This window comes from Bacillus sp. NMCC4 (assembly GCF_002998555.1).
Classification (GTDB): Bacteria; Bacillota; Bacilli; order Bacillales; family Bacillaceae; genus Bacillus.
In genome coordinates, this window is sequence record NZ_PVRA01000004.1 from 1 (window position 1) to 115,343 (window position 115,343).

At 42.1% G+C, this 115,343-nt stretch carries 108 protein-coding genes and 1 other annotated feature (1 of these 109 running past the window's edge); of the genes, 73 read left to right on the forward strand and 35 right to left on the reverse strand.

Going from position 1 to position 115,343, the window contains the following annotated elements; genetic code table 11:
- Positions 1-152: 152 nt before the first annotated feature.
- The gene (locus C6Y02_RS09755; protein WP_106031149.1) at positions 153-2,453 is read right to left on the reverse strand and encodes a helix-turn-helix domain-containing protein; all 2,301 of its coding nucleotides are present in this window, start codon (positions 2,451-2,453) and stop codon (positions 153-155) included.
- A 231-nt stretch (positions 2,454-2,684) separates the two neighbouring features.
- Here C6Y02_RS09755 and C6Y02_RS09760 point away from each other — a divergent pair, with 231 nt between their 5' ends.
- The 7 genes from C6Y02_RS09760 (at position 2,685) to C6Y02_RS09790 (ending at position 7,969) form a co-directional block, all read left to right on the forward strand.
- Complete coding sequence (locus C6Y02_RS09760) at positions 2,685-3,650, forward strand: ABC transporter permease (RefSeq protein WP_106031150.1); 966 nt, start codon at positions 2,685-2,687, stop codon at positions 3,648-3,650.
- Positions 3,651-3,668: 18 nt separating this feature from the next.
- The gene (locus C6Y02_RS09765; RefSeq protein WP_106031151.1) at positions 3,669-4,781 is read left to right on the forward strand and encodes a glycoside hydrolase family 88/105 protein; all 1,113 of its coding nucleotides are present in this window, start codon (positions 3,669-3,671) and stop codon (positions 4,779-4,781) included.
- A complete protein-coding gene (locus tag C6Y02_RS09770) occupies positions 4,778-5,302 on the forward strand; it encodes a lipoprotein YteS (RefSeq protein WP_106031152.1) in 525 nt (174 codons plus the stop codon). Before C6Y02_RS09765 ends, C6Y02_RS09770 begins: the two co-directional genes overlap by 4 nt.
- A gap of 17 nt (positions 5,303-5,319) precedes the next feature.
- A complete protein-coding gene (locus tag C6Y02_RS09775; protein WP_106031153.1) occupies positions 5,320-6,609 on the forward strand; it encodes a Gfo/Idh/MocA family protein in 1,290 nt (429 codons plus the stop codon).
- 24 nt (positions 6,610-6,633) lie between these two features.
- Positions 6,634-7,317 (forward strand): YesL family protein, encoded by a 684-nt coding sequence (locus C6Y02_RS09780; RefSeq protein WP_106031154.1) that lies wholly within the window; start codon positions 6,634-6,636, stop codon positions 7,315-7,317.
- A 54-nt stretch (positions 7,318-7,371) separates the two neighbouring features.
- Positions 7,372-7,683 carry a rhodanese-like domain-containing protein gene (locus C6Y02_RS09785; protein ID WP_066030532.1) on the forward strand — a complete coding sequence of 104 codons (312 nt, stop codon included), beginning with the start codon at positions 7,372-7,374 and terminating at the stop codon, positions 7,681-7,683.
- Between the two features lie 103 nt (positions 7,684-7,786).
- Positions 7,787-7,969 carry a sporulation protein Cse60 gene (locus C6Y02_RS09790; protein ID WP_034665546.1) on the forward strand — a complete coding sequence of 61 codons (183 nt, stop codon included), beginning with the start codon at positions 7,787-7,789 and terminating at the stop codon, positions 7,967-7,969.
- Positions 7,970-8,013: 44 nt separating this feature from the next.
- Here the strand turns inward: C6Y02_RS09790 and C6Y02_RS09795 are convergent, their stop codons facing one another.
- The 4 genes from C6Y02_RS09795 to C6Y02_RS09810 form a co-directional block, all read right to left on the reverse strand.
- Positions 8,014-8,538 (reverse strand): CbrC family protein, encoded by a 525-nt coding sequence (locus tag C6Y02_RS09795; RefSeq protein ID WP_106031155.1) that lies wholly within the window; start codon positions 8,536-8,538, stop codon positions 8,014-8,016.
- Between the two features lie 126 nt (positions 8,539-8,664).
- A complete protein-coding gene (gene opuD / locus C6Y02_RS09800; protein ID WP_106031156.1) occupies positions 8,665-10,197 on the reverse strand; it encodes a glycine betaine transporter OpuD in 1,533 nt (510 codons plus the stop codon).
- Positions 10,198-10,337: 140 nt separating this feature from the next.
- Positions 10,338-10,535 carry a hypothetical protein gene (locus C6Y02_RS09805; RefSeq protein WP_106031157.1) on the reverse strand — a complete coding sequence of 66 codons (198 nt, stop codon included), beginning with the start codon at positions 10,533-10,535 and terminating at the stop codon, positions 10,338-10,340.
- Positions 10,532-11,803 carry a BaiN/RdsA family NAD(P)/FAD-dependent oxidoreductase gene (locus C6Y02_RS09810; protein WP_106031158.1) on the reverse strand — a complete coding sequence of 424 codons (1,272 nt, stop codon included), beginning with the start codon at positions 11,801-11,803 and terminating at the stop codon, positions 10,532-10,534. The genes C6Y02_RS09805 and C6Y02_RS09810 overlap by 4 nt, the downstream gene beginning before the upstream one ends.
- A gap of 175 nt (positions 11,804-11,978) precedes the next feature.
- Between C6Y02_RS09810 and C6Y02_RS09815 the strand changes: the two genes are divergently transcribed.
- Together C6Y02_RS09815 and C6Y02_RS09820 are read left to right on the forward strand one after the other, a co-directional pair.
- Positions 11,979-13,601 carry a putative polysaccharide biosynthesis protein gene (locus C6Y02_RS09815; protein ID WP_034665449.1) on the forward strand — a complete coding sequence of 541 codons (1,623 nt, stop codon included), beginning with the start codon at positions 11,979-11,981 and terminating at the stop codon, positions 13,599-13,601.
- A 16-nt stretch (positions 13,602-13,617) separates the two neighbouring features.
- Positions 13,618-14,334, forward strand: coding sequence for a pseudouridine synthase (locus C6Y02_RS09820; RefSeq protein WP_034665452.1), 717 nt, complete (start codon positions 13,618-13,620; stop codon positions 14,332-14,334).
- A 69-nt stretch (positions 14,335-14,403) separates the two neighbouring features.
- Here C6Y02_RS09820 and C6Y02_RS09825 read toward each other — a convergent pair whose 3' ends face one another.
- Both C6Y02_RS09825 and C6Y02_RS09830 read right to left on the reverse strand, forming a co-directional pair.
- Positions 14,404-14,625, reverse strand: coding sequence for a DeoR family transcriptional regulator (locus C6Y02_RS09825; protein ID WP_008356419.1), 222 nt, complete (start codon positions 14,623-14,625; stop codon positions 14,404-14,406).
- A gap of 371 nt (positions 14,626-14,996) precedes the next feature.
- Positions 14,997-16,295 (reverse strand): NCS2 family permease, encoded by a 1,299-nt coding sequence (locus C6Y02_RS09830; RefSeq protein WP_106031159.1) that lies wholly within the window; start codon positions 16,293-16,295, stop codon positions 14,997-14,999.
- 94 nt (positions 16,296-16,389) lie between these two features.
- On the opposite strand from C6Y02_RS09830, the gene pepV reads away from it, so the two are divergent.
- Positions 16,390-17,790 carry a dipeptidase PepV gene (gene pepV, locus C6Y02_RS09835; RefSeq protein ID WP_106031160.1) on the forward strand — a complete coding sequence of 467 codons (1,401 nt, stop codon included), beginning with the start codon at positions 16,390-16,392 and terminating at the stop codon, positions 17,788-17,790.
- A gap of 23 nt (positions 17,791-17,813) precedes the next feature.
- The gene (locus C6Y02_RS09840) at positions 17,814-18,440 is read left to right on the forward strand and encodes a Type 1 glutamine amidotransferase-like domain-containing protein (RefSeq protein ID WP_060597036.1); all 627 of its coding nucleotides are present in this window, start codon (positions 17,814-17,816) and stop codon (positions 18,438-18,440) included.
- 48 nt (positions 18,441-18,488) lie between these two features.
- On the opposite strand, the gene cysK is transcribed toward C6Y02_RS09840, so the two are convergent.
- Positions 18,489-19,418, reverse strand: coding sequence for a cysteine synthase A (cysK, locus tag C6Y02_RS09845; protein WP_060597035.1), 930 nt, complete (start codon positions 19,416-19,418; stop codon positions 18,489-18,491).
- Positions 19,419-19,512: 94 nt separating this feature from the next.
- Between cysK and thpR the strand changes: the two genes are divergently transcribed.
- From thpR to C6Y02_RS09865, 4 genes are all read left to right on the forward strand, one after another.
- The gene (thpR, locus tag C6Y02_RS09850) at positions 19,513-20,064 is read left to right on the forward strand and encodes an RNA 2',3'-cyclic phosphodiesterase (protein WP_106031162.1); all 552 of its coding nucleotides are present in this window, start codon (positions 19,513-19,515) and stop codon (positions 20,062-20,064) included.
- 25 nt (positions 20,065-20,089) lie between these two features.
- On the forward strand, positions 20,090-21,025 hold the full coding sequence (locus C6Y02_RS09855; RefSeq protein WP_034665469.1) for a hypothetical protein: 936 nt from the start codon (positions 20,090-20,092) through the stop codon (positions 21,023-21,025).
- A 48-nt stretch (positions 21,026-21,073) separates the two neighbouring features.
- Positions 21,074-22,003 carry a YegS/Rv2252/BmrU family lipid kinase gene (locus tag C6Y02_RS09860; protein WP_034665473.1) on the forward strand — a complete coding sequence of 310 codons (930 nt, stop codon included), beginning with the start codon at positions 21,074-21,076 and terminating at the stop codon, positions 22,001-22,003.
- Between the two features lie 283 nt (positions 22,004-22,286).
- On the forward strand, positions 22,287-23,087 hold the full coding sequence (locus tag C6Y02_RS09865; protein WP_181185486.1) for a phosphotransferase family protein: 801 nt from the start codon (positions 22,287-22,289) through the stop codon (positions 23,085-23,087).
- Here C6Y02_RS09865 and C6Y02_RS09870 read toward each other — a convergent pair.
- Positions 23,084-23,359, reverse strand: a complete 276-nt coding sequence (locus C6Y02_RS09870) for a YtzH-like family protein (protein WP_060597030.1) — start codon at positions 23,357-23,359, stop codon at positions 23,084-23,086. The genes C6Y02_RS09865 and C6Y02_RS09870 overlap by 4 nt on opposite strands.
- 188 nt (positions 23,360-23,547) lie before the next feature.
- Between C6Y02_RS09870 and trmB the strand changes: the two genes are divergently transcribed.
- The 3 genes from trmB (at position 23,548) to C6Y02_RS09885 (ending at position 26,924) form a co-directional block, all read left to right on the forward strand.
- On the forward strand, positions 23,548-24,189 hold the full coding sequence (gene trmB / locus C6Y02_RS09875; RefSeq protein ID WP_060597029.1) for a tRNA (guanosine(46)-N7)-methyltransferase TrmB: 642 nt from the start codon (positions 23,548-23,550) through the stop codon (positions 24,187-24,189).
- Positions 24,190-24,304: 115 nt separating this feature from the next.
- The gene (locus C6Y02_RS09880) at positions 24,305-25,153 is read left to right on the forward strand and encodes a YtnP family quorum-quenching lactonase (RefSeq protein ID WP_106031163.1); all 849 of its coding nucleotides are present in this window, start codon (positions 24,305-24,307) and stop codon (positions 25,151-25,153) included.
- Between the two features lie 73 nt (positions 25,154-25,226).
- Complete coding sequence (locus tag C6Y02_RS09885; protein WP_106031164.1) at positions 25,227-26,924, forward strand: NAD-dependent malic enzyme; 1,698 nt, start codon at positions 25,227-25,229, stop codon at positions 26,922-26,924.
- A gap of 43 nt (positions 26,925-26,967) precedes the next feature.
- Here C6Y02_RS09885 and C6Y02_RS09890 read toward each other — a convergent pair whose 3' ends face one another.
- Positions 26,968-27,282: a PepSY domain-containing protein gene (locus C6Y02_RS09890; RefSeq protein WP_106031165.1), complete on the reverse strand. Its 315-nt coding sequence runs from the start codon at positions 27,280-27,282 to the stop codon at positions 26,968-26,970.
- Between the two features lie 199 nt (positions 27,283-27,481).
- On the opposite strand from C6Y02_RS09890, the gene C6Y02_RS09895 reads away from it, so the two are divergent.
- Positions 27,482-28,555 (forward strand): M42 family metallopeptidase, encoded by a 1,074-nt coding sequence (locus C6Y02_RS09895; RefSeq protein WP_106031166.1) that lies wholly within the window; start codon positions 27,482-27,484, stop codon positions 28,553-28,555.
- A gap of 129 nt (positions 28,556-28,684) precedes the next feature.
- Here the strand turns inward: C6Y02_RS09895 and C6Y02_RS09900 are convergent, their stop codons facing one another.
- Positions 28,685-29,131, reverse strand: a complete 447-nt coding sequence (locus C6Y02_RS09900; protein WP_060597027.1) for a YtoQ family protein — start codon at positions 29,129-29,131, stop codon at positions 28,685-28,687.
- Between the two features lie 200 nt (positions 29,132-29,331).
- On the opposite strand from C6Y02_RS09900, the gene C6Y02_RS09905 reads away from it, so the two are divergent.
- The 11 genes from C6Y02_RS09905 to ccpA all read left to right on the forward strand — a co-directional run bounded on the left by C6Y02_RS09905 (position 29,332) and on the right by ccpA (position 40,916).
- Positions 29,332-30,360, forward strand: a complete 1,029-nt coding sequence (locus C6Y02_RS09905) for a PTS sugar transporter subunit IIC (protein WP_060597026.1) — start codon at positions 29,332-29,334, stop codon at positions 30,358-30,360.
- Positions 30,347-30,667 carry a thioredoxin family protein gene (locus tag C6Y02_RS09910; RefSeq protein WP_034665496.1) on the forward strand — a complete coding sequence of 107 codons (321 nt, stop codon included), beginning with the start codon at positions 30,347-30,349 and terminating at the stop codon, positions 30,665-30,667. Before C6Y02_RS09905 ends, C6Y02_RS09910 begins: the two co-directional genes overlap by 14 nt.
- A gap of 19 nt (positions 30,668-30,686) precedes the next feature.
- Positions 30,687-31,499, forward strand: coding sequence for a DUF1444 domain-containing protein (locus C6Y02_RS09915; RefSeq protein WP_106031167.1), 813 nt, complete (start codon positions 30,687-30,689; stop codon positions 31,497-31,499).
- A 16-nt stretch (positions 31,500-31,515) separates the two neighbouring features.
- Entirely contained in the window at positions 31,516-32,121 is a 606-nt protein-coding gene (gene ytpR, locus C6Y02_RS09920; RefSeq protein ID WP_060597024.1) for a YtpR family tRNA-binding protein, read from the forward strand.
- 196 nt (positions 32,122-32,317) lie between these two features.
- On the forward strand, positions 32,318-35,068 hold the full coding sequence (locus tag C6Y02_RS09925) for a DNA translocase FtsK (protein ID WP_106031168.1): 2,751 nt from the start codon (positions 32,318-32,320) through the stop codon (positions 35,066-35,068).
- Between the two features lie 303 nt (positions 35,069-35,371).
- Positions 35,372-36,670, forward strand: a complete 1,299-nt coding sequence (murC, locus tag C6Y02_RS09930; RefSeq protein ID WP_034665503.1) for a UDP-N-acetylmuramate--L-alanine ligase — start codon at positions 35,372-35,374, stop codon at positions 36,668-36,670.
- Between the two features lie 225 nt (positions 36,671-36,895).
- Positions 36,896-37,315, forward strand: coding sequence for a DUF948 domain-containing protein (locus C6Y02_RS09935; protein ID WP_003217556.1), 420 nt, complete (start codon positions 36,896-36,898; stop codon positions 37,313-37,315).
- 26 nt (positions 37,316-37,341) lie between these two features.
- Complete coding sequence (locus tag C6Y02_RS09940; RefSeq protein WP_034665507.1) at positions 37,342-37,812, forward strand: YtxH domain-containing protein; 471 nt, start codon at positions 37,342-37,344, stop codon at positions 37,810-37,812.
- Between the two features lie 33 nt (positions 37,813-37,845).
- A complete protein-coding gene (gene ytxJ / locus C6Y02_RS09945; RefSeq protein WP_034665511.1) occupies positions 37,846-38,169 on the forward strand; it encodes a bacillithiol system redox-active protein YtxJ in 324 nt (107 codons plus the stop codon).
- 217 nt (positions 38,170-38,386) lie between these two features.
- On the forward strand, positions 38,387-39,463 hold the full coding sequence (locus C6Y02_RS09950) for a bifunctional 3-deoxy-7-phosphoheptulonate synthase/chorismate mutase (protein WP_003217626.1): 1,077 nt from the start codon (positions 38,387-38,389) through the stop codon (positions 39,461-39,463).
- A gap of 451 nt (positions 39,464-39,914) precedes the next feature.
- Entirely contained in the window at positions 39,915-40,916 is a 1,002-nt protein-coding gene (gene ccpA / locus C6Y02_RS09955; protein ID WP_034665514.1) for a catabolite control protein A, read from the forward strand.
- A 38-nt stretch (positions 40,917-40,954) separates the two neighbouring features.
- Here the strand turns inward: ccpA and C6Y02_RS09960 are convergent, their stop codons facing one another.
- From C6Y02_RS09960 to C6Y02_RS09970, 3 genes are read right to left on the reverse strand one after another with little or no spacing between them, the layout of a single operon-like run.
- Positions 40,955-42,115: an acetoin utilization protein AcuC gene (locus C6Y02_RS09960; RefSeq protein WP_106031169.1), complete on the reverse strand. Its 1,161-nt coding sequence runs from the start codon at positions 42,113-42,115 to the stop codon at positions 40,955-40,957.
- Positions 42,112-42,753 (reverse strand): CBS and ACT domain-containing protein, encoded by a 642-nt coding sequence (locus tag C6Y02_RS09965; protein WP_034665520.1) that lies wholly within the window; start codon positions 42,751-42,753, stop codon positions 42,112-42,114. The genes C6Y02_RS09960 and C6Y02_RS09965 overlap by 4 nt, the downstream gene beginning before the upstream one ends.
- Positions 42,754-42,792: 39 nt before the next feature.
- Entirely contained in the window at positions 42,793-43,425 is a 633-nt protein-coding gene (locus C6Y02_RS09970; RefSeq protein ID WP_066030542.1) for a GNAT family N-acetyltransferase, read from the reverse strand.
- 155 nt (positions 43,426-43,580) lie between these two features.
- Between C6Y02_RS09970 and acsA the strand changes: the two genes are divergently transcribed.
- The 5 genes from acsA (at position 43,581) to C6Y02_RS10000 (ending at position 50,566) form a co-directional block, all read left to right on the forward strand.
- Positions 43,581-45,305, forward strand: coding sequence for an acetate--CoA ligase (acsA, locus tag C6Y02_RS09975; RefSeq protein ID WP_034665526.1), 1,725 nt, complete (start codon positions 43,581-43,583; stop codon positions 45,303-45,305).
- A gap of 59 nt (positions 45,306-45,364) precedes the next feature.
- Positions 45,365-45,603, forward strand: a binding site (T-box leader).
- A 52-nt stretch (positions 45,604-45,655) separates the two neighbouring features.
- Positions 45,656-46,924, forward strand: coding sequence for a tyrosine--tRNA ligase (gene tyrS, locus C6Y02_RS09980; protein WP_106031294.1), 1,269 nt, complete (start codon positions 45,656-45,658; stop codon positions 46,922-46,924).
- A 310-nt stretch (positions 46,925-47,234) separates the two neighbouring features.
- Complete coding sequence (estA, locus tag C6Y02_RS09985; protein WP_370876317.1) at positions 47,235-47,822, forward strand: lipase EstA; 588 nt, start codon at positions 47,235-47,237, stop codon at positions 47,820-47,822.
- A 380-nt stretch (positions 47,823-48,202) separates the two neighbouring features.
- Positions 48,203-48,766, forward strand: coding sequence for a cysteine hydrolase family protein (locus C6Y02_RS09995; RefSeq protein ID WP_106031171.1), 564 nt, complete (start codon positions 48,203-48,205; stop codon positions 48,764-48,766).
- Between the two features lie 300 nt (positions 48,767-49,066).
- Complete coding sequence (locus C6Y02_RS10000) at positions 49,067-50,566, forward strand: BclA C-terminal domain-containing protein (RefSeq protein ID WP_106031172.1); 1,500 nt, start codon at positions 49,067-49,069, stop codon at positions 50,564-50,566.
- 235 nt (positions 50,567-50,801) lie between these two features.
- Here the strand turns inward: C6Y02_RS10000 and rpsD are convergent, their stop codons facing one another.
- Positions 50,802-51,404, reverse strand: coding sequence for a 30S ribosomal protein S4 (gene rpsD, locus C6Y02_RS10005; RefSeq protein WP_034661940.1), 603 nt, complete (start codon positions 51,402-51,404; stop codon positions 50,802-50,804).
- 300 nt (positions 51,405-51,704) lie between these two features.
- Positions 51,705-52,202 (reverse strand): GAF domain-containing protein, encoded by a 498-nt coding sequence (locus C6Y02_RS10010; RefSeq protein ID WP_095285580.1) that lies wholly within the window; start codon positions 52,200-52,202, stop codon positions 51,705-51,707.
- A gap of 126 nt (positions 52,203-52,328) precedes the next feature.
- On the opposite strand from C6Y02_RS10010, the gene refZ reads away from it, so the two are divergent.
- On the forward strand, positions 52,329-52,994 hold the full coding sequence (refZ, locus tag C6Y02_RS10015; protein ID WP_060597014.1) for a forespore capture DNA-binding protein RefZ: 666 nt from the start codon (positions 52,329-52,331) through the stop codon (positions 52,992-52,994).
- On the opposite strand, the gene hisJ is transcribed toward refZ, so the two are convergent.
- Positions 52,964-53,779, reverse strand: a complete 816-nt coding sequence (gene hisJ / locus C6Y02_RS10020; RefSeq protein WP_060597013.1) for a histidinol-phosphatase HisJ — start codon at positions 53,777-53,779, stop codon at positions 52,964-52,966. The two genes, refZ and hisJ, sit on opposite strands and share 31 nt — an antisense overlap.
- Before the next feature lie 340 nt (positions 53,780-54,119).
- Here hisJ and ezrA point away from each other — a divergent pair, with 340 nt between their 5' ends.
- The gene (ezrA, locus tag C6Y02_RS10025) at positions 54,120-55,823 is read left to right on the forward strand and encodes a septation ring formation regulator EzrA (RefSeq protein WP_106031173.1); all 1,704 of its coding nucleotides are present in this window, start codon (positions 54,120-54,122) and stop codon (positions 55,821-55,823) included.
- A 40-nt stretch (positions 55,824-55,863) separates the two neighbouring features.
- Here ezrA and brnQ (C6Y02_RS10030) read toward each other — a convergent pair whose 3' ends face one another.
- Both brnQ (C6Y02_RS10030) and brnQ (C6Y02_RS10035) read right to left on the reverse strand, forming a co-directional pair.
- The gene (gene brnQ / locus C6Y02_RS10030; RefSeq protein ID WP_060597011.1) at positions 55,864-57,207 is read right to left on the reverse strand and encodes a branched-chain amino acid transport system II carrier protein; all 1,344 of its coding nucleotides are present in this window, start codon (positions 57,205-57,207) and stop codon (positions 55,864-55,866) included.
- A gap of 210 nt (positions 57,208-57,417) precedes the next feature.
- Positions 57,418-58,761 carry a branched-chain amino acid transport system II carrier protein gene (brnQ, locus tag C6Y02_RS10035; protein ID WP_060597010.1) on the reverse strand — a complete coding sequence of 448 codons (1,344 nt, stop codon included), beginning with the start codon at positions 58,759-58,761 and terminating at the stop codon, positions 57,418-57,420.
- Positions 58,762-58,961: 200 nt separating this feature from the next.
- On the opposite strand from brnQ (C6Y02_RS10035), the gene C6Y02_RS10040 reads away from it, so the two are divergent.
- The 5 genes from C6Y02_RS10040 to C6Y02_RS10060 all read left to right on the forward strand — a co-directional run bounded on the left by C6Y02_RS10040 (position 58,962) and on the right by C6Y02_RS10060 (position 64,168).
- Complete coding sequence (locus C6Y02_RS10040; protein ID WP_060597009.1) at positions 58,962-60,104, forward strand: cysteine desulfurase family protein; 1,143 nt, start codon at positions 58,962-58,964, stop codon at positions 60,102-60,104.
- A gap of 4 nt (positions 60,105-60,108) precedes the next feature.
- Positions 60,109-61,314, forward strand: a complete 1,206-nt coding sequence (thiI, locus tag C6Y02_RS10045; RefSeq protein ID WP_106031174.1) for a tRNA uracil 4-sulfurtransferase ThiI — start codon at positions 60,109-60,111, stop codon at positions 61,312-61,314.
- Positions 61,315-61,403: 89 nt separating this feature from the next.
- Positions 61,404-61,616 (forward strand): alpha/beta-type small acid-soluble spore protein, encoded by a 213-nt coding sequence (locus C6Y02_RS10050; protein ID WP_024424829.1) that lies wholly within the window; start codon positions 61,404-61,406, stop codon positions 61,614-61,616.
- Positions 61,617-61,841: 225 nt separating this feature from the next.
- Positions 61,842-63,422, forward strand: a complete 1,581-nt coding sequence (mbcS, locus tag C6Y02_RS10055; RefSeq protein ID WP_060597007.1) for an acyl-CoA synthetase MbcS — start codon at positions 61,842-61,844, stop codon at positions 63,420-63,422.
- 131 nt (positions 63,423-63,553) lie between these two features.
- Positions 63,554-64,168, forward strand: a complete 615-nt coding sequence (locus C6Y02_RS10060; RefSeq protein WP_106031175.1) for a LysE/ArgO family amino acid transporter — start codon at positions 63,554-63,556, stop codon at positions 64,166-64,168.
- A gap of 115 nt (positions 64,169-64,283) precedes the next feature.
- Here the strand turns inward: C6Y02_RS10060 and C6Y02_RS10065 are convergent, their stop codons facing one another.
- Positions 64,284-64,715, reverse strand: a complete 432-nt coding sequence (locus tag C6Y02_RS10065; protein WP_106031176.1) for a MarR family winged helix-turn-helix transcriptional regulator — start codon at positions 64,713-64,715, stop codon at positions 64,284-64,286.
- Positions 64,716-64,832: 117 nt separating this feature from the next.
- Here C6Y02_RS10065 and C6Y02_RS10070 point away from each other — a divergent pair, with 117 nt between their 5' ends.
- Together C6Y02_RS10070 and C6Y02_RS10075 are read left to right on the forward strand one after the other, a co-directional pair.
- Positions 64,833-65,420, forward strand: a complete 588-nt coding sequence (locus C6Y02_RS10070; protein ID WP_106031177.1) for an NAD(P)H-dependent oxidoreductase — start codon at positions 64,833-64,835, stop codon at positions 65,418-65,420.
- Between the two features lie 104 nt (positions 65,421-65,524).
- Positions 65,525-66,877, forward strand: coding sequence for an amidohydrolase family protein (locus tag C6Y02_RS10075; protein WP_106031178.1), 1,353 nt, complete (start codon positions 65,525-65,527; stop codon positions 66,875-66,877).
- A gap of 40 nt (positions 66,878-66,917) precedes the next feature.
- Here the strand turns inward: C6Y02_RS10075 and C6Y02_RS10080 are convergent, their stop codons facing one another.
- The 10 genes from C6Y02_RS10080 to C6Y02_RS10125 all read right to left on the reverse strand — a co-directional run bounded on the left by C6Y02_RS10080 (position 66,918) and on the right by C6Y02_RS10125 (position 78,070).
- Positions 66,918-68,855, reverse strand: coding sequence for an ABC transporter permease (locus C6Y02_RS10080; protein ID WP_106031179.1), 1,938 nt, complete (start codon positions 68,853-68,855; stop codon positions 66,918-66,920).
- A complete protein-coding gene (locus C6Y02_RS10085) occupies positions 68,845-69,606 on the reverse strand; it encodes an ABC transporter ATP-binding protein (RefSeq protein WP_003216695.1) in 762 nt (253 codons plus the stop codon). The genes C6Y02_RS10080 and C6Y02_RS10085 overlap by 11 nt, the downstream gene beginning before the upstream one ends.
- 106 nt (positions 69,607-69,712) lie before the next feature.
- Complete coding sequence (locus C6Y02_RS10090; RefSeq protein ID WP_106031180.1) at positions 69,713-70,717, reverse strand: sensor histidine kinase; 1,005 nt, start codon at positions 70,715-70,717, stop codon at positions 69,713-69,715.
- A complete protein-coding gene (locus C6Y02_RS10095) occupies positions 70,717-71,406 on the reverse strand; it encodes a response regulator transcription factor (protein WP_106031295.1) in 690 nt (229 codons plus the stop codon). The genes C6Y02_RS10090 and C6Y02_RS10095 overlap by 1 nt, the downstream gene beginning before the upstream one ends.
- A 110-nt stretch (positions 71,407-71,516) precedes the next feature.
- Entirely contained in the window at positions 71,517-72,437 is a 921-nt protein-coding gene (locus C6Y02_RS10100) for an iron-hydroxamate ABC transporter substrate-binding protein (RefSeq protein WP_106031181.1), read from the reverse strand.
- A gap of 197 nt (positions 72,438-72,634) precedes the next feature.
- Entirely contained in the window at positions 72,635-73,234 is a 600-nt protein-coding gene (locus C6Y02_RS10105) for a response regulator transcription factor (RefSeq protein WP_034661892.1), read from the reverse strand.
- Complete coding sequence (locus C6Y02_RS10110; RefSeq protein ID WP_106031182.1) at positions 73,231-74,367, reverse strand: sensor histidine kinase; 1,137 nt, start codon at positions 74,365-74,367, stop codon at positions 73,231-73,233. The genes C6Y02_RS10105 and C6Y02_RS10110 overlap by 4 nt, the downstream gene beginning before the upstream one ends.
- Before the next feature lie 118 nt (positions 74,368-74,485).
- Positions 74,486-75,535 (reverse strand): Delta(5) desaturase DesA, encoded by a 1,050-nt coding sequence (desA, locus tag C6Y02_RS10115; RefSeq protein WP_095285570.1) that lies wholly within the window; start codon positions 75,533-75,535, stop codon positions 74,486-74,488.
- 189 nt (positions 75,536-75,724) lie between these two features.
- On the reverse strand, positions 75,725-77,167 hold the full coding sequence (locus tag C6Y02_RS10120; RefSeq protein ID WP_106031183.1) for a DEAD/DEAH box helicase: 1,443 nt from the start codon (positions 77,165-77,167) through the stop codon (positions 75,725-75,727).
- Positions 77,168-77,266: 99 nt separating this feature from the next.
- On the reverse strand, positions 77,267-78,070 hold the full coding sequence (locus tag C6Y02_RS10125; protein ID WP_106031296.1) for an NAD kinase: 804 nt from the start codon (positions 78,068-78,070) through the stop codon (positions 77,267-77,269).
- 445 nt (positions 78,071-78,515) lie between these two features.
- Here C6Y02_RS10125 and sppA point away from each other — a divergent pair, with 445 nt between their 5' ends.
- The 13 genes from sppA to C6Y02_RS10190 all read left to right on the forward strand — a co-directional run bounded on the left by sppA (position 78,516) and on the right by C6Y02_RS10190 (position 90,946).
- Complete coding sequence (gene sppA / locus C6Y02_RS10130; protein ID WP_060596993.1) at positions 78,516-79,517, forward strand: signal peptide peptidase SppA; 1,002 nt, start codon at positions 78,516-78,518, stop codon at positions 79,515-79,517.
- Between the two features lie 14 nt (positions 79,518-79,531).
- Positions 79,532-80,053 (forward strand): RDD family protein, encoded by a 522-nt coding sequence (locus tag C6Y02_RS10135; protein WP_106031184.1) that lies wholly within the window; start codon positions 79,532-79,534, stop codon positions 80,051-80,053.
- 98 nt (positions 80,054-80,151) lie between these two features.
- A complete protein-coding gene (locus C6Y02_RS10140) occupies positions 80,152-80,859 on the forward strand; it encodes a DUF2953 domain-containing protein (RefSeq protein WP_060597089.1) in 708 nt (235 codons plus the stop codon).
- Between the two features lie 14 nt (positions 80,860-80,873).
- On the forward strand, positions 80,874-81,326 hold the full coding sequence (gene ytfJ / locus C6Y02_RS10145) for a GerW family sporulation protein (RefSeq protein WP_003216488.1): 453 nt from the start codon (positions 80,874-80,876) through the stop codon (positions 81,324-81,326).
- Positions 81,327-81,437: 111 nt separating this feature from the next.
- Complete coding sequence (gene tpx, locus C6Y02_RS10150; RefSeq protein WP_034321005.1) at positions 81,438-81,938, forward strand: thiol peroxidase; 501 nt, start codon at positions 81,438-81,440, stop codon at positions 81,936-81,938.
- An 88-nt stretch (positions 81,939-82,026) separates the two neighbouring features.
- Positions 82,027-83,001 carry a class I SAM-dependent methyltransferase gene (locus C6Y02_RS10155; RefSeq protein ID WP_034661875.1) on the forward strand — a complete coding sequence of 325 codons (975 nt, stop codon included), beginning with the start codon at positions 82,027-82,029 and terminating at the stop codon, positions 82,999-83,001.
- A gap of 229 nt (positions 83,002-83,230) precedes the next feature.
- Positions 83,231-84,415 carry an acetate kinase gene (locus tag C6Y02_RS10160; protein WP_034661872.1) on the forward strand — a complete coding sequence of 395 codons (1,185 nt, stop codon included), beginning with the start codon at positions 83,231-83,233 and terminating at the stop codon, positions 84,413-84,415.
- A gap of 105 nt (positions 84,416-84,520) precedes the next feature.
- Entirely contained in the window at positions 84,521-85,036 is a 516-nt protein-coding gene (locus C6Y02_RS10165) for a MogA/MoaB family molybdenum cofactor biosynthesis protein (RefSeq protein WP_106031297.1), read from the forward strand.
- Positions 85,037-85,209: 173 nt separating this feature from the next.
- Positions 85,210-86,421: an argininosuccinate synthase gene (locus tag C6Y02_RS10170; protein WP_095285567.1), complete on the forward strand. Its 1,212-nt coding sequence runs from the start codon at positions 85,210-85,212 to the stop codon at positions 86,419-86,421.
- Positions 86,418-87,791 (forward strand): argininosuccinate lyase, encoded by a 1,374-nt coding sequence (argH, locus tag C6Y02_RS10175; protein WP_106031185.1) that lies wholly within the window; start codon positions 86,418-86,420, stop codon positions 87,789-87,791. Before C6Y02_RS10170 ends, argH begins: the two co-directional genes overlap by 4 nt.
- A gap of 179 nt (positions 87,792-87,970) precedes the next feature.
- The gene (locus C6Y02_RS10180) at positions 87,971-88,726 is read left to right on the forward strand and encodes an SDR family oxidoreductase (RefSeq protein ID WP_106031186.1); all 756 of its coding nucleotides are present in this window, start codon (positions 87,971-87,973) and stop codon (positions 88,724-88,726) included.
- 66 nt (positions 88,727-88,792) lie between these two features.
- A complete protein-coding gene (locus C6Y02_RS10185) occupies positions 88,793-89,476 on the forward strand; it encodes a metal-dependent hydrolase (RefSeq protein WP_106031187.1) in 684 nt (227 codons plus the stop codon).
- A gap of 147 nt (positions 89,477-89,623) precedes the next feature.
- A complete protein-coding gene (locus tag C6Y02_RS10190; RefSeq protein ID WP_106031188.1) occupies positions 89,624-90,946 on the forward strand; it encodes a CBS domain-containing protein in 1,323 nt (440 codons plus the stop codon).
- Positions 90,947-91,013: 67 nt separating this feature from the next.
- On the opposite strand, the gene C6Y02_RS10195 is transcribed toward C6Y02_RS10190, so the two are convergent.
- Positions 91,014-91,316: a YtpI family protein gene (locus tag C6Y02_RS10195; RefSeq protein ID WP_003216665.1), complete on the reverse strand. Its 303-nt coding sequence runs from the start codon at positions 91,314-91,316 to the stop codon at positions 91,014-91,016.
- Between the two features lie 147 nt (positions 91,317-91,463).
- Between C6Y02_RS10195 and C6Y02_RS10200 the strand changes: the two genes are divergently transcribed.
- Entirely contained in the window at positions 91,464-92,405 is a 942-nt protein-coding gene (locus C6Y02_RS10200; RefSeq protein ID WP_034661858.1) for a DHH family phosphoesterase, read from the forward strand.
- A gap of 51 nt (positions 92,406-92,456) precedes the next feature.
- Here C6Y02_RS10200 and C6Y02_RS10205 read toward each other — a convergent pair whose 3' ends face one another.
- The 3 genes from C6Y02_RS10205 to ytrH form a co-directional block, all read right to left on the reverse strand.
- Positions 92,457-92,642: a YtzJ family protein gene (locus tag C6Y02_RS10205; RefSeq protein ID WP_003216400.1), complete on the reverse strand. Its 186-nt coding sequence runs from the start codon at positions 92,640-92,642 to the stop codon at positions 92,457-92,459.
- Between the two features lie 109 nt (positions 92,643-92,751).
- Entirely contained in the window at positions 92,752-93,255 is a 504-nt protein-coding gene (ytrI, locus tag C6Y02_RS10210; protein ID WP_034661857.1) for a sporulation membrane protein YtrI, read from the reverse strand.
- Positions 93,252-93,593: a sporulation membrane protein YtrH gene (ytrH, locus tag C6Y02_RS10215; protein ID WP_034661856.1), complete on the reverse strand. Its 342-nt coding sequence runs from the start codon at positions 93,591-93,593 to the stop codon at positions 93,252-93,254. Before ytrH ends, ytrI begins: the two co-directional genes overlap by 4 nt.
- Before the next feature lie 137 nt (positions 93,594-93,730).
- Between ytrH and dnaE the strand changes: the two genes are divergently transcribed.
- From dnaE to C6Y02_RS10250, 7 genes are all read left to right on the forward strand, one after another.
- Positions 93,731-97,066 carry a DNA polymerase III subunit alpha gene (gene dnaE, locus C6Y02_RS10220; protein WP_106031189.1) on the forward strand — a complete coding sequence of 1,112 codons (3,336 nt, stop codon included), beginning with the start codon at positions 93,731-93,733 and terminating at the stop codon, positions 97,064-97,066.
- A 141-nt stretch (positions 97,067-97,207) separates the two neighbouring features.
- Complete coding sequence (gene ystJ / locus C6Y02_RS10225; RefSeq protein WP_034661854.1) at positions 97,208-98,440, forward strand: NADP-dependent malic enzyme; 1,233 nt, start codon at positions 97,208-97,210, stop codon at positions 98,438-98,440.
- Between the two features lie 304 nt (positions 98,441-98,744).
- Entirely contained in the window at positions 98,745-99,620 is an 876-nt protein-coding gene (gene accD, locus C6Y02_RS10230; protein ID WP_034661853.1) for an acetyl-CoA carboxylase, carboxyltransferase subunit beta, read from the forward strand.
- A complete protein-coding gene (gene accA, locus C6Y02_RS10235; RefSeq protein WP_106031190.1) occupies positions 99,605-100,582 on the forward strand; it encodes an acetyl-CoA carboxylase carboxyl transferase subunit alpha in 978 nt (325 codons plus the stop codon). Before accD ends, accA begins: the two co-directional genes overlap by 16 nt.
- A 341-nt stretch (positions 100,583-100,923) precedes the next feature.
- On the forward strand, positions 100,924-101,883 hold the full coding sequence (pfkA, locus tag C6Y02_RS10240) for a 6-phosphofructokinase (RefSeq protein ID WP_106031191.1): 960 nt from the start codon (positions 100,924-100,926) through the stop codon (positions 101,881-101,883).
- Positions 101,884-101,910: 27 nt separating this feature from the next.
- Complete coding sequence (gene pyk, locus C6Y02_RS10245) at positions 101,911-103,671, forward strand: pyruvate kinase (protein WP_034661851.1); 1,761 nt, start codon at positions 101,911-101,913, stop codon at positions 103,669-103,671.
- A gap of 102 nt (positions 103,672-103,773) precedes the next feature.
- Positions 103,774-104,163, forward strand: coding sequence for an FxsA family protein (locus C6Y02_RS10250; RefSeq protein WP_060596983.1), 390 nt, complete (start codon positions 103,774-103,776; stop codon positions 104,161-104,163).
- A gap of 25 nt (positions 104,164-104,188) precedes the next feature.
- On the opposite strand, the gene ytvI is transcribed toward C6Y02_RS10250, so the two are convergent.
- Positions 104,189-105,307 carry a sporulation integral membrane protein YtvI gene (ytvI, locus tag C6Y02_RS10255; protein ID WP_060596982.1) on the reverse strand — a complete coding sequence of 373 codons (1,119 nt, stop codon included), beginning with the start codon at positions 105,305-105,307 and terminating at the stop codon, positions 104,189-104,191.
- A gap of 100 nt (positions 105,308-105,407) precedes the next feature.
- Between ytvI and C6Y02_RS10260 the strand changes: the two genes are divergently transcribed.
- The 8 genes from C6Y02_RS10260 to mutM form a co-directional block, all read left to right on the forward strand.
- Complete coding sequence (locus C6Y02_RS10260; RefSeq protein WP_007501699.1) at positions 105,408-105,872, forward strand: DUF441 domain-containing protein; 465 nt, start codon at positions 105,408-105,410, stop codon at positions 105,870-105,872.
- Positions 105,873-106,247: 375 nt separating this feature from the next.
- On the forward strand, positions 106,248-107,366 hold the full coding sequence (citZ, locus tag C6Y02_RS10265; protein ID WP_034661848.1) for a citrate synthase: 1,119 nt from the start codon (positions 106,248-106,250) through the stop codon (positions 107,364-107,366).
- Between the two features lie 148 nt (positions 107,367-107,514).
- Complete coding sequence (gene icd / locus C6Y02_RS10270; RefSeq protein ID WP_008346060.1) at positions 107,515-108,786, forward strand: NADP-dependent isocitrate dehydrogenase; 1,272 nt, start codon at positions 107,515-107,517, stop codon at positions 108,784-108,786.
- A gap of 34 nt (positions 108,787-108,820) precedes the next feature.
- The gene (gene mdh / locus C6Y02_RS10275) at positions 108,821-109,759 is read left to right on the forward strand and encodes a malate dehydrogenase (RefSeq protein WP_034661844.1); all 939 of its coding nucleotides are present in this window, start codon (positions 108,821-108,823) and stop codon (positions 109,757-109,759) included.
- 186 nt (positions 109,760-109,945) lie between these two features.
- Positions 109,946-110,674, forward strand: a complete 729-nt coding sequence (locus C6Y02_RS10280) for a response regulator transcription factor (protein WP_012010858.1) — start codon at positions 109,946-109,948, stop codon at positions 110,672-110,674.
- Positions 110,667-112,409: a two-component system histidine kinase PnpS gene (gene pnpS, locus C6Y02_RS10285; protein ID WP_106031192.1), complete on the forward strand. Its 1,743-nt coding sequence runs from the start codon at positions 110,667-110,669 to the stop codon at positions 112,407-112,409. The genes C6Y02_RS10280 and pnpS overlap by 8 nt, the downstream gene beginning before the upstream one ends.
- 255 nt (positions 112,410-112,664) lie before the next feature.
- Entirely contained in the window at positions 112,665-115,304 is a 2,640-nt protein-coding gene (gene polA, locus C6Y02_RS10290) for a DNA polymerase I (RefSeq protein WP_060596979.1), read from the forward strand.
- Positions 115,305-115,332: 28 nt separating this feature from the next.
- Positions 115,333-115,343: the start of a DNA-formamidopyrimidine glycosylase gene (gene mutM, locus C6Y02_RS10295; protein ID WP_106031193.1), read on the forward strand. 823 nt of this gene lie beyond the right edge of the window; 11 of the gene's 834 nt are visible here — the first part of the coding sequence; its start codon is at positions 115,333-115,335; its stop codon lies off the right edge, out of view.

Below are 115,343 nucleotides of genomic sequence, written 5' to 3' on the forward strand. Positions count from 1 at the left end.
ACTTCAACCGGATAACTCACTCTTGTCCCCATAGAAAAAACACCTCCATGTTTTATTTCGGATCACAACGATCCATTTTCAAACTTGAAGGTGTTTTTTATTTGTCTCATCTTATGGGGTCAGTCCCTCCTGTGCGAGCGGGACTTTTTGTCTTATGTGCCTTTTTTGTGGTCGCGGTATTTGCCAGGGGTCGTGCCTTCTAGTTTTTTGAAGGAACGGATGAAGTTTTGCGGATTTTTATATTTCAGTTTTTCCGAAATTTCTTTGACGGACATATCGGTTTCCACGAGCCAGTTTTTGGCGACATGGTGTCTGTAGGACGAGAGATATTCACTAAAGGAGATATCCATTTCCTTTCTAAAAATACTGCTTAAATAATTGGGATTGTAATGCAGGCGTGTGGCGATTTCATCCAATGTAAGATCTGAGTCGAATTCTTGATGAATGATATGAATGATTTTCTCTGAGATGTTTTTGTATTGTGAGTCCTCACGTGCACCTAGCTGGTCAATAATCGGCCGAATGATCTCATGTTTCAGCCATGCTTCGGTATCTTCAAAGGTTTTAAATTCAAAAATCGTATCATACAGCATTTTGTTGTCTTCGACCTCAAATAATTCAATGCCAAGCAAATGCATCAGCTCAATCAAATTGTTTAAAAAACGGGCGAGAGCGATATGGTATTCATGCGGTCCAGCATTTTTAGAGAAAATGGATTGCAGGAGCACATGTAAATAATGATCCGCCTTGCCTTGATCACCTGCTTTCATCGCATCGAATAAATCATGCTGCAGCTGTTTTGGAAAATGGGTTTTAAACGTTTTTCCTTGCTGAATATGTTCATATAAGATAATGGATTTTTTCTCTGCTTTGAGCCTGTATTTTAAGGCTTCTTTTCCTTCAATGTAAGCCTGTTTCGCCATCGTGAGCTCCTTAAACTGGCGGCTGATCCCGATGCTGATCGATAAACCAAGCTCTTCCTCGATGCGCTGCTGAATAGTTTCCGCTAATTGGTTTAAATATTCAGTAAACTCTTCATCTGACTTTGAGTGATTCAGGATAATCGTCGTTTGATGCTGATTGACAACCGTTGGCTGAAGGTGCTCATCTTGCGGAATCATCTGCTCGATCAGTCCATTGATGGCAAATAACAGCAAGTCAGCATCCTTTTTTTCATAAGGTGTTCCTTTTAACGTATCGATTTGGATCACAAGCATGGATAAATGAGACCAGCCCTGAGGGAATCCCAAACTTTGGAACCGGTTGTTAATCTCTTCTTCTGTCAGCTTACCGAGCAATAGCCGCACCATAAAGTATTGCTGAAGGTGCGTGACTTGCTGCTCAATACGTTCCTCTAAATCATTGTTTTGATCCTTCATTTGTTTAATACTCGACTCAATCAACTCAAATTCATTTTGAAAAGGCTGTTTTTGCAAAAAGGATTCATTGCGTGCAAAGGACTCATATAACAAGCGGATTGGTTTATAAAAATGTCTGGACCCAAACCATGAAAATAGTAATGAAAGCGCTAACAAAATAAAGCAGATAATAAAAGTGATCCACCCAATTGATTTCGTTTGTGCCTTGAGTTCTGGAATGGAAACAAAGGATAGGTACGTCCATTCGTTATAGTCTGATTTTTGAAACGTAATTTGATAGTCTAGTTCCTCGATCTTCATGTTAAATTGACCTGATCGTTCTTCACGTGATAGGACATGCTTGACGAGCTCTTGATTCTTCAAGGATTCACCAATTTGTTCTTTGCGGTTATGGAGCAGCACTTTTCCGTTTGTATCAATGACAAACATACTGTCAGATTGAGAGAAGTCAGGCATATTGTCAGCAATCGTGCAGCTCGGAATGCTGGCGACTGCGATCCCTTTTTTCTGGACACTGTTCATAGGGAGTTGTTTGATTAAGTTCACATTGTATTTGCAAAAGGAGGCCTTTCCTTCTTTTGTCGCAACAAGTGGATTATTCTCTTCAAGTGCCCAGCTGGAATGACTCGGTATATTGAGGTAAGAGGTGAGCGCTTTCTCTTGGTCTCCGCTTGTGACATGATAAAGTCCCGAATTGTTCATGTACCAGTCTTCCATTTTACTCACGAGTGTAATATTGGAAAGATCGGTGTCAAAGGTTTGCAGGTAGTTTAGTTCCTGCTGTACTTGATTATAAAGCTGGAATTGGTCTGGATTTAAAGGTTCTGCCAGTGTTTGAAGGAGAGGCGGCGAACTGACATAGTGAGTGAGAGAATGATCCACTGTTTTTAAAATATGCTCAATATTGGATTGCGTTTGTTTGACGCTGTCCAGCTTTTCATTTGAGATATTTTCGAGTGCGGTTTTTTGCGAATGCTGATAAGAAAAAATACCGACAATGATGACAGGAATTGTACTAAGCATGAAAAAAAACGTCACAAGCTTGTAATAAAATTTATACTGCCTTCTTTTCATAAAACCCCCCATTTCAAACGGAACAATCTTTTCCCCTTAATTTATTAATCCAAAAATTTGGTAGGTTTGTCAATAATCATTTTCTGAGATTAGGATCATTTTCTTATGTTTTATGTAACGTTTTGAGTAGCTTCCCCTAAGTAAATATGATCTGATGATATGATTGTAGACGGATTTTTCATCCTTAAGATACAGTTAACACATGCATCAGCATGAGGGGAGGCTTTATCTATGAAAACAGAGGATGTCACTGCCAAGGGTGTGCCTGCGGCAGCTTTGAAAAAAGAAAAGAGAAAGCGCTTACTTAATCAATTGCTTAGTCAAAAGTTTTTGTATGTAATGATTTTGCCAGGGCTCATTTATTTTCTTGTCTTTAAATATGTGCCGATGTGGGGGCTTATCATTGCCTTTCAAGATTACCAGCCGTTTCTCGGTATTCTTGGGAGTGAGTGGGTTGGCTTCAAACACTTTATTCGATTGTTTACAGAACCAACATTTTTCATCTTATTAAAAAATACACTGATTTTATTTGCCATGAATATCGTGATTTTCTTTCCGATTCCGATCTTATTGGCCCTGCTTTTAAACGAGGTCAGATTGGCATTGTTTAAGAAATTTGTCCAGACGATGATATACATTCCTCACTTCATGTCATGGGTGATTGTCGTGTCCTTATCTTTTGTTTTGTTAACAGTAGATGGCGGGTTAATCAATGAATTGATTGCTTTCTTTGGAGGGGAAAAGATTAACTTCCTCCTTAGTCAGGAATGGTTCAGACCCATGTACATTTTACAGGTGATCTGGCGGGAAGCAGGCTGGTCGACGATCATTTATCTTGCGGCGATTACAGCGGTAGATCCGCAGCTATATGAAGCAGCAAAAATGGATGGAGCCGGCAGACTGAGACAAATGTGGCACATCACTCTTCCTGCCATTAAAAGTGTGATTGTCGTTCTGCTTATTTTGAAAATTGGTGACACATTAGAGCTTGGCTTTGAGCATGTCTACTTATTACTCAATGCAACGAACCGGGAAGTAGCAGAAATCTTTGATACGTACGTCTATACAGCTGGTCTTAAGCAAGGACAATTCAGCTATAGTACCGCTGTTGGTCTATTTAAAGCAGCCGTTGGACTCATTTTGGTCATGCTGGCGAACCGTTTAGCGAAGAAATTCGGGGAAGAAGGTATTTACTAAAAAGGGAGATGAAGAAGAATGACATTATCGACTGAAAAGGGATCACCACTTGAGCATGCAGAGAAATTAGCACAAACAATTATGAAAGCGCATACACCAATTGAGCTGCCTCCAGCTGGAAGATGGCATTATCATCAAGGCGTTTTTCTTTGCGGTGTGATGAAGCTATATGAAGCAACGGAGAACGAGACGTATTTCAATTATGTGAAAAGCTACGCAGATTCGCTCATTGATGAGTATGGAAACCTGTTATTCCGGAGAGATGAGCTTGATGCGATCCAAGCAGGGCTCATTTTATTCCCTCTTTACGAACGGACGGGAGAGAAGCGGTATGTGCTGGCAGCGGAGAAGCTTCGGGGGCTTTACCGCACATTGAATCGCACATCTGAGGGCGGGTTTTGGCATAAAGACAATTATGCCTATCAAATGTGGTTGGATGGTCTCTACATGGGAGGACCTTTTGCCTTAAAGTATGCAAAGCTGAAGGGTGAAGAGGAACTGGTGGATATGGTGATCCATCAAGAGTATCTCATGAGAAAGCATACAAAAGATGAAAAAACAGGTCTGTACTATCACGCGTGGGACGAACGAAAAGTGATGCCATGGGCTGATCAAAAGACTGGCTGTTCCCCCGAGTTTTGGGCAAGATCGTTTGGCTGGTATGTCCTTGCATTAGCAGATATGATCGAGGATCTGCCAGAAGAGCATGAGGGACGAAAGGTTTGGAAGGAAACGCTGACAGACATGCTGGAAAGTGTATCCAAGTACCAGGATCAAGACACAGGTCTCTGGCATCAAATCATTGATAAAGGTACTCATAGCGACAATTGGCTTGAAAGCTCAGGATCGTGTTTATTCATGTACGCCATGGCAAAAGCCATGAATGAAGGGTATGTCAGCCTTCGTTATGTCGATCATGTGGTGAAAGCATACCAAGGCTTAATTCATCATAAGACGGCTGAGACAGAAAACGGTGATTTTACCATCAATGATATTTGTATCGGAACATCTGCTGGATTTTATGATTACTACGTTGAAAGAGAGCGAAGCACAAATGACTTGCACGGGGCAGGCGCTTTTATTATGGCGTTAACTGAGCTAGAGAAGCTGTCTGTTTTTCAGAAGGCATGAAGAGGCGAAAAAGGGGTGCGGTATGGCTCCTCAGCTTCATCGCTGCCCTTTGTTTGTCAGCCTGCCAAGGGAAAACAAACGGTATTGATGTTCTGATTTTTTCTGACATGTCAAAGGGGATGAAGGATCAATTAGTCGAGAAGGCTTTTCAGACAGAACAAGAGTCTTATAGCGTTTACATCTTTCCGGCGATTCCTGAAAAGCTTCTTGTTGAAATTACCGCAAAAGAGGGGGACATCATGCTTGTCCCGGAAGAAATGTTTAGAACATATGATGATCCTGAAAGCTTTCAGCTGCTTGAAGAAATGGGCGTAGATGATCAAGCGGCAGGACCATATACGGTCGAGGACCAAAAGACAGGGAAAACGGTCGATTATGCGGTTCAAGTCAATAAAGGCACAAAAAAGCTAAACGGCTATACCTTTCAATTACACCGAGATATGGTCGCTTTTATTCCTGTGTATGCTGACAAGTCCAATGAGGCGCTGTCTCTCATGAAACAGCTTCGTGAAAATCGATAGAAAAAGAGGTGGGGACTGTGAAACGGGTCGTAGTTTGCGGACTCAGTCATCGTGCGTTCAATATGTTTATTAAACCGCTCACAGAGGATTTCAATGAGCATTACAAGATTACAGGGCTCCTAGATATAGATCATCATCGGTATACACTTTGTCAGGAGCGTTTTCCATCACTGCGGGGCATCTCGTTCTTTCATGCAGGTGCATTTGATCAAATGGTGAAGGAAGCAAAGCCAGATATCGTCATTGTGGCAGGCCGGGATGACACACATGTCACATATATTTTGCAAGCACTTGACCATGATCTCGATGTCATCACTGAAAAGCCAATGGTCACAACAGCAAAAGACGCCAAAAAAGTGATGGAAAAAGAAAAGAAAAGTAAAGGGAGGGTCACAGTCACTTTTAATTATCGCTACAATCCATTTCATCGAAAGGTCAAAGAACTCATTTTAGAAGGAAAGATTGGAAGGGTCACATCTGTTGAACTGAGCTGGCTCATTGATACGTATCATGGCGCTAGTTACTTCAAAAGGTGGAACCGAACGAGGCAATTCTCTGGCGGACTATCCATTCATAAATCGACGCATCATTTTGATTTGGTCAATTGGTGGATCAATCAAAAGCCGAAGCAAGTATTTGCCTATGGGGCGCTGAACTATTACGGAAATGAAAGTCCTTGGAATCCCTTGCAGGGGGGAGAAAACAGGTATTGCGGAACATGTCATGTGAAGGATACATGTCATTATGAAGCAAGGTGGAATCCACGGGTAGAACGCTCAAAGGTAGAGGACGACCATATTGAATTCGGTAAGGAGCAAACGCAGCAGTACTCAAATTATCGCCCAGACGCCTGTATTTTTGATCAGGAAATTGACATTGAGGATACATATGTGGCATCAGTGGCATATGACCAAGGAGCTCTGCTCAGCTATTCAATTCAATTCTCAGCGCCATATGAAGGATACCGGCTTGCCATTAATGGGACGAAGGGGCGTATTGAAACAAATGAGTTTCATGTGCCATCAAGAATTCCTTTTCAATTCCCAGAACAGACGATTTCTTATTATCCGATGTTTGGGGCAAAAGAGACAATTGAAGTCGTGAAACAGCCAGGGGGACATGGCGGCGGAGACCCTCTGCTTCTGGCCGATTTATTTATAGGAAAAGATCCTTTAATTCACTATGACATATCAGCAGGAGCAGAGGCTGGTGCTTATTCAATTGCGCTTGGGGAAGGCATGTGGCGGTCTGTTGCAGAGAAGCGCCCAATTGAAATAGAAGAATTGTTTCAAAAAGAGACGGTGTAATGAGAAAGAGAGGAGGGGAAAGAGATGGGTCATGATGGTTCAATGAGCAGAATGCTTCGAATGTGTGAGTGGGTGATGAGACTTGCCTATACGAATTTGCTGTGGTTGCTGTTCACCATGCTGGGGCTTGGGATCTTTGGATTGATGCCTGCGACCACTGCGTTATTTTCGGTGATGAGAAAGTGGATACAAGGGCATGAGCAAGTCAGCGTTTTCCGGACTTTTTGGAAGGTGTATCGTGAGGAGTTTGTACGCTCTAACTTAATTGGAGTGGCGCTGCTGATCATAGGGACGATTATATATGTAGACCTTGCGTTTATTTATCCAACGAGCTGGTTTTTGCATGTGCTTCGTTTTGCCATTTATATCTTTGGTTTTCTCTTTGTTGTGAGCTTGTTTTATATTTTTCCGCTGCTGGCTCATTATGATTGGAAAAAACGTCTCTATCTGAAATTCTCTCTTTTGCTTGGTATCTCATATTTGCAATATACACTCTGTATGCTCGTTTTCTCGGCTCTGCTGTTTGTTCTCTTTGCTTATTTGCCGGGAATCGTGCCGTTCTTTAGTGTGAGTATACTCGCCTATGGCCACATGTGGCTGGCCTATCAAGTATTCAAAAAGGTAGAGTTTGAAAGTGATCAGCAGACAGCCGAAGTGAAGAAACGTCTGCCGTCTTTCCTTCAATCGAAGCGGGTGAATACACAGTGATGTGAATCATTTGCTATAATGGTGTCACCGTGATTAAAAGGAGAGATGAGCGTCGTGTCAGTAAAAGAAATCTCAATAGAAGAATTAAAACAAAAGCTAGAGCAAGAAGAAGCCATTCAGCTTGTTGATGTGCGTGAGGACGAGGAAGTAGCAGAAGGAATGATTCCAGAAGCTGTCCACATCCGAATGGGAGATATCCCTGAGAAGCTGGATGCATTCGATCAAACGCAGGAATATTATATTATTTGCCGCTCCGGAAAACGTAGTGAAAATGTCTGCTATTTCCTAGAAGACCAAGGCTATCAAGCGACCAATGTCATTGGCGGGATGCTTGCTTGGACAGGAGAAACAAAACCGAAGCTGTAAAAGAAGTCCGCCCTTTCATCTTTGAGATGAAAGGCTTTTTTGTTCATATGCCCGCCCTTATATGCATAAAGATAGAGTAGCGAGAGAAGGGAGAGTGGCATATGTGCTAAAGGTAGCTGTATTTGATGAAGAACACGAAAAAGATTTGCAGAGCGAAATCAATCTTTTTTTAAAAGGAATGGATGACGACCAAATTATTGATATCAAGTACGATGTAGCGGTGATTTGTGAGCAGGGAGGAGAACAGCTCTACTGTTTTTCTGCACTCATTTTATATAAAAAATAGACGGTATCAAAAAAAGGACCTGTTTGAAGGGTCCTTTACTTTGTTTAACTAGCGTCAATATATAAACGATGCTTGTTGCAGTGGACACATTGAAAGAGGTAGCCTTGCAGATCTCCGCCGTTGACGAGCCATTGTTTTAGGTTCTCTTTCGTTAATCCTCCGCCGCTGCAAATGTCTTCGATATCTTCTGTGAGCTCTTCCTCTAAATGTTCTATCTCTTTCCATCCGACATACTGGACGATCGCGCAAAAATCTCCGCAATGGCTTAACCAATATTCCTGCTGCCAGCCGCGATAGCCTGGTGTTCTGAAGATCAGTTCATCTACATATTCCTCTTGATCGACGTCATCACAACTTGCATCGTCTTGAAAGATGCCATCGTATTTTTTAGCGGCTGATCCATCTTTAATACACCAAGGGCAAATTCCTTCCACATCTTCAACAGTATAAAATGGACCATGATACACGTAATCTCTTTCTTTCTCACAAACAGGACATGTCGTATGCTCTTTTTTGATCACGTTTAACGAAACTGGATCTGGGTTGTACTTGAATGTAGGTAACGTCATAAAAACCTCCATTATGTAGAAATGATTTCATCATTATTTTACAGGAATCCTCAAGCTTGCAACAATCTTAAATTGTCTATATAGAAAAAAGCCGTTCGGATGAGGAACGGCTTTTTTCGCTTGAGATTATGCTTTTTTTACTCTTGGACTTCGTGGTTTACTGACTTTGTTGGCTTGCTTGATAGCTTTTCGTTCATCATTCAGTGACTTGTACAGTGAGACAATCATCAAAATAATGACAACGGAGAACGGCAAGGCTGCGAGCTTGGCTGTATTTTGAAGAGCTCCAAGTCCCCCTGAAAATAAAAGCACGGCAGCAACAGCAGATTGGATGATACCCCAGCTGACTTTGACACTGCCAGAAGGGTTCAATGATCCGTAGGTTGTCTGCATTCCAAGCACAAATGTAGCTGAATCAGCCGATGTAATAAAGAATATGGCGATTAAAATGAGTGCTAGAATCGATGTGATCATCGCCAGCGGATATTCATTTAGTACACCGAAGAGCATTGTTTCTGTTGAAAGACCTGCAACATCGACAATATTCTTTTGCTGTAAATCCATCGCAGATACACCGAAAATCGAGAACCATAGGAATACTAGGATAGAAGGAGCCACTAAGACACCTAGTAAAAATTCTCGAATCGTTCGTCCGCGTGACACCCTTGCGATAAAGATTCCGACAAATGGTGCCCAAGAAATCCACCATGCCCAATAAAAGATTGTCCATCCATTAATCCATTCTCTCTTCTCAGGATCATTTGGAGATAGACGGAAGCTCATTTGAACGATATTGGATAAGTATTGCCCAATCGAGTCAGTAAATGAATTTAAGATAAAAACAGTTGGACCTACCAAAAGTAAGAAAAACATCAGAACAGCTGCTAATACCATGTTGATATTACTTAAATATTTAATGCCTTTTCCAATCCCGCTTAGAGCAGATGCAAGGAAAAGCACCGTCACAATCATGATAATGATCAATTGTGTGCTAAAAGCATTCGGAATTTGAAACAGGTAATTCAATCCCCCGTTTATTTGTGCCGCACCTAATCCTAGGCTTGTCGCAACACCAACAACAGTTGCAAATACCGCAATACAATCGATGGTTTTTCCGATCCATCCATTCGTTTTATTTCCTAAAACTGGCTGCAACGTTGCACTAATTAAGCCAGGTGCATCTTTTCTAAATTTAAAGTAAGCAATGCAAAGTGCAACAATGGCATAAATAGCCCATGCATGAAGCCCCCAATGGAAAAATGTATATCGAAGGGAATCTCGGAAGGCCTGCGCCGTTTCAGTTTCACCCGTTGGTGACTGTATGGCATAGTGGCTGATCGGTTCAGCTGCTCCGTAAAAAACAAGACCAATTCCCATACCGGCACTAAATAGCATCGCAAACCAAGAAAATAAGCCGAATTCAGGCTCTTCCCCAGGTTTTCCTAGCGTAATCTTACCGATTGGGCTAAAGATAAAGAATAGACAAAAGCCGACGAGCAGTGACACCACTAACAAGTAATACCAGCCAAAGTCATTTGTAATGTATGTTTGAATTTGATCTGTGACATTTTGCAGTGTTTCTGGAGAAAAAGCTCCCCATATGACGGCAACAAATGTGATCGCAATCACAATCCAAAATACACTTGATACGTTTTTCACACCATCTCACTCTCCTGTTGTTCTACACGTTTAAGCAGAGGATTTTGCTTAATATCCCCTAACTCAACTAATTTCAAACAAAAAGAGGCGAGCTTCTCACTCGACCTCTACTTTACCGTAACATGTTTTGCTTCCATTAATCAACTATCGGTATGTGAAGATGATTTTTCTTCAATTCGTTTACGAAGACGGTAGACGTATTCTTTTAAACAAACAGCGAAGATGGTAAAGGCCAAAACAATGGCGACTTTTAACGGGGTAATTGATAGCTTCAAGAAAACAGCGGCTGTCAAACTAATCACAACCGCTAGGATAATCGGAAGTGCACGTCTCATCATGAAAATCTCTCCTTTGCTTCGAGTGCAGCATTCATACCGGCAAGCCTGCCTGTCACAAGTGCTGACGTGATATTGTATCCGCCTGTATAACCGTGAATGTCTAAAATTTCTCCGCAGAAATAAAGACCGGGCATTTTTTTAGACGCCATTTTCTTCGGTTCAATTTCTTTCACAGAAACGCCGCCTCCTGTGACAAACGCTTTGTCTAAGGAAAGAGTGCCGTTCGCATGAACGATAAAGTGTTTGCAATCATTTACGAATGCGCGCAGTTTGTCCTTAGCAAGACCAGAAAATGTGTCTTGCGGATCTATGCCGTTCCGTTCTAACAGAAACAATAAATAGCGTTCTTGCATCCAAGACTTCAGGACATTTTTTATGGCTTTTTTGGGTTCATCTTTTAGGTCTCGATGAAGCTTTTGGAACAGCTCCTCGTCATTAAGCTTCGGATATAAGTCTATTTGCAGACGAACAGTCGGCTGTTTTTTCAATTCTTTCACAACAAATCCGCTGCATCTAAGAACAGCTGGGCCGGATAAGCCAAAGTGAGTAAAAATCATATCCATGACATGTGTGACGACGGGTTTCCCCTTTTTATTTAAAACACTGACAGCCACACTTCTTAAAGAAAGACCTTGTAGCACTTTTTCTTTAATAAAGCGCTCATCTGATGTGACCGGTACTTCTGTTGGGAAGAGCTCTGTAATCGTATGACCAGCGGCTTCTGCCCATGCATAGCCGTCACCAGTAGAACCAGTATGCGGCACACTTTTTCCGCCAACAGCAATGACAACGGCGTTACTTGAAATTTTTTCATCATTATTTGTAACAATTCCAGCTGCTTGTCCGTCTTGATACAGAACTGTTTTAATCTTTTCATTCGTTCGAATGGTGACATTGAGGTTGCGGAGCCTGTCTAAAAGGGCATCCACAACAGATTGTGCTTTGTTTGAGACAGGGAACATACGTCCATGGTCTTCTTCTTTAAGTTCAATGCCGAGGTTTTCAAAAAACGAAATAATATCCTCGTTATTGAACTCAGAAAATGCACTATATAAAAAACGGCCGTTTCCGGGAATATGCTTGATGATTTCTTCTACTGGAAGGCGGTTGGTGACGTTACAGCGTCCACCGCCAGAAATGGCGAGCTTCCTGCCAAGTTTGTTTCCTTTGTCAATTAACAGAACAGTCGCTCCGTGCTCTGCTGATGCAATCGCGGCCATCAGTCCAGAAGGTCCACCGCCAATGACAATGACATCATAATGTTTCATGTTACATTCCTCTTTCTACTTTCAGTCATTCCTCTATTATAACGAAAATTGGGGAAGGCTGAAATATGAATTGATTGGTTTTGTGCCTTCTGTATTGGATTTGTTACCTGTGCGTCGAAATGATGTGGTAAAATAGTTAAGTTGAATATTCATTAGAAAAATGGTGGTTAAGCGCATGTCTAATAAACTGCTTCGTGGTACGTTGGTTTTAACGATAGGGACTTATCTCTCTCGTATTCTTGGTATGATTTACTTAATTCCATTTAGCGCAATGGTTGGAGCTACTGGTGGAGCGCTATTTCAATATGGATACAATCAGTATACGATCTTTTTAAGTATTGCTACGCTTGGTTTTCCAACAGCGGTATCAAAATTTGTTTCTAAATATAATGCAATCGGCGATTATGAGACAACAAGGAAAATGTTCAGGGCGGGTATGTCGGTCATGCTTGTCACCGGGATTATCGCCTTTTCTATTTTATATTTGACCGCACCGATTTTTGCCAAGATTCAGCTTGGCGGATCGAATGAAACAGGCGGTTTGACTGTCGATCAAGTGGTATATGTGATTCGGATGGTCAGTTTAGGTCTTTTGGTTGTACCTATTATGAGTCTTGTGCGGGGGTTCTTCCAAGGACACTCCATGATGGGACCGACAGCTGTTTCCCAAGTGATTGAGCAGCTTGTCAGAATCATCTTCCTATTAACTGCAACGTTTATTATTTTAAAAGTGCTTGACGGCGGGCTTGTCATCGCTGTCGGATATGCCACATTTGCAGCACTTATCGGCGCATTTGGGGGTTTATTCACGCTTTATTTATATTGGCTGAAGCGCAAGGACCGGCTCTTATCCATGCAGCCGAATACAGGTGCTTCCTCTGACTTATCTTATAAACAAATGTTTACAGAGCTGTTTAGCTATGCGGCACCGTATGTGTTTGTTGGACTTGCGATTCCAATTTATTCTTATATTGATACAAACACCATTAACAGAGCTATGATTGCATCAGGACATCAGGATATTAGTACAGCGGTATTGTCTATCGTGACGTTATATTTACCGAAGCTCGTGATGATTCCTGTGTCGCTTGCAACAGCGTTTGGCTTAACCTTAATCCCGACGATTACGGAATCATTTACAGCTCGTAACTACAAGCTTCTCAATAGACAAATTGATCAGACGATGCAGGTCATTTTATTTTTCGTACTGCCTGCTTCATTTGGTATCTCGGCATTGGCTGGACCGGTTTATTGGTTTTTCTATCCGTCCGTTCATCCTGAGATTGGGATGTCAATTTTGTTCTGGTATGCACCTGTTGCGTTATTGTTTTCCTTATTCACCATTAATGCAGCAATTTTGCAGGGAATTAACAAACAAAAATTCGCCATTGTCAGTCTGTTGTTAGGGATCATTATTAAAACGGTTCTGAACATTCCGCTAATCAGCTGGCTGCAAGGAAATGGTTCTGTGCTTGCGACTGCGTTAGGCTATAGCGCGTCCATCTTGTATATGTTTATCATGATTAAGCGCCATGCCGGCTACTCGTTCCGCAGGATTTTCAAACGATTTATTCTCATTGGTATTTTAACGGCGATTATGGCTGTTGTGGCGTATGTGACATGTCAGCTTGTGAGCCAAGTGATTTCGTATGAGGGTGGAATTGTACAAGCGGGTATCGTCATTTTGATTTCAATGATCACTGGCGGCGGTGTGTATCTGTTCTTGTCTTATAAGGTAGGATTACTTGAGCGTGTACTCGGCAGCCGTATGCCGAAATTTTTAAGAAAAAAGAGTTAAGAAGAGGTGGATATTCATGAGGCTTGATAAATTGCTTGCTAGCAGCGGCTTTGGTTCAAGAAAAGATGTGAAGAAGCTGGTCAAGGCACGGGCGGTCACAGTGAATGGAGAAGTGGCGAAGCAGGTGAAAGATCATGTTGATCCATCGAATGATGAAGTGCTCGTACACGGAGAGCGTGTAGAGTATAAAGAATTCATTTACTTAATGATGAACAAACCGGACGGGGTCATCTCAGCAACTGAAGATCTGCGGGATGAAACGGTCGTCGATTTACTAGAGCCGGAGGATATCGCAAGGGAGCCATTTCCTGTGGGGAGACTGGATAAGGATACAGTCGGTCTTCTCCTCCTCACAAATGATGGACAGCTTGCTCATCAATTACTTTCTCCAAAAAAGCATGTGCCAAAAACATATGAAGTTCATTTGAAATACCCATTAGGAGATCAAGACATCAAGCGTCTTGAAGAGGGCGTTGTCATTTTAGATGATTACCGCACGAAGCCGGCGAAGGTTGAAGTAGATGCGAATGAAAACGAAGATACACGCATCCGTTTAACGATTACTGAAGGAAAGTACCATCAAGTGAAGCTGATGGCGCAAGCAGTGGGAAATGAAGTCATCTTTTTAAAAAGGCTCTCGATGGGAGCTGTTTCTTTAGATGAAGATCTAGCGCCTGGAGAGTACCGTGAATTGACGGATGAAGAATTGGACAGCTTAATCAATCGACCATAAATGTAGAATAAAAGAAAAGAACCGGCATATCGCCGGTTCTTTTTGTTATATGGACAGTTCATTATAAGCTTAAGATGATATTTTCACTTTTTTTCTCGTTGTTTCCCATTTGCCTCTGCTTGGACTATGAACAAGATCGTTATAGGCAAGCACGTTTAAGTCTCTTTGAATGGTTCTAGGTGTGATCCCGAATTCATCAACCAGCTCTTGTGTCGTCACAAGACCTTTCTCTTGAATGAACATATAAACTGATTTAATTCGAGTCATCATACGGTTTGTTGAAGGTTTCAAAAAACCACTCCCTATCAATAAGATCGGATGGACTTGACTAACCACAACTTACTACACTAAAACTGCGAAATAAGGACATGCAACAATGGTAAATGTTCGTGTTTCTTAATGTTTTATTCTATTATACACGTTATTATGCATCTAGTTCCACCAAAAAGTCAACTTTACGTGTTTTTTAACTTGTCTTCATGAATCGAAACATGGTATATACCATGTTTTGAATTCGGTTACAACCCAATAGGCGTAAGGGGTATGGAGAATACCGTCACATTCAAACATCCAAAAAATAAACACAGAAAATTTACAAAATAAAAAATTCACTCATCTCAAAAAGACACATCCTTTGTTAGAATGTGCCTTTTTTGTTTCTGTTATCCTTCTAAGAAAAAGAGCTGAATGAAAAATAAAATGGCAAAGATGAGAACAAGTACATGTACTTCTCTCCATTTCCCTTTTGCCAGTTTCACAAGGGGATATGAGATAAATCCAAGTGAAATTCCTGTAGAAATACTAGATGTCAGCGGCATGGAAAGGATCACAAGAAAAGCAGGGAATGCTTCGTCTAGCTCGTTCCAGCGAATGTGTGACACTGAGTTCATCATCAAGCACCCGACAATGATGAGAACAGGTGATGTGATGGATGGTAAAGAAGAAATGGCTTGAACGAGCGGGCCGAAAAACAATGCCACAATAAACAGTGCAGCGACCGTTAAAGACGTTAGTCCAGTTCTTCCGCCAGCAGCAACCCCAGATGATGATTCAATATAAGCTGTTGTTGGGCTTGTCCCAAACATAGAACCTATCGTCGTTGCAGCAGAGTCAGCGAGCAGGGCTCTGCGTACCTTTGGCAGCTGGCCTTTTTTCATGAGTCCTGCTTGTTCAGCCACTCCGATCATTGTGCCCGTTGTATCAAAAATCGTCACTAGTAAGAAGGAGAAGACGACAGCATATAAATGATGAGAGAATACATCGCCAAAAGCAGCGAATGGATTTGTAATCAGCATGCCTTCGGGTAGTGCAGGGATGTCCATCAGCATTTTAGGGAAATGAAGCTGGCCTGTTACGAGCGCAATCAGTGTCGTCGCTAACATGCCGATAAACAGAGCGCCATTTATTTGAAGAACCATTAAAATAACAGAGATCATTAAGCCGACAAGCGTTAATATGACAACAGGCGAGTTTAAGTTGCCAAGCTTCACTAGATTTTCAGGGTCAGCTGCGATAATCCCAGACTGACGGAGGCCGATAAATGCAATGAAAAGCCCGATTCCTGCTGTAATGCCGTACTTTAAATTATCTGGAATGGCTTGAATCAGTTGTTTTCTAAGGGATGTTAACGATAAAATAATAAAGAGTATACCAGCAACAAATACCGCACTGAACGCTGTTTGATAGCTGATGCCGCCACCACCGACAACTGTAAAGGTGAAATAGACATTCAGCCCCATGCCTGGTGCAATAGCAATCGGATAGTTTGCAAATAGTGCCATCCAGAGCGTACCGACGACAGCAGCGATAATTGTTGCAGTAAAGACTTGGTCAAAAGGAATGCCTGCTTTTGAAAGAATTCCTGGGTTAACGGCAACAATATATACCATGGTAAAGAATGTCGTCATACCAGCGATTAATTCTCTCTTTATGTTGGTTTGGTTTTCTTTTAACTGAAACATAAAATCCTCCATTTACGAACATTATTGCAAAACAATTAATATAATATTCGTTTTAAGGATGGATTGCAACCTTTTTTCAAGGAGGAATGGAAAAATGAATTGGGAAGCTGAAGTGATACGAAAAAAAGACGACTTAATTAAGGACACACAATCTTTTTTGCAAATTGAAAGCGTCCTTGATGAAGAAGGTGGAAAAGAAGGAAAGCCATTTGGTGAAAAAGTCGATCAGGCCCTTCAGTATATGCTGAAAAAAGGGGAAGACGAAGGATTCACAGTCAAGAATGTCGATGGCTATGCAGGTCATATTGAATATGGAGAAGGCGAAGACATTATAGGTGTGCTATGCCATGTGGACGTTGTGCCTGCTGGTGACGGCTGGACAACCCCGCCATTTTCAGCGGACATAAGAGAAAATAAAATATTTGCACGAGGGGCCATTGATGATAAAGGTCCAACCATGGCGGCTTTCTACGCGCTAAAGATGATAAAAGATACAGGGATGAAGCTGTCAAAAAAGATTCGAATGATCATTGGAACGGATGAAGAAAGTGATTGGCGCTGTGTGGACCATTATTTCAAGCATGAGGCGATGCCGCAAATTGGATTTGCGCCAGATGCCGATTTTCCGATTATTCATGCTGAAAAAGGGATCATTGATGCCATCGTGTCATTTACATATCAACATACAGAAAATCATCAGCGCTATACGCTCAAGCAATTCACATCGGGTATGCGGCTGAATATGGTGCCGGATGAGGCAGCTGCCACTGTGACAGCTGCACAAGATCACGATGCTGAATCATTAAAAACAGCTTTTGAAGCTTATCTTGCTCACAATCATTTATCAGGTGAGGTAAAGAATGCAGCGGACGGACTGCATCTCACTTTAAAAGGTGAATCAGTTCATGCCATGGAGCCGGCGCATGGCATCAATGCGGGCATTCATATGGCCAATTTCCTATGTGGACAAGAGTTAGATGAAGACGGGCTTGCTTTTACCTCCCAAATCAATGCTTTATTTGATCGGGATACAAGAGGGAAAAAGCTGGGGATTGCTTGTAAAGATGAGATTAGCGGAGATTTGACTTTAAATGTTGGAACGATCCGCTATACACAAAACGAGGAAGCGAAGCTAGGATTAAATGTCCGCTATCCAGTGACAGCAGACGGCAAGGACGTTAAAAAAGGGATCGAAGGCATCAAAGGGGCCACCCTTCTGAAATTTGACGACAGCCCTCCGCATCACGTCTCAAAAGAGCATCCGCTTGTGAAAACATTGCAGCGGGTATATGAGGAACAAACGGGAGATCCAGCTAATCTGATTGCCATTGGTGGAGGAACGTATGCGAGATCTTTAGAAGCGGGCGTTGCCTTTGGTCCTCTATTCCCTGGCAGACCAGATTGCGCACACCAGAAGGATGAATATATCGAAATCGATGATCTACTAAGAGCAACCGCTCTATATGCACAAGCCATGTATGAATTGGCAAAATAGAAAAAGAGAAGAGGGGATTCACAGTGAAAAAAATGTTCTTATGCTCTTCATTCAAAGACAGCTATTCTCTCTTATCTGACTTTGCGGGTGAATCATTAAAAGGAAAACGCGTGACATTTTTTCCAACAGCCAGTGCTGTGGAAGAAGTCACGCACTATGTGGAGGCAGCGAAAGAAGCCTTTCATCAACTAGGTATGCATCTAGAGACCGTTCAGATAGCTGAGCAGTCTACTGAAGAAATCACAAAGATGATGGAACAAAATGATGTGATGTACGTATCAGGAGGCAACACCTTCTATTTGCTGCAGGAATTAAGAAAGCATCGTCTTGATGACGTGCTGAAAGAAGAAATCAATAAAGGCAAGCTGTACATCGGAGAGTCCGCAGGGAGTATCATCATGGCACCAAGCATTGAATATATCTCCGTGATGGATGATCGGCAGAAGGCAGCAGAACTTTCATCATGTCAAGGATTCAATGAGATAAGCTACTATCCGGTACCGCATATGTACAATACCTATTTAGGCGAGGCTGCGCAGCAAATCATGGAACAGTTTGAGCAGACGCTCGATTTATGCCCGCTTACTGATGAGCAGGTTTTACTCATCACAGGGGAGCAGGCTGAGGTGAAGTCCGACAAATCGTCCTAACCTTGAAACGAAGAAAAAGGAACAGGGATTCATGACCCTGTTCCTTTTTTAATCTTGAAAAACATCACTTGATAAGTATCGTTCGCCTGTATCTGCTGTCATACAGATCACGATTTGTTCTGCCGGCAGTTGCTTGGCTGTTTCAATCGCAGCATAGCAGGCTGCACCAGATGAAGGACCAACTAAAATTCCTTCAAGCCGGGCAAGCTGACGTGTGATGGTGTACGCATCCTCATCGCTTACTTGCACGATCTCATCATAGACATGCTCGTTTAAAATATGGGGAATAAATCCTGGGCTTGTGCCAACAAGTTTATGTTTGCCAGGTTTCCCGCCAGATAAGACTGGAGATCCCTTCGGCTCTGCCACACGTATGGTCAAATGAGGGAATGCCTTCTTTAATTCCTCTCCGGTGCCTGTAATGGTTCCGCCAGTTCCTGCTGTTGCGACAAAGGCTCCAATTGGCTTTCCAAGTTGTTTTACAGCTTCCATGATTTCAACAGCCGTTGTGCCTCTATGTGCATCTGGGTTCGCCCCATTATCAAATTGCATCGGGATAAAGCTATGAGGAATTTGAGACGCCAGTTCCTCTGCCTTGCGAATACAGCCTGGCATTTTTTCTTCTCCTGGGGTTAAAACGACCTGCGCCCCATAAGCCTTCAAAATATTGATTCTTTCCTTTGTCATCGTATCTGGCATGACAAGGATGGCTTTATAGCCTCTTGCTGCTGCGTTCATGGCTAAACCAATCCCTGTATTCCCACTCGTTGGTTCAATAATGGTCGCTCCTTTTGTAAGCTTTCCTTGCCTTTCAGCCTCGACGATCATATTGTAAGCAGCGCGGTCCTTCACACTGCCGCTAGGATTAAATGATTCCAGCTTTAAATAAACAGCTGCCGCATTGTCTGGCTGAAGCCGCTGTAATTTAACAAGTGGTGTATCGCCAATCAGCTCAGCTATATTTTGTGCAACCTTCATCATGTGACACCCTTTCTTCTCATTCTGCATTTCTTTAGTTATACTATCATCAATGGGGATTCGTAAAGTTTGTTAAAAAAGGACAGGTGATATTGTGGCAGAAAACCGTCATTATTTTATAGGGATTCACATCCCTGAACAACTTGCGCATCAAATCAAAAAAGACATGGATCTAAAGAGTGAACTATCCTTTCAAAAGTGGACAGCACCAGATGATTATCATGTGACCCTGATCTTTTTAGGTGCCATTCCAGATGAGCGTTTAAAAAAGATCATCGAGCTGCTTGATATCCTTTCAAATGAAGCCGCTGCATTTTCACTAGAGCTGAATGAGTTAGGACAGTTTGGCATGAAGGAGCGCCCGAGAGTCTTTTTTGCAAAACCTAATGAAAGTGAACCGCTCATGCAATTAAGAGAAAAGGTGAAAGAAGCCGTATTGTCAGCAGGACATCCTGTTGAAAAGAGACCGTTTCATCCGCATATGACGATTGCGCGAAAATGGAACGCGGATCACTCTTTTGCAGAACAAGCGCCTTTCCGCAAAGAGCCATACGTGATAGAGGTTTCTTGTATGACTCTATTTGAAATACGTCCGAAAGAAACCCCGCGTTATCACGCAATCAAACAATTTGCACTACATAAATGATTCTAAAAGTTGGAGTGAGCAGCAGATGGCGCAAATTATCAAAATTCAAGATTATATATCACGATATGAACAAGACCCGCATCACTACATCAATCAATTCATTCGATTGAAAAAGCAAAGGTGGGACGAGTTAAAAAAGGCTTCAAAACAGGAGGCGCAGCATTCATTTGACCAAATCTCTGAACAAGTGCCTGAACAAGAGGAAGAAAAGAGAAAGAAATTCTCCTTAAAAAGAAAGCAAAAAGAAGCCGATATGAAAAAGGAACGGGACCTGAGTCTTTTTAACGAGCCGACAGATATAGAGCAAGGTGTCTTTACAAACGTTCCTACCGATGAAACGAAGCTCATTCATTTTTTTAAAGATCATCTATACGATGTTCAATTAAAATGGGCGAGCTCGACGATTTCCCACATTTCAACCGTCTCCCATCATATTCGGTATGATGAAAAGCTGCGTATGCTTGCTAGGCAGCTTCCGGATTCATATTTTGTGATGTATAAGCCGGTGCTGCTCATTCAAAAAGCAGAGATGGAATTATGTTCAGTACTTATTACGCCGCTGGAAGTGATTTGTTTATCCTTCTTAGAGGCAGAGCCTGACAGCGTATATATCGGAACGAAGGAACGTTTTTGGGAAAAGCGGGCGAATGGGAAAGCTGTTCAGTCCGTTTTGAATCCTTGCGCAAGCCTTCTGCGCTCTGGCACCGTCGTGTCAAAGATCTTACAGCAAAGCGGTGTCGATCTTCCTGTGAAAAAAATCCTGATCAGCAGAACCTCTTATATTGACTTACCGGAAGTTCCATACGGGATGGAGGTTGTCGATAAGAAGAAGGCGGAAGATTGGTTTGAAAAGCAGCGGAAAAATACCGCGCCGACAAAGCATCAGCAATTTAAGGCGACAAAGGCATTGCTTGCTTATGGTGAATCAGACAGCAAAAGAAGGCAGGAATGGCTCGATTAAAGGCACAATGGAAGGTCACGAAAAATGAGACCTGAGTGGAGCTAATATATGAATGAATGGTACTTTATCGTTAATCCAGCAGCAGGACATGGAAAAGGACTTCGTACATGGAGGAGCATAGAGAAAGAATTACAAAAGGTGGAGATCTCTTATCGATCGTTTCTCACCCAGCATGAAGGTCATGCAGAAGTATTGGCAAGACAAATTAGCGCCATGCAAGATGACAGGCTGAAGCGCCTGATTGTCATTGGCGGTGACGGCACCATTCATGAAGTCCTGAATGGCTTAAAGGAAATGGATCATGTGCAGTTAAGCTTTGTTCCCGCCGGTCATTGGAATGATGCGGCGAAGGGCCTCGGCATCCATCGTCAAGATGTCCTAAAAGAAGTGAGAAAGCAAAAGAGAATGCTCACCAAAACATTTTCTCTCGGCTCCTTTCAAGATCATGCAGAAAGCCCGCAATCCGTTCTCTTTCTCAATCATATCGGTGCTGGGTTTGATGCGCATGTGCTAAGGAAAACAGTGCATTTCAGAGGAAAAAAGTGGCTGAAACGGCTGGGGCTTGGGTTTATCATCTACCCGCTGTCATTTCTCCATTCTTTATGGTCCTTTAAGCCGTTTGACCTTGCGCTGTTTATTGAAAATGAGAAGAAGGTCTTTCGCCAAGTGTGGTTTGTGATTGTATGCAATCACCCCTATTACGGAGGCGGGCTGGAAGCAGCGCCGGAAGTGAGCGCGAGGCAGCCAGGCTTTCAAACGATCGTTGTCACAGATTTGAATCCATTCAAAGTGCTCTTGTTTTTAAGTGCGATGGTGTTTCGAAAGCATCTTGGAATGAAGGGCGTTACCCTGTATCAGCACGAGGAAGCGTACTTGGAGGCAGATGCAAAAATCTTATTTCATGCAGATGGAGAAGTGATCGGCGCAACACCTGTCTTTGTGAAGGCGAGTGAGCGCTCCTTAAAATTACGTGCTTAAATGGCTTCTCGTGAATGCCCTAGTCAAAAACCATGAAAAAAGCCTTCCTTTTCATAAGGTTCTTGTCCTGATTTTCTAGTTTTGCTTGACGAGTATAAGAAGGTAACGATAAAATCTATAGGACGGCTATTGTTTAGCATCTCATTCTCAATAGCTGTCCTTTTTGTTTTTATGATCATATAAATAAAAAAGAAACAGCCAATTGATCTTCAATCGGCTGAATTTTGTCGACTAAAAAAGCAAGATTTAAAATATTTTAAGAAATGATGGGTTGAAAATTGATATGAACTGGTTGGGACAAATATTAGGTAGCGAATGGCACATTTCTCCTGCTGGAGGCGCTACGGGAGATGCGTACTTCGCAACACACAATGACCAAAAGCTATTTTTAAAACGCAATACGTCACCGTTTCTTGCGGTTTTGTCAGCTGAAGGCATTGTGCCGAAGCTTGTCTGGACAAAACGGATGGAAAATGGGGATGTCATCACTGCGCAGCACTGGCTGAGCGGCAGAGAGCTGAAGCCAAAGGACATGAATGACCGTCCTGTAGCAGAGCAGCTAAGAAAAATTCATACATCTAAAGAATTGCTTGATATGCTGAAAAGATTAGAGAAGCATGCTCTACACCCAGAATCCATTTTGAAGCATTTAAAACAGTCCATATTAAAAGAGCAAATCGATTCACAAGACATTACACGTGCCATCCAGTACTTAGAGAAGCATGTGGAGGCAGTCCAATTTGAGGACAAGGTCGTGTGTCATTGTGACCTCAATCATAATAATTGGCTGCTGACAGATGAAAATCAGCTTTACTTGATCGATTGGGATGGGGCGATGATTGCTGACCCAGCCATTGATCTTGGACCACTTTTATACCATTATGTTGAAGAAGAGAACTGGGAAAGCTGGCTCTCGATGTACGGTGCTCCGCTGACGGACAATTTGCGAAAACGTATGGATTGGTACGTCCTCGCTGAAACCGTATCGTTTGTCGTGTGGCATAAAAGAAAAGGAAATGAAAAAGCGCAGCAAGAAGTGCAAGCGGAGCTGAGCGCACTCTTAAAGCGGTTAAACATCTATTAAGACATAGGAATATTCTCGACCCACTCTGACAAATGCGATTGATGCTCCTCGATATGTGCATTAATTGAACTGACAGAAGTGCCCTTTTGGCTGTAATCATAAATATCTGTTAATAATTGACGAATGTCGGCATCAAGGTCTTCTTTTGCCAGCATTAATTGAATCACACGTCCCACCTGTTCATATTCTGCAACAGTCCCGCAGCAATCCAACTGGTGATCGGTTAAAATATCTTTGATTAATTGAAGCTGATGTTGACGGTTTAATCCCATACGTATGCTCCTTTTCTGCGTGTCATTTATGTGGTTAAACTGTGCATTCAGCGCCCAATTTATACATGCGGCAGACCAGCTCAAGCGAAGGGCTGGTCTTTTTCATATGCGCATAAAGATGCTGTCTTGCGGGTCTTTATGTTTCATGGTATCTTGATAAAATGTAAAGAAAATAGAGGTGTATCAAATTGAGAATGCGACATAAACCATGGGCGGATGATTACTTAGCTGAAAATGCTCATATTGCCTTAGCTAGCCCCGAGCAATATAAAGGGAAATGGCATGAGCTGTTTGGAAATGATCATCCAATCCATATCGAAGTTGGGACAGGAAAAGGGAGCTTTATCGCTGGAATGGGCAAGCTTCATCCTGATATCAACTATATTGGCATTGAATTATTTAAAAGTGTCATTGTGACAGCAGTAGATAAAATCAAAGAGACAGATGTTGAAAATGTAAAGCTTTTGAACATCAATGCTGAAACGCTGACAGATGTGTTTGCGGAAAATGAAATTGACCGGGTGTATTTGAATTTCTCTGATCCGTGGCCAAAAGCAAGGCATGAAAAGCGCAGATTGACGTTTAAGGCCTTTTTAGAACGATATGAACATATTCTCCGTCCAGGTGGTGAATTGCATTTCAAAACAGATAACCGCGGATTATTTGAATATTCCTTAAAGAGTTTTTCTGCATATGGCCTTCTTTTAACGTATGTAAGCTTAGATTTACATAAGGACGGATTAGAAGGAAATGTGATGACTGAATACGAAGAAAAATTCTCGTCTATGGGACAACCCATCTATCGATCAGAAGTAAAATTTCCAGATTAACAAGTGACATCAAGCTGGCTGCAAAGAAAAATTGCAGTCAGCTTTTTTCATGAAAAGATTGATGCATGCGATTTTCAGCTGTATTTGCTACGATAGAAAAAGGAGGGATGACAGCATGGAGACAATGAAAATAGGTGACATGGAACTGTTCTGGTTAAATGGGGGAGATACACACATGGACGGCGGTGCGATGTTCGGTGTAGTGCCAAAGCCGTTATGGTCAAAAAAATACCCGGTGAACGATCGCAATCAAATTGAACTGCGGTGTGATCCGATCCTCATTCGGTGGAATGGTCTTCATTTATTAGTGGATTCCGGCATCGGATCAGGGAAGCTGACAGATAAACAAAAACGCAATTACGGCGTAACAGAAGAGACGAAATTGGAACAATCGCTAGCGGCACTCGGCCTGCAACCAGCTGATATTGATTACGTTTTAATGACACACCTTCACTTCGATCATGCAAGCGGGCTGACAAAACGTGAGGGAGAAGAGCTCGTGTCTGTTTTTCCGCAGGCAAAAATCATCACATCCAAAATCGAATGGGATGAAATGAGGGCGCCTAACATCCGCTCAAAAAATACATATTGGAAAGAAAACTGGGAGCCTATAGCAGATCAAGTGGTGCCATTTGAAGAAAGCATCGAAGTAACAAAAGGCATTGGGCTGCATCATACAGGCGGTCATAGCAATGGCCATAGCATCTTAACGCTCACAAGTCAGGGCGAAACAGCGATTCATTTGGCTGATATCATGCCAACACACGCTCATAAAAATCCATTATGGGTCTTGGCTTATGATGATTACCCAATGACTTCGATTCCAGCTAAGCAAAAATGGCAGGCATTTGCAGAAGAAAAAAATGCGTGGTACTTGTTTTATCATGATGCGATTTACCGCGCTGTAAAGTGGGATAAAGACGGGCAAATCACACATGAAGTTAAAAGAGAAACAGGAAGATAAAAGATCATCTGCATGTTTTTTCGCCTTTCACACAAAATAACGACAAAATGAACTTGTGAAAGGAAGAGTGCAGGTGAACCAATTTTATCGTGTACATGGTGATGTCATTGAAACACCATTAAGAGGGATGGAAGTCATGTCCGTCCCTTATTTAAACAAAGGGGTTGCATTTACTAAGGAAGAGCGGGAAGAGCTTGGTTTAAAGGGATTTCTACCGCCTAAGGTTTTAACATTAGAGGATCAGGCAAAGCGTGCATATGAGCAGTTCAAGGCACAGCCGGATGAACTGGGGAAAAATGTGTATTTAACATCACTTCATGACAGAAACGAAGTGCTTTTTTACAAATTACTAAATGAGCACTTGGCGGAGATGCTGCCGATTGTCTACACGCCGACTGTTGGAACAGCCATTCAGCGTTATAGCCACGAGTATCGAAAGCCAAGGGGGCTTTATTTATCGATTGATGATTTGGAAGGCATGGAAGAGATTTTTGCCTCTTACGGTGTTGATGAATCAATTGACTTAATCGTTGCGACAGATGCAGAAGGCATTTTAGGTATTGGAGACTGGGGTGTTGGCGGTATTGCCATTTCAGTCGGGAAACTTGCTGTTTATACAGCCGCAGCAGGCATTGATCCTAGCCGCGTGCTGGCCGTTGTGCTTGATGCCGGGACGAACCAGGAAAGTCTCTTGAATGATCCGCTTTATGTTGGAAATCAGCATTCTCGCGTTCGAGGAGAACGTTATGATCAGTTCATTGATCAATATGTAGAGCTTGCCCGCGCAACCTTTCCAAATGCACTCCTTCACTGGGAAGACTTTGGGACAAAAAATGCCCGAGCCATATTGGAAAAATATAAGGAACGTATTTGTACATTTAATGATGACATTCAAGGTACTGGAGCTGTTTCACTTGCTGCGGTTCTGGCATGTGCAAAAGCTTCGAAGGTTCCGCTGAAAGATCACCGAATCGTCATTTTCGGAGCGGGTACGGCAGGGATTGGCATAGCGGAGCAGATCCGTGATGCTCTCGTAAGAGACGGTGTCAAAGAAGAGGAATCATATGATCATTTCTGGTGTATTGATAAAACAGGATTGCTTACAGATGATTCGCCTGACATTCAGCCATTTCAAAAGCCATATGCAAGACGTTCTGACGAAGTAAAGGATTATGCCCGTAACGGTCCTAAGCATTCCATTGATTTATTAGAGGTGGTCAAACAGGCGAAACCAACCATCTTAGTTGGCACCTCGACGGTAGGAGGAGCATTTACAGAGGAAATTGTGAAAGAAATGGCGTCACACGTGGAGCGCCCAGCCATTTTACCGATGTCGAACCCAACACCTCTTTCAGAAGCAAAGCCTGAAGATCTCATCGAGTGGACAGAAGGACGCGCCCTTGTGACAACGGGAAGCCCATTTGATCCTGTCGAATATGGCGGCGTGACATATGAAATTGGGCAGGCGAATAATGCCCTTGTGTTCCCAGGGCTTGGTCTTGGAACGATTGTGTCTAAAGCCCGCCTTATAACAGACAGCATGTTTGTTGCGAGTGCTGAAGCGATTGCCAGCATGGTCAATGTCGGAAAGCCGGGTGCAGCGATGCTGCCAAGTGTGGATCAGCTTCGAACTGTTTCAGCGACAGTGGCTGTCCGTGTGGCGCAAGCAGCGATCGATGAAGGTATTGCAGAGGAAACGCCTGAGGATCTCATTCAGGCTGTACAGGACGCCATGTGGCATCCTGTGTACAAAAAAATCAAAGCCATATAAAAAAGAAGCTTCGCAAGGACACGCCTTTGCGAAGCTTTCTTTATCAAGCCACAGAATCAATGACATCAACGATCAGGCCTGTTTTGGCATCAATCATGACTTCGTACTGTTCAAGCTCGCCAAAGGCTGAGCGAGTAATGCCAGATTTGTACACATCAATCGTTTCACCATTTACGGTATACGGTTCTGGTACAGTATAAATCCAAGAGCCATCAATCGGGCCGCGCTGTTTAAAAGCAGATTTCACAATTTTTAATGCTTTTTCAGACGAGATATACGTAGGGAAAAATACTTTCTTTGCAACAATTGCAGCGGCTACGCCAATACTCGCACCAATCAGAACATGTTTTAACTTCAACGTGCTGCACCTCCGTATTGCTGTTTTTTCCATTATACAAAACTTGTCCATTGATGTTAAGGAATCCGAATACTTGAAAGCATATTCAAAATTTCTGGAGAGATACTTGGAAAACCGAAAGAATTCTTATAGTATAAAGTGAGTGTTATTTTTATAGGAATATATATGGTCATTACATAGAAACGAGGTAAACCGTAGAATGAATGAAGAAACATTGTCGCTTTTCCGAAATTTAACAGAATTACAGGGAACTCCAGGTAATGAGCACCATGTGCGTGCTTTTATGAAAAAGGAACTTGAGAAATATTCTGACGAACTCATTCAGGATCGTCTTGGCGGTTTGTTTGGGGTACGCAAGGGACCAGAGAACGCACCTAAAATCATGGTGGCTGGTCATATGGATGAAGTGGGATTCATGGTTTCATCCATTACGAAGAACGGGATGATACACTTCCAAACACTCGGCGGCTGGTGGAGTCAAGTCATGCTGGCACAGCGTGTCGACGTTCATACCGTTCACGGACCAATTCCTGGTGTCGTCTCTAGTACACCGCCTCATCTTCTAACACCAGAACAAAAAAGCAAACCTGTGAAACCATCAGACATGCTGATTGATATTGGGGCAGACAGTGAAGAAGAGGCAAAAGAACTTGGCATTCGCCCAGGACAGCAAATCGTGCCTGCAACAGTCTTTACCCCTATGGCGAATCCTAAAAAGATTTTAGCGAAGGCTTGGGATAACCGCTATGGCTGTGGACTTGCGATTGAATTATTAAAAGAAATAAAAGACGAACCTCTTTCATGTCATCTGTATTCAGGTGCAACGGTTCAGGAAGAAGTAGGGCTTAGAGGGGCAGAAGTAGCTGCGAATATGATTCAGCCAGATCTGTTCTTTGCTTTAGATGCAAGCCCTGCAAACGATGTGACAGGTGACAAAACCCAATTCGGCCAGCTTGGTAAAGGAGCACTTCTGCGTATTTTTGATCGAACCATGATTACGCATCGCGGGATGAGAGACTTTGTGCTCGATACTGCTGAGTCAAACAGCATTCCATACCAATACTTCGTATCACCGGGTGGTACGGACGCTGGACGTGTGCATATTTCCAACCAAGGTGTGCCTTCTGCTGTCATTGGGGTGTGCGCTCGCTACATTCATACAAGTCATTCAGTATTGCATGTGGATGATTACGCAGCGGCAAAAGAATTAATTGTCCGCCTGGTGAAAAACTGTGATCAAAGTACAGTGGATTCTATTTATCAACAGGTGTAAATGTAATAGAAAAGGCTGCCTCTTTCATGAGAGCAGCCTTTAGTGTGTATATGTAGACAAAACCTCGCATTCATTGCCAGGTCTGCAAAGGTTTCGAAAAGAGGAAAAAAGGTTGCAGTTTCACCTTTTTTATTGCTGTTCAAACACGTAAGATAACGCCTTGATCGCTTGGTTCACGGTTTCTACAGTGATATTCGCTTTGTTTGATAGTTCCTTTAACGGATGGTGCAGTTCTTTTGGGCGGATCAAAATGAGAGGTTTTCCTTTTGTGATGGCAGCAGATGCATCCATTGCCGTGTTCCACTGTTTATATTTCTCACCAAAGCGGGCAATGACGACGTCTGCCTTGTTTAATAAGATCTCAGTACGGAAATTGTTCAAATCAGAAGCCGCATCATCTTTGAAAATGGCATTCGGCTGCTCACCTAAAATGTCCTCACCAATGTGATCTGAGCGGTCATGATTCTCCATTGGACCAACAAACGTCACCGGCAGTTTCAACGATTGGCTTTTCTCCTTGATTTCATCACGCCACTGGCTATGAATTTCTCCTGCTAAATAGACGGTTAATTGCATAACGATCTCCTCCTTTTGTACAAACTTAGTAAAGGTTTGCCCTGTTTCTTTTCATGTTACACAAGAAGTGCTTGATAAAGCAAAAAAAATATGATTATGATATTCATGGTAGAGACTATTTTTCATCGTAAGAATACTACATATAATGGGAAGGACAGGCCTCTTCGTCTTTCCTATGAGAAAGCAGGAAGACGACGTTGATGACTTATTTGAAAAGAAAAGGGATCTCCCTTTCGCCAAAAGTGTACTTCATTGATGCACTCTCTTATATGGCTTTAGGTCTATTTGCTACATTAGTGGTAGGGCTGATTTTAAAAACAGCAGGCGGTCTGTTATCACTTCCGCTCATCATCAAAATGGGAACACTTGCGATGGGGCTCATGGGACCAGCAATCGGTGTAGCCGTTGCGTATCGCTTACATGCATCTCCTTTGATCATTTTTGCAAGTGTTGTCTCAGGTGCTGCAGGAGCAGAGCTTGGTGGACCTGCTGGAAGCTTTGTCGCAGCATTAATTGGTGTGGAACTCGGCAAGCTGGTCAGTGGTGAGACAAGAATTGATATTATTTTAACGCCGCTTGTCACCATTATTACTGGCTTTTTCACCGCCGCTTTGATCGGTCCTGGGATTGAAGCCATGATGACAGGGCTTGGTAGGCTCATCATGTGGGGGACTGACCAAAGTCCGCTGATCATGGGCATGCTAGTAGCGACCATTGTTGGACTTGCCCTCAGCTCACCGATTTCAAGTGCGGCGCTTGCGCTCATGCTTGACTTAAGCGGAACAGCGGCTGGTGCTGCAACGATTGGCTGCTGCGCTCAAATGGTCGGCTTTGCCGCTGCAGGCTTTAGAGAAAATCGTTTTGGCGGTCTTGCTGCTGTCGGCATTGGCACGTCAAAATTGCAGCTGCCGAACATTGTGAAAAATCCCCTTATCCTTATTCCGCCGACGATTGCGGGTCTCATTCTCGCGCCAATTGGTATTATTGGCTTTGGGATGGTCAATAATGCGGCAGGGGCAGGTATGGGAACGAGCGGCCTCGTTGGACAGCTCATGACACTGACCGTTATGGGATTTCATCCATCCGTTTTTCTGGCGATCGCTCTTTTGCATATCGTTGGCCCGGCAGTGATTAGTTTGGTAGTATCAGAATGGATGAGAAAGAAAGGCTATATACAATTCGGAGATTTAACCATACAAACTGGAGGAATGAAACATGAAAAAAATTGAATCAAACGAAGAATTACAAAAAGTGATTCAAGAAGACTTAACAGTATTGCTATTTTCAGCTGACTGGTGCCCGGACTGCACCTTTATCGAACCATTCTTGCCAGAGCTTGAAGCAAACTACCCAGAATTTGAGTACTTCTATGTGGATAGAGATCAGTTCATTGACACTTGCGCAGAGTGGGAAATTTACGGCATTCCAAGCTTTTTAGTTTTTAAAAATGGACAAGAGGTTAACCGCTTTGTCAGCAAGGATCGTAAGACGAAGGAAGAGATTGAAGCATTTTTAACAGATTCTCTTTCTAAATAATGAAAGGAGGGTCTAAATCATGGCAAAAATGACATCAAGACAGCTTGCGAACGAACTTAAAAGCCGTCTGACAAATGACAGCTGGTCACACCAGTTTGACCGAGAAAAAGATACGCTTCGTATTGAAGATAAACAAACAAATAAAGGTATTACACTAGAGCTCCCGCCAATCATTGCAAAGTGGGAAGTAAAGCCTGATGAAACATTAGATGAGATCGTTTACTATGTGAAAGAGGCGCTAAGTGCCATGAAAGGCGAAGCGCAGCACATCTCAGGAAAAGAAAAGCAAATTTATCCTGTCATTCGTTCCACTTCCTTTCCTGAGGCATCAAGTGATGGCATTCCCCTCGTTTTTGATGAGCATACAGCAGAAACGAGAATCTTCTATGCACTTGACCTTGGAAGCACCTACAGATTAATTGATGAGAAAATGCTTCAAAAGGAAAACTGGACAAAAGAGCGAATTAGGGAAACTGCAAGCTTCAATGTCCGCTCACTTGAAACTGTGGTGAAAATGGATGAAGTCGCAGGCAATCGGTTTTATTTCTTCCGTGCGAATGACGGATATGATGCCAGCAGACTTTTAAATGAATCGATTTTACAAGAATACGCGCAAAAAATAGAAGGACAGATGGCCATTTCTGTTCCCCATCAAGATGTATTCATCATTGCAGATGTTCGCAATGAATCAGGCTATGATATTTTAGGACAGATGTCGATGAGCTTCTTCGCCAGCGGCACGGTTCCGATTACCGCATTGTCATTTTTATATGATGAGGGCAAGCTTGAACCGATCTTTATTCTTGCTAAAAACAGACCAAAACAGCAGTAGAAGGGAATTTTGAAGAATGAACGTTTTTTATAATGCAGAAGGTGTAGGCGACACACTCCTTATTTCATTGAAAGATGTGACGAGAGAAGAAGTAGGTCATGAGAGGTTTGGAGATGTCGTAAGAATCTTCAATCAAGAAACAAAAGAAACAACAGGTTTTAATATCTTCAACGCATCCACTTACATGAAAATTGAAGAAAACGGATCTGTACCGCTATCTGAAACACTTGTTCAAGATATCAACGAAATTTTAAACCGCAACGGTGTAAGTGAAACGTTGACCGTGGATCTATCACCAAAATTTGTTGTCGGTTATGTAAAGGAAAAAGAAAAGCATCCGAATGCAGATAAATTAAACATTTGCCAAGTAGATGTTGGCGATGAAACATTACAAATCGTGTGTGGTGCACCAAACGTTGATCAAGGGCAATATGTCGTGGTTGCGAAGGTTGGTGCGGTGATGCCAAGCGGTTTGGTCATTAAAGATGCTGAGCTAAGAGGTGTTCCATCAAGCGGAATGATTTGTTCAGCAAAAGAACTAGATCTTCCAGACGCGCCTGCTGAAAAAGGGATTCTTGTTCTAGAGGGAAGCCACCAAGCTGGCGAACCCTTTAAAGCGTAACCTCCCATAAACGGGCACATAGGAGCGAAGAATGTGTTATACCAAAAGTCACTAAGTACGTACTTAGTGACTTTTTTTCATCTACAGACAGCACAAATAGCAAAGAGCAGCACTTTTCTCGCTTTTCTGCATGAAAAAGCAATGGTATACTAAAAATCGCCCAAGAAAACGTAAGGGGAGTTAAAGTGAGTGATAAATGATGAGTTGGTTAGATAAATTTTTTAGTGTATTTTTAGGAGAAGAAGAAAAGAAAGAAGAAAAAGCTGTGAGACCTAATGAAGGTCCAGCTGCACGAACGCAGCCAGTTTTTGAACAGCATAAAGAATATAAAAAAATTGAAGATACAAAAGTCTATTATGAATATCCGAAAGGCAACTTCCGCTTTCCGCTCGTTCCAGATGAACCTCTGCGTGACGGAGTGAAGCAGGAAAGAAGACGCGCAAAGCCAAGCAAGCCAAAGGCTAAGCAGAAGACCTATGAGCCAAAACAAACGGTGCAGCCTGACATCAATAAAAAGCCATTCAAAACAGAGCAAATTCCATCACCGATCTATGGCTATCATCAGGATATGCGTCCAAAACGAACAGAAGCGAAAGAAGAATCATCTCCTGTTCAAATGAAAGCAGCAGAAACAGCGCAGCGTGTCACCCTGTTATCAGAAGAGGCAGAGCGTGTACGGAATGTCAGACAGCAAATGAACATTCCGTCAATACGGAAAGAAAATCGTATGGAAGAAACGGTTTCAGCCCCAGCCGAAGAAAGAGTGGACATGCAAACAGACGTGACCCCGCTTACTTTGCAAGAGGAACTCGCTTATCAGGATCACGTTCAATCGACGATGGAGCGTTTAAATGACGAGCCTTTCATTCAAACAGAGGAAAAAGAGCCAGCCTTTTCTGAGCCTCAAGACCATATTGAAGCTGACTTACATAATCAGGAGGCCGAAGCTTATCAAGAACAGCCGGTAGAGGCTGAGCCGGAACAGGATGTCTCAAGCGATGACGAAGAAATAAAAGGCGAGCCGGTACATCAGTTTGTAGATCATACGGAGGAAATAGAACCGTTGACATTCGAAACAGCAGAAGACACACATCCCGCAATTGAAATGGAAGTAGACATGCCGGCAGAAGAAGTTGAGGTAACAGAAGACATCCCAGCAGAACCGGTCGCGGAAATAGAAGCTGATTCCATAGAAGATCATCAAGAAGAAGTGCCAGCGGCAGCATTTGAAGAAGCTGAGCCAGTCGCCAAGCATGATCTGCAAGAAGACCAATTGTTGGAAGAAGCTGAAATAGTAGAAGATCAAATGATGCCAATAGAACAAGTAGCAGACGATGAGACCGCTACTGAACCAGCAGAACCTGTCATAGAGCAGCAAGAAAAGCAAGAACAAGTGCATGAAGTCAAGGAAGAAAAACCGAAACAAGCAGCTCCGCAGACGCAACGTACAAGCGGACAAACCTCAACGGTTCCTTTTAACGTCATGATGTTAAAAAGTGATCAGCGTGTGCAAGGGCAAAAGAAAGCAGCAGATGCACAAGGGTATGTTTTCCCAAGTCTCGCCCTTTTAGACGTACCTCCAGCTCAAAAAGAAGAGGACGGGACATGGGTGAAAGAGCGGGCAGAGCTGCTCAATGCCACGCTGAAAAATTTCAATGTCAGAGCAAGTGTGGTTCATGTCACGCAAGGCCCTTCTGTGACAAGGTTTGAAGTACATCCAGAACCAGGTGTCAAAGTGAACAAAATCACGAACCTATCAGATGATATTAAACTCAGTTTGTCCGCAAAAGATATTCGAATCGAAGCACCGATTCCAGGAAAGAACACGATCGGGATCGAAGTGCCGAACCTTCACAGTAAAATGGTTTTCTTACGAGAGATGATCAGAAGCAGTGCATTTAGAGACAATCCATCACCTTTAACAGCAGCACTCGGATTAGATATATCCGGCCAGCCTGTTGTGGTTGATCTGCAAAAAATGCCGCATGGCTTAATTGCTGGAGCAACAGGGTCAGGAAAAAGTGTCTGTATCAATACCATTTTAGTGAGCTTAATGTTTAAAGCGTCACCAGATGAAGTAAAAATGCTCTTAATCGACCCTAAAATGGTTGAATTAGCGCCATATAATCACATTCCGCATCTCGTGAGTCCTGTCATCACCGATGCCAAGACAGCGACAGCCGCTCTGAAATGGGTAGTGGATGAAATGGAAAGGCGCTACGAACTGTTTGCACACTCTGGCGTGAGAGAAATTAAACGATTCAATGAGCTTGTCAAAGAAAAACAAATGGGTGAAAAACTGCCTTATCTTGTCGTTGTGATCGATGAGCTCGCTGATTTAATGATGGTCGCACCAAATGAAGTCGAAGAAAGCATTTGCCGAATCGCACAAAAAGCAAGAGCATGCGGCATTCATTTATTGATTGCGACACAAAGACCTTCTGTCGATGTCATCACAGGTCTCATTAAAGCCAATATCCCAACAAGAATTGCTTTCTCTGTCTCAAGTCAGGTAGATTCTAGAACGATCATTGACATGGCAGGTGCAGAAAAGCTTCTCGGAAAAGGAGACATGCTTTTCTTAGAAAATGGCTCCGGCAAGCCGACGAGGCTGCAAGGGAACTTTGTATCAGACCGTGAGATTGATCAAGTAGTGGCACATGTAAGAAAACAGCGTAAGCCAGTGTTCCTTTTCGAACAGGAGGAATTAATGCTCCAAGGCTCTGCGATTACAGATGAAGACGAATTGTTTATGGATGCCTGCCGTTTTGCGATTGAGCAGAATAGCGCTAGTACATCGAGTTTGCAGCGAAGATTTAGAATTGGCTACAATCGTGCAGCCAGATTGATCGACATGATGGAACGCGAGGGCATGATCTCTGGTGCAAAAGGCAGTAAGCCAAGGGAAGTCCTTATGACACTGAGTGACTTAGAACAGCTGATCTAAACAAACCACTTCATTTTTTTTATAAACATGGTATGATAGCACATAGGTGCAATTTTGTAATTGGACGCTTTTCGTATGCCTGTCAGAACGCTTTTTTATGTAAAATGAGCGAAAGCAGGTGTTAGAAATAGGAAAGTTGTCGGATACTAATCATAGTTAATATTGATTAGAATAGGAAGATCGGAAAAAAATCTTTATTTGGAGCTGCGATCTGTGAGCCGCTAGAGGCGAAAATCACAAGTTGCAAATTGAAATGAGCGTCATATACTGTAAGTCAGATAGACGTTTGTTGGAGGTACAATTATGACTGTTTATCATTTTGTTGGAATAAAAGGGACAGGTATGAGTCCACTGGCCCAAATTCTTCATGATACTGGGTATACTGTCCAAGGATCGGATATCGAAAAACATATCTTTACACAAAAAGCATTAGAAGAACGAAATATTAAAATTCTTCCATTTGACCCAGATAATATTCAGCCAGGGATGACCGTGATTGCAGGTAATGCATTTCCTGATACACACCCTGAGATTGAACGTGCCCTTTCTGAAGGGATTCCTGTCATTCGTTACCATAAATTCCTTGGAGAATACATGGATTCATTCACAAACGTTGCGATTACTGGTGCTCATGGTAAAACGTCGACAACAGGACTGCTTGCCCATGTGATGCAATCAGCGAAACCAACTTCATACTTAATCGGTGATGGATCTGGTATGGGGAAAGAAAACAGCGAGTATTTTGTATTTGAAGCATGCGAATACCGCAGACACTTCCTCAGCTATCATCCAGACTATGCGATCATGACCAATATTGATTTTGATCATCCTGATTATTTCTCGGACATTGACGACGTGTTTGATGCGTTTCAAAACATGGCGCTTCAAGTGAAAAAAGCCATTATCGCTTGCGGTGATGATGAGCATCTGCCCAAGATTCAAGCGAAGGTACCTGTTGTGTACTACGGTTTCAATGAAGAAAATGATTTCCAAGCACGCAATGTTGTGAAAAACACGGAAGGCACTACATTTGATGTATTTGTACGCAATACGTTTTATGATACCTTCTACATTCCTGCCTACGGAAATCATAATGTCCTCAATTCATTAGCTGTGATTGCATTATGTCACTATGAAGCCATTGATGTAGAGCTCATCAAAGGGGCACTAATGACATTTGGCGGGGTGAAACGCCGCTTTAATGAAAAAGTGGTCGGTGAGCAGGTCTTAATTGACGACTATGCCCATCACCCAACGGAGATTGAAGTCACCATTGAAGCAGCACGTCAAAAATATCCAGACCGTGATATTGTCGCTGTCTTCCAGCCGCATACCTTCACACGTACACAGCAATTCTTAAGTGAATTTGCTGACAGTCTGAAAAAAGCGGACTATGTATACCTATGCGATATTTTCGGTTCAGCCCGTGAAAACATTGGGAAGCTGAGTATCGAAGATTTACGAGAAAAAATCCCGCAGGCCCAATTGATTGCGGAAGAAGATACATCTGTGCTGAAAGCGCACGAAGATGGGATTCTGATCTTTATGGGAGCAGGAGACATTCAAAAATATCTGCGTGCTTATGAGAAAGTCGCTGTATAAATGCTTAAAGGAAAAGTGCCGTTTTGATCGGCACTTTTTTTATTTTGAATAAAATGTGACAAAGGGGCTAAATGTGTCAACATCTGCCGCTTTTTTTCGTTCGCTGTGGACAGGAATCAGCGAATAAGTGTAGAATTATTATTCAATCGGTCATTCTAGGCGATGTTTGAATGATACAACGAGAGGGTAATGAATTGCATATGCCCGCAGCAAAGGAGGTATCAGATGATTATTATTCTATATCTAAGCGTTGCACTGATCGCAATTGCTTTCCTCATTCTTGTCATCTATTTGTCCAAAACATTAAAATCCTTACAGCTGACATTAAAGAATGTTGCATCAACTTTAGAAGGTCTTGAAGGTCAGATGCAAGGGATCACCACAGAGACGACACAGTTGCTACATAAGACGAATCAGCTTGCTGAAGATATTCAAGACAAATCGGCAAAACTCAACACAGTTGTGGATGCGGTGCAGGGAATTGGCGGCTCGATCAACCAATTTAATACAAGCATAAAGCAGGCAGCTGGTGCAGTTTCTTCATCCGTTGAACGAAATCAAGAAAAAGTCACGGATGTGGTAAGCTGGAGTAACGCAGCACTTGAAATTTATAAAAAATGGAAACAACGAAAGCACCAAAAATAAACCATTTTCGCATAGGAGGAATAATCATGAGCAAAGACGGAATCAATAGCAAAGACTTTTTGATCGGAACACTTATTGGTGGAATTGTTGGTGCAACAACAGCCTTATTTTTAGCACCGAAGTCAGGGAAAGAGCTTCGCGATGATTTGAACACCCAAGCGAATGTTTTAAAAGAAAAAACAGATCGCCTCACAACAGATGCAAAAGAAAGAGGCACTGAATATGTGACGATTGCGAAAGATAAAACGTCTGAATTGTCCCAACTGGTAGCAGAACAGTCAAACCAGATTTTAGACAAAGTGAAAGACATAAAAGAGCGTGCAGCTGGAAAAGCTAATCATGTGAAAAGTGAAGCAGAAGATGCAGCAGCTGACCTAGCAAATGAAGCTTCAGATGTAGCAGACGAAGCAAAAGTACGAGCACAAGAAGCGAAATCAGAAATTGAAGATGGCATCAAAGATGTCAAAGAAAAAGTAGAACAATCGACTAAAGGCTAACTCTCACTGCTCGGAGTGAAGAAGGAGAACATCATGTCAAAACAACTCATTGAAACAGAAGAACAGTTTGATCAACTAACGAATCAAGATGGGACGTTTGTCTTTTTTAAGCACAGTTTGACATGTCCGATCAGCCAAGCGGCTTTTCAAGAGTTTGAAGCATTTGCGTCTGCACATGAAGACGTGCCTACTTATTTCTTGCAAATCCAAAACACAAGAGAGCTTTCATCCTATGTGACTGAAAAGTCGGGGGTAAAGCATGAAAGTCCCCAGGCACTCGTCTTTAGCGGTGGAAAAGTGAAGTGGCATGCATCTCACTCAAGCATTACAAAAGAAGCGCTTGAACATAATCTGTAGAAGAAACGTCAGCAATTGCTGACGTTTTTTTATAAAAAAAGGTTTACTTCAACCAAAAGTATGCTATAATCTTACACATAATACTTTATCGCTTAAAAGCGTTTGGGTAATAAAGAAAATTTTCGTGACAATTCCGAAATCTTTGTTTATAATAAACCCTATCATGAGAGAATGAAAAAATAAAAAGCGAGAACAGGCAGAGGAAAGGATGACAAAAATGAGCAACAATGAACTAGAACAATTGAGACAGCAGGCAGATGAACTAAATCTTCAAATCTTAAAACTGATCAATGAAAGAGGAAGCATTGTAAAAGAAATTGGAAAGGCGAAAGAAGCGCAAGGTGTCAACCGTTATGATCCTGTCAGAGAGCGCACAATGCTGAACCAAATTCTTGAAGCAAATGATGGACCGTTCGAAAACTCAACGATTCAGCATATTTTCAAAGAGATTTTCAAAGCAGGTCTAGAGCTTCAAGAAGATGACCACAGCAAAGCACTTCTTGTTTCTCGTAAGAAAAAATCGGAAAATACAATCGTGAACATCAATGGAGAAGCGATCGGTGATGGGAAACAGCGCTTCATCGTTGGACCATGTGCTGTTGAAAGCTACGAGCAAGTCGCAGAAGTTGCGGCAGCAGCGAAACAGCAAGGACTAAAACTACTTCGCGGAGGTGCATTTAAACCTCGCACAAGTCCATACGATTTCCAAGGACTTGGTGTAGACGGTCTAAAAATTCTAAAGCGTGTAGCGGATGAATACGGTCTTGCTGTCATTAGTGAAATCGTCAATCCTGCTCATATTGAAGAAGCGATTGAGCATATCGATGTCATCCAAATTGGTGCACGAAACATGCAAAACTTTGAGCTATTAAAAGCAGCCGGATCTGTGAAGAAACCAGTTCTTTTAAAGCGTGGTCTTGCAGCGACAATTTCAGAATTCATCAATGCAGCTGAATACATCATCGCCCAAGGAAATGACCAAATCATCCTTTGCGAGCGCGGTATCCGCACATACGAAACAGCGACAAGAAATACACTAGATATCTCTGCTGTGCCAATCTTGAAACAAGAGACACATTTACCAGTCTTCGTTGATGTGACGCACTCAACTGGACGTAGAGATCTTCTCCTTCCAACAGCGAAAGCAGCTCTTGCGATTGGAGCAGACGGTGTTATGGCAGAAGTGCACCCAGATCCATCTGTTGCTCTATCTGACTCAGCGCAGCAAATGGACATTCCTCAATTCGAAAAATGGTTAGATGCGTTAAGACCACTTGTTAACATTCACGCGTAATCATAGATAGAAAAGCCGCCGGATAACTGCCCGGCGGTTTTTCTATGGATAAAATATGATGGAGATTGGGAATGAAAGGAAAAGAGCACATTACAAGCCTCAAAAGTGCTTGTTCACAATGTTTTCATTTTTAAAATTCGATAGAATCTGCTAAGATCATTGTCATAGCTGACGTTCTCGACGATTTTTCATGAAATATGATTCAATTTACAGGTAACAAGCTCATTAAAGTTTGTTTAATTTAGTTATAAAAAGAAAGGGAACGTTTTCATATGGTGAAAAAACGTGTATAATTTCATAAAAGAATGTCATTTTGATGTAGATTGAAAAATTATGTGTCTCTTTTCATCGTTTTAATGACAAATAGGATATTATTTTCCTCGTATCTGACATGTCTCTATCCAATTGGTGAATGCTATAGATATGAAGTGTATTTGAAGGAGTGATTTATGTGAATAATGTTACAATATATGATGTAGCAAGAGAAGCAAATGTAAGTATGGCAACGGTATCACGCGTAGTGAATGGTAATCCGAATGTAAAACCAACAACAAGAAAAAAGGTACTTGAAGCGATTGATCGTCTTGGCTACCGTCCGAATGCTGTGGCACGAGGGCTTGCAAGTAAAAAAACTACAACAGTTGGGGTGATCATCCCTGATATTTCTAGTATCTTCTATTCGGAGCTTGCTCGCGGAATTGAAGATATCGCCACGATGTATAAGTACAACATCATTTTAAGCAACTCAGATCAAAATACCGATAAAGAGCTTCATCTATTAAATACAATGCTAGGTAAACAAGTAGATGGGATTGTCTTTATGGGCGGAAACATCACAGATGTGCTTGTTGAAGAATTTAAGCGCTCTCCTGTGCCAATTGTTCTTGCAGCATCTGTTGAAGAGCAGGCTCAAACACCATCTGTCAATATCAACTACGAGCAAGCGATTTATGATTCAGTTCAGCTTTTAGTTGAGAAAGGACATAAGCGAATTGCCTTCGTATCTGGCCCAATGTCAGAACCGATTAACTCTATGAGAAAGCTTGCAGGTTATAAGCGTGCGCTTGAAGAAGCGGGCATCGCATTTGACGATGCGCTCGTCGCTGAAGGCGATTACTCCTATGATTCTGGAATTGAATCACTTGCTCATTTACTTGAGCAGTCTGACAAGCCGACAGCTGTTATTGCGGCTACCGATGAAATGGCGCTAGGTGTCATTCACGGAGCACAAGATAGAGGCGTATCGATTCCTGAGGATTTAGAAGTGATTGGCTTTGATAACACGAGACTTTCTCTCATGGTGCGTCCTCAGCTGACAACAGTTGTTCAGCCGACCTATGATATTGGCGCTGTCGCAATGAGACTGCTGACAAAGCTGATGAACAAAGAACAAGTGGACGATCAAATTGTTGAGCTTCCGCACAGAATTGAAGAAAGACAATCAACAAAATAAAACGAAAAAGCAGGCTTACACATTAGTGCCTGCTTTTCTTATGCATTTTTCTTTTCTCTTCTTACAGGCATAAGTGCTTTTTCTACAGTTTGAGCATTCTTTTCTGTGATTTCTGCTTTTCTTGGGATCGGTGGATATAAATAGTCAGGGTCCCCCCATGTCGATGGCAGGCTGACAGGCGATTGTTTATGCCAAGCCTGAACCCAGTCCTGAGGCAGTTCAGCCGGCGGTGTGATGCCTTTCATCTCAAGCCAAATCCGGCTCCATGCCCTTGGAACGACACGCCAAATATCATATCCCCCTCCGCCAACAGCAATCCATTTGCCATCACAATATTGATGCGCTAACTCATGGGCAAGTCTAGGAATTTCCTCATATATTTTCATGGTGGCAGATAAATGGGTTAACGGATCATAGTAGTGTGCATCCGCGCCGTTTTGCGTCAAAATTACATCTGGTTTAAAAAAAGCAGCAATTTCAGTCACTGCTGTTCGGTATGCTTCGAGGAACGATTCGTCTTCTGTAAATGCATCAAGCGGAATATTATAGGCGTAGCCATAGCCTTTATCGTGACCTCTTTCCTGTACTTGTCCAGTTCCAGGGAACAAGTAGCGCCCCGTTTCATGAATAGAGACCGTACAGACCTCTGGGTCGTCATAGAAGCTGAATTGTACACCATCTCCATGATGGGCATCTGTATCAATATATAAAATTCTTGCACCATATGTCTTTTGAATATATTGAATGGCCACGGAGCTGTCATTATATATACAAAAGCCAGATGCACGTCCTTTAAACCCGTGGTGAAGTCCGCCGCCAAGATTGAGTGCATGCTGCGAGTGTCCCATCATTACTTGGTCAACGGCTGTTAATGTCCCGCCAACAAGGAGAGAAGCTGCCTCATGCATACCTGCAAACATCGGTGTATCCTCCGTGCCAAGGCCGTAGCGTTCACCCTCTGCTGTAGAGAGCTTTCCTTCACTAGCCCGCTGCACAGCTTGAATATAATCGGCTGTATGGACGAGCTTTAATTCCTCCAGTGTCGCCATACGCGGTGCGACGATCTCATCATCTGTTAACGCCTTCATTTTTTGAAGAAGATCATATGTTAAGTAGACACGAAGCTGATTGAAGGGATGGTCTTGGTGAAATTGGTACGTTTGAAAAGAGGGTGAAAAAACAAAGGTCGCTTCCTTCATTTGATCGTCTGCTCCATTGGCCACAGCACCTTATAGCCTTTTGCACGAATCAGCTTCGTCACATGATCTGCATGAATGGTTTGAAGGCGGAATACGAGCACTTTAGAGGCTTCATTTGCATGCGGATACACGAGCACACTCAGCATTTGAATATGCTGCTCCTTTAAAATGGCCGTAATGTCTGCGAGGCCTTCTGTCATCTGGTCCACTTCAACCTCTAAGTGTGACCCAGGCTGATCTGCACCTGTCAGTCTGACAAACGTACGAAGCAAATCAGTCTTTGTGATAATGCCTACGAGCTTGCCTCGTCTCACCACTGGAAGGCAGCCAATTCCGTGTTCAAAAAAGACACTTGAAATCTCTTCAACGAAATCAAGCGGATGAGCAGTGATCGTCTCTAATACCATGATCTCTTCAACAGGACGCTGAATAAAGAGCTGCCTTTTTTCTGTTTCAAATATACTTGGACTGGCATTTTTAATATCCCGATCTGTCACCATCCCAATGACAGAACCTTGATCAGATACGATCGGAATATGCCGAATGTGATGTGCACTCATTTTTTGAATGGCTTCTTCAATCGTATCGGTTTTTCGCAGCGTGATCACATCACGCTCCATAATTTGTTCAATCATCATTGTTTACCAATCCCCTTTGCCAAAAAAACGAATTGAACGTTAATACATAAAGCGTTGATGGAAGCGAAGACGATCGAAACGCTCAATCGAATCAGGACTCACATTTTTCCCGATTCTGGCCATTAAACAATTGGCTGGATGTGAGCTAATCTCTGGCTCGTCTGTTGCAAACCAGACAAGACCGCCTGCGTTCATCATTTTCTCCATCATTTTGCGGTACTCCCACACGTTTTTCTTTGTCCCCTTTAAATCCCAATGCCAGTAATATTCAGTTGTAATGATGATATAATTCTCCATTTGCTCATCCATCATGCTCACATCAAGTAAATGCTTGCCAAGTGAGCAGCCTCTAAATGGAGGAGCGACCTCAATCGCGCCAAGCTCGATTAAATTGTCCATGTTACCCTCTGACCAGCGCTCAAGCGGATCAGGATACAAATACGTGACATAGCCTACGACAAGCTCATCCATTCTTGCAATGATAATACGTCCTTCTGGAAGGTCTGCTATTTCAACAAGTGCTTGTTTCTGTTCCTCAGGCGTGCGAAATGCCGTCAGTCCTTCATGAAAGGTATAGTTCGCAAGCTCTGGTGCAGGTACCGGACCTTCAATAAGGATGGAACCTGTTTCTTGCTCAATGGTTTTTGAATAATAAGTTTTAGGATGCTCCACGTATCCACCGCCTCAAATTCTAGTGAGTCGTCTCTATTTTATCTTAAAACTTGCAAGAATTAAAACGGTTTCACCATAAGTTTTTTAAAAATTGAGAAAAAAAGTCATCTATACTATAATGGTCATTGTAAACGTATGCAAAGGGGGACTGTTTGATGAAATTGGAAACGCTGCCATCAGTAAAAGGGGACTATCATTTAAATGATTATGAGCAGGCATACAAAGAATTTTCATGGGAGGAAGCAAGAAAAAACTTCTCGTGGTATGAAACAGGAAACATAAATGCAGCCTATGAAGCGATTGACAGACATGCGGATTCGTTTCGTAAGAACAAGGTGGCGCTTCACTACAAAGATTCACAGCGTGATGAAAAGTATACGTTCAGGGATATGAAAATCAACACAAATAAAGCGGGAAATCTATTCAGAGAAAAGGCGCATGTGCAAAAAGGGGATCGCGTATTTATCTTTATGCCAAGATCACCTGAGCTCTATTTTCTTCTGCTTGGCGCAGTCAAAATTGGTGCGATCGTTGGTCCGTTATTTGAGGCATTTATGGAAGGAGCGGTCAAAGACCGTTTAGAAAATAGTGAGGCGAAGGTCATTGTGACAACGCCGGATCTGCTTGAACGAATTCCGTTTGCAGAGCTTCCGAAGCTTGAATCCGTCATCATTGTCGGCGGTGAAAAGGAAGACGTCGATGGCGTTCGGACAATCCATTACGAAGAGGCGTTTGAGCAGGCAGCAAAGGACCTTGAGATTGAATGGATGGATGAAAAAGACGGCTTTCTGCTTCATTACACGTCAGGGTCCACAGGTACGCCAAAAGGTGTGCTGCATGTCCATGGCGCAATGGTGCAGCAAGACCAGACCGGTAAATGGGTGCTTGATCTGAAAGAAGACGACGTCTACTGGTGTACAGCTGACCCAGGCTGGGTAACAGGCACAGTGTACGGCATTTTTTCACCGTGGTTAAATGGGGCGACGAATGTCATTTTAGGCGGCAGGTTTAACCCTGATACGTGGTATGAAACCATTGAATCACTAGGTGTGACCGTTTGGTACAGTGCTCCGACTGCCTTTAGAATGCTGATGGGAGCAGGAGATGACCTCATTCAAAAATATGATCTCAGCTCGCTCCGTCATGTGTTAAGTGTAGGTGAGCCTCTAAATCCAGAAGTCATCCGATGGGGAGACGCTGTATTTGGCAAACGAATTCATGACACTTGGTGGATGACTGAAACCGGTGCACAGCTGATTTGTAATTATCCATGCATGGACATCAAACCAGGTTCAATGGGGAAACCGATTCCAGGCGTAGAAGCTGCGATTGTCGATAATGCCGGAAATGAACTTCCGCCATACCGGATGGGCAACCTCGCCATCAAAAAAGGCTGGCCGTCTATGATGCATACGATCTGGAACAATCCTGAAAAATATGAATCTTACTTTATGCCGGGAGATTGGTATGTTTCAGGAGATTCAGCTTATATGGACGAAGACGGATACTTTTGGTTCCAGGGACGTGTCGATGATGTGATCATGACATCAGGAGAGCGGGTTGGTCCTTTTGAGGTGGAAAGCAAGCTGGTCGAACATCCGGCCATTGCAGAGGCTGGTGTCATTGGAAAACCAGATCCGGTCCGCGGTGAAATTATTAAAGCATTCATTGCGCTCAGAAGCGGTTATGAGCCGACAGATGAGCTGAAAGAAGAGATTCGTACGTTTGTGAAAAAAGGACTCGCTGCACATGCGGCACCGAGAGAAATCGAGTTTAAAGACAAACTACCTAAAACGCGAAGCGGAAAAATTATGAGACGTGTGCTAAAGGCGTGGGAACTGAATTTACCGGCTGGCGACCTATCGACAATGGAAGATTAATTTTTTTCATCAGTTGACTTGATACCAAAAGTATGTTTAAAATGACATTAGTTGAATATGTAAAGGTTTTGACTGAGATTCAGTAGAATTATCTTTCCCTGTCCAAGAGAGCTGACGGCTGGTGCGAGTCAGTACAAAGAGATATTCGAATTACCCTCACGAACCGCTTTTACGAAAAGGAGCATGCATGCTGTCCTGATTAGTGAAAGAACGGATCTGTCCGTTATCAGTGTAAGTGAAAAGATGTGATTTGTTGTCTTTTAAGCAGGGTGGTACCGCGATATATATCGTCCCTTCGTTCATTCGAAGGGGCGTTTTTTATGTTGAATTGTAAAAAAGGAGAATTGGATATGAGTCAATTGATGGAAGAGTTATCGTTCAGAGGATTAATTCAGCAGCAAACAGATGAAGAAGGTTTAACAAAATTATTAGCAGAAGAAAAAATCAAGCTGTACTCCGGCTTTGATCCGACAGCAGACAGCTTGCACATTGGTCATCTATTGCCGATTTTAACATTACGCAGATTCCAGGAAGCGGGCCATCACCCGATTGCCCTTGTTGGCGGCGCGACTGGACTAATCGGCGATCCTAGCTTCAAAAAAGCAGAGCGTTCACTAAACCCTGCAGAAATCGTAGAACAATGGACAGAGAAAATTAAAGGACAGCTGTCGCAATTTCTTGATTTTGAAGCAGACGAGAACCCAGCCGTAATCGTGAATAACTACGACTGGATCAGCCAGATGAATGTCATCACGTTCCTTCGTGATATTGGAAAGAACTTCGGTGTGAACTTCATGCTGGCAAAAGATATCGTCAGCTCGCGTATCGAGACAGGAATTTCGTACACAGAGTTCAGCTACGTCATCCTGCAATCTTTAGACTTCTTAAACCTTTACAGAAATGAAAACTGTAAGCTGCAAATTGGCGGAAGTGACCAGTGGGGAAATATCACATCTGGACTTGAGCTGATTCGTAAGTCTGAAGCAGAAGGGGCAAAAGCATTCGGTCTAACGATGCCGCTTGTCACTAAAGCAGATGGCACGAAGTTCGGTAAAACAGAAGGCGGCGCCATCTGGTTAGATAAAGAAAAAACGTCTCCATATGAGTTCTACCAATTCTGGATCAACACAGATGACCGTGACGTCGTGAAATACTTAAAATACTTTACGTTCTTATCGAAAGAAGAGATCGCATCGTACGAAGAAAAAGTACAAACAGCACCTGAAAAGCGTGAAGCACAGCGCCGTCTAGCAGAGGAAGTCACAACACTTGTACATGGACGTGAATCACTAGAACAGGCTGTCAACATCTCAAATGCGCTATTCAAAGGCGAGATCAAATCTCTTTCAGCCGAAGAAGTCAAAGTAGGCTTTAAAGATGTTCCATCAATGGAGAAAAGCAGTACAGAAGAATTAACACTTGTCGATGTCCTTGTTGAATCAAAGCTGTCTCCATCAAAACGTCAAGCACGTGAAGACATCACAAATGGTGCAGTTTCCATCAACGGAGAGAGACAAACCGATAAAGACTACGTCCTTTCAGCTGAAGATCGAATTGAAAACCAATTTACCGTCTTAAGAAGAGGGAAAAAGAAATACTTCCTTGTGAATTACAAATAAGAACGATGTGCAGCCGGCTGCGATAACCGGCTGCTTTTTTTATGCAAAATGAGAGATGAGTGCTCTTTGAAGAGTCTAATAGACTGTTCAAAGAGACTTTGTCTAGTCTTTTGGCATTGGCGTTGAGAGAGTCAAAGGTGCTTTTTCATTATTTATTTTCTATAAATTGATTGAACAAACAGTGCCTTGTTCACTTTTTTTACATATTTTTCTTGTATAAAATAGAGTCGAATAAGATGAATAAGGGGGAATGAAAGTGATTCGTTTTAAGAAAAGGAGTTTGCAAATTCTTGTTGTGCTTGCATTGGTGATGGGTTCAATGGCCTTCATCCAGCCAAAAGAGATCAGAGCGGCTGAGCATAATCCGGTTGTGATGGTACATGGCATGGGCGGTGCGTCTTATAACTTTGCTTCGATTAAAAGTTACTTGGTATCACAAGGGTGGGATCGAAACCAATTATTTGCTATCGATTTCATAGACAAAACAGGTAATAACCGCAACAATGGTCCGCGTCTATCCAGATTCGTCAAAGATGTGCTAGCCAAAACAGGTGCCAAAAAAGTTGATATTGTGGCTCATAGTATGGGCGGAGCGAACACGTTATACTATATTAAGAATCTAGACGGCGGCGATAAAATAGAAAACGTCGTTACACTTGGTGGAGCGAACGGACTCGTTTCACTCAGAGCATTACCAGGCACCGATCCAAATCAAAAAATCCTTTACACCTCTGTCTATAGCTCAGCCGATCTTATCGTCGTCAACAGCCTCTCGCGTTTAATTGGCGCAAGAAACGTCCTCATTCACGGCGTTGGTCACATCGGTCTATTAGCTTCAAGCCAAGTCAAAGGCTATATCAAAGAAGGGCTGAATGGCGGGGGACAGAATACGAATTAAAAAATGAAAAAAGACAGCGACTTGTGCTGTCTTTTTTTGATGTCATCGGACATATGACAGCTGCTAGATGATGAAAGAAGGTTATAATGGAGGTAAAATGATGACACAAAAACTCAAGCAATATTTTTTAAGATATTTCCTCTATTATCCGTGCTCATTTCTCCTCATCTATTTCATCTGGATGAAGTTTGTTAAATCAGTTCAAATAGGCGAGGTGATGTCCAACTGTATTCAATCATTGGTATCTATTACATCGTTGCCAGTGTGTGGTTTGTTTTTTTGATGCAAAAACAGGCAAAACATCATTAAAAGCATGTACAAATGGATCACCATTCCTTACACTACATGTAGTAAATGAGAATCTACGGAGGTGGGCGTTTGTGCAAAAGAATCAAAAGGCTTTGATCATTGTGGATGTACAGAAGGCGTTCGAGCATGAAAAATGGGGAGAACGAAATAATCTAGATGCAGAGAAAAATATCAGTCGTTTATTGACGTTTTGGAGAGAGAAAGGCTGGACAGTGATTCATATTCAGCATACATCTGACAAGCCGGACTCCTTATTTCATCCGGCAAATGAAGGGCATCTCTTCAAAGATATCGCCAAACCGCTAGATGATGAAATGGTGATACAAAAGAAAGTCAACAGCAGCTTTATTGGCACAAATTTGGAGGAACAACTAAGATCAAACGAGATCGACACTGTTGTAATCGCAGGATTAACAACACCGCACTGCGTATCTACAACAACAAGAATGAGCGGCAATCTAGGCTTTGATACATATCTCATTTCTGATGCATCTGCTGCCTTTGGACTAACAGATCAAAACGGTACATATTATGATCCCGAAATGATTCATCGGCTATCACTTGCTACATTGCATGATGAATTTGCTACTGTCATGACAACAGATCAATTGATTAGTAATTGGATGGTAAAATAAAAGATATCGCTATACGCTTAATAATACTTGAGTGAACCATGGAACAAAAAAATCCTCTGGAATTCTAGGGGATTTTTTTCATGATAGATTATATAGTTTTGGATAGCTTCTTGAGACAGGCTAGTCATCATGAAAAAGTTTAGCGCAAAATACAATCAAATTTTCACAACCAAAAGACTTTTGGAATACTATAGAAATTTATATTTATTCTACGCTTATCTTTATTCTTTGTACGTTTTACTTATCTGCACCTATTTACAGATGTAACATATGAATAATGATAAAGGAGATGAACAACTGATGGGTTGTGATAAGTATAAAAAATGCCCTTATTGTAAACAGAAACTATCAAAATCAAACTGTTGCATCATTTGTGAAACAAAAGTAATTGTAGGGCGACGAGGATTACGGGGATTACGAGGGATTCGAGGAGCTACAGGAGCTACAGGAGTCACTGGACCTACAGGGGCCGCAGAAGCCACCGGAGCTACAGGAGCCACCGGAGCCACTGGTCCAACAGGAGCCACAGGAGATACCGGAGCAATCGGTCCAACAGGTGCTACAGGAGATACCGGAGCGATTGGTCCGACAGGAGCCACGGGAGATATCGGAGCCACTGGAGCAACGGGTGCCACGGGAGATATCGGAGCCACTGGTCCAACAGGAGCCACGGGAGATATCGGAGCCACTGGTCCAACAGGTGCTACAGGAGATACCGGAGCGATTGGTCCAACAGGTGCTACAGGAGATACCGGAGCGACGGGTCCGACAGGAGCCACGGGAGATATCGGAGCCACTGGAGCAACGGGTGCCACGGGAGATATCGGAGCCACTGGTCCAACAGGAGCCACAGGAAATACCGGAGCAATCGGTCCAACAGGGGCTACAGGAGATATCGGAGCGACGGGTCCGACAGGAGCCACGGGAGATATCGGAGCCACCGGAGCAACGGGAGCCACGGGAGATATCGGAGCCACTGGTCCGACAGGGGCTACAGGAGATACGGGAGCGACGGGAGCAATCGGTCCAACAGGGGCTACAGGAGATACGGGAGCAATCGGTCCAACAGGAGCCACGGGAGATATCGGAGCCACTGGTCCAACGGGAGCCACGGGAGATATCGGAGCCACTGGAGCAACTGGAGCAACGGGAGCCACGGGAGATATCGGAGCCACTGGAGCAACGGGTGCCACGGGAGATATCGGAGCCACTGGTCCAACGGGAGCCACGGGAGATATCGGAGCCACTGGAGCAACGGGAGCCACGGGAGATATCGGAGCCACTGGTCCAACGGGTGCCACGGGAGATATCGGAGCCACTGGTCCGACAGGGGCTACAGGAGATACCGGAGCGACCGGTCCAACAGGAGCCACGGGAGTCACAGGTGCAGGGCTAGCTGAATTTGCATATGTATACAATCTAAGTGCTCAAACAGTAGCTTTAGAAGCCCCGGTGATTTTTGACTCAACTGGAATTACTACTCCTGGTATTACACATGCCCCTGGAACTTCTCAAATTATAGTGACCAATCCAGGAAACTATGAGGTTACTTTTTCAGTTTCTGGCGTAGAGCCAAATCAATTCACTCTATTTGTAAATGGAGCTCCTGTGACGAACACAGTTTATGGTTCAGGAGCTGGTACTCAACAGAATAACGGTCAGGCCATCCTCGCTCTAGCAGCGGGTGACACGCTTACTCTTGTAAACCATACTTCTGCAGCAGCAGTTACTCTTCAAACTCTAGCAGGAGGGACCCAAACAAATGTGAACGCTTCTATTATTATTAAAAAATTAGACTAACTTAAATGTTTAGAGGTGCTTTTAGAAGCACTCAAAAGGACCTTTTCATTTGAATATCTTTTTTCAGCCGTTTCTTGGAAGTCTTGCCCGGTGCTCGTCTTGTGCATAGTCTGTTTCCCATTATATGTTTTAAATTCATTTGTTCATACGAGAATACAAACAAAAAACCCTAGACCACCTTGAACAATCAAGGTCTCTAGGGTTTGTTTGATCTCTCTTTAAGAGAGTAATGAAATTAACGAGAGTAGAACTCAACGATTAGTTGTTCGCTGATTTCAGGCGCTAATTCAGAACGCTCTGGAAGACGAGTGAAAGTTCCTTCAAGCTTTTCAGCATCGAAAGAAAGATATTCAGGAACGAAGTTGTTTACTTCAACTGATTCTTTCACAACTGCAAGGTTTTGAGATTTCTCACGAAGAGCAATCGTTTGACCTGGTTTCACAGAGAAAGATGGGATGTCTACACGGCTTCCATCAACAAGGATGTGACCATGGTTGACTAGCTGACGAGCTTGGCGGCGAGTACGAGCAAGGCCAAGACGGTATACTAGGTTGTCAAGGCGAGTTTCAAGAAGAATCATGAAGTTTTCACCTTGTTTACCAGGAAGTTTAGCAGCTTTGTCAAATAGTGTACGGAATTGACGTTCGTTGACACCGTACATGTGACGAAGCTTTTGCTTCTCTTGTAATTGTAAACCGTATTCAGATAGTTTTTTGCGTTGTCCTGGACCATGTGGGCCTGGAGCGTAAGGGCGTTTTTCAAGTTCCTTACCTGTTCCGCTTAATGAAATGCCTAAACGGCGGGAAATCTTCCAACTTGGACCTGTATAGCGAGCCATAATGTGACTCCTCCTTATTTGTTTTTATTTGTGAAAAATAAAAACCGTCTGTTCTTTGTCTTTTCCGTCATTATGTTTTCATGCATCCTCGCTCCAGCAGCAGGGAGTTACAAGATGCACCTTCATATAGAAGGAACAAAATGATACAAAAAAGCCGAACAAAAAGGCTGCCATATTTCACACAAATTCTATTATATGACGCTGGATAGGAGAAGTCAACCTATTTAGAGGCAGACGTGACGCTTCACGTTATGCGAAGAAAAATAAAAAAGCAGACAATGTGCCTGCTTTTTTGCAAGATTACGCATCTGTAGAGATGGATAACGCCTTTTGGAGCACCTCGGTAAATTGAATTAAGTAGGTTTCATCTATTTCACTGAAACGGTCTTTCACGGGGCTGTCAATGTCGAGTACCCCAATGATCTGTCCATTTACCTTGAGCGGAACGACAATTTCAGATTGCGATGCTGCATCACATGCGATATGTCCAGGGAATGCATGCACATCAGCGATACGCTGGACTTCACCTGTTGCAAACGCAGTACCGCAAACGCCTTTTCCAGACGGGATGCGCACACATGCAGGCAGTCCGTTAAACGGTCCGAGCACAAGCTCGCCCCCTTTAGCCAAATAAAATCCAGCCCAATTGACCTCTGGGAGTGAATGATACAATAGCGCCGCAGCATTTGCCAAATTGGCAATCAGATCAGGCTCACCATCTGTAATGGCTTCTACCTGTTTAACAAGCAATTGATAGTCTTTTGATGGATCGCCAGACTGTTTTTCGACATGAAACATGAAAATCTCCTACTTTCTATCTCAAAAATACATAACTTGCGTCTCGCATGTGGGATTTGTCGAGCAATTGTAAAAGGAACTTCCGCCTTCATCTTGAAGTATGTACACATGAAGAGGGGTGAGCGGATGAAAACATCAACAACCGTGCAAACAAAAGACCGTATTATTGAAGCTTCCATCAGACTTTTTAACCAAAAAGGATTTTCTGGAACCTCTGTCCGTGAGATTGCGAAGGAAGCAAACGTCAACGTTGCCCACATATCTTATTACTTTCAAGGAAAAGGAGGGCTGCTTGAGCAGCTTGTATCCGATTTTTATGAAGGCTATATTCACATGATTGAATCACATATCCATCACATGGAAACTCGTCACGCAAAAGAATGTTTACTTCATGTGGTTTTTGATATTTTATCTTATCAGCACAAGCACCGTCAATTAACCCGTTTCGTTTATCGAGAGGTGACGATTGATTCGACGCTCATTAGAGAAATTATGTCGACCTATTTAACAAAAGAAAAATATTTGTTTCAGCTCATTATTGAAAAAGGAAAAAGCACCCATGTGATTTGTGAGCAGCTCTCACTCTCATCGTTTATGATTCAACTGAAATCACTACTCATGATGCCCTATTTACAGCCGCAATATTTAACGGAGGTGCTTTATTTGAATCCAAATGAGCCTTATTTCTATCAAATGTATTTTAAAGAACTAAGCCGCTCGCTTCATCATTTACTAGAACCAAAAAAGCCGGCATTAGATTCTCACTTAAAACTCATGATGTCTTCGAATTGATCATAAGCATATCCGAGATCTTCCGCTTGATGGGCATCAGACCCGAATATGAGCGGAATTTTTTTCTGTTTTGCAAGATCAATCATCCATTGATCTAAATAGATACTTCTGGCATATGTTTTACGAAGACCTGATGTATTAAAATCTAAGGACATGCCTTTTTTTGCCGTTTCTTCAAGACAAAGGGTGACCTTTTGACAAAGTTCAGGCGGCATCTCAAATGGGAAAAGCTGTTTGAATTTCTGCACAAGGGTGATATGACCGATTCTCTTTGGCTTATAGCGACCTAAAGATGATAGAATAGAAGAATGAATTTGGTCATAGTAGCTTTGATAGACCTGTTCGATGCTGCCATAGGCGCTTATTAGCTGCTTGAAGGCATGCTCGTCAAAATCAAGGCAAATATAATCATCGCCAGCAGGAAGAAAGTGAACAGATAAAATGCTATCGTCTAGTTCTGGACCATAGCAGTCTAAAAAGGCACTTGTTTCCTCTTCATACTCTTTGATATAGTCAACCTCAAGCCCAGTTTTTACTATTAATTGGCCTTTGTATTCCTGTTTCAGCTGATCCAATTTCGTTATATACGAGTCAAGTTCTTGGAGCTTCATGGCACTATCCTGCTCTGGTGTTGGATCTCGAAACGATGGAGGCAGAGGGGCATGCTCGGTAAAGGTTATGGAATCAAATCCCTTTTTGATGGCTTTTTCAATATAAGAATGAAATGAATCAAGCGAGCCGTGCGGGCAAAACGGTGTATGTAGATGTGCATCCTGCTTCAGCATGTCGTCACCTCTTGTCGATATTTTGAAAAACGTGATGTTTATCAGCGAAAATAATGAAAAATCATGACCAAAAATGCTGGTTACATGGTATCATAATAACAATGAAAACGACAGCTTCCGCATACATAAAAGCAGGTCACATGGATACGTGTGATCAAATGATAGAAAGCGCTCAAATACTTTCTTGAAAAACATACATAAAACCGTGAATGGATGGTATTGGAAAACATACGATCCTGTTTATAAAAAGACAAATGCAAAGCGGACACGAAAGGGTTCTCAGGTCTACTCGGGACACTTTTACCCTGACATCACTTAGATCACAACAAGGGGGCTCATTATGGAGTTTATCATCGGTTTAATTGTCATTTTGCTTGCTTTGTTTTCAGTCGGTTATTTCCTGCGAAAAAATATATATAAAGAGATTGACCGATTGGAAGCATGGAAAATTGAAATTTTAAACAGATCAATTGTAGAAGAAATTTCAAAAATCAAACATTTAAAAATGACCGGAGAAACAGAGCAATTTTTTGAAAGATGGCGTGCAGAGTGGGACGATATCGTCACAGCCCATCTTCCAAAGGTAGAGGAGCTATTATATGATGCAGAAGAGTATTCTGATAAATATCGATTCTCCAAAGCCAAGCAGGTTCTTACGCACATTGAGGACTTGCTGAGTGCTGCTGATTCGAACATTGAAGACATTTTAAAAGAAATTGCAGACCTTGTCACAAGCGAGGAGCAAAATCGCAAGGACATTGAAAAGGTCAAAGAGCAATATCAAACAGTTCGAAAAAATCTGCTTGCGTACAGCCATTTATATGGCACCCTTTATGACAAAATGGAGCAGGACTTAGATGAGGCCTGGGAAGGGATCAAGCAGTACGAGGAAGAAACAGAAAACGGAAACTACATGAAGGCAAGAAAGATTTTGCTTGAGCAAGACCGCAGACTCGACCAGCTTCAACTATATATCAATGATGTACCAAAGCTTATTGCAGACTGCAAACAAACCGTACCAGGTCAGCTGACGAAGCTGAAAGACGGATATCAAGAAATGACAGAAAAAGGCTACAAGCTGGAGCACATCCAGATCACGAAAGAGCTGGAGACTTTAAACAAACAGCTTACGAGAGCGGAAAAATTGCTCATTGATGAACTCAATTTAGAAGAGGCATCAAGCATTCTGCAAATGATCAATGATGCGATTGAGACGCTGTATGATCAGCTGGAGGCGGAAGTAGAAGCAGGTCAGGAAATCAAAAGCAAAATGCCTGAGCTCACAGAAGCATTCGAGAAGCTTGAACAAGATCACACACAAACAAAGGCAGAAACGGCTCTTGTGAAAGAAAGCTACAAGCTGACAGCAGGAGAGCTCGATCAACAGAAAGCATTCGAAAAACGTTTAGAAGAAATTGAAAAGCTGATGAAACAAATCCGCGAGAAGCTTGATCGTGACCACGTGGCATATTCATTATTAATGGATGAAATCAATCAGCTGGAGACCTTTATCGATGATGCAAAAGCATTGCATGACACATTTAAAGGTCATCTACAATCATTAAGAAAAGAAGAATTACAAGCGAGAGAAACACTGGCTGAGCTCAAAACCATGCTGACAGATACAGTCCGCCAGCTGCATAAAAGCAATATCCCAGGTGTACCTGCTGAGATGAAAGAGCGGGCTGAAAAAGCGCAGGAGATGATCCAGCAAGTGCATGAGCAGCTGGAAAACCTGCCGCTCAACATGCCGGCAGTGAATCAACAATTAAAAGAAGCCTCTGACACAGTCAGAAATGTTGCGGATGAGACAGAAGAAATGCTCAGTAAAGTGGACCAAATTGAACGAATCATTCAATACGGCAATCGTTTTAGAAGCCAAAACCATATTCTTTCAGAACAACTAAAAGAGGCAGAACGAAGATTCTATGCCTACGATTACAACGGATCATTTGATATAGCAGCAGCGGCTGTTGAAAAAACATCACCCGGAGCTGTCCAAAAGCTGTTAGCTCAGCAAGAAAAAGAGTATCAGCACCAATAAAAAAGCTGAAGTCCATTTACAGGACTTCAGCTTTTTTCTGTTAAGATGCTTGTTTCTCCCGCTTTTGGGAAGCAGAAGAAGTGAAAAGAGAAAGAACGAACCCAATGACCACTCCGAAAATAGCAGGAACAACCCAGCCAATACCAAGGTCATATAAAGGTAATATCGTTTGAAAGAGATCCTCCACTGGTCCAATCGGGAGTTTCGCTGCTACTAAGCCGTCAAACAAACTGACGCAGCCAGTTAAAATCAAAGTAAGGACATAAACAGGTCTTCTTTGACCAAGCCATTTATCTGCCAGCGATAACACAATGATGACAATCGCTAGCGGATAAATCGCAGTTAAAACCGGTACAGAGAAAGCGATAATGTGAGCAAGTCCAAAATTTGAAATGATAAAACTAAATAATGTCACTAGTGTTACGACCATTTTATAAGAAAGTTTAGGTAATAAATTTGAGAAATACTCTCCGCATGATGTAACGAGACCGATACTTGTTGTTAAACAAGCAACCGTAATCGCGGCACCCAACACAATATTTCCTAAACTGCCAAATAGGAATTGAGAAGACTGAGCCAAGATTTTACTGCCATCTCCAACAAAACCAATGGCGTGTGTACTTGAAGCGCCTAAATAAGCAAGAGATAGATAAACAAATGTTAATCCGCAAGCTGCAATCAGACCCGCTTTGATACAAGCAGAAGTCAGTGCCTTTTTACTTGTCACACCGCGTCCTTTAATGGCGTTGATAACAACAACCCCAAACACAATAGAAGCAAGAGCATCCATTGTTTTATAGCCCTCTAGAAATCCTTTGAAAAATGATCCGCTGCTATAGGATACATCAGGTGTGCCAACGGCGCCCATCGGCGTTAAAATGGCTTTGACAATAATAATAAAAATAATCGTAAATTTAATTGGTGTTAACACTTTCCCTACACGATCCACAATCTTCGTTGGATTTAGAGCAAGATAATATGTAATACCAAAAAAGACAAGTGTGAATAAAAGAAGTGAGAGCCAAGCTGGTACACCTGCTAAAAAGGGTAATGCACCAATTTCATATGAAACCGTTCCTGTACGAGGAATAGCGAAAAGCGGCCCAATAGATAAATATAAAATGACGGTAAACGCTGTTCCAAAAGCTGGGTGAGCTTTATCAGCTAATCCTTTCGCATCTCGACCTGTTAAAGCGATCGCAATAATCCCTAGAAGAGGTAAACCGACACCTGTTAATAAAAATCCGCCCATTGCTTTCCACACATTTTGCCCAGCATATTGCCCAAGCTCTGGTGGATAAATCATATTTCCGGCGCCGAAGAATAGAGCAAATAACATAAAACCGATAATAACTGTATCTTTCGTCGACAAAGTTGCCTTCATTGCATTTAAAGCCTCCATTATTATGTTGAAATATTCTGTTAATTAGTTGCTAAGTAACCGTTCATCATTAACATTCACTAATTATAAAGGATGTACGCCTGATGTCAACATGTGTTTTCGTACAAAAGTCATGAATTTTTCTATTTTAGTATATGGAGAACAATAAAAAACATCCCCTTCCAATGAAGAAGGGGATGTTTCGGTTTATGACTATGAGGCGAGCTGTTTGGGCGGGCTGGTAAACATCGAAATAAGTAAACCAACCACAGCACCGATAATAGCTGGTAAGATCCAGCCAATGCCTAAATCGTAAAACGGTACGATTGAATCTAAGATGTCAGGCAAGTCACCGAGGTTCACTTTGGCAGCTAATAATCCATCAATGATGGCAAAGAAACCAGTAAAGATAAGAGATACGATATAAATGAGTCTTCTTCCGTTAATCCAGCGATCAAGGAATGACAATAAAATAATGACAATTGCCAGTGGATAGATTGTCACAAGAACTGGAACAGATAGAGAGATAATTTGTGCCAAACCAAGGTTTGCAACCAGTGTACTAAATAAAGAAACAATTAGAACGACTGTGCGATAAGAAAGGCTAGGGATGAGCTTTGAAAAATATTCCCCACAGGATGAAATAAGTCCAACACTAGTCGTTAAACAAGCGAATAAAATGGCTGCGCCAAGTACAATGTTTCCAGCAGAACCGAATAAAAAGTTGGCAGAAAGTGAAAGCAGTTTGCCGCCGTCATTTGCTCCAACCATTCCCGTCGCATCGGGACTTGAAGCACCCACATAAGCAAGTGAAATGTACACCAATGCCAGCCCAACAGCTGCCACGAGTCCTGCTTTAATACAAGCCGCTGCAAGAGATTTACGCTCCGTGATGCCTCTTTCCTTAACAGCCGTCACCACGACGATCCCAAATACGATAGAAGCAAGAGCATCCATTGTTTTATAGCCTTCTAAAAATCCAGTGAAGAGCGGGTTTGCTTCATATGTTGCATCAGGAGCACCGATCATTCCCATTGGCGTAGCAATGGCTTTAATGACAATAATGGCAATAACAGTTAATAAGATCGGTGTCAAAATTTTACCAATTCGATCAACCAGCTTTGAAGGATTTAAAGCAAGCAGGTATGAAATAGTGAAAAACACAACGGTAAAGATGAATAGTGGTACCCATGAAGTGGACTGTGCCCCTGACAGAAATGGAGCTAATCCTATCTCGTATGAAACCGTACCAGTTCGCGGAATAGCGAAAAATGGTCCGATGGATAAATACAGAATAACGGTGAAGATGGTCCCGAATTTTGGGTGCGCTTTATCCGCAAGGCCTTTTGCACCGGTACCTGTAAGGGCGACTGCAATCACCCCTAGAAGCGGAAGACCTACTCCTGTGAGTAAAAATCCACCGATGGCAAGCCATACATTCTCACCCGCATATTGTCCAAGAACAGGTGGGAAAATCATATTTCCTGCGCCAAAGAATAATGCAAAAAGCATTAGACCAATGGCTAGCGTCTCTTTTATACTTAAACTATTTTTCAAAATAGTTCCTCCTTAATCAGTGTAGTGTGTCAAATTAAAATATTCTGACAATTTAGATGATCGTGTGACAATTGCACTATGGATGATATAGTGAAAATGAAAAGTTGTCAACTGCCATTTTCAGAAAATTCTCTGTCTGACTTCATTATGGTAACATATAAATGCATTTATTTTTTAAGCTTTTTGTAAGGAGTTACAATATGATCTATCTTGATAATAGTGCAACAACCAAGCCTTATCCAGAGGTTTTACAAGTATATCAGCAAGTGAGTGAGCGTTTTTTTGGTAATCCGTCTTCGCTTCATCAGCTCGGAATTGATGCCAGCCGGCTGCTAAGTGAAACGAGAAAACAAATGCTTCACTATACAGGATTGAAACAATATGAGATTATTTTCACTTCTGGCGCAACAGAAGCAAATAACATTGCCATTAAAGGAGCAGCTCTAGCCAAAATGAACCGGGGGAAACATATTGTGACAACAGCAATTGAACACCCCTCTGTCATCGAATCGTTTGAACAGCTGAAGGCTTTATTTGGTTTTGATATCTCCTATATTCAAGTAAATGAGCATGGCCATGCTGATATGAATCATTTAAAAGAAGTGCTACGCCCTGATACAGTACTGGTCAGCATGATGCATGTCAATAACGAAACGGGTGCCATCCAGCCGATTGAAGAAGCTGCTGGCATCATTCGTGAGCATGCCGAAAATGCCCTTTTTCATGTCGACGGGGTCCAGGGAATGTGCAGAGTAGCACTTAATAAACAGCTGGATGTGGATCTTTTGACGATATCTGGCCACAAAATTCATGGCTTAAAAGGGACAGGAGCGCTCTTTTTAAAAAAAGATGTTGTGCTTGCCCCTTTCATCACAGGAGGGGAGCAGGAATTAGGACTACGGTCAGGTACTGAAAACCCTGCTGGTGCTGTCAGCTTAGCAAAAGCCATGAAACAATCATTCGAACGGCTGAAAAATTATCATGATGAAATGCTTAACTTAAAAACGCAGCTGCAAAAACAGCTTGGAGAAATAGAAGGTATTGTCATCAACACACCGCTGACGCAAAGTGCGCCGCACATTGTGAATTTTTCAGTGCCAGGTATTCAAATCGAGGTTCTTCTCCATATGCTTGAAAAAGAAGGCATGTATGTCTCGACAACCTCTGCCTGCTCAGCCAAGAAAAAAGAGCCAAGTCGTGTGCTGCTAGCGATGGGGAAAGCAGAAGAAGTGGCCAAAAGCAGTATGAGAATCAGTTTGACATTTGGACAAGGACCAGAGCTAGCGCCGCAAATCATCACATCGATCGCACAAAGTGTAAAAAAACTAAAAGGAATGAGATAACAGCATGAAATATGATCATATTTTAGTCCGTTTTGGTGAGATCTCAACAAAAGGGAAGAATAGAAAGAAATTTATTGAAAAACTAAGACAGCATATCCGATTTGTATTAAAAGATTTTGATGCATTAAAGTACGCATCTGACAGAGACCGCATCACGATCATGCTGAACGGAGAAGACCCTGAACCGATTTCAGAACAGCTTAAAGGTGTATTTGGCATACAAAGCTTTAGTCTTGCGGTGAAATGTGAGACAAATCTCGATGCCATCAAAGAAGCGTCACTCACAGCGGTACAGGAAGTATATGAACAAGGAAATACATTTAAGGTCTCAACGAAACGTTCTTATAAACAATTTGAACTTGATTCAAATGAAATGAACCGCGAAATTGGCGGATATGTGCTGAAGAATACGGAAAACTTAACGGTCAATGTCAAACAGCCGGATGTACATTTGCGCATTGAAATAAGAGAACATGCGACGTATATTACATTTAAAGATGTCAAGGGTGCAGGCGGCCTGCCGGTTGGTTCAAGCGGAAGAGCGATGCTCATGCTTTCAGGCGGCTTTGACAGCCCAGTTGCCGGCTATCAAGCAATGAAACGCGGAATTCAAATTGAGGCTGTACATTTTTTTAGTCCCCCATATACAAGTGAACGTGCCAAGCAAAAGGTCATTGATCTTACAGAATGCTTAGCAGCATATGGAGGCGAAGTGAAGCTTCACATCGTTCCTTTTACAAAAATTCAAGAGCTGATTCACAAACAAGTACCTGAAAACTATACGATGACATCTACAAGAAGAATGATGCTGAAAATAGCTGATAAAATAAGAGCGAAGCGTGATGCTCTTGCGATTATTACGGGTGAAAGCCTTGGACAAGTCGCAAGTCAGACACTGGAAAGCATGTATGCGATTAACCATGTGACCAATACACCAATCATTCGACCGCTCATTGCTGTTGATAAAAATGACATTATTGATGAAGCGAGACGAATTGGCACTTACGAGACAAGTATTCAGCCTTTCGAGGATTGCTGCACGATCTTTACGCCGCCATCTCCTAAAACAAAACCAAAGCTTGAGAAAGTAGAACGCTACGAAAGCTTTGCTGATTTCGAGCCGATGCTCGACGAGGCAGTGGATCAAATGGAAACGATCATCGTCACAAATGAGAAGAAAGCGGCAGACGAATTCGCTGATTTATTCTAAAATAAAAATTTCATAATAATTACCATAAAATCAATCGCATGAAGTCATGTGTTTCTACACATTCTATATTCACAAGGAGGTGAGAACACATGGCTCAACAAAACAGACAAAGCAGTTCTAACCAATTACTAGTACCAGGCGCTGCACAAGCAATCGACCAAATGAAGTACGAAATCGCTTCTGAATTCGGTGTAAACCTTGGTGCAGAAACAACATCTCGCGCTAACGGATCAGTTGGTGGAGAAATCACTAAGCGTCTTGTATCTTACGCTCAACAACATATGGGTGGCGGATCTTTCTAAGACACACAATTAAAAAGTTATGGCTTAGGAGCGGGATCATTCCCGCTCTTTTCTTTTTGTACATAAAAATAGTTTGAATATTTCTGAAAAAGAAGACGAATGAAAAAAATTATGGCATAATACTAGGAGTAGGTCCTAATTCAAGCATTTTTCAGTTATGAGTGTTAGAATAGGTAAATTGAAACATGTTTCGTTTCATAGAAAGAGGCTAAAAGGAGCTGTACCATGAAAAGAGAAGACTTAATTGCACCAGAACAATATAACTTAGTCAGTGAGATTGAAGCGTTCAGTCATGACAAGGAGAAAATGGCCCTGCACTGGCAGGATGGAAATGGCCACGAAGCGCATGTGACGTATGCAGCTTTAGTGGAAGAAGCAAATAAAATTGGTCATGTATTATTAAATGCAGGCTTTAAAAAAGGCGATAAAATCATTGTGATGGTGCCGCGCATGCTAGAGGCATACAGCATTTATTTAGCAATTTTGAAAACAGGAATGGTCGTCATTCCTTGTTCAGAAATGCTGCGTGCAAAAGATTTAGATTACCGAATTGAACATGCAGAAGCAAAGGGAGCGATTGTTTACTCTTCATTCATTCAATCGTTCGACGGAACCAATCAGCCAAACGATTTTAAAACATTCTCAATCGGTGAAAACGATCATGGCTGGACAAATATTCTAGCGCAAAAGGATCAACAATCAAGTGAGCTGCAAATGGCTCCAACAACACGTACAGACATGGCGTTCTTATCCTATACATCTGGTACGACAGGTCATCCAAAAGGGGTTGTTCATACACACGGATGGGCGTATGCACATTTACGCACAGCTGCCAAAGCATGGCTCTCTATTAATGAGGGAGATAAAGTATGGGCGACAGCAGGGCCAGGCTGGCAAAAATGGGTGTGGAGCCCTCTCTTATCTGTGTTAGGAAGTGGCGCAGAAGGCTTTGTATACGGAGGGAAATTCAATCCAAATACGTACTTAGAGCTGCTTCAAAAAAATGAAATCAATGTCCTATGCTGTACGCCGACAGAATATCGTTTTATGGCGAAAGTAGATGACTTGAGTCAGTACGAGCTGCCAAAGCTGCATAGTGCCGTTTCTGCGGGAGAGCCGTTGAACCGTGAAGTCATTGATACATTCAAAAAGCATTTTGATATAGAAGTACGAGATGGCTATGGCCAAACAGAAAGCACACTGCTCGTAGGGGTGCTAAAAGGAATGGACATCAAGCCAGGCAGTATGGGAAAACCAACACCTGGCAACGAAGTCGAGATCATTGATGAGGACGGCAGCGTATGCGCTCCTGGAGAAGTTGGTGACATTGCGGTCCATCTCGAAACGCCGGCGCTATTTAAGGAATACTACAAAGATGAAGAGCGTACAAAAGCGCAGCGCCGCGGAAATTACTTTATTACCGGTGACCGCGCGAAAAAAGACGAAGATGGGTACTTCTGGTTTGAAAGCCGCAGAGATGATATCATCGTCAGCTCAGGCTATACCATTGGGCCGTTTGAAGTAGAAGATGCACTGATTAAACACCCAGCAGTCAAAGAATGTGCGGTTGTGGCTAGTCCAGATGAAATCAGAGGATCAATTGTGAAGGCATATGTCGTCCTGCGTGATGGATCAGCACAAAGTGATGAGCTGATCAAAGAGCTGCAGACACATGTGAAAAACACAACAGCACCTTACAAATACCCAAGAGAAATTGAATTCATTGACGAACTGCCAAAAACACCGTCAGCGAAAATCCGCCGTGTCGAGCTGAGAGAAAGAGAGCTTGCACGAAAAGGATCATGATGAATAAACGAAAAGCGTTTGGATGGAAGCATCCAGCGCTTTTTTTTACGGAAAATCAAATCCGCTGGAAGCGGTCATGATGTTCTATGATAAAATGTGTAAGAATTGCTGGAAAAGGAGAATGTTAGAAGATGTTCATTGCCATCATTCATGGAATTGTGCTTGCCTTTGGTCTCATTTTACCATTGGGCGCACAAAATGTATTTGTGTTTCAGCAAGGAGCGCTTCAGCCGCGATTATATCAGGCCTTACCTGTCGTTATCACTGCTGCTCTTTGTGACACACTATTAATTGCATTAGCTGTCATTGGTGTTTCAGTTGTGGTGTTCACCATTCCTGTACTGCAAATCGGCCTTTATATTATTGTGTTTTGTTTTTTAGTTTATATGGGATGGTCCGTGTGGAACACAAGCTCATCATCAGGTGATAAAGAGAAGCAGGAATTCATGCCTGCGAGAAAGCAAATTGTCTTTGCCTGTTCAGTTTCACTTTTAAATCCCCACGCCATTCTTGATACAATTGGTGTGATTGGAACAAATTCGCTTCAATATAGCGGGGCAGAAAAACTGGCATTTACACTCGCCTGTATCATCGTGTCCTGGTTATGGTTTATTGGGCTCGCTTTTTTAGGGAAGATGCTAGGGAAGTTAGATACAAACGGCGAGTGGATGAACCGTATCAATAAAGCTTCAGCGGTCATGATCTGGCTTGTCGCGTTATACATTGCGTATCAATTGATTGTATAAAGGTTCATAGAGAAAAAAGCGAGAAGCGTCTGGGCGGATTAGAGCCCGCGCTTTTTTGTATTTTGAAGTTTAGCAACCTTTGCATGAGCGTATCTCCCATGCTTTCCTCATGAGGTCATTTTTTGAAAATCGTTTGATTTAATAGGCGGAGAGCTTGTACGATGTCATCCATTTGTTCTGTATCTGTGGAAGATAGGCTGTCTAATAGCATCCTTTCGATATGCTGGAAAGCATCGTTCATACAAGCGCGGCCTTTGTCAGACAGCATGATCACATGCTTTCGCTTATCATCTTTGTCTTCCTTTTTATCTATAAATTGTTTTTCGTGCAGTTTTTTTAGTTCTCTGCTGACATTTGGAAGAGACATGTGCTGACAGTCGGCAATTTCACTAGGCGTAAGCGGTTCGCTGACAGCTAGCTGCTCTAGAATTAAGTATTGTAAGGTCGTTAGGTCAACTGGTTTGACTTTGCTCATCAGGGCGTGCTTCAGCTCTGAAAAAGTAGAAGCAAATGCTACGAATTCCTTGAAGAAATGGGGATGCTTCATGTTTATCACCTCTTATGTAACATACCAAAATTATTATCAAAAAACAATTATCATTTGACAACTAATTAAGAGGGGTATATCATTTAGTTATCAAATGATAACAAAAGGAGACAACACATGAATCTACTCATTATTTATACTCACCCTCATCACAATAGTTTAAATGGTGCTTTTTTAAAAGAAATTATGAAAGGCAGTGAAGAAAATCCACTGGTTCATGAAGTGAAAATTATCGATTTATACAAAGAAGAATTTGATCCTGTGCTGATTTTTAATGAAGAGAAAAAAAGGCGTGATATGCATAAGGACCCTGACATTCGGGTGTATCAGGAAAAGATCAAATGGGCAGATAAAATCGTGTTCGTTTATCCCATTTGGTGGGGGCGGCCGCCAGCCATGCTGCTTGGCTTTATTGACCGCATGTTTGCTGCTAATTTTGCTTACCGTCAAACAGGCGGGCTGCTTCCAGAAGGACTGTTAAAAAGAAAAAGTGCTGTTTGTGTATCGACAATGCAAGGGCCAACCAATTACCCTTTATTCTTTTTGCAAAATGCACACAAGATGTTAATGAAAAGAGCCCTCTTACAATATGTCGGAATCAAACCTGTGAAGTTTTTTGAGTTCGGCATGATGGAAAGTCCAAAAGGGAAACATGAGGCTAAATTAAATCGTATTTACAACTATTTCAAAAAAATCAGCTCATAAAACAGTTGGTGAAGTCACTTTTCTTCTAATTCGATCCTTTTATGTTTTAAAATGACAGTGAGGGTGGGGGAACTCTTCCTCGTCATTTGAAAAGGGGGATATGGATGAAGAAAACATTGTTTAAAGATGCAGCGATTTTAACACTTGATCCAACTTTAGGTTTTTTAGAAAAGGGAGATTTATTAATTGAAGGGACACACATTTTAGAGGTCGGACCTTTAATTGAAGCAAATGATGCTGACATTGTCGATGCGTCCGATATGGTGATCATGCCAGGGCTTGTGGATACACATCGTCATGTGTGGCAGTCTGTCATCAGAGGCATAGGCACAGATTGGTCTTTGCAGACATATTTGAGCAAAATCTATTATGGTAACTATGGTGCGATGAGACGCCCATCCGATGATCGAATCGCAAATTATTTAGGGGCATTAGAGGCGTTAGATGCAGGAGTGACCACATGTTTAGACTGGACGATGATCAATTCAATGGATCATACAGAAGAGCTCATCGGAGGATTAAAAGATGCGGGCATTCGAGCTGTTTTTGCTTTTGGCTCTTCTGGAGATGCTGAGTATTGGGATAGGGAGAGCACGCTCACCAATATGGAGGACGCAGCACGCGTGAAAAAAGCGCATTTTCAATCATCAGATCAGCTCTTGACGATGGGGCTTGCGATTCGTGGACCAGAGTTTTCCTCATGGGAGACTTCAGTATTTGAAATTGAAACAGCCCGGTCTCTAGATGCTTTATGCAGTATGCACATTGGCTTTGGGAATTGGGGAGCGGAGGATCGTTCGATTGAGCGGCTTCACAAAGCAGGGTTACTCGCACCTGACCTCAACATGGTGCATATCAATGCAATCGATGCGGATCAAATGAAGATGCTGGCAGACAGCGGAAGCTCCATATCTATTACACCTGAAATTGAGATGATGATGGGTCACGGTTATCCTGTAACAGGACTTGCGATTGAACAAGGTGTTCTTCCAACGCTCGGTGTAGATGTGGTAACAGCGACAGGCGGAGATTTGTTTGCTCAAATGAAATTCGGACTTCAGGCAGAGCGCGCGCTTCAAAATCAATCATTGCTGATGGAGGGAATCATGCCAGGACCTGAACTTGGGATTTCTGCTCATCAAATGCTTGAAGCTGCAACGATCAATGGGGCTCGTGCATTACAGCTTGATCATAAAATTGGCTCGCTCACACCTGGAAAAGAAGCTGATTTCATCCTGATCGACCGGACAAGCATGAATCTTCTGCCGATGACAGATCCGGCTGGAGCGGTTGTCCAAACGGCACATCCTTCAAATGTTGATTCTGTCTATGTGGCTGGAAAAGCAGTGAAACGAAGCGGAAAGCTTGTTGGTGTGAACCTAGAAGAGGTCAAACGCAAAGCTTATGCGGCAAGAGATCATATTCTATCGCACAAGTTTGAATCAACTCCATCATAAACAAACATATCCCCATAGACAGCGGCCTATGGGGAATAGATTACAAGGATTCTTTAATGACCTTTTTGTAATACTGGACAGATAGGAATCCGAAGACAGAATATAAAACCGTATAAATCGACATGACGATGAGCATTGGTGTCCACAGTTCACCGCCGAATAAAAACCAGCCAGACTGTACTGCAAAGTAGCTGTGCAGCAATCCGATGATGAGCGGAATCCCAAAGTTAAATAGCTGTTTGAGCCGAATGCCTTTTAATAGATCTTTCTCTGTAAAGCCAAGCTTACGTAAGATCGTGTACGAGCTTTGTTCTTCTTCACTTTCATTCATCTGTTTGAAGTATAAAATACAGCCTGATGTCACAAGGAAGCTTAGACCTAAAAATCCAACCACAAACATCATCAGTCCCATTGTTTGCTTTTGCTGCTGAGCTGAAGCTAATTGAGACATGCTGTCGTCACCTAGTTTTAAAGATGTAAACACATCATTGGCTTGTTCAAGGTTTTTAACATCTTTTATATTGACCGCGTTATATTGATTATTCTCAAGCTGCAGTTTAGGATCTTTCTGCTGGTCAAGCTTCTCAAAGACATTTTGACTGACGACGGCAACAGGCAGACCGCCAAAAGTGAATTTGTAAGAGATGATGTAATCTTTCTTCATATCAATGACTTTTAAATCAAGCGGCTTCTTGATGAGAAGTTTCACATCACCTGAGCTTTGAATCGGCATGAATTTCTTCAATAAATCACTGTAGCCGCTTAAGATGACTTCGTTGTTTTCCACATGAATATTAGGTGCATTTTTCTCACTGATCACAGGCAGTGTCAAGACTCCTGGATCCTTTTTCAAACTTTGTAATTCCGAATCCATGATCTTATGTGCATCAAAATCCGCTTGGATGACCTTGAACTGCTTTTTTTCATACGCAATATGTTTGTCAGAAAGTGCACGAGTGAAGGTATCGGCTTCTTTCTCTGAGCCCATGACAAAATGTGATGGAATCTGTTGTTCAGCGGTTTTTTCTGCTGAGTAATAGGAAATGTAGCTTAAAGATAACAACCCGATGGCAAGAGCAGATACGGTTGTAATAATCGTTAAAAGCAGTGCATTTGATTTTAATCGGAACATAATAGATGACAAAGACAGGACTTCATGAATGGCGAGATAGCCATTTTTTCTTTTTCGTACAATATTGGCAATGAAAGAAACAGAGCCTTTATAAAAGAGAAAGGTACCGATAATGACAGAGGCTAGAATATAAATCATTGCTGAAAATAACTCAAGCATGGACGTATATGAGCCGCTAAAAAGCTGAGAAGAAATATAATAGCCTGAGCTGATCAAGACAATACCGAAAACCCCAATGATGATTTCAAACACAGAGATCTTTTTCACACGCTGCTCTGTAGAAGACGTGGTTCTAAACAAAGATAAAATTGTCTGTTTACTAATAAACCGTCTATTTCTTAACATAATTAATCCATAGATGATGAAAAAGACAATGAGCGTTTGCAGAAGGGCCATGCCTGAAAAATGCAGATGGGCGATGGCATTAACGCCTGTTACTTTAAATAGCACCATCAGCATGAGCTTTGAACCGATAAATCCAGCTATGATACCAACAGCCATTGAGAACACATATAGGATGAAATTTTCTGCATTGAGCAGTTTGGCAATTTTTTGTTTCGTCATGCCAATGAGCTGCAGGAGACCTATTTCTTTCCCTCGGCGTTTAATAAAAATGCTGTTCGCATATAACAGGAAGATTCCAACAATGGCAATGAGCAGTACCGAAGCGGCTTTAATCGACGCACCGCCTTTAATGGACCCTTTTACATCATCAAGTGCTGGTGAGTACTGCAAGGTGACAAAAGAAAAATAGAGCGCCACACTAAATACAAGAGCGAACACGTATAAGTAGTAATTCTTCAAATTTTTCTTCAGGTTTCGGAAGACGAGCTGATTAATGTTCATGCTTCACACCGCCTAAGACACCTTGCGTTTTCATAATATCCTCGAAAAACATCTTTCTCTCTAAAGCACCTTTATTCAACTGAGTATAGATTTGTCCGTCCTTGATAAAAATGACGCGTCTTGAATAGCTGGCTGCGACAGGATCATGTGTCACCATGACTATGGTCGCTTTTCGTTTGCGATTGAAATCTTGCAGCTTATTGAGTAGATCAGATGCAGATTTGGAATCAAGCGCTCCGGTAGGTTCATCCGCAAAAATCAGACTCGGCTCATGAATGAAGGCGCGAACTGCTGATGTCCGCTGCTTTTGTCCACCAGAGAGTTCATTCGGATATTTGTCTCTTAATTCATAGATGCCCATGTCCTCCGCGAGCTGTTGAAAACGTTCAAAAGCTTCTTTTTTCGGCGTTTTGGAGATGGATAATGGCAAGAGGATGTTCTCTTTGACCGTGAGTGTATCAAGTAAGTTATAATCCTGAAAGACAAAGCCAAGCTGCTTTTTTCTAAATTCTGCGAGCTGCTGATCCTTCATTTGTGTCATCTCAACATCTGCAATACGAATCGATCCGCTGGACACATGATCGATCGAGGACAATACGTTCAGAAGGGTTGTTTTCCCCGAACCTGATGGCCCCATAATGCTGACAAATTCTCCGGCTTCAATGGTCAAATCAATGCCGCTCAGCACCTCTTGTTTGTTGAATTTATTTCCGTAGCTTTTATATATTTTGCGAGCTTCTAAAATGTTCATTTGTCGATCCCCTTTTTCTATTTAATTAATACCTCTAGTATAAAAAGAAGCCCGCCGCACTTCCTTCGATTTGGCGAACAAAACAGACGAGCATGTGACATTGTTGTCACATGCTCGCAATATGCACAAAATCATTCTTTTTCGGAAAGATAAAGGTGAAGGTTGTGCCTTGATCTATCGTGGAGTTGACCTCGATCTTGATATGAAGAGCGTCTGCTCCTTTTTTCGTTAAATAAAGCCCCATTCCTGTTGAGGCGGTGTCATTGTGATGTCTCGTTGAGGTAAAGCCTTTTTCAAAAATACGAGAAAGGTCTCTTGGATCTATCCCTCTGCCTTGATCTGAGATCGTCAGCATCACTTGGTCATTCATTCGCTTGCTTTCAATGGCAATATCGGACGAATGACTGTACTTAACTGCATTTGTGAGCACCTGTCTGATCATAAAGGATAACCATTTTGTATCACTTAATACGTGACGTTCTTCTAGCGTGAGTTCAAAGCCGATTCCTTTTTGCATGCACCATGATTGGAGCGCTTTGATTTCCTTCGCTAAGATGCTTTGCAGGTCAAGCTGTTCAATAAATAAATCATTTTCGATATGACGTATTCTGCTTTGGTGCAGCTGGGCATCGAGTAATAAATGAATTCTAAGCCATTCGTACGTCATATTCGATTTCAGCGGCTGCTCTGTTAAGCGGTCAATCATTAAGCGCATCGCTGTGAGAGGTGTTTTCACTTCATGTATCCATGAGAGCAATTCATCCTTCTCTTCTTCAAGGGCGATTTGCTGCTCTGCTGCCATTTGCCGGTAGCGGGCAATTTGCTCTGACGTCGCATCATGTACAAGCTGTTCAAATGGGGAAGATGGAGTGAGCCGCATTTGATGATCAATATGATCATCCCATTCTTTCAGCCGCTCATAATACGCCGTTTCTTTACGATATCGGAAAAAGAGAAAGACGATCATGAAAAACGTAGATAATAACACAATATAAAAAAGAGACGCCATTGGAATGGTCGTATCCAAATAAGCAACAAACAGAATGAGGAGCTGCAAACTAAGAAAGAACAGGATCCAGCTTCTTCGTTCTTTTAAAAATGCTTGCAGCATCAGTGATCATCCTTTTCCTTTGCAAGATAGCCTTGACCCACTTTTGTCTCAATGTAGGTGCCAAGGGAGATCTCATCTAGTTTTTTTCTTAGGCGATTGACGTTGACAGTCAGTGTATTGTCACTGACAAACCGTTCATCCTCCCACAATGCTTGAATGAGTGATTCTCTGCTGACAATATGATTTTTATGCTGAATCAATTCCTTGAGAATAAACAGTTCATTTTTCGTTAATTCCACTTCACCGTGATCATTTGTTACGGTGTTTTTTTCAAGGTCAATGGCAGCGCCGCACCATACCTTTAAGCTGGAAGGTTCTGCATTATAATCATGCACTCTGCGAAGAACGGCACTGACTTTGGCAATGAGCACGTCAAAGTGAAAGGGCTTTTGTACAAAATCATCGGCACCGAGCTGCATCGACATGACCATATCAGCAGGGTGGTCACGAGAGGAGAGGAAGATAATAGGTACATTTGAATGATGCCGAATCATCCGGCACCAATGAAAGCCATCGTATTTTGGGAGCTGTATATCAATAATGACGAGATCAGGCTGAACAGAAGTGAATTCCTGCATGACCTGTTGAAAATCGTGAATCCCATAAACATCATAGGACCAGTTAACTAGACGTTCTTTGATTTCTTGGAAGAGGGTTGTATCGTCCTCAATCAGTAAAATTTTAAACAAAACCAGCACCACACTTTTTGTATTCGCTTGTATGTAATTGTAGCGGAAAAAAAGCGCTGCCGCTAGAAGCAGACAAGAAAAAAGCAAGGGAAGGGTTCCCTTGCTTCAGTTTATTTACCTAAAAAGTGCTTTTTAAAGAATGATAGTTGATAGTCGAGCGTGAGCGGATCATTAAAATAGAATTCTTCTGCATTTGCCTCATACACACGATGTTTTTTCACAGCAGGGATGGACTTGTAGATTTCACTGTTTTGATAGGAATTGTCCATTTCGCTGTTTTTACTTATGATCATATAGTCTCCAGCAAATTCAGGAATCACTTCTTGTGAAATCGCATAGTAGCCAGCTTTTAATGCTTTTTCTTTCACTTTTTCAGGCATTTTTAGTTTCATTTCTTGGTAGAGGATTTCTGTGCCGCGGCCCCATGCATCTCCAAACACGTAAAGATCTTTTGTGCCGCTTTCAAACACAGAAACCGTCGCATCCTCACCGATTTTCGCTTTGATTTCTTTCCCAGCTTCAGCTGCGCGTTCTTTAAAATCTTTTACCCATGCTTTGGCTTCTTTTTCTTTGTTTAATACTTTTCCAATTTCAATATGCTGCTGAAGGTAATCGACTTTGTTATACGTAAACAAGACTGTTGGCGCGATTTTTTTTAGTTTTTCTACATTTTTTGTATTGCTTAAGCCAATGATGACATCAGGCTTTAGTTTCATGATTTTTTCCACATTGGCATCCGACACTTCTTCCACATCTTTCAATTCCTTTTGGAAGCGAGGGTTCTTTTTTGACCAAGAGTCGACGCCGACTAGGTTCACACCTAGTGACATGACATTACCCGTGTAAGAACCGAGTACAACGACACGTTTTGGATGCGCTGGCAGCTTCACAGGGCCATTTTCAGATTGATATGTAATCTTGTCTGATGATGTTGATTGATTTCCTTTATTTGAGGAAGAGCTGCTGCTATTGCCACATGCGCTCAACGCAAGTACAAAGATGAGCATCAGAGGGAACAATATTTTCTTCATGAATGTAGACTCCTTTGAAATCGGCACATAAGCCGGTATTTGATTGTACAAGTGATAATGATAATTATTATCACTTGGGTATCATATCATAGGAGTGCGGTCTGTTGTCAATTGCATTTTGATAGTTGGTGATAAAAAATAGAGGGGGATTTTTGGTAGAAAAAAAGATCAAGGCACATGTGTCCTGATCTTTTTTCTTATTTAAACCAGCCTTTTTCTTTTGAGCGTGTAATGGCTTCAATGCGGTTTTTCACTTCTAGCTTATCTAAAATAATGGAAATGTAGTTTCGGACAGTGCCGCTTTTAATGCTGAGTTCCTTAGCAATTTCTTTTGTGTTTTTGCCGTCTGCGACGAGTTCAAGGACTGATTTCTCTCGTTCTGTTAAAGGGTTTTCGTCACTATATAAGTCTTCCATTAATTCAGGGGCGTACACCTTTTTCCCTTTCATCACACTGCGAATGGCACTTGCCAGATCTTCACTTGGACTGTCTTTCAGCATATAGCCGCTGACGCCAGCTTTGAGCGCCCTTTGGAAATAACCTGAGCGGGCAAAGGTCGTTAAAATGATGATTTTCACATCTGTCCCTTTGAGCTCTTCTGCTGCATCAAGTCCGGATTTCCCTGGCATTTCAATATCCATTAAGCAAATATCAACAGGGTGCTTTTGGGCAAAATCGATGGCATCCTGGCCATTCGTTCCTTTCCCAACTACCTTCATATCGTCTTCTAAATCAAGAAGTGAACCGAGCGCACCAAGCAGCATTTGCTGATCCTCTGCGATAAAGATGTTGATCATTTCATTCCCTCCTTTTCTTTTGCTGCTGAATCATTTGGAATGCTCATGATCAGCTTCGTCCCATCTTTTGTCTCAAGGTGAAGGCGTCCATTTGCAAATTCCAATCGTTCTCTAATCCCTAAAAGGCCATGTCCCTTCGTTTGAGAGGAGGGGTGATCTCCTTTAAATGTCCCATCATCTTCAACCGTGATGACCGCTTCTTTTGACTTTTGATGAATGGTTATTTTACAGACCGTGGCATCACTATGTTTGACGATATTGGTGACCGCTTCTTTTATACACATGCTCACAATGTTTTCGTTGAGAAGAGAGATGTGTTTCGGTGCTTCCTTTTCATCATAGATCAATTCTATCCCGGCCGCTTCGAGAATTTGCTCTATGTTCAACATTTCATCCTTGATCCGAATACCTTTCATGGAGGAAACAATTTTCCGCACTTCATTGAGAGACGTTCTGGCTGTTTGCTGGACGCTTTTCAGTTCGGCACGAGCCTGCTCTGGGTCTTTATAAACCAGTTTTCGGGCAAGATCACTCTTTAAACCGATGAGGGAAAGCTTTTGTCCAAGGGTATCATGCAGATCACGTGCAATGCGCTGCCTTTCTTCAATTTTTACAAGGTCAGCGATACGTTCATTGGCATCTTCTAATTTCTCTTCGAGCCGTTCACGTTCCTTCCTGCTTCGAATGCTGAGGGGGAGGAGAATGGCACTAATGAGTGTAATGAGAACCAAGGGAATTTGCGTGAGAAACCAGCCCTTTTTTAAGATCAGACTGAAATTCACCGCAATGGCGGCGCTCCCGACATGAATATAGTATAAGATATAGAAAGGTACTTTTCTTTTAATATGCCCATTGAAATAGGCGATGCAAAAAGCGAAATAAATGTAGCTGTAGAGCATGACATAGCCAGTAGAAATCGCAATCAAGAGAAGGCCTAATACATATAAAGACCAGCCTTTTGCGATAAAGGCAAAACGATAGACAGCGAAAAAGACAACGTTCAAAATAATGCCGATCACAATGCCTAAAGTCGAAGGAGCCTTAATGATAAAATAAAAGGGAAGGATGAAAAAAATGGCCCATATATACGGGGATATCCCATGCAATTTTTGAATTTTAAGTTGTTTTTTCATCCGTGAATCACCTTTTCCATTTTTTCATTCTTTTTCACTACTTTATCAAATTGAACACGTTATCGCATCCTGCAAATACCAACAAGCTCCTTCTATTGTAAGAAAGAGCTTGCGTCGTTTACGCATTCTTCTTGAGAATGTCTCCTTTGATGACAGGTGTGCTTCTAGTCTGACGTGCTTCTTTAAAGGTTACAAATGCTTTCGTTTCTTCATCCCAAAGTCTAAATTTCATTGACTCGATACTTGTTTTTAAAGTGATGGTTGGAACATTTTGAAGCGGCTCACTATGCTCATGTGCATGCTCCAAGTGATAATTCGGTACCCTCGGGCTTAAATGATGGACATGGTGATAACCGATATTGCCTGTTAACCACTGAAGGAGTTTTGGCAATTTGTAAAAAGAACTGCCTTCTACTGCTGCCTGCACATAATTCCAATGTTCATCTGCTTCAAAGTAAGAATCCTCAAACGTATGCTGCACATAAAACAGCCATACACCGATTGATCCAGAAATCAGGAAGATTGGACCTTGGACAAGTAACAAACCTTGCCAGCCAAAAAGGAGATAGGTCGCTCCTGCCAATAAAACAATTGATATGTTTGTGAAATACGTATTCCAGCGCTCTTTTTTACGAGCATTTTTGACGTTGAAACGGTTTTTAAACAGGAAAACAAAGATCGGTCCCAAAATAAACATCACAAAAGGATTACGATAAAATCTGTAGCGAAATTTCGTCCATACTGATGCTTCTTGATATTCTTTGACTGTCAGGAGCCAAATGTCACCAGTACCTCGTTTGTCTAAATTACTGCTTGTGGCATGGTGAATCGAATGATCTCTTTGCCATTGAAGATAAGGGAAAAGGGTGAGTACACCTGTTAAGAAACCGAACAAGTGATTCAGCTGCTTCTGTTTGAAAAAGGATTGGTGGCAGCAGTCGTGAAAAATAATAAAGACACGTACTAAAAAACCAGCTGCAATAACCGCAAAGAAGAGGGTTAAAAGGTAGGAGATGTTCAGGCTATAATAGGCAAGAAACCAAAGCCCCAAAAATGGAATAAATGTATTAAAGAGCTGCATGATACTTTTTTTAGAATTAGCACCAGAGAATTGGCCAACTTGTTTTCTTAAAGTGGCTTGCTGCTGTGTGTTTGTTGAAGTCGTCATGAACGTTCAAGTCCTTTCCGTTTCTTTCTACTTCAAAGTATAGAACGAAAGGTGTCATGCTCATAGTAGCACCCATCATGTATTCGATATGACATTTGTCATGTTGGACGCCGGAAAGGCTGACGGCATCAGGGTTTGTAAGCTTATTTTATTTTAAATAAAAAAGTAAAGGCGCTTAGCCTTCACTTTTTATGAACGTGCTTCATGAACTTTTAACTGCTTGCCTTTAATGGTTGTATGGCGCATGGCATTCAGCACAAGAGGGCCTTTGCCGTTTAAAATATCGACATATGTTTTCGTGTCTTGAATGGTAATAATCCCAATGTCATCGAAGGCAACGCCTTCTATTTTGGCAATGGTCCCAACGAAATCAACGGCCCGCAGCTTCTTTTTCTTTCCGCCGTTAAAATAAAGCTTCATAATATCCTTCTCAACGCCTGCCTGTTTATTTTCCTTTTGAATCGGTGTTTCAATCTTTTCTTCAAAGCTTTCTACATACTGCTCTGCTTCTTCCTTTGTTGGATAAGGCTGCGTCTGGAAATCAATACCTGCTTCCTGCTTTAATTCATCAATCAGAGGCATTGCGTTTTTGGTCATAAACGCAATGGTTTTCCCGCTTTTCCCCGCTCTGCCAGTTCTTCCTGTTCGGTGAATATAGCGCTCTTTTTCATAGGGCAGATCGTAATGAATCACATGTGTCATATCACTGACATCAATGCCCCGGGCTGCTATATCGGTTGCGATCAAATAACGGAACTCACCGTTTTTGAATTCATCCATGACAGCGAAGCGGTCTTCCTGTCTCATGCCTCCATGAATTTTGTCACAAGGCACATCCCATTCGTCCAGCTTCATTGTGAGTTCATTCACTCGGTCCTGTGTATTACAGAAAATAATGCAGCTATCTGGATTTTCAATGACGATCGTACGCTGAAGAAGGGAGAATTTTGCTTCTTCTTCCGTTTCAATCACGGTGTGGGTGATTTGTTGTACAGACGTTTCCGCGCGTGCGATTTCAATCACTTTTGGTGATTGTAAAAACTGTTCGCTCAATTTCTTCATCTCATCAGACATGGTCGCTGAAAACAGCATTGACATGCGCTTTGGCGGCAGATACTGAATAATAGAAGAGACTTGATCAATAAATCCCATGTTCAGCATTTCATCCGCTTCATCTAACACGAAAAATTTGAGGTTTTCTAATGAAAGAGTACCTTTCTCAAGGTGATCCAAGACTCGTCCTGGTGTTCCGCACACAATATGGTTTTTTTGTGCAAGCTCTACTTTTTGGGCTTGAAAAGGGGCTTTTCCATAAATGGCTGCGGCTTTGATTCGTTTCAATCGTCCAAGGCTTGTGAGATCCTGTTTGACCTGCATGGCGAGTTCTCGTGTTGGAACGAGGATGAGGGCTTGAGGTTTATTCTCAGCCCAATCGACCATTTCACAAATCGGCAAACCATAGGCTGCGGTCTTGCCGCTGCCAGTCTGAGATTTGACGATCAGATCCTGCTTTGAAAAAGCAACGGATAACGTCTCGTGCTGAACAGGTGTAGGTGTATGGAAGTGAAGTGCTTTTAGCGCTTGTTTTAATTCATTGCTTAATGGATATTGATCAAATTGTTGTAATGTCATCGTGTTCTCCTTTTCGTACATTCATACTTGTGACATCATACCATAACCATGACCGTGAATGAAAAGACATGAAAAAAAGCCCCATAAAGGAGCTTTTGATTAAAGGAATCTGCGTTTTACTTTTTCCCAGTAGGAGTTGTCTTTTAATTTCACTGTTTTAATGACTTTTCCTGAAAGGCCGATGTCAATTTGTTTGACGTGTTTCGTGCCAAGCGCTTCGTTATCAAGCCCGATAATTGGATGGTCGTTTCCGTCCTGCACAACCTTCAGCGTTAGCTTGCGGTCACTGCTTAAGATGAAAGGAGCACCCAGTGTACGGTACGAGTTGTTGTTTAGCGATGCAAGCTCTGTGACTTGCATACAAGGGAGCATCGGATCAACCACTGCGCCGTTTACCGATTTATTGTAGGCTGTTGAGCCGGTCGGAGTAGAAATAATCATTCCGTCTCCTCTAAATGTTTCAAAGTGGAAATCATCTATATACACATCGATCACAAATGTTTTAATAATGCTTGAGCGGATCGACAGTTCATTTAAGCAATGGAACCGATTGGTACTGTCAACGCTTACATCGATGATCGGATATTTTCTCACTTCAATCTGTTCAGTGTTCATGGCATCAATCATTTTATCAAAATGCTCTAATGAAAAATCGCAGTATAGATGCGAATTCTCTGTTTTTGATACCCCTACATACAAGCAGTCATCCCGGAAATTCGTTTTGCGGACTGCTTGAAGAAATGTGCCATCCCCGCCAATTGAAGCAATAATATGGGCATCCTCTGCACGCTTGACGACTTGAAAGCCTTGATCGGTAGCGAGCTTCTCCAGAGAAGAAATGTGTCCATCCAATTCATGATCTTTTTTGTAAAAGAAAAATACATTGCGACGATTGTCTGTCATTGACGTTCTCCCCTTTGTTGTCAAAAATAGTTTTCCAATAATAAAGGGCTTACATGTGAACCCTTGCTCACATTTTACACTTTTTTCATATGAAAGTAAAAACATTAGAAAAACCTGCATGATGAAGGCATTCGTTTTTAGAAATGAGTCAATGTAAGGGATTCGAAAAGGGCAGGATTTGAGCATAATTGAATAGCTTCTTTCTCATGAAAGAGTGGTTTAGGTGTTTCGTTGTGGTGTAGAACTAGCCTATTAGGTGCAGAGGGAGGATAAAAAAGCCAATTTTTCGTCATGCGCATCTCAAAGGAGACGATGTAAAGTTGATCGTGAATGAAAAGAGGTGCTATCATATGATGAAATGAAATGTAAAAAAACCACAATTCCTGTGAAACATTTCATATGAATATTCGTATCAATGAAGAGAGACAAAAAGGAGGAGAAAAAGATGAATGCGAAAAGATGGGTAGCGTTAATCATTGCACTAGGTGTTTTCGGATTTTCAATTGTGATAAGTGTCACGATGGCCTTGTTCGAAAACTTCAATGACAATAAAATGAGCTATCAATTTGGGGATGAAATAGAAGAAAAGGTACTAGAGGATGGAAGCGGTGCTGGGAAAATTGCGGTTCTTGAGATTAATGGAACCATTCAAGATAATGGCGGCGCATCAAGTCTGTTAGGCGGAGAAGGATATGATCATCGTGCATTCCTCAAGGAACTAGAAAAAGCGAAAGATGATGCTTCAGTAAAAGGTGTACTGCTGCGCGTCAACTCTCCTGGCGGCGGTGTCTATGAAAGTGCGGAAATACATAAAAAATTAGAAGAAGTGAAAAAAGCGAAGAAGCCGATTTACGTCTCCATGGGCTCAATGGCAGCTTCTGGCGGTTACTACGTATCAACTCCAGCCAAGAAAATCTTTGCTTCACCTGAAACATTAACAGGATCGTTAGGTGTGATCATGCAAAGCTTGAACTATTCAAAGCTGGCGGATAATTTAGGTATTAAATACGAAACAATTAAGAGCGGAAAATTTAAAGACATCATGTCACCAAATCGTGATATGACAAAAGATGAGCGCGACATCATGCAAAGCATGGTTGATAACTCGTATGAAGGGTTTGTCAAAGTCATCTCTGAAGGACGCGGCATGTCAAAACAAGACGTTAAGAAAATTGCTGATGGCCGGGTCTATGACGGAACACAGGCGAAATCGAACGGATTAGTCGATGAGCTAGGATATTATGAAGATGCAATCAAAGCAATGAAGAAAAATGAAAAAGGGTTAAAAGGAGCGACAGTGATCAGCTATTCTCAAAGCTTTGGCTGGAACTCTCTCTTCAATATGAGCGCAAGCAAACTCTTTAAAAGTGAAATTGATTTTCTCAATCTAAAAGAAACACTGGCTGGCTCAAATGGGTCTAAACCGATGTATCTCTATTCAAAATAAAGGAGGGATCATAGATGGATTCTACATTCGATGAAGTAACCGAAAGCCGCAGCCAAGAAGAATCGAATCCGGCTCTTGCGAAACGTGCAGTGATTGAAGCACAGGCGTTTGCAGGCTTTTGGATTAGGTTTTGGGCGTTTATTCTTGATTGGCTCGTCGTCTGGGGTGTCAACCATTTGACGGTTTCTCCAATCTTTAGTCTGTTTGGCTGGTCCAAAGGAGGAGGATGGTTTTCTCCATTTTCCGTCACAACGACGATTGTATTCCTGCTTTATTTCGCCATCATGACGAAAATCTTTCAACAAACACTCGGCAAAATGGTGTTTGGGATCAAAGTGGTCTCGCTTCAGCCTGAGAAGAGGCTGGCATGGGATGTCATTTTCTTTAGAGAGATTGTAGGTCGCTACATTAATACGCTCTTTGTTCTCTATGCTGTCGTTGGGTTCTCACCGAAAAAGCAAGGGGTTCATGATTACTTTGCCGATACGGTGGTCGTCCATGAACATTTATATGAAAAAACAGAAGCAAACGTATAATCAGAGGAGTTTGGCCGGGTACCGGTCAAACTCTTTTTTCATGATTGGGTATAAAATCCAGAATGAGAGCCATAATCGTAGAGGAAGCATCATTTGTTATGGAGGAAGTGAGCACAGTGCTTTACGTTTGGATCGCAGCTTTTTTGTTCCTTGGGATCTTATTGATCTTCATGAAAGTGACCATTTCACTGGATTATTCACATGCAAATGACAATGACCACCTTGCACTGAAGATCATCACCTTATATGGAATCATCAGACTCAAAAAAGACATTCCGATGGTGAGGGTCAATCCAGAAGATCAAACGATTGATATACGTGAAAAGAAGATGGCGAGCGCCAAAACCCCTAGTCACGAAAAAGAATCCATACATCAAAAAGTGGGAAAACGTGATATGAAGCAAATCCTTCATCAAATGGAGCGCATCACAAAAGAGATCGTCGATTTAAACCGGATCATGCGTAAATTCTTCATTCACATTAGAATTGTATCGTTTCACTGGTCAACATGGATCGGCTTTCATGACGCCGCTTTAACAGGTGTAGCAGCTGGCGGTGTATGGTCAGTCAAAGGAGCACTGCTTGCCTTTATGCAGGAGCATCTCACCTTTAAGCATAAACCGGTATATGAGGTGATTCCCGCCTTTCAGCATAATGTGTCACAGACCCAGTTTACATGTATAGCTTATTTTCGTATTGGACATGCTATGCTTGCAGCCATTCGTTTACTTGTTCATTGGTTAAAAGGAAGAAAGGCGAGAAAAAATGCCTCTCTTCAAGCAACGAAGAATGAATCATCTGTTTAAGGAGGAACCCGAAAATGGCAGATCATCCAATCCAAGGTCTTATGAAGACAGCGATGGAAAACTTAAAAGAAATGATAGACGTGAATACGATCATCGGCGATCCAGTCGAAACCCCTGACGGCAGTGTCATTCTTACTGTGTCGAAGGTTGGTTTTGGATTTGCAGCCGGCGGCAGTGAATTTAACGGGAACCAAAAGAAAGAAAAACGTTCTGATGATCAAGAACGAAAAGAACCGAGACTCCCATTTGGCGGAGGAAGCGGCGGAGGTGTGTCTATTACACCAATCGCCTTCTTAATTGTCGGAACAAACGGCGTTCGAATGCTTCATTTGGATGAACATACACATCTGCTTGATAAAATATTGGATTCTGCTCCTCAAGCAATTGAACGTCTTCAGCACATGTTTAAGAAGGATGAACGGGAGAACCGTCATAAAGAACGAAAACTAGATGACATAGACCTTTAAAAAGTTAGCTGCGCTGCAGTTAACTTTTTTTCAAAAGTGACGATTAGGCTTTGCAGTTTTTTGCTTTCTCTACTATGATAGAACCATACATTTGATAAGGGAGGAATTGTTTTGGCATCGATCACATTTAAAGGGAGTTCTGTCACGCTTGTAGGAAATGAAGTGAAAGTAGGCGAGCAGGCTCCAGATTTCACGGTATTAACGAACTCACTAGGGGAAGTTTCACTTTCAGATTTAACAGGAAAAGTGACGATCATCTCAGTGATTCCTTCTATTGATACAGGTGTGTGTGACGCACAAACAAGACGTTTCAATGAAGAGGCAGCCGGTTTAGGTCCGGTCAATATCTATACAATTAGTGCAGACCTTCCATTTGCACAAGCACGCTGGTGCGGAGCAAACGGAATTGAAAATGTCGAAACATTATCTGATCATAGAGATATGTCATTTGGTGAAGCATTCGGAGTATATATGAAAGAATTGCGTTTATTGGCGCGCGCAGTCTTCGTATTAGACCCGAGCGGAAAAGTGGTTTACACTGAATACGTAAGCGAAGCAACGAATCACCCAAATTATGAAAAAGCCATTGAAGCTGCAAAATCACTGTTATAAAAGCAGCATCGACAAGAGCTCCGGCTTCATCCTGGGGCTCTTTTCAATGAGGAGATATAGCTTTTAACAAAGCGAGGAGAGAAAAGCATTGCAGAAAGATCAAGTAAGTACGATTTTTGAGCTGCTCGATACAGCTTCTATTCGATTAAAAAAGGACCAAAGCATTTCCTATATTGAAGCATTGGCTGAAGCAGGAGAAGCCTTTTTCCAAGCAAATGATCGAGACGGTTTACTAAAGGATTTAATAGAGAAAGCAGATTTTGCTTCTTATGATCATGAGCAGATTCGTAAAGCGTTTCAGCTCGCCGTATTGAAAGGACAAAAGGATATTTCCCATCCAAATCGTCAGATGACCCCAGATACGATCGGGCTGTTTGTCAGCTATTTGGTGAATAAATTTTTAGAAGGACAAAAAGAGCTTGTTGTCTTTGATCCAGCAGCGGGAACAGGGAACTTACTGCTTGCTGTCTTAAACAATCTCACTGCAGAAACAAAGCGCGGCTTTGCGTCTGAAATTGATGATGTACTCATTAAAATTGCATGGGCACAGGCAAACTTGGAAGAGAAGGAAGTCGAGCTTTTCCATCAAGACAGCCTTGAGCCGCTTTTGATCTCACCAGTAGATGTCACTGTATGCAGTCTGCCAGTCGGTTATTACCCAAATGATGAGCGTGCAGCAGACTATGATTTGAAGGCAAAAGAAGGACATGCCTTTGCCCATTATTTATTCATTGAACAAAGCCTTCGTTATACGAAAGAAGGCGGCTTCTTATTCTTCATCATTCCAAACGATTTGTTTGAAGGAAAAGAAAGCGTGCAATTAAAGGATTTTATCAAAGATCATGCATATATGAATGCGTTAATTCAGCTGCCGGTCTCCATGTTCAAGGACAAAAAGCACGCCAAAAGCTTGTTTGTGATGCAAAAGAAAAAGGAAGGCTTGGAAGCACCAAAACGGATGCTCTTTGCCAATCTGCCGTCTTTCTCACAAAAGGAAGCCATGGTGGGTGTGATGAGAAAATTAGACCAGTGGTTTATAGAAGAAAAAGAAACGAAAGAATAGCCAGAGTGATTTCTGGCTATTTTATTATTCAGAAAATAACGACTTATCGATGTAAGCGGTAACAGTTCGAAGGTGCACTTGAAATGCAAAGTTTTCAATGTTTAAATGAAAAAGTCAGATATTTTTCGGACTTATCGTTAAACTATAAAAGACCCGTCAAACAGGTTGAATATAGCACCGGAAAAAACGTGAAACCTTATATAACAACTGAGTAAAAGGAGCGACAGGAATGTCTAAAATTATTGCAATCAACGCAGGAAGCTCATCTCTTAAATTCCAATTGTTCGACATGCCAGAAGAAACCGTTTTAACAAAAGGCCTTGTTGAAAGAATCGGAATGGACAACAGTATCTTCACGATTTCTGTAGATGGAGAAAAGAAAACAGAAATCACAGATATTCCAGATCATGCAGTAGCGGTCAAAATGCTGCTTGAAAAACTAATTGAATTTAACATCATCAAAGACTTTAATGAAATTGATGGCGTAGGACACCGCGTTGTTCACGGCGGAGAGAAATTCAGCGACTCTGTTCTTTTAACAGATGAAGTCATCAATGACATTGATCAGCTTTCAGAGCTAGCACCACTGCACAACCCTGCAAACGTTGTAGGAATCAAAGCATTCAAACAAATTCTGCCTGACGTACCAGCGATTGCTGTGTTCGATACAGCCTTCCACCAAACAATGCCAGAGCAGTCTTACCTATACAGCCTTCCGTACGACTACTACAAAAACTTTGGTATTCGTAAATACGGATTCCACGGGACAAGCCATAAGTTCGTAACAGAGCGTGCAGCAGAGCTATTAGGCCGTCCTCTTGAAGAGCTTCGTTTGATCTCTTGCCACCTTGGAAATGGTGCAAGTATCGCAGCAGTTGAAGGCGGAAAATCAATCGATACTTCAATGGGCTTCACACCGCTTGCGGGTGTTGCAATGGGTACACGTTCAGGTAACATTGACCCTGCCCTTATTCCATTTATTATGGAGAAAACAGGACATACAGCTGAAGAAGTACTTTCTACTTTGAATAAGAAGAGTGGTCTTTTAGGTGTGTCTGGTCTATCAAGTGACCTTCGTGATATCGAAGAAGCAACAGAAGAAGGAAACGACCGTGCAGAAGTAGCTCTTGATATTTTTGCAAGCCGGATTCATAAATATATCGGTTCTTATGCAGCGAGAATGAATGGTGTAGATGCGATCATCTTCACAGCTGGAATCGGTGAAAACAGTTCAGAAGTAAGAGCTCGTGTACTTCGTGGTCTAGAATTCATGGGCGTTTACTGGGATCCTTCTCTTAACAACATGAGAGGCGAAGAAGCATTCATCAGCTACCCGCACTCTCCTGTAAAAGTGATCGTCATTCCAACGAACGAAGAAGTAATGATTGCAAGAGACGTTATGCGCTTAGCATAATCAAAAATGAAGAAGCTCTTTTCCAATAAGGAAAAGAGCTTTTTTCTGTTAAAAGCAGCATGCTATAATGTTGTCCAATACGAAGCAAAAGGGAGCGGTGAGAAAATGAGCGTGACAGAACATAAACGTGAGGCGAAAGAGAGGCTTTATGTAAAAGTTATTACGGTCAGTGATACAAGAACGAATGAAACAGATAAAAGCGGCCGCCTGATGATTGATTTGCTTAAAGAACAGGGACATCTCATTCTTGCATACGATATTGTAAAAGATGACATTGGAGCGATCCAAGACGCTGTGTTAGAGGGAACAAGCGAACCGAAAATAGATGCCGTCTTGTTAAACGGGGGCACAGGAATTGCCGCAAGGGATGTCACCATTGAAGCGATCACCCCGCTTTTCTCCAAGGAGCTGCCAGGCTTTGGCGAAATCTTCCGCATGCTGAGCTATACAGAAGACATTGGTTCAGCCGCTATCTTGTCCCGGGCAACGGCTGGGGTCGTCAACCAGAAAGCGGTTTTTGCCACACCAGGCTCTACTGGAGCTGTTCGTTTAGCCATGACAAAACTCATCATTCCAGAGCTTCCTCACGTCTTACGAGAGCTTGAAAAGGATCAAAAATAGCCCAAAATGACTCGGCCAAGAAAATTTGGCGGAGTTTTTTTCATAAAGGGGTTGAAAAAACAATTTTTCCTTGTTACAGTGTATACATACTAAATGCATGTTTATAAATTAAAACTTATTTTTATGCAAAAAACATTCACAGAATCAAAACAAGCGAGAGGAGCTTTTCAATCATGTCACAAAATAAAAAAGTCGTATTAGCATATTCCGGAGGTCTTGATACCTCTGTTGCAGTTAAATGGTTACAAGAGCAAGGATACGAAGTCGTTGCTTGCTGCCTGGATGTAGGTGAAGGAAAAGACTTAGCATTCGTTCAACAAAAAGCACTTCAAGTCGGAGCGGTTCAGTCTTACATGATTGACGCAAAAGAAGAGTTTGCTGAAGAATTTGCACTGACTGCATTACAAGCACACACCATGTATGAGGGAAAATATCCGCTTGTATCTGCACTATCTCGTCCACTTATTGCAAAAAAATTGGTGGAAGTCGCAGAGAAAGAAAATGCAGTAGCGGTTGCTCACGGATGTACTGGAAAAGGAAACGACCAAGTCCGTTTTGAAGTATCCATTAAAGCACTGAATCCAGACCTAGAAGTTCTTGCACCAGTGCGTGAATGGAAATGGTCCCGTGATGAAGAAATCGATTATGCTCAAAAGCACGGTATTCCAATTCCGATTAACTTAGACAGCCCATATTCAATCGACCAAAACCTTTGGGGCAGAAGTAACGAGTGCGGCATTTTAGAAGATCCTTGGGCTGCACCGCCAGAAGGAGCATATGATCTAACGACTCCACTTGAAAAAACACCTGACACACCTAAGACCATCGAAATCACGTTTGAAAAAGGAAAACCAACAGCCATTGATGGTATTCAGTATTCATTATCTGATCTCATCCTTCATTTAAATGAAATCGCTGGTCAGCATGGGGTTGGCAGAATCGATCACGTTGAAAACCGTCTTGTGGGCATCAAATCTCGTGAAGTATACGAGTGCCCAGGTGCTGTCACACTTCTAAAAGCGCATAAAGAGCTTGAAGATTTAACACTAGTGAAAGAAGTCGCACACTTTAAGCCAATCATTGAACAAAAAATGGCTGAATTAATATACAACGGATTATGGTTCTCACCGCTTAAAGAAGCATTAGATGCTTTCCTACAAGAAACACAACAGAACGTAACAGGTGTTGTACGTGTGAAACTATTTAAAGGCCATGCCATTGTAGAAGGACGTAAATCACCATATTCACTTTATGATGAAAATCTAGCAACATACACAAAAGCAGATGAATTCGATCATGATGCTGCGGTAGGATTTATTAATCTTTGGGGCTTACCGACAAAAGTAAACAGCATCGTGAATAAAAAGGAGCAGGTTAAAGCATGAAAAAGCTTTGGGGAGGCCGATTTCAAAAAACACCAGAAAAATGGGTCGATGAGTTTGGCGCGTCCATTCATTTCGACAAACAATTAGTCAAAGAAGATCTGACCGGCTCCCTTGCTCATGCAAGTATGCTGAATACATGCGGTATCCTAGACGATGAGGAGGCCGCTGCCATCAAAGATGGACTGAATACGCTCATGAAAAAGGCAGAGGCAGATGAATTGGAATTCTCAGTAGATTATGAGGACATCCATTTAAACCTTGAAAAAATGCTCATTGATGAGATTGGTCCGCTTGGCGGCAAATTGCACACAGCGAGAAGCCGGAATGATCAGGTCGCAACCGATATGCATTTATATTTGAATAATCAAGTAGAGCATATCATTGAACTGATCTCTTCTTTTCAAACAGTGCTTGTGGAAAAAGCAGAACAGCACGTTGAAACGATTTTTCCAGGATATACGCACTTGCAGCGTGCACAGCCTATTTCCTTTGCTCATCATATGCTCGCCTATTTCTGGATGCTTGAGCGTGACAAAGCGCGTTTTCAAGATTCGTTGAAGCGAATTAACGTGTCTCCACTTGGATGCGGAGCGTTAGCAGGAACGACATTTCCAATTGATCGTGAATATACAGCAGAGCTGCTTGGCTTTGATCATATTTACGAAAACAGCCTTGATGGCGTGAGTGATCGGGATTTCATTTTAGAGTTTTTGTCTAATAGCAGCCTTGTGATGATGCATCTCTCACGTCTTTGTGAGGAAATCATTTTATGGTGCTCTCAAGAATTCAAATTCATTGAACTTGATGACACATATGCAACAGGCAGCAGCATGATGCCGCAAAAGAAAAACCCGGATATGGCAGAATTGATCCGCGGAAAAACGGGCCGTGTATATGGCAACCTAATGGGGCTTCTCACCATTATGAAAGGTTTGCCGCTTACGTATAACAAAGACCTGCAAGAAGACAAGGAAGGCATGTTTGATACAGTAAAAACCCTTGCTGGCAGCCTGCAAATCTTCACAGGCATGATTCAAACCATGACGGTGAACGAGGATGTCATGAAAAAGGCAACAAAAGAAGATTTCTCAAATGCGACCGAAGTGGCAGACTACCTAGCGAAAAAAGGCATGCCATTCCGTGAAGCACACGAAATCGTTGGCAAGCTTGTGTATACGTGCATTCAAAAAGGCATCTACTTAAGTGATCTTCCGTTTGAAACATTCACAGAAGCGAGCGATCTTTTTGAAGAAGACATTTACACCGTTCTTGATCCGTATGTTGCTGTTGAAAAAAGAACAAGTGCAGGTGGAACTGGATTTAAACAAATTCAGCTCGCTTTAGAAAAAGCAAAAGCCTGCCTAGCGTAACACGTCAAAAAACCATTCGTATGATGCGGATGGTTTTTTTTTGCTGTCAGAAAGGAGAATCCTCTTCCTTAGAGAACAAGATAGCAGAAAGGGTTCATAAGTGCGCCAGATGCTGGTTTATAGTAAAGTAAAGATAAGAAACATGCGAACTTGCAACCTTTGCTTTAGGAGGAGATTGTGTGCGACACGCATTAATAACAGCGGGTTCTAAAGGACTTGGCAGGAAAGTCACCGAGTCTTTACTGAATATGGGGTATTCTGTGACAGTGAATTATCGAAGTGATGATGAAGCTGTCCGGCAGATGAAAGAAGAATTGCAGGAATACGAAGAAAAGCTTCAATTTGTCCAAGGTGATGTGACAAACAAAGAAGATTTAAGAAACATGGTAGAGCTGGCAGCAGAGCGATTTGGGCGGATCGATGCCTTGATTAACAATGCCGGGCCTTATATTTTTGAACGAAAAAAACTAGCGGATTATTCCGAAGATGAATGGTATCAAATGATGGAAGGCAACCTATCTGCTGTGTTCCATTTGTTTCGAATGGTCATCCCGATGATGAGAAAGCAAGGCTTTGGCCGCATCATCACATATGGCTTCCAAGGTGCAGACCATGCGCCAGGATGGATGCACAGATCAGCCTTCGGAGCAGCAAAAGTGGGGCTGGCATCATTGACGAAAACCATTGCGATTGAAGAAGCCGAAAACGGCATCACAGCCAATATGGTTTGCCCAGGCAAAATCGTTGGAGACATGAAAGAATCCACAATAGAAGAAGCACGCCAGTTCAAAGACGATGAAACGCCGATTGGCAGGTCTGGTACTGGAGAGGATATAGGACGTATCATCTCATTTCTATGCGATGACCGTTCAGACCTCATTACAGGGACAGTTATTGAAGCAACAGGTGGTCTTAACGTGATTCACAGGCACTAAGTTTTTCAGCTTTTTATACAGGGAATAGATGAAATGAGATCAAATTCGAAAGGTGGATATACTCACATGAAAGCTACATATCACGGACATTCAGTCGTACACATTGAAACAAAAGGATACCATATTTGGATTGATCCATTTTTAAATGGAAATAAACACACAGATATCAAGCCGCAAGATGTCAAAGCGGATGTCATTTTACTGACACATGGGCATGGAGATCACCTCGGTGATACCATTGAAATCGCTAAAAACAATGACGCGCTCGTTGTCGCGCCAAACGAACTTGCCGTTTATTTAAGCTGGCAAGGGGTGAAAACGCACCCGCTTCATATCGGCGGCGGACGTGAGTTTGAATTTGGTAAAGTCAAGCTCACGCAAGCGTTCCATGGTTCAGCTGTCATTGATGAAGATGCAAAAACGATTACGTATACAGGCATGCCATCAGGTATTTTATTTACTGCAGAGGGCAAAACGATTTATCATGCTGGAGACACTGCGCTCTTTTCAGATATGAAGCTGATCGGTGAGCTGAATCATATTGAGCTTGCATTCCTTCCGATCGGTGATAACTTCACGATGGGACCGGACGATGCAAGAATCGCTGCCGAATGGCTTCGGGCGAAGCAAGTCGTGCCGATTCACTACAGCACATTCCCGCCGATTGAGCAGGACCCGCATGCATTTGCAGACAGCCTGCATGGCGGCGTTGGTCATGTGTTAAACAGCGGAGAATCGATTGAGATTTAATCATCCTAGCAAAAAGCCGGCATTCCAATGCCGGCTTTTTTTGTTTACGTGTATCGTGCTGAAAAAAAGACAAATTGCTATTAAAAGCCTCCTGCCCTTATAATGAAACTTAGATGAAAACGCTGAAAACAAAAAGGGTGAACGGGATTGGCGACAAAGCATGAACAAATTTTATCGTATATTGATTCATTAGATGTCGGAGAGAAAATCTCTGTCCGGCGTATTGCGAAAGAAATGAAAGTGAGTGAAGGGACCGCTTACCGGGCCATCAAGGATGCTGAAAATAAAGGATTCGTCAGTACGATTGAACGAGTTGGTACCATTCGGATTGAACAGAAGAAAAAAGAAAATATTGAAAAGCTGACATATGCAGAAGTGGTCAATGTTATTGATGGACAGGTGCTTGGAGGACGAACGGGCTTACATAAAACATTAAACAAATTTGTCATCGGTGCGATGGAGCTTGATGCGATGATGCGCTACACGGCAGCTGGAAACCTGCTGATTGTCGGAAACCGGATCAATGCACACAGACAAGCATTAGAGGCAGGAGCAGCTGTGCTGGTCACGGGCGGCTTCTCAACAGATGATGAAATCATTCAGCTCGCAGATGAGCTTGAGCTGCCGATCTTATCGACAAGCTACGATACATTTACCGTAGCAGCTCTCATAAACCGAGCCATTTATGACCAACTAATAAAAAAAGAGATTGTGCTTGTGGAAGATATTTTAACGCCGATCGAACGGACGGTGTATTTATCACCAGAGGATAAGCTTGAAAAATGGTATGAAAAGAATTATGAAACTGGCCATGGCCGTTTTCCGGTCGCAGACGACCAAATGAAAATTCACGGAATTCTCACCTCAAAGGATATCGCGGGGCATGACCGCTCTACACCGATTGAAAAGGTGATGACGAAAAATCCACTGACAGTCATTGGAAAAACCTCTGTCGCCTCTGCTGCTCAAATGATGGTATGGGAAGGCATTGAGGTGCTGCCAGTCGTAGATGATTATGCGAAACTAATTGGGATGATCAGTCGTCAGGATGTGCTGAAGGCGCTTCAAATGATTCAAAAGCAGCCGCAGGTCGGCGAAAAACTGGATGATGTTGTCTCAAGAGGGTTTAAAGATACCGATACAGATAAGCCAAAGGCAGATGCGGTGTATCAATATGAGGTCACACCCCAAATGACAAACCAGCTCGGAAACATTTCATATGGAGTGTTCACGCAAATTTTAATTGAATCCGCCAACCGCTTCTTAAAGTCTCATAAAAAAGGGGAGCTGATTGTCGAAAGTCTCTCTGTCTACTTCTTAAAACCGGTTCAAATGGAATCCACGATACAGATCAAGCCGAATATTTTAGAAGTAGGCCGCAAGTTTGGAAAGCTGGAAGTGGAGGTATATCATCAATCGAATATCGTAGGGAAAGCGATGCTGATGGTGCAGCTGATGGAGAGAGGATAATCGTAAAAGGGCGATGACGAAAATGACAAAGGGCTAAAATAAACATCATTTTAGCCCTTCTCTCTTATTATGCGTGATCTTTTTCGCCTTCCTTTAAAAAGAGCGGAAGGTAATGCTTGTAGGCTTTATATCCAGCCCACGTACTGCCGATACCGACAGCAACAAAAATAAATCCAATGACAAATGCGAGTGACGAGCGGTTTAAAAATAATTGATTCACACCGAAGAGCAGGACAAAGCAGCCAAGTGCCATACTGGATTTAGCCGACCAGAATTTCTTTTCGACTGGGCGGTTCGTACGGACATTCTTTGCTTTGTAGTATAAATAAAACATGGCAGAACAAATAATAAACACAATCAAAACAAGCATGTGCCAAGCCTCCATTGTAAGTGGTTACAACCCTATTTTAAACGTAAATAGGCTTGCTTACTAGAATAAATTGTCTATTCCTCACTTTTCCGTCAGGATAGATTATGATTTAATAATAAAAAGAGTATCGGATAAGAAGGAGTTTTTATGAAAAAAGAACTGATTAGAACCATATCATTATATGACACCATCATCATTCATAGACATGTAAGACCAGATCCTGATGCGTATGGATCGCAGTGCGGCCTTACGGAAATCTTGCGTGCCACCTATCCAGAAAAAAATATTTATGCGACAGGAACCCCGGAGCCATCCCTTTCATTTTTGTATGAACTTGATGAGGTTCCGGATGACGTGTACAAAGATGCCCTTGTCATTGTCTGTGATACAGCCAATCAAGCAAGAATTGACGATCAGCGCTATTCAATGGGCGATAAGCTGATGAAAATTGACCATCATCCAAATGAAGATCCGTATGGTGATTTGCTTTGGGTGGATACAGAGGCAAGCTCTGTGAGCGAAATGATTTATGAATTGTATTTAGAGGGGAAAGAAGAAGGATATCAGCTGAATACAAAGGCGGCTGAACTCATTTATGCCGGCATTGTAGGAGACACAGGCCGCTTCCTTTTCCCAAACACGACGAAAAAGACGCTCAAATATGCTGGAGAGCTTATTGAATATCCATTTTCATCTTCAGACCTTTTCAATCAATTGTATGAGACGGACTTGAATGTCGTGAAATTAAATGGCTATATTTTTCAACATATTTCTTTGTCAGAGAATGGGGTCGCCTCTGTTTTCATTAAGCGCGATATTTTGGAATCGTTCCAAACAACAGCGCAGCAAGCCTCACAGCTTGTTGGGACACTTGGAAATATTGCAGGGATTAAGGCATGGGTCTTTTTTGTGGAAGAAAACGATCAGATTCGTGTTAGATTCCGCTCGAAAGGCGTCGTCATTAATACCATTGCGAAAAAATATCATGGCGGCGGCCACCCGCTTGCAGCTGGTGCGTCTATTTATGATTGGGCCGTGGCAGATGAGATTTTGCGTGATTTAGAAGAAGTATGTAAATCATCATCATGAGAGAGGGGGGCTTCAAGTCCCCTCTCTCTTTTTTTGTCATGGAGAAAAGGGTTACTTGCATACAGGGATAAACCAGCAGCCGATGTCAGTTGAATCTTCATAGGCTTGGAGATTTTGATGCTTTAATTCTTTTTTAATTAAATGAGCCATCATTTCTGTCTCAGCATAAGCACACATGCCGTCTTTGATCCGGCTTGCTTTGTCTCGTGCCATTTGACGATAGCTATAAACCTCCATTGTCCTCACCTCTTTCTGTTTTAGATCTCGTTCTACTTTTAGTGTATAAAAATAATGAGGGAAAAGCGATCATTGAGGGCAGAAATTCATAAAAATTCCACATGATCATTTATTCAGCAAATGAAATGCGCACTTCAAGTGAAAGCTTCGTATAAATCGTCAGCTCTGTCACTTTGGCGCGGTATGCCTTTTCCCGAATGGTATATTCTTTGTTTTCCACCGTCCGTTTTAATAATTCCTTTGTTTTATAGACACTTTCAATATCCTTTGTAATGACCTCTGAGATATCCTCTTTGACCTGATCTTCAAATTTCAGCGTATCTGGCTCTGGGATTTTATATTGCTCACGATTGACGAGATGGACATCTACGCTTTGGATCAGCAGCCGCTGTTTATTATCCTCATTTAACTTATGCAAATCTTCCCGATAGAGTGTGATTTGTTCTTTCAGACTGTCCATATGGTGCTGCTGGCTTCTAAGCTGTGTCACCTGCTTTTCCTGAAAGGTTCCGTATGTAAAGAGGAAAATGAGCCAGCTCACAATCGCGCCAAACATCATCCCTGCAAAAAAACGCTGCCAGCCTGGACGTTTGTACAGCTCCGGCACCCTCATGATGACACATGCTCCTGTGTGAGCCACGTAATAATGAGATAACCTGTTTGTGCACCGCCCATGGCAGAGACAATTAATAAAATCTGCTTGAAAATATCACGCGTGTTCCCTTCGAAAATGCCTCTTTCAAAGCTATAAACGGCATCAAAAGTTCCACCGATAGCTGCGACAAGCGCCCAAATCTTTAAACGGTTGGCAAGACTCGTAATAATGGATAAAGGCGGCTGACCAGATAAATAAGCACCAACACCACCTATGATGGCACCGCCCAAAATGACCCCAAGAGCAATAAAATAACAGCTAATAAAATTCGGAATAAAAGCTTCCTTCACATCCATTGTGTCCACCTCACTCTATTCAATATATGGTGTGTGCGGGACAAGTATGAACGGACAGAAAAGAAAGAACATTTGTTTCTCACCGCATCGCGTTTTATAATGAAAGAATGACTTTAGACGAAAGGAGTGGATTAAGCATGTCTTATGTTCATCTTCAGGTCCACAGTGGATACAGCTTATTAAGCAGTGCGGCAAAAGTAAAGGAGCTCGTGCTGAAAGCGAAAGAACTTGGCTGCAAGGCGCTCGCTCTTACCGATGACCATGTGATGTATGGAACGGTTGAATTTTATAAGGAATGTAAAAAACATGGCATCAAGCCGGTCATCGGTTTAACAGCTTCTGTCTTCATAGATGAACAAGAGACAGAGGCTTATCCCTTGGTACTCCTTGCCAAAAACAATGAAGGCTATCAAAACTTGATCAAAATCAGCAGTGTGCTGAAATCAAAATCAAAAGCTGGACTGAAAGAAAAATGGCTGAAAAGCTATCACCGCGGGCTCATTGCCATTACGCCAGGCGCTTCTGGCTACATTGAAACGCTGCTTCAGCATGATCAGATAGAAGAAGCGCATGATGCGGCGAAACAATTGAAAGATATTTTCGGTGAGGGACATGTGTACATCGCACTTCAGCCATTTCAGCAAGACGAATCGCTTGCCGGTAAACTCAGGGACGTCTCAAAAAGTGCGGAGATTCCTCTTGTTGCGACGGGAGATGTCCACTATATCAATCGAGAAGACAAAACCGCCTATACGTGTTTAAAAGCCATTAAAGCAGGGCAGCAGCTGTCAGAGATTGAGGAAGACCGAGGAGAAAAGCATTTCAGAACCCTTGAAGAAATGAAGGAATGGTATGCGCAAGATGAGGAGCTGCTGACAAGAACGGTGGAGATCGCAGACCGCTGTGAAGTCGATTTAAATCTTGGGCAGACAAAACTCCCTTCCTATCCGACTCCTGATCAATCAACAGCAGATCAGTTTTTACGCAGAGTGTGCGCAGAAGGGATGAAGCAAAGAAAGATTGCTTCAAATGATACGTATGTGAAAAGACTTGAGTACGAACTGAGCATTATCCAAAAAATGAATTTCAGTGATTATTTTCTCATCGTGTGGGATTTTATGAAGTATGCCCATGATCAAGGCATTGTCACAGGGCCAGGACGTGGATCGGCAGCAGGGTCACTTGTTGCGTATGTATTGTTTATTACAGATGTTGATCCGCTCCGTCACGGTCTGTTGTTTGAGCGTTTCTTAAATCCTGAGCGAATCAGTATGCCAGATATTGATATTGATTTCCCCGATACGAGAAGAGATGAAATCATTTCTTATGTAAAAGACAAATACGGAGACATGCATGTGGCACAAATTGTCACGTTTGGAACACTTGCAGCAAAGGCGGCCTTAAGAGATGTTGGACGTGTGATGGGGATTGATATAAAGGCTGCGGACCGTCTTGCAAAGCTGATTCCGTCAAAGCCAGGAACGACGCTGAAAGAAGCGGTGACTGCATCCCCTGAATTAAAAATGATGCTCCAGCAATCCGAGGAGCTTCGAAAGGTCTTTCAAACCGCTTTAAAGGTTGAAGGCTTGCCAAGACATACCTCGACACATGCAGCCGGCGTTGTGCTGAGCGAGGAGCCGCTGACAGAGGTCGTTCCAATTCAAGACGGCCATGATGGTGTGTATTTAACGCAGTATGCGATGAATTATTTAGAAGATCTCGGACTTTTAAAGATGGATTTCTTAGGACTAAGAAACTTAACCTTAATTGAATCCATTAAAAACCAGATTGAAAGACAGGAAAACGTCCACATTAACTTTAGTGACATTTCATATGAAGATCAGAAAACATTTGAATTGTTATCAGCGGGAGATACAACTGGGATTTTCCAGCTTGAATCACAAGGAATGCGTCAGGTGCTGAGACGCCTGAAGCCCTCTAGTTTAGAAGACATCGTGGCGGTCAATGCCCTCTACCGTCCAGGTCCAATGGAGAATATCCCGCTCTTTATCGACCGAAAGCACGGCAGAGTCAAGGTCTCTTATCCGCATCCTGATTTGTATGACATTTTAAAGGACACATATGGGGTCATCGTCTATCAGGAGCAAATCATGCTGATTGCGGCGAAGATGGCAGGCTTTCAGCTGGGTGAGGCAGATCTATTAAGAAGAGCAGTTTCGAAGAAGGATAAAAAGGTCCTTGATGAAGAGCGAAGCCATTTTGTTGAAGGATGCCTAAAAAAGGAGTATCCTGTTAACATTGCAAATGACGTTTATGACTTAATCGTCAAATTTGCAAACTATGGTTTTAATAGAAGCCATGCTGTTGCATATAGCATGATTGGCTTTCAGCTTGCTTACTTAAAAGCGCATTATCCGTTATATTTTATGTGCGGACTTTTAACGAGTGTGATTGGAAATGAAGACAAAGTCGCTCAATATTTCTATGAGGCAAAGGAAAAAGGGATATCTGTGTTGAAGCCTTCTATTAATAAGAGTGAATTTCCATTTACGGTTGAAAAAGGGGAGATCCGCTATAGCTTAAGAGCGATCAAAAATGTCGGAGTGTCAGCTGTAAAGGATATATACAGGGCAAGACAGGAAAAGCCGTTTGAAGATTTATTTGATTTTTGCGCAAGAGTATCAGCAAAGAGTGTCAACCGAAAAACGATTGAAGCGCTCATTTTTTCAGGGGCGATGGATGAGCTTTATCCAAATCGTGCTTCGTTATTGGCATCAATAGATATTGCATTAGACCACGTGTCATTTTTAAATCCAGATGATCAACTGGACTTTCTGGGGGATACAACCTTCTCCATTAAGCCAAAATATGCGGAGATAGAAGAACTGCCGCTTGTCGATCTCCTGCAATTTGAAAAAGAGGCACTTGGGTTATATTTATCAAATCATCCTGTACAAACGTACCGAGATCGCTTAAGAGAGAATGGTGCAGTGGAAATCATCAGACTTTCTTCCTATATAAAGCGAAAGATCTCAATGGGTGGTCTTTTGACAAAAGTGAAATCGATTCGGACAAAAAATGGACAATCGATGGCATTTGTCACATTTGGGGATGAAACGGGAGAAATGGAAGGCGTCGTCTTTCCAGAGCAATTTAGAAAGCTGTCCCCCTTACTTGAGGAGGGCGCCATGCTTTATGTTGAAGGCAGAATAGATGTCAGAAATGACAGCAGCCAAATCATCGTGCAAGAAGCCGTTCTGCTTGAAGAGATGGGCACACAAAGAAAAGAGTCTGTCTACATTCGGGTGAAAGAAGAAAGCCATACGCAGGAACTGCTAGAGCAAGTAAAGCGGGTGATCTCGATGCACAGCGGAGAAGCAGATGTCTATTTGTATTATGAGAAGCAAAAAAAGACAGTGAGACTTCCAGATGCATACAAGGTTCATGCAGATCATGCTGTGATTTTCCAGTTAAAAGAGCTGCTTGGTGAACAAAACGTTGTGATTAAATGATGACAAATCACCTGAATATGTTTTACAAATTCACCTATTGTGTTATCATTTTAAAGATTCTGTGTATTTAAAACTGCCAGTATGTGCTTATCAACTTAGCAATTCATTAAATCATTTTCCACTTGAAGGAGTGTTCATCACATGTCATTAAGAGAAGAAGCATTACATATGCACAAAGAGAATCAAGGCAAACTCGAATCAAAATCAAAAGTACAAGTGAAAAATGCAAAAGACTTGAGCTTGGCTTACTCACCTGGTGTTGCAGAACCATGTAAAGATATTTATGACGACACAAGCAAAGTGTATGATTATACAATGAAAGGCAATATGGTCGCTGTTGTCACAGACGGAAGCGCTGTTTTAGGGCTTGGTAATATTGGGGCAGAAGCATCTCTACCAGTAATGGAAGGAAAAGCTGTATTATTCAAAAGCTTCGCGGGCGTTGATGCCTTCCCAATCGCGCTTGCGACAAACGATGTAGACAAAATCGTTGAAACAGTAAAGCTTCTTGAGCCAACGTTTGGCGGTGTCAACCTTGAAGATATTGCAGCTCCAAACTGCTTCATTATCGAAGAGCGCTTGAAAAAAGAGACAAACATTCCAGTGTTCCACGATGATCAGCACGGAACAGCGATTGTCACAGTAGCAGGACTTGTAAATGCCCTGAAACTGTCTGGAAAATCAATGTCCTCCATCAAAGTGGTGGCAAACGGCGCTGGAGCAGCGGGAATTGCGATTATCAAGCTTCTATATCATTTCGGTGTACGTGATATCATCATGTGCGATACAAAAGGCGCAATTTACGAAGGCCGCCCGAACGGTATGAATACAGTGAAAAATGAAGTCGCTAAATTCACGAACCAAGACCGTAAAGAAGGTTCATTAGAAGAAGTCATTGAAGGTGCAGACGTCTTCATCGGGGTTTCAGTAGCAGGCGCTCTAACAAAAGAAATGGTTGGAAAAATGGCAAAAGATCCTGTCATCTTCGCTATGGCGAATCCAAATCCAGAAATCATGCCAGAAGATGCACATGCAGCAGGTGCAAGTGTTGTAGGAACTGGCCGTTCTGACTTCCCGAACCAAGTGAACAACGTACTGGCATTCCCAGGAATTTTCCGCGGAGCATTAGATGTACGTGCAACTCACATTAACGAAGAAATGAAAATTGCAGCCGTTGAAGCGATTGCTTCTCTTGTTTCAGATGAGAAATTGTCAGCTGAATACGTCATCCCTGAACCATTTGATGCACGTGTAGCACCAGCGGTAGCAAAAGCGGTAGCAAAAGCAGCAATGGAAACTGGCGTTGCAAGAATCAAAGTCGATCCAGAAGCAGTCGCTGAAAAAACAAGAAAATTAACGATTATCGGCGAATAATCAATTGGAAAAGTGTGCACGTTCTTTCTGAAATTGGAGGAAAGACGTGCACCATTTCCTCTCTTACGCGAAAATTTTTTCATCCGGAATGATATTTTTTTGTAGACGTTCACAATTCACATATATCAACTGCTCAGCGCCCCAAACACATACTCATTTCTCATCAATTCCCCATTGAAAAAATTGAATGAAGGATGACAGCGTTTGACAAAAAAAGTACAATAGTTTCGGTACAGTTATGACATGTCCTATAATAGTGGATGTGCGTGTAAAGAAAAAACCCTTCAAAAAGGGAGGTAGTCATTTGTCAATCAAAAATATTTTCAGTAAAAAGAAAAAATATGCATCTGTACCCTCTGAACAGGCAAGCCAAGATGTGCCTGAAGGCATCATGACCAAATGTCCGCAATGTAAAAAAATAATGCTCACCAAAGAATTAGATAAAAATTTACGTGTTTGCATGAATTGCGGCAGACATTTGCAAATGAATGCAAAGCAGCGTATTGATAGCCTTGTAGACGAAGGCACATTTGAAGAATTTAACGGGCATCTGATCTCAGAAAACCCGCTCGGATTCCCAGGCTACGAAGAAAAGCTTGAGAAAGACAGAGAAAAAACGTCTTTGAATGAAGCCATTGTCACAGGTCAAGGTGAAATTGAAGGCCAGCGTGCTGTGATCGCTGTCATGGATGCCACGTTCCGTATGGGCAGCATGGGCTCGGTTGTTGGTGAGAAGATCACACTGGCGATTGAGAAAGCAAAAGCGGACAAGGTGCCATTTATCATCTTTACTGCATCGGGCGGAGCGAGAATGCAAGAGGGGATCCTCAGTCTCATGCAGATGGCAAAAACAAGCTCAGCATTAAAACTGTTCAGCGAGGACCAAGGTTTGATTATCTCTGTGATGACGAACCCAACAACTGGCGGTGTATCAGCTAGTTTCGCGTCTCTTGGTGATTACAACTTTGCAGAACCTGGTGCTTTAATTGGGTTTGCAGGCCGTAGAATCATTGAACAAACAATCCGTGAAGACCTGCCAGAGGACTTCCAAACGGCTGAATTTTTAATGAAGCATGGACAGCTGGATGCTGTCATTCATCGTGCAGAGATGAAAGAAACACTAGGCCGAATCTTAGCATTACACAGCACAGGAGGTGAACGAGAGTGGCTGGAGAACTAGAATTTGAAAAACCTGTCATTGAACTTCGAGCGAAAATTGATGAACTGAAAAAGTTCACACAAAACTCAGAAATGGATTTAAGTGCAGAAATTGAGCGCCTTGAAACACGTCTGAGCAAGCTTGAAGCAGACATTTATACAAATTTAAAGCCGTGGGACAGAGTACAGATTGCTCGTCATGCGATGCGTCCAACAACTCTCGATTACATTCAAGAGCTGTTTGACAACTTTTTCGAATGTCATGGTGACCGTTTCTATGGTGATGATGAAGCTATTGTTGGAGGAATCGCCACGTTTAAAGGGCTTCCTGTCACAGTCATTGGCCATCAGCGCGGAAAAGACACAAAAGAAAACTTGCGCCGTAATTTCGGAATGCCTCATCCAGAAGGCTACCGTAAAGCGCTGCGCTTGATGAAACAAGCAGATAAATTTAATCGCCCGATCATTTGCTTTATTGATACAAAAGGAGCTTATCCTGGGAAAGCAGCTGAAGAACGCGGACAAAGTGAAGCAATTGCGAAAAACCTATTCGAAATGGCAGGACTTCGTGTACCGGTTGTCTGTATTGTCATCGGAGAAGGCGGAAGTGGCGGCGCACTAGGCTTAGGCGTAGGAAACCACCTATACATGCTAGAGAATTCAACGTATTCAGTGATTTCACCTGAAGGTGCAGCAGCACTGCTCTGGAAGGACTCATCACTTGCGAAAAAAGCTGCAGAGACAATGAAAATTACCGCTCCAGACCTAAAAGAATTAGATATTATAGATGATGTTATTAAAGAAGTGCAAGGTGGAGCACACCGAGACGTGAAACAACAAGCAGCCTACATTGAAAAAACATTAAAACAGTCACTTACATCTTTGCTCAAACTAACACCTGAAGAACTAGTCGAACAAAGATATCAAAAATACAAAGCAATCGGGAAGGTATCGGTTGAAAATCAATATATTGGGGTAAACTAAATAAACGTACAGCCTTTTTGGCTGGCGTTTATTTTTTTCATCCTTTTTCATGAAAACCGTCCTCATGTAAGCGCTATTTGAAAATAATTTTCTTTTGTTTTCATAAAATTTGAAACGTCTGAAAACCTTGATATGATAAGCTTTAGAAGGATCGATCTTCCTCGTTTTTGAAAGAATTGCTTTCATGACTTTCTTAACTTTTGTTTAAAAACGGTTTATTTAATTGTATAATAAGTACGGTTTTAGAAATACGTATTGAAAACATCCGGTTTTGCTCATGATTGTTTTCAAGCAGTGGAAATGGTATGTTTAATTCATATATGGTCTCTGAGGTGAAAAAGATGAAGCGTATAGGAGTTTTAACGAGCGGTGGGGATTCCCCAGGAATGAATGCAGCTGTGCGCGCAGTTGTAAGGAAAGCGATTTACCATAATGTTGAAGTTTACGGTATTTATAATGGATATTCAGGTCTAATTAACGGTAAAATTGAGAAACTTGAAATAGGTTCAGTTGGCGATATCATTCATCGTGGAGGAACAAAACTTTACACGGCAAGATGCCCTGAATTCAAGACAATTGAAGGTCGTGAAAAAGGCATTGAGAACTTAAAAAAATTCGGTATTGAAGGACTTGTTGTGATCGGCGGAGACGGTTCATTCATGGGAGCGAAGAAATTAACTGAGCTCGGTTTTCCATGTGTAGGTGTCCCGGGTACAATCGACAACGATATCCCAGGTACTGATTTCACTATTGGCTTTGATACAGCACTGAATACAGTCATTGACGCCATTGATAAAATTCGTGATACAGCCACATCTCATGAACGTACATACGTAGTGGAAGTAATGGGAAGACATGCTGGTGATATTGCTCTTTGGTCAGGTCTTGCAGGCGGAGCCGAATCTATTTTGATTCCTGAAGCAGACTATGACATGGATGAAATTATTGCGAGGTTAAGAAGAGGGCACGAGCGCGGCAAGAAGCACAGTATCATTATCGTCGCAGAAGGCGTAGGCAGCGGTGTTGAATTTGGTAAGCGGATTGAAGAGGAGACAAGCCTTGAAACCCGTGTATCTGTCTTAGGACATATTCAGCGCGGAGGTTCTCCAAGCGCATTTGACCGAGTACTGGCAAGCCGTTTAGGAGCATACGCAGTAGAACTTCTTCTTGAAGGAAAAGGCGGACGCTGTGTGGGCATTCAAAGCAACGAACTCGTTCACCACGATATTTTAGATATCTTAGATAAAAAACATACAGTCGATCAAAATATGTACCGACTTTCACAAGAGCTCTCTATATAAAACGAGAAGACCTTAGGAGGAACAGTAATGAGAAAGACAAAAATCGTTTGTACAATCGGTCCAGCAAGTGAAACCATTGAAAAGCTGACTGAATTGATTGAAGCAGGAATGAATGTAGCCAGACTAAACTTCTCTCATGGAGATTTTGAAGAGCATGGTGCACGCATTGAAAACATTCGTAAAGCAGGTAAAACATTAGGCAAGGACATTGCGATCCTTCTTGATACAAAAGGTCCAGAGATCCGTACACGTACAGTTGAAAACGGCTCAATTGAGCTAGTCGCTGGTGCAGATCTTATCGTGAGTATGGAAGATATTGTTGGAAATACGGAAAAAATTAGTGTGACGTATGAAGATTTAATTGATGATGTAGAAGTGGGCTCAACGATTCTATTAGATGATGGTCTTATTGGTTTAGAAGTGAAAGAAATTAACATGGACCGCAAAGAAATCGTCACAAAGGTCATGAATACAGGCACGCTCAAAAACAAAAAAGGTGTAAACGTACCAGGTGTAAGTGTGAACCTGCCAGGTATTACAGAAAAGGATGCCAATGATATTCTGTTCGGAATTGAACAAGGCGTCGATTTCATCGCTGCTTCTTTTGTTAGACGAGCTTCTGATGTGCTTGAAATTCGTGAGCTTCTTGAAAAGAATAATGCGGCTGACATTCAAATCATTCCTAAGATTGAAAACCAAGAGGGTGTTGATAACATCGATGAAATCCTTGAGGTATCAGATGGTTTGATGGTTGCGCGTGGAGATCTTGGTGTAGAGATCCCGGCAGAAGAAGTACCGCTTGTTCAAAAAATGCTGATCAAAAAATGCAATCGTTTAGGCAAACCTGTCATCACAGCTACCCAAATGCTTGATAGCATGCAGCGTAATCCTCGTCCAACTCGTGCGGAAGCAAGTGACGTGGCAAATGCCATTTTTGATGGCACAGATGCGATTATGCTTTCTGGTGAAACAGCAGCAGGAACATATCCAGTGGAAGCTGTACAAACGATGCATAACATTGCATCACGTTCAGAAGATGCACTCAACTATAAAGCAATTCTTTCTCGCAGAAGCGAAGAAGTAGAAGTCAGCATTACAGATGCCATCGGTCAATCTGTTGCACATACAGCGATGAAGCTTGACGTGGCAGCGATTGTGACACCTACGGAAAGCGGTCATACAGCGAGAATGATTTCAAAATATAGACCAAAAGCACCAATCGTAGCGGTCACAGCAAACGAATCAGTAGCAAGAAAGCTGTCTCTCGTATTCGGTGTATTTGCAAAGAGCGGATCAAAAACGACGTCTACTGATGAAATGCTTGAGAATGCAGTCGAGAAGTCGATCGAAACGGGCTATGTGAGACATGGCGATTTAATCGTCATTACAGCTGGTGTGCCAGTTGGTGAAACAGGTACAACGAACTTAATGAAAGTATATGTTGTTGGTGACATCATTGCGAAAGGTCAAGGAATTGGCCGTAAATCTGCATTTGGACCGGTTGTCATTGCACAAAGCGGAAAAGAAGCAGACGAAAAAATGTACGATGGTGCGATTCTTGTCGCAAACTGTACAGACCGTGATATGATGGGTGCTTTAGAGAAAGCATCTGCCTTGATCACTGAAGAAGGCGGCTTAACAAGCCATGCAGCAGTCGTTGGACTCAGCCTTGGTATTCCAGTGATTGTGGGTCTTGACAGCGCAACAACACTGCTAAAAGAAGGCGAAGAGATCACAGTAGATCCGGCACGCGGAGCGATCTACAAAGGCCGTGCAAGCGTCCTTTAAATCATACACACGAGGGGAGTTATCTGACTCCTCTCTTTTTTTATGTTACACTAAAAAAAGTAAAACAGCTTTCGATGAAAGATACCCCATGAGGTGATATGGTTGAAAAAATATTTGCTACTATTATTGATTCTGTTCCCTGCAGTGGAAATCAGTTTATTTTTAATATCAAGTAAAATTATTGGCATTTTGCCAACGATGCTGATGATCGTGCTCACGAGTGCACTAGGTGCTTATTTTGCAAGAAAGCAAGGAATCGAAGCTTTTCAAAAAGTGCAGAGAGATTTACAGTATGGTAAAATGCCAGGCATAGCGATTGTCGATGGTTTTTGCATTCTGATTGGCGGTCTGCTGCTGCTCATTCCCGGCTTCTTATCGGATATCATTGGTGCGCTGCTACTCATTCCGATGACGAGAAAGCAAATCAAGCCGCTCTTTGAACGCTGGCTTAGAAACATGTCTAATCGCAATCGCTATACGATTATTCGCTAAAGAGACCTTGAGCTCAAGGTCTCTTTTACTTTTGCATGCCGTACCGAATGTATTGATAGATATCTCTAAAAACACCTGCATTACGAAATGCCTGCCACACGACAAGGGAAGCAGGACCAATGACAAGTCCAAGAAAACCAAAGCATTTTAACCCGACAAATAATGCCACAAGCGTTGCTAAAGGATTAAGCCCAATGGACTTGCTTAAGACTTTTGGCTCTGAAATTTGTCTTTGAATGAGCACGACAATATACAAAATGCCGAGCCCGATAGCGAGTGAAAGATTTCCTGTCATAACGGAGTAAATGATCCAAGGCAGAAAAACAGTACCGCTCCCGATATAAGGAAGTAAATCGACAAACCCAATACATAAAGCAATGACAAAGGCATGCTCGACTTTTAAGATGATCAGACCAATGACGACGAGGCCGATGGTCATAGCAACAAGCAGAAGCTGCGCCTTCATAAAACCGGTAATAGCTTTTTTGATTTCAGATAAAATGGCGCGTGTATGCTGCATCCATTTTGCGGGAAAGATACGAGAGCCATATTTTTTTAACGTAAACCAATCTTTCGTGATAAAAAAAGTCGCCAGTGCAGAAAACAAAAGGGTTGCGGCTGCATCAGGCAAAAGACCTAAAAAAGCCGGGATAAGCTCGAGCGTTTTTGAAAGAAAAGTCCCTATTTTTGCGGCAGCTTCATCGCCTAGCGCTTGGATTTGTCCTAAAATCGATTCCTTTTGACCTGCTTGAAGCGTATTAAATTGGGCGGTGACATCATGGTACAAAGGCAGAATCTTATCTGTAAAAAACCGTTCGACAATACCAATCATTTGATCAAGGTGTCCAGGCAGAACCTTTGCTAAATAAGCACTTCCTGAAATGATTTCTGCTACTAAGAGTGTGATGAAACCGGCTGCTGCCACTAAAAAGAGCAGTAGTACAATGACTACTACAATTCCTCTCGGCATTCCGGTGATCTCTTCTATTTTGCATACGGCAGGATGAATCAGGCAGGATACAATAAGTGCAATCCAAAAAGGATATAAAAACGGAAAAGACTGATATAGAAAGACAACCGCAATTACAGCAATGCTGATCATCATCAAACTTCGCAGAAAAATGGCCATATAGGCGTGATTCACACAATCCCCTCCAAAAAACAAGCATGTCCGATACTTCATTTTATTCAAAAAGATTAGTAATATGAAAAGGTCGCAATAAAAAGAAAGGAAGGGGCGGCGTATGTTTACTCAAGCAAATTTATTTTTGGTTCTTTTACTCGTTATTGCACTTATTGCAAAGAACAATTCATTAATTTTAGCGGTTTCTGTGCTGATTGCGATTAAGCTGATTGGTTTGGATCAAAAAATTTTCCCGGTTCTCCAATCAAAAGGCATCAATTGGGGTGTCACCGTCATTACAATTGCTGTGCTTGTTCCTATAGCAACAGGTGACATTGGATTTAAGCAGCTTGGAGAAGCCATGAAATCTTCTTATGCTTGGATTGCACTTGGAGCGGGTATATTAGTAGCATTAATCGCAAAAAACGGTATTGTGCTACTCGAAAATGATCCGCATATCACGGCAGCGCTTGTGTTCGGGACAATTTTGGCAGTCAGCTTATTTAAAGGTGTAGCTGTCGGTCCGCTGATCGGAGCAGGAATTGCTTATTTGGCGATGCAGGCTGTGAAATTTTTCAGCGGTTGAAAAGAGAGTGGTTCATGCCACTTTCTTTTTTATTTTTTTCTTGCGTGAGCTTTTGCAAAAAAACATAATTAAATATAATAAAAGAAGCAAAATCCCTTTATTCCATGCCTTATATGGAAGACTGGAAAAAAAAATATCAAAAAAAATTATAGTTAAACATTTAACAAATGTCTGATTATTGTTTATAATGGGAATAGGCTTAATTTTGAACTCATTGATCACACAAGAGATATGAGGCTAAAAGCGCTCTAACCGTATAGGTAAATGTAAGCATTTTCTTTTCTGAACCTGCCGTCTTATTCGGATTGGATAGCGCTTTCAAAAAGCGAGAATTCTGCAACGAAGGGGAATCTTTTTAAAAAGGGGAGATTGAACATGACAGCAACAAGAGGTCTTGAAGGTATTGTGGCAACAACTTCATCCGTAAGCTCAATTATTGATGATACTCTTACTTATGTAGGGTACAATATCGATGATTTAACTGAAAAAGCTACATTCGAAGAAATTGTCTACCTGTTATGGCACTTAAAGCTGCCGAATGAGCAAGAGCTGAGTGAGTTAAAACAGCAGCTCAATGAAAATGCTCACATTCCGCAAGAAATCATTGAGCACTTTAAATCGTATTCGCTGGACGGGGTTCATCCAATGTCTGCGATTCGTACAGCGGTATCCTTACTAGGTTTACTCGATGACGAATCAGAGATTATGGACAAAGAAGCGAATTACAGAAAAGCCATTCGTTTACAGGCGAAAATTTCTGGACTAGTCGCTACGTTTTCACGCATTCGAAAGGGACTTGAGCCTGTACAGCCAAAAGAAGAATACAGCTATGCTGCGAACTTCTTGTATATGCTAAATGGCGAAGAGCCGTCACCAGTAGAAATTGAGGCAATTGATAAGGCACTCATTCTACATGCGGATCATGAATTAAACGCATCGACATTTACAGCACGTGTATGTGTTGCTACACTATCAGATATCTACTCTGGTGTAACAGCGGCTATCGGTGCGCTGAAAGGACCACTTCATGGCGGAGCCAATGAAGGCGTAATGAAGATGCTTTCAGAAATTGGCGAAGTTGAAAACGTAGATTCCTATATTCATGGTAAGCTAGAGAAGAAAGAAAAAATTATGGGCTTTGGCCACCGCGTATACCGTCAAGGTGACCCGCGTGCAAAGCATCTAAAAGAAATGAGCCAGCGTTTAACAAACCTCACTGGCGAGCCGAAATGGTATGAAATGTCTGTTCGCGCAGAGGAAATCGTGACATCAGAGAAAAATCTTCCACCAAATGTTGATTTTTATTCTGCATCTGTATATCACAGTCTTGGGATTGATCATGACTTGTTTACACCAATTTTCGTGATCAGCCGATTCTCTGGATGGATTGCTCACATTCTAGAGCAGTATGACAACAACCGTCTCATCCGTCCAAGAGCTGACTACATTGGACCTGATCTTCAAACCTTTGTTCCGATCAGTGAAAGAGACTAATGTTTATAGAATAGCGGGGGCTGATCCTCAGGAAGGCCAATCAGCCTCTATATCAACAAAAAACGAATCACGTGAAAAACTTCTTCGCTTGCAGACATCAAGCCAAGAAGTTTCAAATATTCACTACATAACCTGGGAGGTAATATCATTGTCACAAGGCGAAAAAATTACAGTTACTGGCGGCGTATTGAATGTACCAAATAATCCAATTATCCCGTTTATCGAAGGGGACGGAATCGGTCCTGACATTTGGAAAGCAGCATCAAGAGTACTTGAAGCAGCTGTAGAAAAAGCATATAAAGGTGAAAAGCAAATCACTTGGAAAGAAGTATATGCAGGTGAGAAAGCTTACAATAAAACTGGAGAATGGCTTCCTGAGCAAACACTTGAAGACATTCGTGAATACTTAATCGCGATCAAAGGACCACTGACAACACCAATCGGCGGAGGAATCCGTTCATTAAACGTGGCACTTAGACAAGAGCTTGATCTATTCACATGCTTACGTCCAGTTCGCTGGTTCCAAGGCGTACCGTCTCCTGTGAAACGTCCAGAAGACACAGATATGGTCATCTTCCGTGAGAACACAGAAGATATCTATGCTGGTATCGAGTATGCAAAAGGATCAGACGAAGTGAAGAAGTTAATTGACTTCTTGAAAAACGAATTAGGTGTAAACAAAATCCGTTTCCCAGAAACGTCAGGTATCGGAATCAAGCCAGTTTCTGAAGAAGGAACTTCTCGCCTTGTCAGAGCGGCTATCCAATATGCAATCGACCAAGGCCGTAAGTCTGTGACGCTTGTTCACAAAGGAAACATCATGAAATTTACAGAAGGTGCCTTCAAAAACTGGGGCTACGAAGTGGCTGAAAAAGAGTTTGGAGACAAGGTCTTTACATGGGCACAATATGATCGTATTGTAGAACAAGATGGAAAAGATGCGGCAAACAAAGCGCAAAGTGAAGCAGAAGCTGCTGGCAAAATTATTGTCAAAGACAGCATTGCAGATATTTTCCTTCAACAAATCCTAACTCGTCCAGCTGAGTTCGATGTTGTGGCAACAATGAACTTAAACGGAGATTACATCTCTGATGCTCTTGCAGCACAAGTTGGTGGAATTGGTATCGCACCAGGTGCGAACATCAACTACGAAACAGGACACGCTATTTTTGAAGCGACTCACGGAACAGCACCTAAATATGCTGGTCTTGATAAAGTGAATCCATCTTCTGTTCTTCTATCAGGCGTGCTTTTACTTGAGCACCTTGGCTGGCAGGAAGCAGCTGATCTAGTGATTCAATCTGTTGAAAAAACAATTGCATCAAAAGTCGTCACTTACGATTTTGCTAGATTAATGGATGGCGCAACAGAAGTGAAATGTTCTGAGTTTGCTGACGAGCTCATCAAAAACTTGTCTTGATTCTTAAACTTTAAAGTTAAAGGGGAAAAAGGAAATGGCAAACAAGCGTAAAAAAGTATCTGTCATCGGAGCAGGCTTTACTGGAGCAACTACAGCATTTCTAACGGCTCAAAAAGAATTAGCGGACGTCGTATTAGTCGATATCCCGCAGCTTGAGAACCCAACAAAAGGGAAAGCACTTGATATGCTGGAAGCAAGTCCTGTTCAAGGCTTCGATGCAAACATTACAGGAACTTCTAACTACGAAGATACAGCCGGTTCTGATGTCGTGGTCATTACGGCGGGAATTGCAAGAAAGCCGGGAATGAGCCGTGACGATCTCGTGTCAACAAATGAAAAAATCATGCGCAGTGTGACACGCGAAATCGTTAAATATTCTCCAGAAGCCATCATTGTTGTGTTAACAAACCCTGTTGATGCAATGACGTATGCAGTTTATAAAGAATCAGGATTACCAAAAGAAAAAGTCATTGGACAATCGGGCATTCTTGATACAGCACGTTTCCGTACGTTTGTTGCTCAAGAATTAAACCTATCTGTTAAAGATGTGACGGGCTTTGTACTTGGTGGACATGGCGATGACATGGTTCCTCTTGTTCGTTACTCTTATGCAGGCGGTATCCCGCTTGAAACATTGATTCCAAAAGATCGAATTGATGCAATTGTTGAAAGAACAAGAAAAGGCGGCGGCGAAATCGTGAACCTATTAGGTAACGGTAGTGCATATTATGCTCCTGCTGCTTCACTAGTCGAAATGGTTGAGGCGATCCTTAAAGATCAGCGCCGCGTCATGCCGACGATTGCTTACCTTGAAGGTGAATATGGCTACGAAGGCATTTACCTAGGTGTACCAACAATCGTAGGTGGCAACGGTCTTGAGAAGATCATCGAGCTTGAGCTGACAGAAGAAGAAAGAAGTCAGCTTGACCGTTCTGTTGAATCTGTTAAGAATGTCATGAAAGTATTGTCTTAATATGAATAAAAAAGAAGGCTTCTCTCATGAGGAGTCTTCTTTTTGTTTACAAAACAAATCTTGTCGAAATTTTAAATTGTCCTCTTGTTAAGCTTTCGTTAAAATGAAAGAGAAAGCATGACTTCTCGCTTTTCACATAAGATACAAAAAACGGATGCAGGGGAAATCACTAATTGGAGGCACAACATGAATAAAAAAATATTAGTTGTGGATGATGAAGAATCGATTGTAACACTTCTAAGCTATAACCTTGAAAGAGCGGGCTATGATGTCGTCACAGCAAGAGACGGGGAAGAAGCGCTTGAAAAAGCAGCAAGTGAACAGCCTGATCTCATTGTATTAGATTTAATGCTTCCGAAGATGGACGGCATTGAAGTGTGCAAACAACTGAGAATTCAAAAAATGATGTTCCCTATTTTAATGCTGACAGCAAAGGACGATGAATTTGATAAGGTGCTAGGCCTTGAGCTTGGAGCCGATGATTACATGACAAAGCCATTCAGTCCTAGAGAAGTGGGTGCTCGGGTAAAAGCCATCTTGAGAAGAGCACAGCAATCTCAGCCTGCCCCCACGCAAGAGGAGAAGGAAGAGATCATTGCAGACCAAATCAAAATTGGTGAACTGCGCATTTTACCAGAACACTACGAAGTCTATTTCCAGGAAGAACGTCTAGAGCTCACGCCAAAAGAATTTGAACTGCTGCTTTATTTGGCGAAGCATAAAGGACGTGTCCTCACGCGTGATTTATTGTTAAGTGCCGTTTGGAATTATGACTTTGCAGGTGACACTCGTATTGTGGATGTCCATATTAGCCACTTGCGGGACAAAATTGAAAAGAACACGAAAAAACCAACATACATTAAAACGATTCGCGGCTTAGGCTACAAATTGGAGGAGCCAAAGCCAAATGAGTAAAATTAGAACCCGTCTGTTTTCGGGACTCATTTTTCTCCTTTTTATTGTGTTTGTGGCACTTGGTCTTTTCTTGGACCACATGTTCCATGTTTTCTATGAAACCAAATTAACGGAACGAATGGAAAAGGAATCGAGCTTCCTCCTCTCTTCCATGAATGGTGACGATCTGAAGGCGAAGCAAAACAAGGAGGTCCTCCATCAGGCAAAGCAGCATTTTGATATGAATGCGTCGATTGTGGACCTGAAGGGGAATATCATACATACAACGGGTCAAGCAGAACAAAGGGCCATCATTCGAAACACGCTGAACAATGAACGTTTCCAAACAAAAGGGGTCGTCATTGACGATGAGAAGGATGCGCTGTTTCATTATGCTGTCCCGATCCTGAAACAAAACGAACCAGCGGGTTATTTATTTCTCCATGCGTCATACGAGCCTTTAAATGAAATTGACGGCCAGCTCTGGCTTGCATTAGCCTTTTGTCTTGGCTCGGCGATTATCATCATCGTTTTCTTTGGGTACCGCATGTCGATGAAATATGTGAAACCAATTGATTATGCTACAAAGGTAGCCAAACAGCTGGAACGCGGGAACTATGATACGAATAACTATGAAGAGTTGATGATTGAAACAAGTGAACTGAATACTTCCATGAAGCGTTTGGCAGGAAGTCTTCAAGAAATGACAAGTGCCGGTGAAATGCAGAGAGACCGGCTGCAAACGGTCATTGAAAATATTGGAGCGGGGATTATTTTGATTGATAAGATGGGTTATATCCACCTAGTCAATCGAACCTTCCGCAAGCAGTTTAAAGTCCAAAAGCATATTTACATGCACAAGCTGTATCACGAAGCGTTTACACATGAAGAGATTATCGAATTAATTGACGAAATTTTCATGACAGAAACGAAGGTGCGGAAGTTTTTACGTCTAGCCGTTGACATTGAACGCCGCTACTTCCAAGTGGATGGTGTACCAATTTTAAGTACAGACGATGAATGGAAAGGAATTGTCCTTGTGTTTCATGACGTGACAGAAACAAAGCAGCTGGAGCAGATGCGAAAAGACTTTGTCGCCAATGTGTCTCACGAATTAAAAACACCGATTACGTCGATTAAAGGATTTTCTGAAACCCTTCTTGATGGTGCGATTGATGACAAAGAAGCACTGACAGAATTCCTTTCTATCATTTTAAAAGAGAGTGTCCGTCTAGAAACGCTGATTCAAGACTTACTTGATCTTTCTAAAATTGAACAGCAGCACTTCAAGCTGAATATTCAAGAAGCCAATGCGACAGAAATCATTCAAGAGATTGAAGTGCTGTTAAAACAAAAGGCAGCAGAAAAAGGCATTCAATTACAAGTGCGTGTCCCGAAAGAACCGGTCTATGTTATGGCAGATCCGCTAAGGTTAAAGCAAATCTTCCTCAATCTCGTCAATAATGCCCTGACCTATACACCAGAGGGAGGAAGTGTTACCATCTCAGCAAGACCGCGGAAAGGTGCCTATGAATTTGATGTAGCAGATACAGGAATCGGCATGAAGAAAAGCGAGATTCCAAGAATATTTGAGAGATTTTATCGAATTGATAAAGATAGAAGCAGGAATTCAGGCGGTACAGGTCTTGGTCTTGCCATTGTCAAACACCTTGTGGAAGCGCATGAAGGAACGATTTCTGTCCACAGCAAACAAGGCAAAGGAACGACTTTTACAGTGAGCCTGAAATCGACTTAGAGAAAAAAAGGAAAGTCACGTTAAAATTTACATGATCTTTACAATGAATTCATGTTTTGTTAAACATTCATTGATAGGATGAATAGGAACCCCTTCATCCAAGGAGCCAATTTTGGAAGGACGAAAACACTTGTTGTTTTCGTCCCTTTTTTATGCAGGCTCGACTATTTTCTTTTCAAAATAAACTTTGATAAAATGAAGATACAATGTGTGAAAGAGACGGCTGAGATGGCTCAGCCGATGGAGGATTAAAACATGACAGACAAAAAGAAATTAGTGTTAGTGGATGGAAACAGCCTCGCATATCGAGCCTTCTTTGCTTTGCCGCTATTATCAAATGATAAAGGCGTACATACAAATGCTATTTATGGATTTGCGATGATCTTAATGAAGATGCTGGAGGACGAGAAGCCTACCCATATGCTCGTCGCATTTGATGCGGGAAAAACAACATTCCGCCACGAGACATTTAAAGAATATAAAGGCGGAAGACAAAAAACTCCGCCAGAGCTATCAGAACAAATGCCGTTCATCCGTGAACTATTAGATGCCTATCAGGTGAAAAGGTACGAGCTTCCTCAATATGAAGCAGATGATATTATCGGTACATTGGCTGTCGAGGCAGAAAAAGACGGCTTTGAAGTCAAAATCTTCTCAGGAGATAAGGACTTAACACAGCTCTCAACAGATCATACGACAGTGGCTATTACGAAAAAAGGCATCACAGAAGTAGAATATTACACACCTGCTCATATTGAAGAAAAATATGGCCTGCGACCAGATCAAATCATTGATATGAAAGGGCTGATGGGAGATTCCTCAGATAATATCCCAGGCGTCCCAGGTGTAGGCGAAAAAACAGCGATTAAATTGTTAAAGCAGTTTGAGACAGTTGAGAACCTGCTTGAACATATTGATGAAGTGAGCGGGAAAAAGCTAAAAGAAAAACTTGAAGAATATAAAGAACAAGCAGTCATGAGTAAAGAGCTGGCGACGATTCTTGTAGAAGCACCTATTGATGTGTCAAGCAAAGATTTGGCATATGAAGGCCCTCACATGGATCAAGTGATCTCTCTTTATAAAGAACTAGGCTTTCAAACGCTGCTAGAGCGTCTTGGAGAAGCACCAGAAACAGATGAACAGGTCGAAGTAGATGCATTAGAAGTGAAAAAAATGACAGCTGTAACGGACGACATGCTGACAGATCATGCAGCCCTTGTGGTAGAACAGCTTGGAGATAATTATCACGAAGCGGATTTGATCGGTTTTGCGATCCATAATGAAAATGGTGCGTTTTTTATCACGAAAGAAGATGCGCTTCAATCAGAAGCATTTAAAGAATGGGTACAGGATGAAACGAAGAAAAAATGGGTCTTTGATTCAAAAAGAGCAGTTGTCGCCCTGAGATGGCATGATGTCGATCTAAAAGGTGTTGATAATGATGTTCTGCTCGCTTCCTATGTCGTCAACCCGCAGAAATCATACGAAGACGTCGCGAGTGTAGCGAAGGAATATGGTCTGAATATCGCTCTTTCTGATGAAAAAGTATACGGAAAAGGAGCAAAGCAGGCGATTCCACCTGAAGATGAACTGAAAGAACATCTTGGACGAAAAGCAGCGGCGATCTCAGCCTTGCATGATTTAACACTTGAAGCATTAGAAAAAAATGATCAGCACGAACTGTATGAAGATTTAGAGCTGCCACTTGCTCTCATCTTAGGTGAAATGGAATCTCTTGGAGTAAAGGTAGATATAGAGCGCCTAGAGAAAATGGGTGAAGAATTAACGAAAAAACTCAAAGAATATGAAGAAACCATTCACCGCTTAGCAGGAGAAACGTTTAACATCAATTCTCCTAAACAGCTTGGCGTCATCCTATTTGAAAAATTAGGTCTGCCGATTATCAAGAAGACAAAAACAGGCTACTCGACGTCTGCAGATGTGCTTGAGAAGCTTGAAGATAAGCATGAAATCATTCGGTCTATTCTGCACTACAGGCAAATTGGAAAGCTGCAATCGACCTATGTGGAAGGTTTAATGAAAGTAACGCGCAAGGACACCCATAAAGTGCATACAAGATTTAATCAAGCACTCACCCAAACAGGAAGATTAAGCTCAACAGATCCAAACCTTCAAAACATCCCGATTCGTTTAGAAGAAGGACGGAAGATTCGTCAAGCATTCGTTCCTTCAAAAGAAGGCTGGCTCATGTTTGCAGCAGACTATTCACAAATCGAGCTGCGTGTGCTCGCTCATATTTCACAAGATGAGAATTTGATCGAAGCGTTTACGCAAGACATGGACATTCACACGAAAACAGCGATGGACGTGTTCCATGTCTCAGAAGAAGAAGTGACTTCCGCTATGAGAAGACAAGCCAAGGCTGTAAACTTCGGTATTGTATATGGAATCAGCGATTATGGACTTTCTCAAAACCTTGGGATCACAAGAAAAGAAGCAGCCGCTTTTATCGAACGCTATTTAACAAGCTTTAAAGGCGTGAAAACCTATATGGAAGAAATCGTCCAGGAAGCGAAACAAAAAGGCTACGTCACGACGCTTCTCAAACGCAGACGGTATATCCCGGATATCACAAGCCGTAATTTTAATATCAAAAGCTTTGCAGAACGAACAGCCATGAACACACCGATCCAAGGCAGCGCAGCCGATATTATTAAAAAAGCGATGATTGATATGGCGCGAAGGCTCAAAGAAGAAAACCTGCAGGCAAATCTTTTATTACAGGTGCACGATGAATTGATCTTCGAAGCGCCGAAAGAAGAAATCGCCATCCTTGAAAAGATTGTTCCTGAAGTCATGGAAAACGCACTTCAGCTTGATGTGCCGCTAAAAGTTGATTTTGCTTCAGGTCCATCTTGGTACGATGCGAAATAAATAATAGAGAGAAAAAGGAGCGAGGAGCATGCCGGAATT

Coding starts and splice junctions, on each gene's coding strand:
- C6Y02_RS09755 (WP_106031149.1), bottom strand. CDS start 2,453: ATGAAAAGAAGGCAGTATAAATTTTATTACAAGCTTGTGACGTTTTTT.
- C6Y02_RS09760 (WP_106031150.1), top strand. CDS start 2,685: ATGAAAACAGAGGATGTCACTGCCAAGGGTGTGCCTGCGGCAGCTTTG.
- C6Y02_RS09765 (WP_106031151.1), top strand. CDS start 3,669: ATGACATTATCGACTGAAAAGGGATCACCACTTGAGCATGCAGAGAAA.
- C6Y02_RS09770 (WP_106031152.1), top strand. CDS start 4,778: ATGAAGAGGCGAAAAAGGGGTGCGGTATGGCTCCTCAGCTTCATCGCT.
- C6Y02_RS09780 (WP_106031154.1), top strand. CDS start 6,634: ATGGGTCATGATGGTTCAATGAGCAGAATGCTTCGAATGTGTGAGTGG.
- C6Y02_RS09795 (WP_106031155.1), bottom strand. CDS start 8,538: ATGACGTTACCTACATTCAAGTACAACCCAGATCCAGTTTCGTTAAAC.
- C6Y02_RS09805 (WP_106031157.1), bottom strand. CDS start 10,535: ATGATGAGACGTGCACTTCCGATTATCCTAGCGGTTGTGATTAGTTTG.
- C6Y02_RS09810 (WP_106031158.1), bottom strand. CDS start 11,803: ATGAAACATTATGATGTCATTGTCATTGGCGGTGGACCTTCTGGACTG.
- C6Y02_RS09815 (WP_034665449.1), top strand. CDS start 11,979: ATGTCTAATAAACTGCTTCGTGGTACGTTGGTTTTAACGATAGGGACT.
- C6Y02_RS09820 (WP_034665452.1), top strand. CDS start 13,618: ATGAGGCTTGATAAATTGCTTGCTAGCAGCGGCTTTGGTTCAAGAAAA.
- C6Y02_RS09830 (WP_106031159.1), bottom strand. CDS start 16,295: ATGTTTCAGTTAAAAGAAAACCAAACCAACATAAAGAGAGAATTAATC.
- pepV (WP_106031160.1), top strand. CDS start 16,390: ATGAATTGGGAAGCTGAAGTGATACGAAAAAAAGACGACTTAATTAAG.
- cysK (WP_060597035.1), bottom strand. CDS start 19,418: ATGAAGGTTGCACAAAATATAGCTGAGCTGATTGGCGATACACCACTT.
- C6Y02_RS09855 (WP_034665469.1), top strand. CDS start 20,090: ATGGCGCAAATTATCAAAATTCAAGATTATATATCACGATATGAACAA.
- C6Y02_RS09860 (WP_034665473.1), top strand. CDS start 21,074: ATGAATGAATGGTACTTTATCGTTAATCCAGCAGCAGGACATGGAAAA.
- C6Y02_RS09865 (WP_181185486.1), top strand. CDS start 22,287: ATGAACTGGTTGGGACAAATATTAGGTAGCGAATGGCACATTTCTCCT.
- C6Y02_RS09870 (WP_060597030.1), bottom strand. CDS start 23,359: ATGGGATTAAACCGTCAACATCAGCTTCAATTAATCAAAGATATTTTA.
- C6Y02_RS09880 (WP_106031163.1), top strand. CDS start 24,305: ATGGAGACAATGAAAATAGGTGACATGGAACTGTTCTGGTTAAATGGG.
- C6Y02_RS09895 (WP_106031166.1), top strand. CDS start 27,482: ATGAATGAAGAAACATTGTCGCTTTTCCGAAATTTAACAGAATTACAG.
- C6Y02_RS09900 (WP_060597027.1), bottom strand. CDS start 29,131: ATGCAATTAACCGTCTATTTAGCAGGAGAAATTCATAGCCAGTGGCGT.
- C6Y02_RS09905 (WP_060597026.1), top strand. CDS start 29,332: ATGACTTATTTGAAAAGAAAAGGGATCTCCCTTTCGCCAAAAGTGTAC.
- C6Y02_RS09910 (WP_034665496.1), top strand. CDS start 30,347: ATGAAAAAAATTGAATCAAACGAAGAATTACAAAAAGTGATTCAAGAA.
- C6Y02_RS09915 (WP_106031167.1), top strand. CDS start 30,687: ATGGCAAAAATGACATCAAGACAGCTTGCGAACGAACTTAAAAGCCGT.
- ytpR (WP_060597024.1), top strand. CDS start 31,516: ATGAACGTTTTTTATAATGCAGAAGGTGTAGGCGACACACTCCTTATT.
- C6Y02_RS09925 (WP_106031168.1), top strand. CDS start 32,318: ATGATGAGTTGGTTAGATAAATTTTTTAGTGTATTTTTAGGAGAAGAA.
- murC (WP_034665503.1), top strand. CDS start 35,372: ATGACTGTTTATCATTTTGTTGGAATAAAAGGGACAGGTATGAGTCCA.
- C6Y02_RS09935 (WP_003217556.1), top strand. CDS start 36,896: ATGATTATTATTCTATATCTAAGCGTTGCACTGATCGCAATTGCTTTC.
- C6Y02_RS09940 (WP_034665507.1), top strand. CDS start 37,342: ATGAGCAAAGACGGAATCAATAGCAAAGACTTTTTGATCGGAACACTT.
- ytxJ (WP_034665511.1), top strand. CDS start 37,846: ATGTCAAAACAACTCATTGAAACAGAAGAACAGTTTGATCAACTAACG.
- C6Y02_RS09950 (WP_003217626.1), top strand. CDS start 38,387: ATGAGCAACAATGAACTAGAACAATTGAGACAGCAGGCAGATGAACTA.
- C6Y02_RS09960 (WP_106031169.1), bottom strand. CDS start 42,115: ATGAAGGAAGCGACCTTTGTTTTTTCACCCTCTTTTCAAACGTACCAA.
- C6Y02_RS09965 (WP_034665520.1), bottom strand. CDS start 42,753: ATGATGATTGAACAAATTATGGAGCGTGATGTGATCACGCTGCGAAAA.
- acsA (WP_034665526.1), top strand. CDS start 43,581: ATGAAATTGGAAACGCTGCCATCAGTAAAAGGGGACTATCATTTAAAT.
- tyrS (WP_106031294.1), top strand. CDS start 45,656: ATGAGTCAATTGATGGAAGAGTTATCGTTCAGAGGATTAATTCAGCAG.
- estA (WP_370876317.1), top strand. CDS start 47,235: ATGGGTTCAATGGCCTTCATCCAGCCAAAAGAGATCAGAGCGGCTGAG.
- C6Y02_RS10000 (WP_106031172.1), top strand. CDS start 49,067: ATGGGTTGTGATAAGTATAAAAAATGCCCTTATTGTAAACAGAAACTA.
- rpsD (WP_034661940.1), bottom strand. CDS start 51,404: ATGGCTCGCTATACAGGTCCAAGTTGGAAGATTTCCCGCCGTTTAGGC.
- C6Y02_RS10010 (WP_095285580.1), bottom strand. CDS start 52,202: ATGTTTCATGTCGAAAAACAGTCTGGCGATCCATCAAAAGACTATCAA.
- refZ (WP_060597014.1), top strand. CDS start 52,329: ATGAAAACATCAACAACCGTGCAAACAAAAGACCGTATTATTGAAGCT.
- hisJ (WP_060597013.1), bottom strand. CDS start 53,779: ATGCTGAAGCAGGATGCACATCTACATACACCGTTTTGCCCGCACGGC.
- ezrA (WP_106031173.1), top strand. CDS start 54,120: ATGGAGTTTATCATCGGTTTAATTGTCATTTTGCTTGCTTTGTTTTCA.
- brnQ (WP_060597011.1), bottom strand. CDS start 57,207: ATGAAGGCAACTTTGTCGACGAAAGATACAGTTATTATCGGTTTTATG.
- C6Y02_RS10040 (WP_060597009.1), top strand. CDS start 58,962: ATGATCTATCTTGATAATAGTGCAACAACCAAGCCTTATCCAGAGGTT.
- thiI (WP_106031174.1), top strand. CDS start 60,109: ATGAAATATGATCATATTTTAGTCCGTTTTGGTGAGATCTCAACAAAA.
- C6Y02_RS10050 (WP_024424829.1), top strand. CDS start 61,404: ATGGCTCAACAAAACAGACAAAGCAGTTCTAACCAATTACTAGTACCA.
- mbcS (WP_060597007.1), top strand. CDS start 61,842: ATGAAAAGAGAAGACTTAATTGCACCAGAACAATATAACTTAGTCAGT.
- C6Y02_RS10060 (WP_106031175.1), top strand. CDS start 63,554: ATGTTCATTGCCATCATTCATGGAATTGTGCTTGCCTTTGGTCTCATT.
- C6Y02_RS10065 (WP_106031176.1), bottom strand. CDS start 64,715: ATGAAGCATCCCCATTTCTTCAAGGAATTCGTAGCATTTGCTTCTACT.
- C6Y02_RS10070 (WP_106031177.1), top strand. CDS start 64,833: ATGAATCTACTCATTATTTATACTCACCCTCATCACAATAGTTTAAAT.
- C6Y02_RS10075 (WP_106031178.1), top strand. CDS start 65,525: ATGAAGAAAACATTGTTTAAAGATGCAGCGATTTTAACACTTGATCCA.
- C6Y02_RS10080 (WP_106031179.1), bottom strand. CDS start 68,855: ATGAACATTAATCAGCTCGTCTTCCGAAACCTGAAGAAAAATTTGAAG.
- C6Y02_RS10085 (WP_003216695.1), bottom strand. CDS start 69,606: ATGAACATTTTAGAAGCTCGCAAAATATATAAAAGCTACGGAAATAAA.
- C6Y02_RS10090 (WP_106031180.1), bottom strand. CDS start 70,717: ATGCTGCAAGCATTTTTAAAAGAACGAAGAAGCTGGATCCTGTTCTTT.
- C6Y02_RS10100 (WP_106031181.1), bottom strand. CDS start 72,437: ATGAAGAAAATATTGTTCCCTCTGATGCTCATCTTTGTACTTGCGTTG.
- C6Y02_RS10105 (WP_034661892.1), bottom strand. CDS start 73,234: ATGATCAACATCTTTATCGCAGAGGATCAGCAAATGCTGCTTGGTGCG.
- C6Y02_RS10110 (WP_106031182.1), bottom strand. CDS start 74,367: ATGAAAAAACAACTTAAAATTCAAAAATTGCATGGGATATCCCCGTAT.
- desA (WP_095285570.1), bottom strand. CDS start 75,535: ATGACGACTTCAACAAACACACAGCAGCAAGCCACTTTAAGAAAACAA.
- C6Y02_RS10120 (WP_106031183.1), bottom strand. CDS start 77,167: ATGACATTACAACAATTTGATCAATATCCATTAAGCAATGAATTAAAA.
- C6Y02_RS10125 (WP_106031296.1), bottom strand. CDS start 78,070: ATGACAGACAATCGTCGCAATGTATTTTTCTTTTACAAAAAAGATCAT.
- sppA (WP_060596993.1), top strand. CDS start 78,516: ATGAATGCGAAAAGATGGGTAGCGTTAATCATTGCACTAGGTGTTTTC.
- C6Y02_RS10135 (WP_106031184.1), top strand. CDS start 79,532: ATGGATTCTACATTCGATGAAGTAACCGAAAGCCGCAGCCAAGAAGAA.
- C6Y02_RS10140 (WP_060597089.1), top strand. CDS start 80,152: ATGGAGGAAGTGAGCACAGTGCTTTACGTTTGGATCGCAGCTTTTTTG.
- ytfJ (WP_003216488.1), top strand. CDS start 80,874: ATGGCAGATCATCCAATCCAAGGTCTTATGAAGACAGCGATGGAAAAC.
- C6Y02_RS10160 (WP_034661872.1), top strand. CDS start 83,231: ATGTCTAAAATTATTGCAATCAACGCAGGAAGCTCATCTCTTAAATTC.
- C6Y02_RS10165 (WP_106031297.1), top strand. CDS start 84,521: ATGAGCGTGACAGAACATAAACGTGAGGCGAAAGAGAGGCTTTATGTA.
- C6Y02_RS10170 (WP_095285567.1), top strand. CDS start 85,210: ATGTCACAAAATAAAAAAGTCGTATTAGCATATTCCGGAGGTCTTGAT.
- argH (WP_106031185.1), top strand. CDS start 86,418: ATGAAAAAGCTTTGGGGAGGCCGATTTCAAAAAACACCAGAAAAATGG.
- C6Y02_RS10185 (WP_106031187.1), top strand. CDS start 88,793: ATGAAAGCTACATATCACGGACATTCAGTCGTACACATTGAAACAAAA.
- C6Y02_RS10195 (WP_003216665.1), bottom strand. CDS start 91,316: ATGCTTGTTTTGATTGTGTTTATTATTTGTTCTGCCATGTTTTATTTA.
- C6Y02_RS10200 (WP_034661858.1), top strand. CDS start 91,464: ATGAAAAAAGAACTGATTAGAACCATATCATTATATGACACCATCATC.
- C6Y02_RS10205 (WP_003216400.1), bottom strand. CDS start 92,642: ATGGAGGTTTATAGCTATCGTCAAATGGCACGAGACAAAGCAAGCCGG.
- ytrI (WP_034661857.1), bottom strand. CDS start 93,255: ATGAGGGTGCCGGAGCTGTACAAACGTCCAGGCTGGCAGCGTTTTTTT.
- ytrH (WP_034661856.1), bottom strand. CDS start 93,593: ATGGATGTGAAGGAAGCTTTTATTCCGAATTTTATTAGCTGTTATTTT.
- dnaE (WP_106031189.1), top strand. CDS start 93,731: ATGTCTTATGTTCATCTTCAGGTCCACAGTGGATACAGCTTATTAAGC.
- ystJ (WP_034661854.1), top strand. CDS start 97,208: ATGTCATTAAGAGAAGAAGCATTACATATGCACAAAGAGAATCAAGGC.
- pfkA (WP_106031191.1), top strand. CDS start 100,924: ATGAAGCGTATAGGAGTTTTAACGAGCGGTGGGGATTCCCCAGGAATG.
- pyk (WP_034661851.1), top strand. CDS start 101,911: ATGAGAAAGACAAAAATCGTTTGTACAATCGGTCCAGCAAGTGAAACC.
- C6Y02_RS10260 (WP_007501699.1), top strand. CDS start 105,408: ATGTTTACTCAAGCAAATTTATTTTTGGTTCTTTTACTCGTTATTGCA.
- citZ (WP_034661848.1), top strand. CDS start 106,248: ATGACAGCAACAAGAGGTCTTGAAGGTATTGTGGCAACAACTTCATCC.
- mdh (WP_034661844.1), top strand. CDS start 108,821: ATGGCAAACAAGCGTAAAAAAGTATCTGTCATCGGAGCAGGCTTTACT.
- C6Y02_RS10280 (WP_012010858.1), top strand. CDS start 109,946: ATGAATAAAAAAATATTAGTTGTGGATGATGAAGAATCGATTGTAACA.
- pnpS (WP_106031192.1), top strand. CDS start 110,667: ATGAGTAAAATTAGAACCCGTCTGTTTTCGGGACTCATTTTTCTCCTT.
- polA (WP_060596979.1), top strand. CDS start 112,665: ATGACAGACAAAAAGAAATTAGTGTTAGTGGATGGAAACAGCCTCGCA.